Source organism: Antricoccus suffuscus (assembly GCF_003003235.1).
GTDB lineage: Bacteria > Actinomycetota > Actinomycetes > Mycobacteriales > Antricoccaceae > Antricoccus > Antricoccus suffuscus.
The window spans coordinates 1-115343 of the sequence record NZ_PVUE01000015.1; the positions used below are offsets into that span (position 1 = coordinate 1).

Annotated in this window: 111 protein-coding genes, 5 tRNA genes and 1 riboswitch (1 of these 117 running past the window's edge); of the genes, 102 read left to right on the forward strand and 14 right to left on the reverse strand. The window is 65.7% G+C overall.

Translation table 11 applies throughout. The features are described from left to right. Positions 1-890 (forward strand): HNH endonuclease signature motif containing protein (locus tag CLV47_RS15640; RefSeq protein WP_106350007.1); only part of this gene is annotated, 890 nt, incomplete at its 5' end. A 143-nt stretch (positions 891-1033) separates the two neighbouring features. Here the strand turns inward: CLV47_RS15640 and CLV47_RS15645 are convergent. After that, positions 1034-1109, reverse strand: a tRNA-Leu gene (locus CLV47_RS15645). 119 nt (positions 1110-1228) lie between these two features. Between CLV47_RS15645 and CLV47_RS15650 the strand changes: the two genes are divergently transcribed. The 7 genes from CLV47_RS15650 to CLV47_RS15680 all read left to right on the forward strand — a co-directional run bounded on the left by CLV47_RS15650 (position 1229) and on the right by CLV47_RS15680 (position 7919). Beyond that, positions 1229-1897, forward strand: coding sequence for an ANTAR domain-containing response regulator (locus tag CLV47_RS15650; RefSeq protein ID WP_238145461.1), 669 nt, complete (start codon positions 1229-1231; stop codon positions 1895-1897). 210 nt (positions 1898-2107) lie between these two features. Then, positions 2108-3319 (forward strand): branched-chain amino acid ABC transporter substrate-binding protein, encoded by a 1212-nt coding sequence (locus CLV47_RS15655; RefSeq protein WP_202862628.1) that lies wholly within the window; start codon positions 2108-2110, stop codon positions 3317-3319. Between the two features lie 109 nt (positions 3320-3428). Next, positions 3429-4436 carry a branched-chain amino acid ABC transporter permease gene (locus tag CLV47_RS15660; RefSeq protein ID WP_106350008.1) on the forward strand — a complete coding sequence of 336 codons (1008 nt, stop codon included), beginning with the start codon at positions 3429-3431 and terminating at the stop codon, positions 4434-4436. Beyond that, the gene (locus CLV47_RS15665) at positions 4433-5623 is read left to right on the forward strand and encodes a branched-chain amino acid ABC transporter permease (protein ID WP_106350009.1); all 1191 of its coding nucleotides are present in this window, start codon (positions 4433-4435) and stop codon (positions 5621-5623) included. The genes CLV47_RS15660 and CLV47_RS15665 overlap by 4 nt, the downstream gene beginning before the upstream one ends. Next, the gene (locus tag CLV47_RS15670; protein ID WP_106350010.1) at positions 5620-6531 is read left to right on the forward strand and encodes an ABC transporter ATP-binding protein; all 912 of its coding nucleotides are present in this window, start codon (positions 5620-5622) and stop codon (positions 6529-6531) included. The genes CLV47_RS15665 and CLV47_RS15670 overlap by 4 nt, the downstream gene beginning before the upstream one ends. Beyond that, positions 6518-7237, forward strand: a complete 720-nt coding sequence (locus tag CLV47_RS15675) for an ABC transporter ATP-binding protein (RefSeq protein ID WP_106350011.1) — start codon at positions 6518-6520, stop codon at positions 7235-7237. Before CLV47_RS15670 ends, CLV47_RS15675 begins: the two co-directional genes overlap by 14 nt. Before the next feature lie 79 nt (positions 7238-7316). Continuing rightward, positions 7317-7919, forward strand: coding sequence for a GNAT family N-acetyltransferase (locus tag CLV47_RS15680; protein WP_106350012.1), 603 nt, complete (start codon positions 7317-7319; stop codon positions 7917-7919). Between the two features lie 37 nt (positions 7920-7956). Here the strand turns inward: CLV47_RS15680 and CLV47_RS15685 are convergent, their stop codons facing one another. After that, entirely contained in the window at positions 7957-8415 is a 459-nt protein-coding gene (locus CLV47_RS15685; RefSeq protein WP_106350013.1) for a hotdog fold thioesterase, read from the reverse strand. Positions 8416-8438: 23 nt separating this feature from the next. Between CLV47_RS15685 and polA the strand changes: the two genes are divergently transcribed. Continuing rightward, on the forward strand, positions 8439-11132 hold the full coding sequence (polA, locus tag CLV47_RS15690) for a DNA polymerase I (RefSeq protein ID WP_238145462.1): 2694 nt from the start codon (positions 8439-8441) through the stop codon (positions 11130-11132). On the opposite strand, the gene CLV47_RS15695 is transcribed toward polA, so the two are convergent. Beyond that, a complete protein-coding gene (locus CLV47_RS15695) occupies positions 11129-11992 on the reverse strand; it encodes a class I SAM-dependent methyltransferase (protein ID WP_106350105.1) in 864 nt (287 codons plus the stop codon). The two genes, polA and CLV47_RS15695, sit on opposite strands and share 4 nt — an antisense overlap. A 295-nt stretch (positions 11993-12287) precedes the next feature. On the opposite strand from CLV47_RS15695, the gene rpsA reads away from it, so the two are divergent. Then, positions 12288-13775: a 30S ribosomal protein S1 gene (gene rpsA / locus CLV47_RS15700; RefSeq protein WP_106350015.1), complete on the forward strand. Its 1488-nt coding sequence runs from the start codon at positions 12288-12290 to the stop codon at positions 13773-13775. A 78-nt stretch (positions 13776-13853) separates the two neighbouring features. On the opposite strand, the gene CLV47_RS15705 is transcribed toward rpsA, so the two are convergent. Beyond that, a complete protein-coding gene (locus tag CLV47_RS15705; RefSeq protein WP_106350016.1) occupies positions 13854-14084 on the reverse strand; it encodes a hypothetical protein in 231 nt (76 codons plus the stop codon). Positions 14085-14313: 229 nt separating this feature from the next. Here CLV47_RS15705 and coaE point away from each other — a divergent pair, with 229 nt between their 5' ends. Together coaE and CLV47_RS15715 are read left to right on the forward strand one after the other, a co-directional pair. Then, a complete protein-coding gene (coaE, locus tag CLV47_RS15710) occupies positions 14314-15216 on the forward strand; it encodes a dephospho-CoA kinase (protein ID WP_170111108.1) in 903 nt (300 codons plus the stop codon). Between the two features lie 70 nt (positions 15217-15286). Further along, positions 15287-15982 (forward strand): hypothetical protein, encoded by a 696-nt coding sequence (locus tag CLV47_RS15715; protein WP_106350018.1) that lies wholly within the window; start codon positions 15287-15289, stop codon positions 15980-15982. Positions 15983-16052: 70 nt separating this feature from the next. On the opposite strand, the gene CLV47_RS15720 is transcribed toward CLV47_RS15715, so the two are convergent. Next, a tRNA-Val gene (locus CLV47_RS15720) sits at positions 16053-16124 on the reverse strand. Positions 16125-16186: 62 nt separating this feature from the next. After that, complete coding sequence (locus tag CLV47_RS15725; RefSeq protein WP_170111109.1) at positions 16187-16651, reverse strand: TIGR02611 family protein; 465 nt, start codon at positions 16649-16651, stop codon at positions 16187-16189. Between the two features lie 188 nt (positions 16652-16839). On the opposite strand from CLV47_RS15725, the gene CLV47_RS15730 reads away from it, so the two are divergent. From CLV47_RS15730 to CLV47_RS15835, 22 genes are all read left to right on the forward strand, one after another. Then, positions 16840-16912: transfer RNA gene (locus tag CLV47_RS15730), tRNA-Gly, on the forward strand. A 53-nt stretch (positions 16913-16965) separates the two neighbouring features. Beyond that, positions 16966-17036, forward strand: a tRNA-Cys gene (locus CLV47_RS15735). Positions 17037-17087: 51 nt separating this feature from the next. Next, a tRNA-Val gene (locus CLV47_RS15740) sits at positions 17088-17162 on the forward strand. Positions 17163-17321: 159 nt separating this feature from the next. After that, positions 17322-17732 carry a hotdog fold thioesterase gene (locus CLV47_RS15745; RefSeq protein ID WP_202862629.1) on the forward strand — a complete coding sequence of 137 codons (411 nt, stop codon included), beginning with the start codon at positions 17322-17324 and terminating at the stop codon, positions 17730-17732. 162 nt (positions 17733-17894) lie between these two features. Then, the gene (gene thrS / locus CLV47_RS15750) at positions 17895-19961 is read left to right on the forward strand and encodes a threonine--tRNA ligase (protein ID WP_238145463.1); all 2067 of its coding nucleotides are present in this window, start codon (positions 17895-17897) and stop codon (positions 19959-19961) included. Positions 19962-19971: 10 nt separating this feature from the next. Continuing rightward, positions 19972-20517: an HIT family protein gene (locus tag CLV47_RS15755; protein ID WP_238145464.1), complete on the forward strand. Its 546-nt coding sequence runs from the start codon at positions 19972-19974 to the stop codon at positions 20515-20517. A gap of 68 nt (positions 20518-20585) precedes the next feature. After that, the gene (gene pgsA, locus CLV47_RS15760) at positions 20586-21218 is read left to right on the forward strand and encodes a phosphatidylinositol phosphate synthase (RefSeq protein ID WP_106350022.1); all 633 of its coding nucleotides are present in this window, start codon (positions 20586-20588) and stop codon (positions 21216-21218) included. Next, entirely contained in the window at positions 21215-22138 is a 924-nt protein-coding gene (locus tag CLV47_RS15765; protein ID WP_170111110.1) for a phosphatidylinositol mannoside acyltransferase, read from the forward strand. Before pgsA ends, CLV47_RS15765 begins: the two co-directional genes overlap by 4 nt. Further along, positions 22138-23265 (forward strand): glycosyltransferase family 4 protein, encoded by a 1128-nt coding sequence (locus CLV47_RS15770; protein ID WP_238145465.1) that lies wholly within the window; start codon positions 22138-22140, stop codon positions 23263-23265. Before CLV47_RS15765 ends, CLV47_RS15770 begins: the two co-directional genes overlap by 1 nt. Before the next feature lie 68 nt (positions 23266-23333). After that, entirely contained in the window at positions 23334-23822 is a 489-nt protein-coding gene (locus CLV47_RS15775; protein ID WP_146135405.1) for a LemA family protein, read from the forward strand. Between the two features lie 100 nt (positions 23823-23922). Further along, the gene (gene pdxS / locus CLV47_RS15780; protein ID WP_170111111.1) at positions 23923-24840 is read left to right on the forward strand and encodes a pyridoxal 5'-phosphate synthase lyase subunit PdxS; all 918 of its coding nucleotides are present in this window, start codon (positions 23923-23925) and stop codon (positions 24838-24840) included. 40 nt (positions 24841-24880) lie between these two features. Further along, positions 24881-26794 carry a DUF2207 domain-containing protein gene (locus CLV47_RS22240; protein ID WP_177557557.1) on the forward strand — a complete coding sequence of 638 codons (1914 nt, stop codon included), beginning with the start codon at positions 24881-24883 and terminating at the stop codon, positions 26792-26794. A gap of 248 nt (positions 26795-27042) precedes the next feature. After that, the gene (gene pdxT / locus CLV47_RS15790) at positions 27043-27672 is read left to right on the forward strand and encodes a pyridoxal 5'-phosphate synthase glutaminase subunit PdxT (RefSeq protein ID WP_106350026.1); all 630 of its coding nucleotides are present in this window, start codon (positions 27043-27045) and stop codon (positions 27670-27672) included. Next, entirely contained in the window at positions 27669-28424 is a 756-nt protein-coding gene (locus tag CLV47_RS15795; protein WP_106350027.1) for a YebC/PmpR family DNA-binding transcriptional regulator, read from the forward strand. Before pdxT ends, CLV47_RS15795 begins: the two co-directional genes overlap by 4 nt. Positions 28425-28553: 129 nt before the next feature. Continuing rightward, positions 28554-29081, forward strand: coding sequence for a crossover junction endodeoxyribonuclease RuvC (ruvC, locus tag CLV47_RS15800; RefSeq protein WP_106350028.1), 528 nt, complete (start codon positions 28554-28556; stop codon positions 29079-29081). After that, positions 29078-29695 carry a Holliday junction branch migration protein RuvA gene (ruvA, locus tag CLV47_RS15805; RefSeq protein WP_106350029.1) on the forward strand — a complete coding sequence of 206 codons (618 nt, stop codon included), beginning with the start codon at positions 29078-29080 and terminating at the stop codon, positions 29693-29695. Before ruvC ends, ruvA begins: the two co-directional genes overlap by 4 nt. Further along, positions 29692-30717, forward strand: coding sequence for a Holliday junction branch migration DNA helicase RuvB (gene ruvB / locus CLV47_RS15810; protein WP_106350030.1), 1026 nt, complete (start codon positions 29692-29694; stop codon positions 30715-30717). The genes ruvA and ruvB overlap by 4 nt, the downstream gene beginning before the upstream one ends. Positions 30718-30886: 169 nt before the next feature. Next, positions 30887-31285 (forward strand): preprotein translocase subunit YajC, encoded by a 399-nt coding sequence (gene yajC / locus CLV47_RS15815; RefSeq protein ID WP_146135406.1) that lies wholly within the window; start codon positions 30887-30889, stop codon positions 31283-31285. A gap of 74 nt (positions 31286-31359) precedes the next feature. Continuing rightward, positions 31360-33054 carry a protein translocase subunit SecD gene (gene secD, locus CLV47_RS15820; RefSeq protein ID WP_238145466.1) on the forward strand — a complete coding sequence of 565 codons (1695 nt, stop codon included), beginning with the start codon at positions 31360-31362 and terminating at the stop codon, positions 33052-33054. Positions 33055-33057: 3 nt separating this feature from the next. Further along, on the forward strand, positions 33058-34779 hold the full coding sequence (gene secF / locus CLV47_RS15825; protein ID WP_106350033.1) for a protein translocase subunit SecF: 1722 nt from the start codon (positions 33058-33060) through the stop codon (positions 34777-34779). After that, on the forward strand, positions 34776-35330 hold the full coding sequence (locus CLV47_RS15830; RefSeq protein ID WP_106350034.1) for an adenine phosphoribosyltransferase: 555 nt from the start codon (positions 34776-34778) through the stop codon (positions 35328-35330). The genes secF and CLV47_RS15830 overlap by 4 nt, the downstream gene beginning before the upstream one ends. Positions 35331-35430: 100 nt before the next feature. After that, positions 35431-37848, forward strand: coding sequence for a RelA/SpoT family protein (locus CLV47_RS15835; protein ID WP_106350035.1), 2418 nt, complete (start codon positions 35431-35433; stop codon positions 37846-37848). Between the two features lie 38 nt (positions 37849-37886). Here the strand turns inward: CLV47_RS15835 and CLV47_RS22530 are convergent, their stop codons facing one another. Then, positions 37887-38648, reverse strand: coding sequence for a peptidylprolyl isomerase (locus tag CLV47_RS22530; RefSeq protein WP_106350036.1), 762 nt, complete (start codon positions 38646-38648; stop codon positions 37887-37889). A gap of 139 nt (positions 38649-38787) precedes the next feature. Between CLV47_RS22530 and CLV47_RS15845 the strand changes: the two genes are divergently transcribed. From CLV47_RS15845 to aspS, 3 genes are read left to right on the forward strand one after another with little or no spacing between them, the layout of a single operon-like run. Beyond that, the gene (locus CLV47_RS15845; protein ID WP_106350037.1) at positions 38788-39459 is read left to right on the forward strand and encodes an MBL fold metallo-hydrolase; all 672 of its coding nucleotides are present in this window, start codon (positions 38788-38790) and stop codon (positions 39457-39459) included. A 27-nt stretch (positions 39460-39486) separates the two neighbouring features. After that, positions 39487-40815, forward strand: coding sequence for a histidine--tRNA ligase (gene hisS, locus CLV47_RS15850; protein ID WP_106350038.1), 1329 nt, complete (start codon positions 39487-39489; stop codon positions 40813-40815). Then, on the forward strand, positions 40812-42593 hold the full coding sequence (aspS, locus tag CLV47_RS15855; protein ID WP_106350039.1) for an aspartate--tRNA ligase: 1782 nt from the start codon (positions 40812-40814) through the stop codon (positions 42591-42593). The genes hisS and aspS overlap by 4 nt, the downstream gene beginning before the upstream one ends. Before the next feature lie 268 nt (positions 42594-42861). Here the strand turns inward: aspS and CLV47_RS15860 are convergent, their stop codons facing one another. From CLV47_RS15860 to CLV47_RS15870, 3 genes are read right to left on the reverse strand one after another with little or no spacing between them, the layout of a single operon-like run. Next, positions 42862-44094 carry an O-succinylhomoserine sulfhydrylase gene (locus tag CLV47_RS15860; RefSeq protein ID WP_238145467.1) on the reverse strand — a complete coding sequence of 411 codons (1233 nt, stop codon included), beginning with the start codon at positions 44092-44094 and terminating at the stop codon, positions 42862-42864. Beyond that, positions 44091-44456, reverse strand: coding sequence for a rhodanese-like domain-containing protein (locus tag CLV47_RS15865; protein WP_106350041.1), 366 nt, complete (start codon positions 44454-44456; stop codon positions 44091-44093). Before CLV47_RS15865 ends, CLV47_RS15860 begins: the two co-directional genes overlap by 4 nt. Further along, positions 44453-44665 carry a DUF1737 domain-containing protein gene (locus tag CLV47_RS15870; protein WP_106350109.1) on the reverse strand — a complete coding sequence of 71 codons (213 nt, stop codon included), beginning with the start codon at positions 44663-44665 and terminating at the stop codon, positions 44453-44455. Before CLV47_RS15870 ends, CLV47_RS15865 begins: the two co-directional genes overlap by 4 nt. Positions 44666-44676: 11 nt before the next feature. Beyond that, a riboswitch (SAM riboswitch) is annotated at positions 44677-44781 on the reverse strand. 171 nt (positions 44782-44952) lie between these two features. Between CLV47_RS15870 and CLV47_RS15875 the strand changes: the two genes are divergently transcribed. The 6 genes from CLV47_RS15875 (at position 44953) to CLV47_RS15900 (ending at position 50959) form a co-directional block, all read left to right on the forward strand. Beyond that, complete coding sequence (locus CLV47_RS15875; protein WP_170111113.1) at positions 44953-46122, forward strand: LLM class flavin-dependent oxidoreductase; 1170 nt, start codon at positions 44953-44955, stop codon at positions 46120-46122. Positions 46123-46294: 172 nt separating this feature from the next. After that, positions 46295-46642, forward strand: a complete 348-nt coding sequence (locus CLV47_RS15880) for a PadR family transcriptional regulator (protein WP_106350110.1) — start codon at positions 46295-46297, stop codon at positions 46640-46642. Positions 46643-46644: 2 nt separating this feature from the next. Beyond that, the gene (locus CLV47_RS15885) at positions 46645-47982 is read left to right on the forward strand and encodes a permease prefix domain 1-containing protein (protein ID WP_106350043.1); all 1338 of its coding nucleotides are present in this window, start codon (positions 46645-46647) and stop codon (positions 47980-47982) included. Positions 47983-48033: 51 nt separating this feature from the next. Further along, positions 48034-48831 (forward strand): thioesterase family protein, encoded by a 798-nt coding sequence (locus CLV47_RS15890; protein WP_106350044.1) that lies wholly within the window; start codon positions 48034-48036, stop codon positions 48829-48831. A 32-nt stretch (positions 48832-48863) separates the two neighbouring features. Then, positions 48864-49973 carry a pyridoxal-phosphate-dependent aminotransferase family protein gene (locus CLV47_RS15895; RefSeq protein ID WP_106350045.1) on the forward strand — a complete coding sequence of 370 codons (1110 nt, stop codon included), beginning with the start codon at positions 48864-48866 and terminating at the stop codon, positions 49971-49973. Between the two features lie 41 nt (positions 49974-50014). Further along, positions 50015-50959, forward strand: coding sequence for an NADP-dependent oxidoreductase (locus CLV47_RS15900; RefSeq protein ID WP_106350046.1), 945 nt, complete (start codon positions 50015-50017; stop codon positions 50957-50959). A gap of 27 nt (positions 50960-50986) precedes the next feature. Here the strand turns inward: CLV47_RS15900 and CLV47_RS15905 are convergent, their stop codons facing one another. Beyond that, positions 50987-51211, reverse strand: coding sequence for a DUF5302 domain-containing protein (locus tag CLV47_RS15905; RefSeq protein ID WP_106350047.1), 225 nt, complete (start codon positions 51209-51211; stop codon positions 50987-50989). 92 nt (positions 51212-51303) lie between these two features. On the opposite strand from CLV47_RS15905, the gene CLV47_RS15910 reads away from it, so the two are divergent. The 15 genes from CLV47_RS15910 (at position 51304) to nusB (ending at position 65149) form a co-directional block, all read left to right on the forward strand. Then, positions 51304-52647 carry a replication-associated recombination protein A gene (locus CLV47_RS15910; RefSeq protein WP_106350048.1) on the forward strand — a complete coding sequence of 448 codons (1344 nt, stop codon included), beginning with the start codon at positions 51304-51306 and terminating at the stop codon, positions 52645-52647. A gap of 79 nt (positions 52648-52726) precedes the next feature. Continuing rightward, the gene (locus tag CLV47_RS15915; RefSeq protein ID WP_106350111.1) at positions 52727-53086 is read left to right on the forward strand and encodes a DUF948 domain-containing protein; all 360 of its coding nucleotides are present in this window, start codon (positions 52727-52729) and stop codon (positions 53084-53086) included. 9 nt (positions 53087-53095) lie between these two features. Continuing rightward, a complete protein-coding gene (locus CLV47_RS15920; RefSeq protein ID WP_106350049.1) occupies positions 53096-53353 on the forward strand; it encodes a DUF6167 family protein in 258 nt (85 codons plus the stop codon). After that, positions 53353-56040, forward strand: coding sequence for an alanine--tRNA ligase (gene alaS / locus CLV47_RS15925; protein ID WP_106350050.1), 2688 nt, complete (start codon positions 53353-53355; stop codon positions 56038-56040). The genes CLV47_RS15920 and alaS overlap by 1 nt, the downstream gene beginning before the upstream one ends. Then, on the forward strand, positions 56037-56504 hold the full coding sequence (gene ruvX, locus CLV47_RS15930; RefSeq protein WP_106350051.1) for a Holliday junction resolvase RuvX: 468 nt from the start codon (positions 56037-56039) through the stop codon (positions 56502-56504). Before alaS ends, ruvX begins: the two co-directional genes overlap by 4 nt. 119 nt (positions 56505-56623) lie before the next feature. After that, entirely contained in the window at positions 56624-57793 is a 1170-nt protein-coding gene (mltG, locus tag CLV47_RS15935; RefSeq protein WP_170111114.1) for an endolytic transglycosylase MltG, read from the forward strand. Positions 57794-57814: 21 nt separating this feature from the next. After that, positions 57815-58681 carry a shikimate dehydrogenase gene (locus CLV47_RS15940; RefSeq protein WP_202862632.1) on the forward strand — a complete coding sequence of 289 codons (867 nt, stop codon included), beginning with the start codon at positions 57815-57817 and terminating at the stop codon, positions 58679-58681. 135 nt (positions 58682-58816) lie between these two features. Next, positions 58817-59524: a prepilin peptidase gene (locus tag CLV47_RS15945; protein ID WP_106350054.1), complete on the forward strand. Its 708-nt coding sequence runs from the start codon at positions 58817-58819 to the stop codon at positions 59522-59524. A gap of 213 nt (positions 59525-59737) precedes the next feature. Continuing rightward, positions 59738-60940: a chorismate synthase gene (gene aroC, locus CLV47_RS15950; RefSeq protein ID WP_272946802.1), complete on the forward strand. Its 1203-nt coding sequence runs from the start codon at positions 59738-59740 to the stop codon at positions 60938-60940. Beyond that, complete coding sequence (locus CLV47_RS15955; RefSeq protein WP_106350056.1) at positions 60937-61452, forward strand: shikimate kinase; 516 nt, start codon at positions 60937-60939, stop codon at positions 61450-61452. The genes aroC and CLV47_RS15955 overlap by 4 nt, the downstream gene beginning before the upstream one ends. Beyond that, complete coding sequence (aroB, locus tag CLV47_RS15960; RefSeq protein ID WP_106350057.1) at positions 61449-62525, forward strand: 3-dehydroquinate synthase; 1077 nt, start codon at positions 61449-61451, stop codon at positions 62523-62525. Before CLV47_RS15955 ends, aroB begins: the two co-directional genes overlap by 4 nt. Beyond that, positions 62522-62965 (forward strand): type II 3-dehydroquinate dehydratase, encoded by a 444-nt coding sequence (gene aroQ, locus CLV47_RS15965; protein WP_106350058.1) that lies wholly within the window; start codon positions 62522-62524, stop codon positions 62963-62965. Before aroB ends, aroQ begins: the two co-directional genes overlap by 4 nt. A 79-nt stretch (positions 62966-63044) precedes the next feature. Next, on the forward strand, positions 63045-64151 hold the full coding sequence (locus CLV47_RS15970) for a M24 family metallopeptidase (RefSeq protein WP_106350059.1): 1107 nt from the start codon (positions 63045-63047) through the stop codon (positions 64149-64151). Between the two features lie 26 nt (positions 64152-64177). After that, positions 64178-64738: an elongation factor P gene (gene efp / locus CLV47_RS15975; protein WP_106350060.1), complete on the forward strand. Its 561-nt coding sequence runs from the start codon at positions 64178-64180 to the stop codon at positions 64736-64738. Continuing rightward, on the forward strand, positions 64739-65149 hold the full coding sequence (nusB, locus tag CLV47_RS15980) for a transcription antitermination factor NusB (protein ID WP_106350061.1): 411 nt from the start codon (positions 64739-64741) through the stop codon (positions 65147-65149). A gap of 17 nt (positions 65150-65166) precedes the next feature. On the opposite strand, the gene CLV47_RS15985 is transcribed toward nusB, so the two are convergent. Both CLV47_RS15985 and CLV47_RS15990 read right to left on the reverse strand, forming a co-directional pair. Further along, the gene (locus tag CLV47_RS15985; protein WP_106350062.1) at positions 65167-66387 is read right to left on the reverse strand and encodes an RNA polymerase sigma factor; all 1221 of its coding nucleotides are present in this window, start codon (positions 66385-66387) and stop codon (positions 65167-65169) included. A gap of 11 nt (positions 66388-66398) precedes the next feature. Further along, a complete protein-coding gene (locus tag CLV47_RS15990; protein ID WP_106350063.1) occupies positions 66399-66758 on the reverse strand; it encodes a YciI family protein in 360 nt (119 codons plus the stop codon). Between the two features lie 239 nt (positions 66759-66997). Between CLV47_RS15990 and pyrR the strand changes: the two genes are divergently transcribed. From pyrR to murA, 24 genes are all read left to right on the forward strand, one after another. Then, positions 66998-67666 (forward strand): bifunctional pyr operon transcriptional regulator/uracil phosphoribosyltransferase PyrR, encoded by a 669-nt coding sequence (gene pyrR, locus CLV47_RS15995; RefSeq protein WP_106350064.1) that lies wholly within the window; start codon positions 66998-67000, stop codon positions 67664-67666. Further along, complete coding sequence (locus CLV47_RS16000; protein WP_106350065.1) at positions 67663-68595, forward strand: aspartate carbamoyltransferase catalytic subunit; 933 nt, start codon at positions 67663-67665, stop codon at positions 68593-68595. The genes pyrR and CLV47_RS16000 overlap by 4 nt, the downstream gene beginning before the upstream one ends. After that, complete coding sequence (locus CLV47_RS16005) at positions 68592-69896, forward strand: dihydroorotase (protein ID WP_106350066.1); 1305 nt, start codon at positions 68592-68594, stop codon at positions 69894-69896. Before CLV47_RS16000 ends, CLV47_RS16005 begins: the two co-directional genes overlap by 4 nt. Then, entirely contained in the window at positions 69893-71038 is a 1146-nt protein-coding gene (gene carA / locus CLV47_RS16010) for a glutamine-hydrolyzing carbamoyl-phosphate synthase small subunit (protein ID WP_106350067.1), read from the forward strand. The genes CLV47_RS16005 and carA overlap by 4 nt, the downstream gene beginning before the upstream one ends. Before the next feature lie 2 nt (positions 71039-71040). Continuing rightward, positions 71041-74340, forward strand: coding sequence for a carbamoyl-phosphate synthase large subunit (gene carB, locus CLV47_RS16015; protein ID WP_106350068.1), 3300 nt, complete (start codon positions 71041-71043; stop codon positions 74338-74340). After that, the gene (locus CLV47_RS16020; protein WP_202862633.1) at positions 74337-75422 is read left to right on the forward strand and encodes a quinone-dependent dihydroorotate dehydrogenase; all 1086 of its coding nucleotides are present in this window, start codon (positions 74337-74339) and stop codon (positions 75420-75422) included. The genes carB and CLV47_RS16020 overlap by 4 nt, the downstream gene beginning before the upstream one ends. A gap of 38 nt (positions 75423-75460) precedes the next feature. Continuing rightward, complete coding sequence (gene pyrF, locus CLV47_RS16025) at positions 75461-76312, forward strand: orotidine-5'-phosphate decarboxylase (RefSeq protein WP_106350069.1); 852 nt, start codon at positions 75461-75463, stop codon at positions 76310-76312. Between the two features lie 234 nt (positions 76313-76546). After that, positions 76547-76870, forward strand: a complete 324-nt coding sequence (gene mihF, locus CLV47_RS16030; RefSeq protein ID WP_106350070.1) for an integration host factor, actinobacterial type — start codon at positions 76547-76549, stop codon at positions 76868-76870. Further along, complete coding sequence (gene gmk, locus CLV47_RS16035; RefSeq protein WP_106350071.1) at positions 76871-77485, forward strand: guanylate kinase; 615 nt, start codon at positions 76871-76873, stop codon at positions 77483-77485. A gap of 70 nt (positions 77486-77555) precedes the next feature. Next, the gene (gene rpoZ / locus CLV47_RS16040) at positions 77556-77822 is read left to right on the forward strand and encodes a DNA-directed RNA polymerase subunit omega (RefSeq protein WP_106350072.1); all 267 of its coding nucleotides are present in this window, start codon (positions 77556-77558) and stop codon (positions 77820-77822) included. Positions 77823-77839: 17 nt separating this feature from the next. Continuing rightward, on the forward strand, positions 77840-79117 hold the full coding sequence (gene coaBC / locus CLV47_RS16045; protein WP_106350073.1) for a bifunctional phosphopantothenoylcysteine decarboxylase/phosphopantothenate--cysteine ligase CoaBC: 1278 nt from the start codon (positions 77840-77842) through the stop codon (positions 79115-79117). 89 nt (positions 79118-79206) lie between these two features. After that, complete coding sequence (metK, locus tag CLV47_RS16050; protein WP_106350074.1) at positions 79207-80400, forward strand: methionine adenosyltransferase; 1194 nt, start codon at positions 79207-79209, stop codon at positions 80398-80400. A gap of 33 nt (positions 80401-80433) precedes the next feature. Beyond that, a complete protein-coding gene (locus CLV47_RS16055) occupies positions 80434-82383 on the forward strand; it encodes a primosomal protein N' (RefSeq protein WP_238145469.1) in 1950 nt (649 codons plus the stop codon). A gap of 100 nt (positions 82384-82483) precedes the next feature. After that, a complete protein-coding gene (gene def / locus CLV47_RS16060) occupies positions 82484-83026 on the forward strand; it encodes a peptide deformylase (RefSeq protein ID WP_106350075.1) in 543 nt (180 codons plus the stop codon). Further along, a complete protein-coding gene (gene fmt / locus CLV47_RS16065; RefSeq protein ID WP_106350076.1) occupies positions 83027-83992 on the forward strand; it encodes a methionyl-tRNA formyltransferase in 966 nt (321 codons plus the stop codon). Continuing rightward, positions 83989-85473: an RsmB/NOP family class I SAM-dependent RNA methyltransferase gene (locus CLV47_RS16070; protein ID WP_106350077.1), complete on the forward strand. Its 1485-nt coding sequence runs from the start codon at positions 83989-83991 to the stop codon at positions 85471-85473. Before fmt ends, CLV47_RS16070 begins: the two co-directional genes overlap by 4 nt. Positions 85474-85476: 3 nt before the next feature. Then, positions 85477-86181 (forward strand): ribulose-phosphate 3-epimerase, encoded by a 705-nt coding sequence (rpe, locus tag CLV47_RS16075; RefSeq protein WP_238145470.1) that lies wholly within the window; start codon positions 85477-85479, stop codon positions 86179-86181. Further along, positions 86178-87287 (forward strand): bifunctional diaminohydroxyphosphoribosylaminopyrimidine deaminase/5-amino-6-(5-phosphoribosylamino)uracil reductase RibD, encoded by a 1110-nt coding sequence (gene ribD / locus CLV47_RS16080; RefSeq protein WP_106350078.1) that lies wholly within the window; start codon positions 86178-86180, stop codon positions 87285-87287. The genes rpe and ribD overlap by 4 nt, the downstream gene beginning before the upstream one ends. Positions 87288-87311: 24 nt before the next feature. Next, the gene (locus tag CLV47_RS16085; RefSeq protein ID WP_238145471.1) at positions 87312-87980 is read left to right on the forward strand and encodes a riboflavin synthase; all 669 of its coding nucleotides are present in this window, start codon (positions 87312-87314) and stop codon (positions 87978-87980) included. A 1-nt stretch (position 87981) separates the two neighbouring features. After that, positions 87982-89217 (forward strand): bifunctional 3,4-dihydroxy-2-butanone-4-phosphate synthase/GTP cyclohydrolase II, encoded by a 1236-nt coding sequence (locus CLV47_RS16090; protein WP_474863602.1) that lies wholly within the window; start codon positions 87982-87984, stop codon positions 89215-89217. Further along, positions 89214-89702, forward strand: coding sequence for a 6,7-dimethyl-8-ribityllumazine synthase (ribH, locus tag CLV47_RS16095; protein ID WP_106350080.1), 489 nt, complete (start codon positions 89214-89216; stop codon positions 89700-89702). Before CLV47_RS16090 ends, ribH begins: the two co-directional genes overlap by 4 nt. Continuing rightward, positions 89703-89966, forward strand: coding sequence for a phosphoribosyl-ATP diphosphatase (locus CLV47_RS16100; RefSeq protein WP_106350081.1), 264 nt, complete (start codon positions 89703-89705; stop codon positions 89964-89966). Between the two features lie 83 nt (positions 89967-90049). Further along, positions 90050-90895: an ATP phosphoribosyltransferase gene (hisG, locus tag CLV47_RS16105; RefSeq protein WP_106350082.1), complete on the forward strand. Its 846-nt coding sequence runs from the start codon at positions 90050-90052 to the stop codon at positions 90893-90895. Positions 90896-90997: 102 nt separating this feature from the next. Next, positions 90998-92335, forward strand: a complete 1338-nt coding sequence (gene murA / locus CLV47_RS16110; protein ID WP_106350083.1) for a UDP-N-acetylglucosamine 1-carboxyvinyltransferase — start codon at positions 90998-91000, stop codon at positions 92333-92335. A gap of 49 nt (positions 92336-92384) precedes the next feature. Here murA and CLV47_RS16115 read toward each other — a convergent pair whose 3' ends face one another. After that, on the reverse strand, positions 92385-92984 hold the full coding sequence (locus CLV47_RS16115; protein WP_170111115.1) for a nucleoside/nucleotide kinase family protein: 600 nt from the start codon (positions 92982-92984) through the stop codon (positions 92385-92387). Positions 92985-93189: 205 nt separating this feature from the next. Here CLV47_RS16115 and CLV47_RS22090 point away from each other — a divergent pair, with 205 nt between their 5' ends. From CLV47_RS22090 to argH, 20 genes are all read left to right on the forward strand, one after another. Further along, positions 93190-93684: a PH domain-containing protein gene (locus CLV47_RS22090; RefSeq protein ID WP_170111116.1), complete on the forward strand. Its 495-nt coding sequence runs from the start codon at positions 93190-93192 to the stop codon at positions 93682-93684. Positions 93685-93693: 9 nt separating this feature from the next. Continuing rightward, complete coding sequence (locus CLV47_RS16125) at positions 93694-94176, forward strand: SseB family protein (RefSeq protein WP_106350086.1); 483 nt, start codon at positions 93694-93696, stop codon at positions 94174-94176. A gap of 39 nt (positions 94177-94215) precedes the next feature. Continuing rightward, positions 94216-94479, forward strand: a complete 264-nt coding sequence (locus tag CLV47_RS16130) for a hypothetical protein (RefSeq protein ID WP_106350087.1) — start codon at positions 94216-94218, stop codon at positions 94477-94479. Continuing rightward, a complete protein-coding gene (locus CLV47_RS16135; protein ID WP_106350088.1) occupies positions 94476-95873 on the forward strand; it encodes an amidase in 1398 nt (465 codons plus the stop codon). Before CLV47_RS16130 ends, CLV47_RS16135 begins: the two co-directional genes overlap by 4 nt. Before the next feature lie 402 nt (positions 95874-96275). Further along, entirely contained in the window at positions 96276-96821 is a 546-nt protein-coding gene (gene infC, locus CLV47_RS16140; protein ID WP_272946805.1) for a translation initiation factor IF-3, read from the forward strand. A 120-nt stretch (positions 96822-96941) separates the two neighbouring features. Continuing rightward, on the forward strand, positions 96942-97136 hold the full coding sequence (rpmI, locus tag CLV47_RS16145) for a 50S ribosomal protein L35 (RefSeq protein WP_106350089.1): 195 nt from the start codon (positions 96942-96944) through the stop codon (positions 97134-97136). 43 nt (positions 97137-97179) lie between these two features. Beyond that, a complete protein-coding gene (gene rplT / locus CLV47_RS16150; RefSeq protein ID WP_106350090.1) occupies positions 97180-97554 on the forward strand; it encodes a 50S ribosomal protein L20 in 375 nt (124 codons plus the stop codon). Positions 97555-97605: 51 nt separating this feature from the next. Beyond that, complete coding sequence (locus tag CLV47_RS16155) at positions 97606-98457, forward strand: TrmH family RNA methyltransferase (protein ID WP_106350091.1); 852 nt, start codon at positions 97606-97608, stop codon at positions 98455-98457. Positions 98458-98640: 183 nt separating this feature from the next. Continuing rightward, positions 98641-100053, forward strand: coding sequence for an amidase (locus CLV47_RS16160; RefSeq protein ID WP_106350092.1), 1413 nt, complete (start codon positions 98641-98643; stop codon positions 100051-100053). A gap of 88 nt (positions 100054-100141) precedes the next feature. Continuing rightward, positions 100142-103228, forward strand: coding sequence for a DEAD/DEAH box helicase (locus tag CLV47_RS16165; RefSeq protein WP_106350093.1), 3087 nt, complete (start codon positions 100142-100144; stop codon positions 103226-103228). A 167-nt stretch (positions 103229-103395) separates the two neighbouring features. After that, the gene (pheS, locus tag CLV47_RS16170; protein WP_106350094.1) at positions 103396-104463 is read left to right on the forward strand and encodes a phenylalanine--tRNA ligase subunit alpha; all 1068 of its coding nucleotides are present in this window, start codon (positions 103396-103398) and stop codon (positions 104461-104463) included. Then, positions 104463-106958: a phenylalanine--tRNA ligase subunit beta gene (pheT, locus tag CLV47_RS16175; RefSeq protein ID WP_106350095.1), complete on the forward strand. Its 2496-nt coding sequence runs from the start codon at positions 104463-104465 to the stop codon at positions 106956-106958. The genes pheS and pheT overlap by 1 nt, the downstream gene beginning before the upstream one ends. A gap of 93 nt (positions 106959-107051) precedes the next feature. Then, positions 107052-108080 (forward strand): N-acetyl-gamma-glutamyl-phosphate reductase, encoded by a 1029-nt coding sequence (gene argC, locus CLV47_RS16180; RefSeq protein ID WP_106350096.1) that lies wholly within the window; start codon positions 107052-107054, stop codon positions 108078-108080. Then, the gene (gene argJ / locus CLV47_RS16185) at positions 108077-109228 is read left to right on the forward strand and encodes a bifunctional glutamate N-acetyltransferase/amino-acid acetyltransferase ArgJ (protein ID WP_106350097.1); all 1152 of its coding nucleotides are present in this window, start codon (positions 108077-108079) and stop codon (positions 109226-109228) included. Before argC ends, argJ begins: the two co-directional genes overlap by 4 nt. Further along, positions 109225-110154, forward strand: coding sequence for an acetylglutamate kinase (gene argB, locus CLV47_RS16190; protein ID WP_106350098.1), 930 nt, complete (start codon positions 109225-109227; stop codon positions 110152-110154). The genes argJ and argB overlap by 4 nt, the downstream gene beginning before the upstream one ends. Beyond that, on the forward strand, positions 110151-111317 hold the full coding sequence (locus CLV47_RS16195; RefSeq protein WP_106350099.1) for an acetylornithine transaminase: 1167 nt from the start codon (positions 110151-110153) through the stop codon (positions 111315-111317). The genes argB and CLV47_RS16195 overlap by 4 nt, the downstream gene beginning before the upstream one ends. Continuing rightward, positions 111317-112240, forward strand: a complete 924-nt coding sequence (gene argF / locus CLV47_RS16200) for an ornithine carbamoyltransferase (RefSeq protein ID WP_106350100.1) — start codon at positions 111317-111319, stop codon at positions 112238-112240. Before CLV47_RS16195 ends, argF begins: the two co-directional genes overlap by 1 nt. After that, on the forward strand, positions 112219-112728 hold the full coding sequence (locus tag CLV47_RS16205; RefSeq protein ID WP_238145473.1) for an arginine repressor: 510 nt from the start codon (positions 112219-112221) through the stop codon (positions 112726-112728). The genes argF and CLV47_RS16205 overlap by 22 nt, the downstream gene beginning before the upstream one ends. Positions 112729-112814: 86 nt before the next feature. Next, entirely contained in the window at positions 112815-114020 is a 1206-nt protein-coding gene (locus tag CLV47_RS16210) for an argininosuccinate synthase (protein WP_106350117.1), read from the forward strand. Positions 114021-114022: 2 nt separating this feature from the next. Next, a protein-coding gene (gene argH / locus CLV47_RS16215; RefSeq protein ID WP_272946803.1) for an argininosuccinate lyase crosses the window boundary here: on the forward strand, positions 114023-115343 show its 5' portion. 116 nt of this gene lie beyond the right edge of the window; only the first 1321 of its 1437 coding nucleotides appear in the window; it begins with the start codon at positions 114023-114025; the stop codon falls past the right edge of the window.

The following is a 115343-nucleotide window of genomic DNA, read 5'->3' on the forward strand; positions in this document are numbered from 1 at the left end:
CGATGATCCGCCCCGCCGGGCACCCCGCCTACGGCGGGGCGATACCCGGCGCGGCGGCGTGGGACGCCGACGGGCAGTACCTGATCACCGACCCGAGCGAGTCCACCGAAGCCGCCGCAGTGTTCGAGACGATCCGGGGACTCGCCGCGACGATCAACTTCACCGTCCCGCGCATCCCCGAGGTCACGATCAAGGTCACGATCCCCGCGCACGCGTTAGCCGGGTCCGACCTCGCCGGCACCGAAACCGGCACGCGCGGCGCCGGAGACGTGAATGGTGCCGACGCCTCGGACGATGCGGGCGGTACCGGCCAAACGCAGGGTCGACCCGGTGGCAACACCAACAGCGGCAACACCGACAGTGCCAACCCGAACGATGCGGGTACGAACGATTCTGAAGCCACCGACACGCTCAGTGCTGAAACGCGCCCGGAGGACCCGCACCGGCGGGCGGTCGCCGCGATCGAGGGGCTCGGGCCCATCGATGCCGACCTGGCCCGTTACCTCGCACAGGACGCCCGCTGGCAACGGGTCATCACCGATCCCTACACCGGCGCGGTCCTCGATGTCGGCACCAAAACGTATCGCCCACCGGCACAGATGCGCCGCCGCGTCATCCAACGCGACCAGACCTGCCGCTTTCCTGGCTGCACCCGCCCCGCCGAACGTTGCGACGTCGACCACATCGACCCGCACCGCCCCGACGGGACCGGCGGCACCACCGGCGACTGCAACCTGATCGCTCTGTGCAGACGCCACCATCGGCTGAAACACCAAACCAACTGGCGAGTGACACTGCACGACGACGCGTCGTGTGAATGGACCAGCCCCGCCGGGCGCAGATACCTCACCTATCCCGCCGACACCGACCCACCACCACAACGCGACTAGGGACGGGCGGGCATAAGTTTCGGCGTTCTGCTCCAACACGCTTGAAGCGCGGCTTTGGCCGCTTCCACCTGATTGAGTGGACGACTTAAACGACAACACCCTCCTACTGTCGCTCGTAAGCGACGGCAAGAGGGCGTCTCGCGTGGTAGCCCCGGTGGGATTCGAACCCACACTGGCGGTGGTTTGAGCACCGTGCCTCTGCCGTTGGGCTACAGGGCCTCGCCGATTCACGGTAGGTAGGTCACCAGCCGATGTTGGCAAGGTATATAGGGTAACCAGGTCGATTTCTCGTTCGCTAGTCGGGCGGTACGACGAGGCGACCGTATTGGAGCGACCACGTGACAGATCATGACCACCCCGAGTCCGCAGCCACCGATCTCCCGACCGGGATCGCGTCCGATCAGGTCGAGATCGACCCGGCCGCAGCCGCACGGCCCGCGCCCCGGGTGATCATCGCCGAAGACGAAGCGTTGATCCGGCTCGACCTCAAGGAGATGCTCATCGAGGAAGGGTACGACGTCTGCGCCGAGGCCTCAGACGGGCAAGAGGCCATCGACTTCGCGGTCGAGCTACGACCGGACCTGGTCATCCTCGATGTGAAGATGCCAGGGGTCGACGGGTTGGCCGCGGCCGAGCGCATCTGCGCCGACAAGATCGCTCCCGTCGTCATCCTCACCGCCTTCAGCCAACGCGAACTCGTCGTGCGTGCCCGCGATGCGGGAGTCATGGGTTATCTGGTCAAACCATTTCAGAAGTCCGATCTAGTGCCGGCGATAGAGATGGCGGTGGCCCGCTTTGCGCAGATGCGCGCGCTCGATGAGGAAGTGGCCGAGCTCGGCGACCGCCTGGAGACTCGCAAGCTGGTCGACCGCGCGAAGGCGGCGTTGATGGTCGAGCACAAGCTGTCCGAGGCGGCGGCATTCCGTTGGATTCAACAGAGCGCCATGGAACGCCGTACGACGATGAAAGCGGTCGCGGCTGTGGTGCTCGAGAGCATTAAACGCTAGCCTGACCAGGTCAACTGACCCGAAGGGTAGTACCTGGTCACCAATTTTCACGCGATTCCGCGAACACCGAATATTGCTGTTCGGTCACGAAGGCGAGTTCGGTCACAAATATGAAACATTCGGGCGGTACATTTTTTCGCCTGTAGACGACAAGGATCTGGCCGGAACTATCCGGCACTTGCGTCGAAGAATGAACTATCGGAGGTTAGCGTGGTCCGTCGACCGTTGTACGGCGCTGTCGCAGCGTGTGCGATTCTCGCCGTCGTCGCAACAGGCTGTGGCGAAAAGAAAACGAACAGCAGCAGCAGCAGTGGGTCGTCCGGCACGCCGACGATCCAGCCGCTCGAACAGATCACGAAGGAAGGCAAGAAGGTTCCTGAGGCCGCAGCGAGCACGCCGGCCGATCCGGCGGGTGACGGCAAGGCCAAGTGCTCGGGCGTGAAGCTCGGATTCGCCGGGGCCCAAACCGGTGATAACGCCGCGCTCGGCATCAACATCCTCAACGGCATGAAGACCGCCGTCGACAAACACAACAAGGCCAACCCGGACTGCCAGGTCGAGATCGCGCCGTTCGACACCGAAGGTACGCCGGAGAAGGCGACCCAGGTCGCGCCGTCCATCGTGCAGGACAACTCGGTCATCGGTCTGCTTGGCCCGGCGTTCTCCGGCGAGAGCAAGGCCGTCGACGACCAGTTCAACCAGGCTGGTCTCGTGTCCGTCACCGCATCGGCAACTAACCCGGACCTCGCCAAACAGGGCTGGAAGACGTTCTTCCGCGGCCTCGCCAACGACGCGGTCCAGGGACCGGCCGTCGCGGCGTACATCAAGGACAGCTTGAAGGCTAAGAAGGTCTGTGTCGTCAAGGACGACTCGGACTACGGCATCGGCTTGGCTAAGGAAATCAGCGATACGCTTGGCAGCCTCGTCACCTGCAACGAAGACGTGAAGACCAAGCAGAAGGAATTCTCCGCGGTCGTCAACGCGATCAAGAGCGCCAACGTCGATGTCGTGTTCTACTCCGGTTACTACGCCGAGGCGTCTCCGTTCGTGCAGCAGCTGCGCCAGGGTGGCGTAAAGGCGAAGTTCATGTCGGCAGACGGCGTGAAGGATCCGGAGTTCGTCAAGGGCGCCGGTTCGGCCGCCAAGGGCGCGATTCTGTCCTGCCCGTGCGGTCCTGCTGACGACACATTCGCCAAGTCGTACGGCGAGGCAACCGGTGGCAAGGTGCCCGGCACCTACTCGGTCGAAGGTTATGACCTTGCGACGATCATGCTCAAGGGAATCGACTCCGGTGCAGTCACCCGGCCGGCTTTGCTCGACTACGTGAAGAGCTACGACGGTGACGGCATCGCCCGCCACTACAAGTGGGACAACACCGGCGAGCTCGCTGAGACCAACATCTGGATCTACGAGGTCAAGTAGTACGGACACATCACATCGGTGACGGTTTCACCGCCGCCAACACGCATGCGGCCGGGCCCTTCCGGTCCGGCCGCACGCATGTCCAATGCCTTATCGATAAGGATTCTGGATGCACATAACATTGGCAGCGACCACGCTCGCCGATACTTGGATTTCGTTCGATACCAGTAGCCTGATCAGGGATTTCTGGTCGCTGACGACGGACGGTCTCACGTACGGCGCGATCTACGCGCTCATCGCCATCGGCTACACACTTGTCTACGGCGTGCTTCGACTTATCAACTTCGCGCATTCCGAGGTATTCCTCGTCGGCATGTTTGCGCAGTACTTCATCTTGCAAGCGCTCGGGTTCACACCCGCGGCGGACGCCTATAACGAGGGCGTCGCGCTCACGGTCGTCTACCTGATTGTGGCGATGCTGATCGCGATGATCGCCTCCGGGGCGACGGCCGTGATTATTGAGCGGGTCGCTTACCGGCCACTGCGCAAACGCGGTGCGCCGCCACTGGTCTTCCTCATCACTGCAATCGGCGCCTCGCTGGCTATCCAGCAGGCGTTCTTTGTGTGGCGGGGGCAGAACCCAGAGCCGCAGATCCGGTTGATGACACCGGTCCACGTTTTCAACATCTTTTCCGCGCAGATCGACAACGTCCAGATCATGATTGTCGTTTCGGCCGTTATCTTGATGATCCTGGCCGACTCGTTCGTCAACCGGACGAAGTTCGGTCGCGGCATCCGGGCCGTCGCGCAGGACCCCACGACCGCCCGGCTGATGGGGGTCAACCCGGAGAAAGTCATCATGACGACCTTCCTCGTCGGGGGAATCCTCGCCGGCGCCGCCGCACTGCTGTACACCATCAAAATCCCGCAGGGCATTGTCTTCTCCGGCGGCTTCCTGCTCGGTATCAAAGCGTTCGCCGCCGCCGTCCTCGGTGGCATCGGCAACCTGCGCGGCGCGCTCCTCGGAGGCCTCCTCCTCGGAGTCTCCGAGAACTGGGGCCAGGCACTGTTCGGTGGTGCCTGGCGTGACGTCGTGGCATTCGTGCTGCTGATCGCCGTACTGATGTTCCGGCCATCGGGGATTCTCGGTGAGTCTCTAGGGAGGGCTCGAGCATGACTGTTTCGCAGACGTCGCCGCAGAAGCCCGACAAAGGGCTGCTGGACAAGTTGCCCAGTGTGGGCAATCCCGTACGCCGTTGGTGGGAAGGGCTGGGCAAACCGGTCAAGCTCACCATCACGATTGCGTTCCTGATCTTCTTGGTCATCCTGCCGCTGCTCAACCCGCCCGGCATCAGCACCGACAGCGCCGGCCTCCAGTTCAGCAACGTGCTCGCGGAATGCGCGCGCACCGGGCTGATTGCCCTCGGGCTCAACGTCGTCGTCGGCCTGGCCGGGCTGCTGGACCTCGGGTACGTCGGGTTCTTCGCGGTCGGCGCGTACGTCGTCGCGTTGCTCTCCAGCCCCGACAGCGAGCTGGCGCTGCGCTGGTCGTGGCTGGCCTGTGTGCCGATCGCGATGGTCGTCACCGCGCTATCGGGACTGCTGCTGGGATTACCCACGCTGCGACTACGCGGTGACTATCTGGCGATCGTGACACTCGGTTTCGGTGAGATCGTCCGGCTACTCGCTGACAATATCGGTCCGCTGAAAGGGCAGACCGGGTTCGCCCGGGTCGCGTTCCCTGTCGTCGGGACGAGCGACTCGCGACCATTCGGGTTCTTCTCCAACGCCAACAACGCCAAACCGTTCACCTCGGGCCTTGCTTGGTACTGGCTGATCATCGTGTTGATCCTGCTCATGCTCTGGGCGGTCAGCAACCTGGAGCACTCACGCGTCGGACGCGCCTGGATTGCCCTGCGTGAGGATGAGGACGCCGCGGAGATCATGGGCGTGAGCACGTTTAAGTACAAACTGTGGGCCTTCGCGATAGGCGCCGCGATCGGAGGGCTCTCTGGGGCGCTGATGGCTGGCCAAGTCCAGTTCGTCAACAACCAGAAGTTCGACGTCGTCACGTCGATGCTCTTCCTGTCCGCCGTCGTGCTCGGCGGACAGGGCAACAAGCTCGGCGTTCTGCTCGGCGCGTTCTTGATCGTTTACATCCCGTCGCGGTTCACCGTCATCGCCGAGTGGAAGTTCCTGATCTTCGGCGTCGCGCTGATCGTGCTCATGCTCTTCCGGCCGCAGGGGTTGATCCCCGCGCGACATCGATTACTCGGGGCCGACCTACCGAAGGACGCGACGATCGACTACGAGCCTGACGAAGAGGTGGACGGCGTACCGCCGACGAACAGGGAGGCGCTATGACCGCCGAGATACCGGCAGATACCAATATCGAGGCGCACTCGGCGTTGGCAGACCTTCCTGAGGAACGCGCCGCCGAGGTTGCCGAGACGATCGAGGGACGCGACGCCGGCAAGGCCGGCGAGACCCTCGTGCACATCGACCACGTCACGATGAAGTTCGGCGGCCTGGTCGCGCTCGACGATGTCGACTTCACGATCCGGCGGGGCGAGATACTCGGCCTGATCGGTCCCAACGGGGCCGGTAAGACCACTTGCTTCAATGCGATGACCGGCGTCTATCGCCCGACCAGCGGGACGGTCATTTTCGACGGTAAACCGCTGACCAAGGTCAAGCGAAACAAGATCACCCGACTGGGCATCGCGCGGACCTTCCAGAACATCCGGCTGTTCCCGACGATGACGGCCCTGGAAAACGTGGTCGTCGGTGCAGATGCGCGACACCACACCTCGGTCCCGGGAGCGTTGTTTCGGTCTGCGCGCCACCGCCGCGAGGAACGTGAGGCGATCGACCGCGCCGTGGCGCTGCTCGAGTTCGTCGGTATCGGCGACCGGGCGGGGGACCAGGCGCGTAACCTTCCCTACGGCTATCAGCGTCGGCTCGAGATCGCTCGCGCGATGGCAACCGAGCCGAAACTGCTGTGCCTGGACGAGCCGGCCGCCGGGTTCAACCCGGCCGAAAAAGTCGAGCTGATGGGGCTGATCAAACAGATCCGCGACCAGGGCTACACGGTGCTGTTGATCGAACACGACATGCGGCTGGTGATGGGCGCGACCGATCGCATCGTCGTACTGGAATTTGGACGGAAGATAGCCGAAGGTACGCCGGAGCAGATCCGCGACAACCCCGCCGTCATTGCGGCGTACCTCGGCGTACCCGACGAGGAGGTGGATCTCGATGGCGATGCTTGAGCTGCACGACGTGGTGGTTAACTACGGCGCGATCGAGGCCCTCCATGGGTTGTCGTTACAGGTCGAGGAGGGTCAGGTCGTCAGCCTGATCGGCGCGAACGGCGCCGGCAAGACGACGACGATGCGGGCGATCTCGGGGGTGCGCCCTCTGACGTCCGGCAAGATCATCTTCGAGGGCGCGGACATTACCCGGATGCCTGCACACAATCGGGTCGCCGAGGGCATTTGCCAGTCGCCGGAAGGCCGCGGCGTATTTCCCGGAATGACGGTGCTGGAGAACCTCGACATGGGGACCTTCGCGCGAAAGTTCCCGTCCAAGGCGCAATACAACGAGATGGTCGAGCACATCTTCGGTCTCTTCCCGCGGCTCGAGGAACGCAAGGGCCAGAAGGGCGGCCTGCTTTCCGGTGGCGAGCAGCAGATGCTGGCGATTGGACGGGCGCTCATGGCACGCCCGAAGCTGCTGCTACTCGACGAGCCGTCGCTTGGCTTGGCGCCCAAGATCATCCAGCAGATCCTGCAGATCATCACCGGCATCAACAAAGACGGCACCACGGTCCTTCTCGTTGAACAAAATGCGCAGGGCGCCTTGTCACGATCGCACTTTGCATACATTCTTGAGACTGGCGCTGTGACGAAGTCCGGACCGGGCAAGCAGCTATTGACCGATCCAGCGGTGAAAGAGGCTTACCTCGGCGTCGCCTGAGGCGGGCCTGAGTCCCGTTACTTCGGGCGCTCGGGCACGGCGTACGGTAGACCACTGTGCGCACTGGAGGTGTAGTTGAATGACTCGCGCAGCGCTACCTGTCCGCGATGCGCAGCCTGATGACATCGTCGCGATCATGCACCTGACGGCGACTGTCTTGGATGAATCCGAGGGGCACTCCCACGCGGGCGTCCGCCGACTCCTCGAGGGCCCGGACATGCGCAACCGTCAGACCCAGTTTGAGAAACTGCTCACCGATGCCGACGTTCGCACCATCGTGGCCACTGACCCGCTCGATGACACGGTGGTCACCGGCGTCGCGGTCCTGTCCAGGGACACGATCAGCGCGGTCTTCGAGTCGCCGGCCATTTTCGTCAACTACCTATTGGTGCCGGACAACTTCCGCAACCGCGGCATTGGCAAGGCCCTGCTGTGCGAGGCGACCCGGTACGCCGACCGCTGCGGCGCCAAGCACCTCATCGTGGGCGTCAGCTCCACTGCCCGCGAGACCAACCGCTACTACGCGCGGCTCGGTTTCGCGCCCCTGGTCGTACGCCGGATCGCATCCGTAGCACATTTGCGCAAGTCGTTGGGAATGGCTTCGACGTACGCCGAACGACTGCGGATTCCGTTGAATTTCGGTCGTCGAGCGCAGAGAGCGCAGAGAGCGCAGCGAACCTAGCCGAGACGTAGTGCGTGACAGGTGTCCGTAACCGCGGCTATTTGGGGCCGGGTTTGCCCGGTAGCGTCATCGCGGTCAACTGTGCGGTGCAGCAGCGATTGCCCGCGTCGTCGGTGATCACGATCTGAAACGTCTTCAACGTGCGGCCCAGGTGAATCGGAGTGGCCACGCCGGTCACGGTCCCGCTGGTCGCCGACCGGTGGTGCGTCGCCTGGAGTTGGATGCCGACGCTATAGGTCCCGGCGGGGGAGTTCACCGCTGCGCCCATCGAGCCGAGCGACTCGGCCATGGCCGCGCTTGCCCCGCCGTGCAACAGACCCATGGGCTGGATGTTGCCCGCGACCGGCATCGTGGCGACGAGCCGCTGCGGATTCCAGTCACGCATGACCAGGCCTAGCTTGTCGTCCATTTGCCCATCCGGGCGGAATCGCTTCATCAGATGGGCCGGCGGCCCCGAGACCGGCTCGGTGGTCTCGACTGGTTCGGAAGATGTCATGGCGCAACCCTAGACTCGAGGGCGTGACTACCCCGAATCGGCTCCTGCTCCTCGACGGGCACTCGCTCGCCTACCGTGCGTTCTTTGCGCTACCCGTCGAAAACTTCTCCACCACCGATGGTCAGCCCACCAATGCGGTCTACGGATTCACCTCCATGCTGATCAATGTGCTGCGCGACGAGCAGCCCACCCACCTGGCGGTCGCGTTCGACCTGTCGCGCAAGTCGTTTCGCACCGAGCAGTACGACGGTTACAAGGCCAAGCGAGCAGCCTCACCGAGCGAGTTCAACGGCCAGGTGAGCCTGATTCAGGAAGTGCTCGACGCGCTGAAGATCCGCTGGGTTACCGCGCAGGGTTTCGAGGCCGACGACATCCTCGCGACGCTGACGGCGCAAGCGCGCGCCGCGGACCTCGACGTACTCGTGTGTTCTGGTGATCGCGATGCCTTCCAGTTGGTCGACGACCACGTCACTGTCCTCTATCCCAAGCGGGGAGTGTCCGACCTCTCGCGGATGACCCCGGCGGCCGTCACCGAGCGGTACGGCGTCGGCCCGGACCGCTACCGGCACCTGGCGGCGCTGGTCGGTGAGGACAGCGACAACCTGTCCGGCGTACCGGGGGTGGGCCCCAAGACGGCGGCCAAGTGGATCAATAAGTACGGCTCGCTTGATGAGATCATCGAAAACGTCGGTGAGATCAAGGGCAAGGTCGGCGATGCGGTCCGCGAATATCTTCCCGACGTGTTGCGCAACTTCGAGCTCAACCGGCTGCTGCCGGATCTTGACCTCGGCGTCGAGGTCGACGAGCTGCAGATGCAGGGCTGGGACCGCGACGAGGTGCATAAGGTCTTCGACTCGCTTCAGTTCCGGGTGCTGCGCGACCGCCTTTACGAGACGCTGACCTCGGCCGAGCCTGAGGCGACCGACGGCTTCGAGTTCGAGGCCACGACCCTCCAGCCGGGGGCGCTCGCCGACTGGCTCGCCGCCAACGCGACCGGGGCGGCGCCGGTGGGACTGTCGCTGCGCGGCACCTGGGGACGGGGGACCGGGGAGCTGACCGGCATCGCGCTCGCGGTCCAGGACGGCGCCTCGGCGTACGTCGACTTGCGACCGGAGCAGCTGACGGCCGCCGACGACGCGGCGCTCGCCGGCTGGCTCGCCGATGCAAAAGTTCCTAAAGTCATCCACGATTGCAAGGGGCCACTCCTGGCGATCGCCGCACGCGGCTGGTCGCTGGCCGGGCTGCGCAGCGACACCGCGCTGGCGGCGTACCTCGTCGCGCCGGGACAGCGTTCGTTCGACCTGGCCGACCTCGTGCTGCGGCACCTGCAACGCGAGCTGGCCTCGCCCAGTGACGCCTCCGCCAAGCAGCTGACCCTTGACGGCGGCGAGGACGAGGCCGACGAGCAGATCGCCGCAGAGCACATCGCGCGGGCAATCGGCACCGTTCAACTGGCCGTCGTACTGGACACGGAGCTCGCCGATCGTGGCGCGACGTCGCTGCTGCAGGACATGGAGCTTCCGCTGGCTACTTTGCTTGCAGAGATGGAAATTCGCGGCATCGCAGTCGATTCGGACTACCTCGAGTCGTTGTCCGACCAGTTTGGCAACGAGGTGCGCGCGGCCGCCGACGACGCCTACTCGGTGATCGGTCACGAGATCAACCTCGGCTCGCCGAAGCAGCTGCAGGTCGTGCTGTTCGAGGAGCTCGGCCTGCCGAAGACCAAGAAGATCAAGAGCGGCTACACCACCGACGCCGACGCGTTACGCGGGCTGCTCGAACAGACGCAGCACCCGTTCCTCGAATACCTCATGCGCCACCGCGATGTCACCCGGCTCAAGTCGGTCGTGGACGGCTTGCTGCCGCTGGTCGATGACGTCGGCCGGATCCACACGACGTTCCAGCAGACCATCGCCGCGACCGGGCGGCTGTCCTCGACGGACCCCAACGTGCAAAACATTCCGGTGCGTACCGCGGAGGGTCGGCAGATCAGGCACGCGTTCGTCGTAGGGCCCGGCTACGAGTCGCTGATGACTGCCGACTACAGCCAGATCGAGATGCGGATCATGGCGCACCTGTCCGGCGACGAAGGACTGATCGAGGCGTTCACGACCGGCGAGGACCTGCACACGTTCGTTGCGTCGCGGGCGTTCGGCGTAGACGCGTCCGCGGTCGACGCGGAGATGCGGCGGCGTACCAAGGCCATGTCGTACGGCCTGGCCTACGGGTTGTCGGCGTACGGGCTGTCGCAGCAGCTGCGCATCACCCCGGCGCTCGCGCGCGAGCAGATGGACGCCTACTTCGAGCGGTTTGGCGGCGTCCGTGACTACTTGCACGATGTCGTCGAACAAGCTCGGATGACCGGCTACACCGAGACCATCATGGGTCGCCGGCGTTATCTGCCGGACCTCACCAGCGATAACCGGATGCGCCGCGAGATGGCGGAGCGGATGGCTCTCAACGCGCCCATCCAAGGGTCGGCCGCGGACATCATCAAGGTCGCGATGCTCAATGTCGAAAAGGCGTTGGCCGCGGCGAAGACCAAGTCCCGGCTACTGCTGCAGGTCCACGACGAGCTCATTCTCGAAGTCGCCAAGGGGGAGCGCGCTCAGGTCGAGAAGATCGTCACCGAGTCGATGGCCGGCGCGTGCGCGCTCGACGTACCGCTGGATGTGTCGGTCGGGTACGGCGCGACCTGGGACGCCGCGGTCCACTAGCGTGCGGGTTTGTGGGCGGCGTAGATCGCGGTCCCGGGTATCCATTTCGCGCGGTCCGAGCTCCACTGCCCCCACACGACCTGCCGGCCGGGCACCCATTCGGGTTCGATGATGTCGTCGAGCACGAGCCCGGCAGCGACGATGTCGCGGACCCGCTGGCCGATCGTGCGGTGGGTCTCGATGTACGTCGGTCGGTCGTTGTCATCGACCTCGAGGTAGGCGCGAGGGTCAAAGTACGACGTATGCACCTGCAAGTCGCGGGCCGACGGGCTGTCCGGGAAGATCCAGCGGATCGGATGGTTCGTGGAGAAGACGAACCTGCCGCCCGGTCGCAGCACCCGCGCGGCTTCGGCCATGACTTCCTCCGGACGCGCGACGAACGCGATGGCGCCGAAGGCCGAGACGACGAAATCAAAGCTGGCGTCGGCGAATGGGAACCGGCAGGCGTCGGCCTGCACGAGGGGTACGTCGATCCCGGTGCCCGCATTGAGCCGCAACGCGTGTCGCAGCATCCCACCGGACAGGTCGAATCCCACTGCGTTGGCGCCGACCGACTGAAGCCAGCGGGAGACCGGCGCCGTGCCGCAGCCCACCTCAAGGATCGTCGTGCCGACCAGATCTGGCGTCGGACCCAGCAGCTGTACGTCGGACTCGCGCAGGCCCTCCGGGCACCACAACAGGTCGACGTCGCCGAGGTCAGCGGCGTGTTCGGCCACATAGTTGTCCGCATCGAGATCCCACCAGTGGCGCGATGCGCGCCGCGACTCGTCGGGCTCGACGCGGCGGTGCTGCACCGCGGCGGTTGTGCCGAGCTCTCCGCCGGCGGTGGGTGTGTGCTGCTCGCGAGGCCGTTCGGTCATGGCGTCCAATTCTGCTGTGAGCAGGGCAACCCGCTCTTCAATGGAGGTGGGGGTAGTCTCTGCGGCTTCCTGTGCGTACGATAAACGGTGCGCTACGGGTCTGCGCGTTCCCAGAATGGAGTGGACCGCGCTCGAAATGTTGTTTGTTGCTCGGTTTCGGCCAGTCGTAAGACGTTGGCTGGGTGTCGATCAGTTCTGATCATATTGCCCACCTCAGGTCGCGGGTGCACGCGGCGGTTCGAAAAGGGCCCTGGCAGCACACCGATCAATTGTCCGCACCGGAGCAACCCTCTACATGACCGCAACCACCCAAAGCACCACCAACGCACCAACCGCCTCTGGCACCCCGCAGGTCGCCATCAACGACATTGGCTCGGCTGAAGATTTCCTCGCCGCCGTCGACGCGACCATCAAATACTTCAACGACGGAGACATCGTCTCCGGCACCATCGTCAAAGTTGACCGCGACGAGGTTCTCCTCGATATCGGCTACAAGACCGAAGGTGTCATCCCGTCGCGCGAGTTGTCGATCAAGCACGACGTCGACCCCAATGAGGTCGTGACCGTCGGTGACGAAGTCGAAGCCCTCGTCCTCCAGAAGGAAGACAAAGAAGGCCGCCTGATCCTGTCCAAGAAGCGTGCGCAGTACGAACGCGCGTGGGGCAAGATCGAAGAGCTCAAGGAAGCCGACGAGCCAGTCAAGGGCACGGTCATCGAGGTCGTCAAGGGTGGACTCATCCTGGACATCGGCCTGCGTGGCTTCCTCCCGGCGTCGTTGGTCGAGATGCGCCGCGTGCGCGATCTGCTGCCGTACGTCGGCCGCGAGATCGAAGCGAAGATCATCGAGTTGGACAAGAACCGCAACAACGTCGTGCTGTCACGTCGTGCGTTCCTGGAGCAGACCCAGTCCGAGGTCCGCAGCGAGTTCCTCAACCAGCTGCAGAAGGGGCAGGTCCGCAAGGGCGTTGTCTCCTCGATCGTCAACTTCGGCGCGTTCGTCGATCTTGGCGGCGTCGACGGTCTGGTCCACGTCTCGGAGCTGTCCTGGAAGCACATCGATCACCCGTCCGAGGTTGTCGAAGTCGGCCAGGAAGTCACCGTCGAGGTCCTCGAGGTCGACCTGGAGCGCGAGCGTGTGTCGCTGTCGCTCAAGGCGACTCAGGAAGACCCGTGGCGTCAGTTCGCGCGTACCCACCAGATCGGTCACGTCGTGCCCGGCAAGGTCACCAAGCTCGTTCCGTTCGGCGCGTTCGTGCGGGTCGAGGACGGCATCGAGGGTCTGGTCCACATCTCCGAGCTGGCCGAGCGTCACGTGGAGATCCCAGAGCAGGTTGCTCAGGTCGGCGACGAGCTCATGGTCAAGGTCATCGACATCGACCTCGAGCGTCGCCGCATCAGCCTGTCGCTGAAGCAGGCCAACGAGGGCGAGGGTGGCGAGAAGCCGGAGTTCCACCCCGAGGCCTACGGCATGGCCGCGTCGTACGACGAGCAGGGCAACTACATCTACCCCGAGGGCTTCGACGCGGAGACCCAGGAGTGGCTGGAAGGCTACGACAAGCAGCGTGAGGAGTGGGAGCGTCAGTACGCCGAGGCGCAGGCTCGCTACGAGACTCACATGAAGCAGATCGACTCGGCTAAGGAAGCCGACGCCGAAGCTAATGCCGAGCAGGGTGGCGGTGGCGGCGGTTCCTACGCTTCTACCTCCGATGACAGCTCCGGCACGCTTGCTTCCGATGAGGCGCTCGCCGCGTTGCGCGAGAAGCTCGCCGGTGGCGGAGAGTAACTAGCCGCACCAACAACGAAACCCCCGAGCCGATTGGCTCGGGGGTTTCGTCGTTGTTCGAGGAACTATTTCCGGCGTCTACAGAGACATGATGAGCGCGAACGCCGGCTTCGCGCGCTCGCCGGTGGCGGCGAACCAGGCGAACGAGTGGCGGGCGCGCCGCGTGGAGAACAGCCGGAACCAGCGTCGGGGCTTGCTGTGCATCGTGTAAAACTCGCGGACCGCGGGCAGGTCACGGCAGTAGACGCGGTCCGCTCGTCCGAAGCGATGCCTGCCGGCGCGTCCGTGAGGCAGCGTATGGCGTGCCATTGCGAAAATCGCCTCCAATCAAAATGCGTCGGATCTGCGTGACCCGAGGTCGGATTCGGTGTGTAGTTTGCAGTGGTGAAGCAGCAGTTTTAGTTGTGTGACTTCTGTGGCAGAAGTGACTGATGGTAGTACCGCTCATAGACTATGAGCCGCCTTGCGCGAACAGCCGTAGGCACGCCGTGGCCGCGACGCGGGCGAGATCACGTTTTCATCAACGAAGGAGGCGCGGGTGCTGGATATTGGGCTGACCGGCGGGATCGGATCGGGTAAGAGCGCCGCGAGTACGGCGTTTCGGGAGCTGGGCGCGGTCATCATCGACGCCGATCAGATCGCTCGGGAGGTCGTCGAGCCGGGCAGCGATGGTCTCGAGCAGATCGTGAGAACGTTTGGTGCAGACCTGCTCGATCCGCAAGGCGCGTTGGACCGACCGGCGCTCGCGGAGATCGTCTTCGGCGACGACGAGGCCCGCGCGAAACTCAATGCGATCGTGCATCCGCTGGTTCGGCAGCGCAGTAGCGCACTGAAACAGCAGGCCGCGCCGGACGCCATCGTCATCAACGACATCCCGCTGCTCGCCGAAGGCTCGATGGCCGCGGCTTTTCACCTGGTTGTGGTCGTGCACACGCCTCGTGACGTACGCCTGAAGCGGCTCATCGAGTCGCGCGGAATGGTCGAGTCCGATGTGCGCGGCCGGATGGCTTCGCAAGCCTCCGACGCGGACCGGTCGCGGATCGCCGATGCACTTCTCGACAACTCCGGCACTCCACAGGACCTTGTCGCCGCCGCCACGGCGTTGTGGCGGGACCGGCTCAAGCCCTACGCCGACAACCTCGCGGCGGCGCGTCCGGCCGCGCACGCTTCGGAAACTGTGTTGGATGAATCGGCCAGGCAACGGGCGCTCGCGCGAGTGACCTTCGCCGCAGCGGCCGTCGACGATGCGGCAACAACGACGTATCTCGACGAAACCACAATCGGGGTTCGCCCGTCAGACCCTGGTAACAAAACCTCATTGGTACGCCGTTTCGGTGAAGCGGGCTGGTTTACCGGCGATCCGGATTCGACCGCTCCGCTGCGCAGTTCCGATCCGCGCGTACCACTGGACCTACACATCGGCGACCCGAGCGCCAGGTAGTCTATCGAGTGAGTTCGCGCTGGTAGGCGGGCGCTCGCATGGTGATGAAACACGACGAGAGGCATGACACGTGGCACCCAACAAGACGATGAACCGCGCCGTGGCGATATCGGCGGCAATGGGTGCCGCGCTTTTCGGGATTGCCGCCTGTACGTCGACCGTGACGGGCACCGCGTCTCATGCGCCCGGCGCGTCAACCAGTGGCGGCAGCAGCACGTCGTCCGGCGGTTCGGGCAGCAGCTCCGGCGGCTCTAGCAGCAGCAGCAGCGACAACAGCAGCTCGCCCGACTCGTCGTCCAGCAGCAGCTCCGCTGGCGGCGGTGGCGGCGGCCCGCAGAGCCCACAGGACGCGGCCAAAGCGCCCGGCGAGCCGTTTAAGTACAAGAACGGCGTCGAGGTCAAGCTCGGGACGCCAGTTCCCAAGGACTACCCCAACGCCGGCGACGTGCTCAGCGACGAGGAGGGTCGTGCCTTCCCGATCACCGTCACCAACCCGAGCGACAAGACGATCGACATGTCGTCGTACCGGAGCAAGACGAAGGTCTACTGCGGCGACAATTTCTCCAACAGCGAATGGGTTATCGACGATGCCCCCGAGGTCGGTACGCCGACGATCGCACCTGGGGCCACGTCGAACTACGAGCTAGCCGTCGCGGTCAAGAAGACGGACTTTGGCAGCCAGTGCGTCGTTAGCATCATCTTCGCCGTTGAGGGTGTGGACGCCACCAGCATCGATCCCGCGAAGTTCGTGATCGCGGTCAGCTGACCTGCAAGACCTGACCCGGACACCAAAAGAGCCGCACCGACGTGTTGTCGGTGCGGCTCTTTTAGCTCGGTGGGCGATACTGGGTTCGAACCAGTGACCCCTTCGGTGTGAACGAAGTGCGCTACCACTGCGCCAATCGCCCGAGTTGGGTGCGCCGTAGGACGCGATCGCAAATACTACCGCAGCCGCTGAGCCGCTGTGCGATCAGTGCCAGAGCGGGATCCAGCTCGGCGTCCAGCCAGGTACGCCGGTCAGATGCAGCACGACCACGACCACGCCGTACACGAACAACGCGGTCAGCAGGCCAATGAGGACCCGAACCCACATTCGCTGCCGCATCACCCAGCGAGTCCACGCCATGACTTTGCCCTTGGTGAAGTCGAGGAGCCGTTCGGCCCACGCGAACTCGGTGGCCAGGATCGCTAGGCCGGCGATCACGACGAGCCAGCCGGGGCCCGGAAACGGGATCATGATGATCCCGGCGACGAGGACGAGGAAGCCGACGATTCCGACGCCGACTCGGTAGGCGTGTTTGAGTGCCGGATTGCGTTCGATCCGGTCGCGGAATTTCAGCTTGTCCGCCACGTCGTCGAGCAGGCCAGGCTCATCGGCGTACTCGGTGCGACGACGGGGCGGCGCGTCGTGGTCGGGCGCGTCATGACTGGACAAGAGGGGACCGGGAGCCTTTCGATGGAGGTGGGCAGCGTCTATCGTGTCAGACGGAACTAGTCCCGAGATGGTTCTGCTTCCGTTGTACGACAATAGTCTCGCAGACAATCTGGACCCCCGGATGCGGCGGCGCTGGCGTATCGGGTAGAGTTCCATCTCGCTGTTTGAAACGAAATATAAACGGCAATGCGGACGTGGCTCAGTTGGTAGAGCATCACCTTGCCAAGGTGAGGGTCGCGGGTTCGAATCCCGTCGTCCGCTCTGGGAAGTCCCCAGGATCTCTGTTTCGGCAGAATCCCGAGGCGCTTTCTCACGGTGGCGTGGCCGAGAGGCGAGGCAACGGCCTGCAAAGCCGTGTACACGGGTTCAAATCCCGTCGCCACCTCAAGACGCGAGACACGTAGCACGAGGCGGTTGAACAACTGAATTATCACCTGGGCGATTGGCGCAGCGGTAGCGCACTTCGTTGACATCGAAGGGGTCACTGGTTCGAACCCAGTATCGCCCACCAGCAACAGACCCCCGATCCGTCATGGAGTGGGGGTTTTGTCGTAAAACCACTGCACATGGGCACATTTGTACCGATCGGCAGCGTCGGCCGCAGGATCTTGCTGCGCATCGGCACATTTGCATCGGAATGTCGCGGCGGGCGGACCGTACGATGATCGGCGTGACGTACGACGACTCCCACCTCGCGGCGATGATCGCTGCCGACCGTACCGCGCGCGGCCTCGGCGTCCGTCTCGACAGTGCCGCAGGTGGCCGAGCCGTCGTCTCGATGACCGTCCGCGCAGACATGCTCAACGGTCACGGCACGTGCCATGGCGGCTTCATCTTCACCCTGGGCGACATCGCGCTGTCGTACGCGAGTAACACCCGTGGTGCTCTCAACGTCGCCGCCGCGGCCGATATCCAGTACGTCGCACCGGCGGCCGAGGGCGTCGTACTGCGTGCCACTGCGGCCGAACGTCTGCGTTATGGCAAGGCCGGTCGCAACGGCCTCTACGACGTCACCATCGTCGATACCGCGAACGACACGCTGGTCGCGATCTTCACCGGCCGGGTCGTCGAGGTCGGCTAGCGCTGCGCATTGCGGCAGGTTGCCAAGCCGGGCCAGCAATTAGTGCGGAATTGTGATCGCGCGACGCACTCGCGCGGCCTGCGGGGTAATTCGATGTCGGCGCTCGAGGGGGCGCGGCTAGGATTGACCGGGTTATCTGTTCTGTTCAAGGAGAAAATTTCTGTGTCTGCGGTGTCGGTAAACAAGGCGAGCGCCCCACGCATCAAGATTGCGGGCGGTACGTCGGCGCAGACCGCCGTCAACGACGCAGGATTGCCGGCCAAGGGCGAGGACGCGGTCGTCGTCGTACGCGATGACACCGGCGCTCTGCGCGACCTGGCCTGGGTGCCGGAGAGTGACACCGAGGTGGAGGCTGTCGCGGCCAATACCGCCGACGGTCGCAGCGTCATCCGGCACTCGACCGCGCACCTGCTCGCGCAGGCTGTCCAAGAGGTCTTTCCGGACGCCAAGCTCGGCATCGGCCCACCGGTCACCGACGGCTTCTACTACGACTTCGCCGTCGATACGCCGTTCACGCCCGAAGACCTGCAGACCCTCGAAAAGAAGATGAAGCAGATCATCAAGTCCGGGCAGCGGTTCTCCCGGCGTACCTTCGACTCGCTGGATGCGGCAAAGGCCGAGCTGGCCAGCGAACCGTTCAAGCTCGAGCTCGTCGACGTCAAGGGCGCCGGCACCAGCGCCGACGTCGACACCTCCGAGATCATGGAGGTCGGCGAGGGCGACCTGACGATCTACGACAACCTCGCGATGCGCGGCGGTGACCGGGTGTGGGGGGACCTGTGCCGCGGCCCGCACGTGCCGAGCACCCGCTACATCCCGGCGTACAAGCTCACCCGGGTCGCGGCGGCGTACTGGCGCGGCAAAGAGGGAAACCCGCAGCTGCAGCGCATCTACGGCACGGCGTGGGAGAGCAAGGAGGCGATGGATGCCTACCTCGAACGACTCTCGGAAGCCGAACGCCGCGACCACCGCAAGCTCGGCGCGGAGCTCGACCTCTTCTCCTTCCCGGACGAGATCGGTTCCGGACTGCCGGTCTTCCACCCCAAGGGCGGCCTGATCCGGCGAGTCCTCGAGGACTACTCGCGGGTACGCCACGAAGAGGCCGGCTACGAGTTCGTCAACACCCCGCACATCACCAAGGGCACCTTGTTCGAGACGTCGGGGCACCTTGACTGGTACGCCGACGGCATGTTCCCGCCGATGCACATCGACGAAGAGCTCGATGACGACGGCAACGTGCGCAAAGCCGGCCAGGACTACTACCTCAAGCCGATGAACTGCCCGTTCCACTGCCTGATCTTCCGCAGCCGCGGGCGTTCCTACCGCGAGTTGCCGATGCGGCTGTTCGAGTTCGGCAGCGTCTACCGCTACGAGAAGTCCGGCGTCGTGCACGGCCTGACCCGGGTGCGCGGCATGACGCAGGACGACGCGCACATCTACGTCACGCCTGACCAAGTCGAGTCCGAGCTGACCAAGCTGCTGACCTTCGTGTTGCAGCTACTACGCGACTACGGTCTCGACGACTTCTACCTCGAGCTGTCCACCCGCAACGACGAGAAGTACGTCGGGTCGGACGAGATCTGGGCGGAGTCGACCGAGACGCTACGCCGGGTAGCGACCGAGTCCGGTCTCGAGCTGGTGCCCGATCCGGGAGGCGCGGCGTTTTACGGTCCGAAGATCTCGGTGCAGGCGCGGGACGCGATCGGCCGCACCTGGCAGATGTCGACGATTCAGCTCGACTTCAACACGCCCAACCGGTTCGAGCTGGAATACCAGGCCGCGGACGGCACCCGTCAGCAGCCGGTCATGATCCACCGTGCGCTGTTCGGCTCGATCGAGCGGTTCTTCGGCGTACTCACCGAGCATTACGCCGGCGCGTTCCCAGCGTGGCTGGCCCCCGTTCAGGTCGTCGGCATCCCGATCAGCGCTGAGCAGGACGACTACATCGACGCCGTGGCGGCGAAGTTGCGTGAGCACCGGATCCGGGTCGATGTCGACCACTCCGACGACCGGATGCAAAAGAAGGTCCGCAACGCGACGCTGCAGAAGGTCCCGTTCGTGCTGCTGGCCGGCGCCAAGGACGTCGAGGCCGACGCGGTGTCGTTCCGGTTCCGCGATGGCACCCAGCACAACGGGGTCGGCATCGACGCGGCCGTCGCGACCATCGTGGCGTGGGTCGAGGCTCGTCGCAACGAGGCGCCGACCGCGGACATCGTCGAGATCGGTTAAGGGGTACGTCGTGAGCGAACATCATGGGACGGAGTTCGAGCGGCTCTGGACGCCGTACCGGATGGCCTACATCTTGGGCGAGAACAAGCCGACCGGCAACCCCGACGACCCGCAGGAGTGCCCGTTCTGCACCATCCCGAAGCTCAGCGACGAGGACGGGCTGATCATTGCGCGCGGCGAGCAGGTGTACGCCGTACTCAACCTGTATCCCTACAACGCCGGTCATCTGATGCTGGTGCCGTATCGCCACGTGCCGGAATACACCGACATCAAGGGCGCCGAGGTCAGCGAGTTCTCCGACTTCACCCAGCGTGCGATGCGCACGATCCGCGCGGTCAGCGGCGCCCATGGGTTCAACATCGGCATGAACCAGGGTGCGGTCGGCGGCGCCGGGATCGCCGCGCACCTGCATCAGCACGTCGTGCCCCGGTGGGGTGGGGACACCAACTTCATGCCGGTGATCGGGATGACCCGGGTGCTGCCGCAGCTGCTCGCCGACACGCGCGCCCTGCTCGCCGAAGAGTGGATCAACCAGGAAGCCTCAGGCGGCTTGTAGGCGAGATCGCAGCGGCGCGTAGCGAGGCTGCGACCGAGTCCGGCACCGCGGGCATTACTGTTAGCGCAATGCTCAACGACTCCCCGGCGCGCGACTTCTTCTCCCGCATCTTCCGCCCAATAGGCGAGGTGCTGGGAAAGGCCGGCGTGCACCCCAACGTCGTGACGATTGTCGGGACCCTGGGGTCGATCCTGGGTGCGCTGCTCCTCGTAGCGACCGGCTACTTCTTCGCCGGGTGCATGGTCATCACGTTTTTCGTCTTCCTCGACCTGCTCGACGGCGCGCTGGCGCGGTCGACCGGCAAGACGTCGAAGTTCGGCGCCGTACTCGACTCCACCGGTGACCGGCTCGCCGATGCGGCAATCTTCGGCGCGCTCGCTTTTTGGTTCGGTGCGACTACGCCGGACCGCCCGATGCTGATCGCGAGCCTGCTGTGTTTGGTCTTCGGCCAGGCCACGTCGTACGTCAAGGCCCGTGCTGAGGGCCTTGGGATTCCGTGCAACGTGGGAATCGCCGAGCGCGCCGAGCGGTTGATCATCGTGCTGGTCGGGATAGGGCTCGACGGACTGGGCGTGCCGTTCGTGCTCGCCGTTGCGCTATGGGTGTTGACCGCGATCTCGGCGTACACCGTGATGCAACGACTCCGAGAGGTTTACCGCCAGTCGGCCCTGCAGCTACGACAAGAGGAACAGCATTCGTGAGTTTTCTTGATATATCGGGGAAAATCAGCGATCTGAAGCCACGGCTCACCGATATGGGGTTTGCCGCGGCGTGGTACGCCGTACCGAAGGTGCCGGTCAAGTTTGCCGACCGCGTCACCAACGCGGTGTCCGCTCGGATCGCGTCACGGCCCGGGTCTTTGCAGCAGCTGCGGCTCAACCTCAGACAGGTCGTCGGGCCGGACATGCCTGAAACCGAGCTGGACGAGCTGGTACGACGCGGCATGCAGTCCTATGCGCGTTACTGGCGGGAAGTGTTTTCGGTGTTGTCCTGGGACTTCGATGACGTCATAGCGCGGACCGAAGTGACGGGCCTGGAAATCATGCGTGGCGAACTAGCCAAAGGCAAGGGCGTCGTGATCGCGCTGACCCACTCGGGCAACTGGGATACCGCGGCGATCCAGGTCGTGCGCGGGCTGCCGACCCAGATGAGCACCGTGGCCGAGCGGCTCAAGCCGGAGAGCCTGTTCACACGATTCAAGAAGTTCCGCGAAGCGCTCGGCATGGAGGTCGCGCCGCTGACCGGTGGGGAGATCCCGTCGACCGCCGTACTGCAACGGGCCCTTCGCGCCGGCCACACGATCACCCTGCTCGGGGACCGCGACATCGGCGGCAAGGGGATCGCGGTCGAGCTGTGCGGGCGGGCGACCACGATGCCGTCCGGCCCGGCGCTGATGGCGATCCAGACCGGCGCCGCGCTGGTGCCTCTCGAGCTGGGGTTTCGCCCGGACGGGTGGGCGATGACCTATCACGAGCCGATCGACATCCCGTCCGACGGGCGGCTCCGTGCCCGGGTGACCGCGGCGACGACGCAGCTCGCGGACGTGTTCACCGGGATAGTGCAGCGCAACCCGCAGGACTGGCACATGCTGCAGCCGATCTGGCCAGACCTGGTCGCCTGATGAACGCCGCGGTGCCCGGGCGCAAGCTGCGGATCGGGATGGTCTCGCCGTACTCATGGGATGTCCCCGGCGGCGTGCAGTACCACATCCGGGACCTCGCCGAGACGCTCATCGCACAAGGTCACCACGTCTCGGTGCTGACTCCGGTGCAGTACGACGGGCCGCTGCCGGCGTACGTCGTGGATGCCGGCCGGGCGCTGCCGATCAAGTACAACGGCTCGGTCGCACGGCTGCAGTTCGGACTGGTCTCTGCATCGCGGGTGCGCAGCTGGCTCAGCGACGGCGACTTCGACGTCGTCCACGTCCATGAACCGCAGGCGCCCAGTCTGTCGCTGCTGACTTGCATGGTCGCCACGGTGCCGATCGTGGCCACTGTGCACGCGGCGACCGAACGGTCCAAATGGCTCGCCGCTACGCAAGCGCTTCTGCAGCCGTTCCTGGAACGCATCACCGGCCGGATCGCGGTATCAGAGTTCGCGCGGCGACTCCAGGTCGAGCACCTCGGGGGCGACGCGATCGAGATCCCGAACGGCGTGTTCGTGCAGCATTTCGCCGACGCGAGCCCCCTGCCTGGATTCCCACGGGGCGGGCAGACGATCGGCTTCCTTGGCCGGTACGACGAACCGCGCAAGGGAATGGCGGTCACCCTCGCAGCGATGTCGCAGCTAGCGCGTGATCGTCCCGACTTGCGACTGGTCGTCGCGGGCCGAGGAGACGCCGAGGAGTTCCGCGCCGACCTGCCGGTCGACCTGATCGACCGGGTCGAGCTGCTCGGGCCGCTCAGTGAACCGGACAAGGCGCGGCTGTTCAAGTCGCTCGACGTGTACTGCGCGCCCAACCTCGGCGGGGAAAGCTTCGGCATCATCCTCATCGAGGCGATGGCAGCCGGTGCGCCGATCGTGGCCAGCAACCTCGACGCCTTCAACCGAGTGCTCGACGGTGGCCGCGGCGGCGTACTCACCGAAGTCGGCAACTCCCGCTCGCTCGCGGCCGGCCTGGCCACGGCGCTCGACGATAGAGAAGCGACGGCGCGCCGGGTCGCCGAGGCCAACCTGCTGGTGCAGCAGTACGACTGGTCGGTGGTCGCCAAACGCGTCCTCGGCGTCTACGAGACAGTCATCGGCTGATACGCCGCGTAATCGGTGACGGATGGCCGGACCCCAGTGACGGACGGGTGGGCCGTTAGGGTCTAGCGGTGACGTGGTTGTTTATAGGGCTCGCCGTGCTCGTGCTCATCGCGGTCTGGATTACCTGGACAGCAGGCCGAATAGACCGGCTCAATGCCCGCTGTGATGCAGCGTGGGCCCGTCTCGATGCGCAACTGGTACGCCGTTCCTCCGCCTTGCGCGCGCTCGCCGAGCAGACACCGGCACATCTGGGCGAGGACATTGCCGGCGGCGTACGCGAGGTCGTGCACGTGTCGATGACGGCCGAACGGGAAAGCCGCGCGGCGAGCGAAAACACGATTTCGGCGTACATCGCCGACCTGCCGACCGCGCAACGCGATCCCGAGCTCACGAGCGAGTTGTCTGACTCGTGTGAACGCGTGCGAATCGCCCGGACCTTCTACAACGACGCTGTTCGGGCCACCGCGGCGCTGCGTGGACAGTGGTTGGCGCGGACCTTGCGGCTCGGCCGACGTACGCCGGTGCCGCCGTACTTCGACATCAACGACGTGACGTAAGTCGCGAACAACTTCAGCGTAGAATCCTGGTATCTGATCACTGTGAATGCTCGCCGCGCCCCTGGTCGCGGCTCCTACAACCCCAAGCGAAGGTACGTCCGTGTCGAGCAACGAAACCAATAACGAACAAGCCACGCCCGAGGTCGGCACCGGCCGCGTCAAGCGCGGCATGGCCCAAATGCTGAAGGGCGGCGTCATCATGGACGTCGTTACCGCTGAGCAGGCCAAGATCGCCGAGGATGCCGGCGCGGTGGCAGTTATGGCGCTTGAGCGGGTTCCGGCCGACATTCGTGCGCAGGGCGGGGTATCGCGCGCCAGCGACCCGGACATGATTGACCGCATCATCGAGACCGTGTCGATCCCGGTGATGGCCAAGGCGCGCATCGGCCACTTCGTGGAGGCTCAGGTCCTCCAGTCGCTAGGTGTCGACTACATCGACGAGTCCGAGGTTCTTACCCCGGCCGACTACACCAACCACATCGATAAATGGGCCTTCACGGTGCCTTTCGTGTGCGGCGCGACCAACCTGGGCGAGGCGCTACGACGGATCACCGAAGGCGCCGCGATGATCCGCTCCAAGGGCGAGGCCGGCACGGGTGATGTGTCCAACGCGACCACTCATATGCGCAAGATCAACGGCGAGCTTCGTCGCCTTTCGAGCATGCGCGAGGACGAGCTGTACGTCGCTGCCAAGGAGCTGCAGGCGCCGTACGAGCTGGTCGCCGAGGTCGCCAAGGCCGGCAAGCTGCCCGTCGTACTGTTCACCGCCGGCGGCATCGCGACACCCGCGGACGCCGCGATGATGATGCAGCTGGGCGCCGATGGTGTGTTCGTCGGCTCGGGCATCTTCAAGTCCGGCAACCCCGAACAGCGTGCCGAGGCGATCGTCAAGGCCACCACCTTCTACGACGACCCGGACGTCATCGCCAAGGTCTCCCGTGGACTGGGCGAGGCCATGGTCGGCATCAACGTCGAAGAGATCCCGCAGCCGCACCGGCTCGCCGAGCGCGGCTGGTAGCGGACCACAGGCAACCGGACAGACCATCAGAGGAGTCGCCGTGATCAGCACGCGCCTGACCGGGCGCCGTGCGATCACGGCGGCTTTTTTACTAGTCCTGTTTGCTGCCTTGGCGTTGGCCGGATTCACCCAGCCCGCGCACGCCGACAGTGGCGACAAGATCTCCAAGTACGACATCAGCTACGTCGTCGAGCCCGACGGCACAGTGCAGGTCAAGGAGACGATCGACTACGAGTTCTCCGGCGGCAGCCGCCATGGGATCTACCGCAACCTAGCGATACGCGGCCCGTATCCCGGTAACGACAACAAGGACCGCGAGTACCAGATCGACAACTTCGCAGTGTCGAGCCCAACGGGAGCATCGACGGCGTTCAAGAAGACGGTCACGCAGTCCGATGGCGGGCGGTCAGCGACAGCGCAATATCAGATCGGCAGCGCCAATCAGTATGTCGACAGCGCCGAGACCTATGTGTTGACCTACGACATCAAGGGCGCGCTCAACCCGCAGAAAAACGCTGATACGGAGTTCTTCTGGAACGCCACCGGCAACGGATGGGACGCGCAGATCAACAACGTGTCGATCGACGTCACCGTGCCGGGCGGCCCTCAGAAGATCAAGTGCGTGCAGGGTCCGCAAGGATCCACCCAAGCGTGCGAGACGGCGGAGGTGCAAGGCGACAAGGCCGTGTTCTTCGCCGCCGGAGGCGACTCGTCTGCGTCGTACGGCGTGACCTTTGACGTGGCGATCAACCCGAGCAAGGTCGACGCGACGCCGATCCTCGTCGACCGTGCCACATGGTTGAACCAACACGGCTTCACGCTGACCAACGGCATCATCGGCGCGATCGGGGTCATCCTGGTCGGTGTGTTCGGCGCGCGGACCTCCCGGCGGATGCGCGATCAGCGTTTCACCGGCGTACCGCCTGGCGTCGTACCGTCCAAACGTGAGCTCGCAGCCGGAGGTGGCATCGGCGTCATCACCGACAAGGGCGACATTCACCCGCCGGTCGCGTTCTCGCCGCCCAAGGGGATGTCGCCGGCCGAGGCCGCGGAGCTGATGGGTGGCAACACGGCCTCGGAGGCGCTGCCCGCCACGGTTCTGGACCTCGCATATCGCGGCGTGATCCGCATTCACGAAGATCCGACCAACGGCAGTGAGCCGGGCTATATCGAGCTGGTCGATGCCTCGAAGGCGACCGCCGCACACGAGAGACTGCTTGTCGACGGGATGTTTCCCTACGGCAACCCGGGCGAGGTCTGTCAGCTCAGCGCGCCGACAGCGGGTGAGCCCAATAAGTTCTACGACGGCTATGTGGCGATGAACGGTGCGGTCCGGACGACCGTTCTCGACCAGAAGCTCTACCGCCCGAATGACCGCTACACCCGCAAGAGCATCCGCGGGCTCGGCGTATTCCTTCTTGCGGCCGGGATCATCGGCAGTATCTGGGCGAGCAGTGCGCACCCCACTCTCGTGCTCTGGCTCGTCGCGGCCGCGGTCGCGGGCGTCGTACTGCTGGCCATTGCCACGAAGGCCAAGGGGTCGGGGCTCACGGCGACCGGACGGGCGAGGCTCGACCAGATTGAAGGGTTCCGGACCTACCTGGGCACGGCGGAGGCAGACCAGCTGCGGTTCGAGGAAGGCGAGGACATCTTCTCGCGCTACTTGCCATGGGCGGTCATCTTCGACATGACCGAACGCTGGTCGAAGATCTGCGCGACCCTCATCGAGCAAGGCCGTATCCCGGCCCAGCCAGACTGGTACATCGGCAACTACAGCGGCTTCATGGCTATTGCGATGATCTCGTCGCTGAACTCGTCGATCAGCCAGGCGGCCGCGCCACCTCCAAGCGTCAATTCCGGCGGCGGTGGCGGCGGATTCGGTGGCGGCAGCGGTTTCGGCGGCGGCGGCTTCTCCGGTGGGGGCGGCGGTGGCGGTGGCGGCGGCTCCTGGTAGTCGACTCCATCCACGATCCGCGATTTCGTCCCGCCGACCTGGCAACTGCATACACATGTGCCGTTGTGCATCGCCGATGACGAGTTCGTGCTGTCAAATAGTACAAATGTGCGGCTCACCGGTGACGGATGGCGGGCTTTTCGTGACGGATGGCGGGACATTCGTGACGGATGGCGATAGCGGGTCGTGGGGTGCCGGACCGAAATGAGAAACTTAGGAGTTCCCATCCACCGCATCGGGCTGGAGTTATGAGCGAGCCAACTATCGGCGTACTCGCCCTACAAGGCGACATACGCGAACACGTCGCGATCCTCACTGCGCTAGGCGCGCACCCTCGCCCGGTACGCCGTCCCGAGGAGCTTGACGGCCTCGACGGAATCCTGCTGCCGGGCGGGGAGTCCACCACGATCGACCGGTTGGCCCGCATCTTCGGTTTGATGGATCCGTTGCGAATGGCGATCAAGAGCGGCCTGCCGGCGTACGGTTCGTGCGCCGGGATGATCTTGTTGGCCGATCGGATCGAGGACGGCATGGCCGACCAGCAGACCATCGGCGGGATCGACATGGTCGTACGCCGCAACGCCTTTGGCCGTCAGGTGGACTCGTTCGAGGCGCAAGTCCGCATCGCGCAGATCGGCGAACCGGACTTCCATGCGGTGTTCATCCGGGCGCCTTGGGTAGAGTCGGTGTCCGACGACGTCGAGGTACTCGGAAAAGTCGAGACCGGCGAGGCTGCCGGTAGAATCGTCGCGGTCCGGCACGGCAACCTCATTGCCACGTCGTTCCATCCCGAGTTGACCGACGATCACCGTGTGCACGGTTATTTCGTCGACCTGGCGCGTGAGTACGCACTTGACCGTAAGGAGCATTCGCAATGAGCGGCCACAGTAAATGGGCTACCACCAAGCACAAGAAGGCCGTCATCGACGCGAAGCGCGGCAAGCTATTTGCCAAGCTCGTCAAGAACATTGAGGTAGCCGCGCGCGTCGGCGGCGGCGACCCGGACGGCAACCCGACGCTGTTCGATGCCATTCAGAAGGCGAAGAAAACCTCGGTCCCCAACGACAACATTGAGCGAGCGCGCAAGCGCGGCGCGGGTGAGGAAGCCGGCGGCTCAGACTGGCAGAACATCACCTACGAGGGTTACGGCCCGGCCGGAGTGGCGATGCTGATCGAGTGCCTCACCGACAACAAGAACCGCGCGGCCACCGAGGTGCGCACCTCGATGACGCGCAATGGCGGCCAGATGGCCGATCCTGGGTCGGTGGCCTACATGTTCACCCGCAAGGGCGTTGTCATCGTGCCGAAGGGTGACCTGTCCGAAGATGACCTGCTCGAGGTCGTGCTGGAGGCCGGCGCCGAGGAGATCAACGACCTCGGGGAGTCCTTCGAGATCGTCAGTGACGCACCGGACCTCGTAGCGGTGCGTACCGCGCTGCAGAAGTCGGACATCGACTACGACTCCGCGGACTCGTCGTTCCTCCCCAGCGTCAGCGTCCCGCTCGACGAGCAGAGCGCGCCGAAGGTCTTCAAGCTCATCGACGCGCTCGAGGACAGTGACGACGTACAAAACGTCTACGCCAACTTCGACGTCTCGGACGAGGTCATGGCGGCGATCTCCGAAGAGTAGGCCGACCGCCCGGCGTGTTGCGCGCGCCTTGTCGGGGTGAGCAGATACGGTGAATCTCGAACACGTGTTCGCGGAGCGCGGCAACCGCGGTCCGCACTCAACCAGTCTCGAGAATCGGAGTTGCGGCGCATGCGGGTGCTCGGTATCGATCCCGGTCTGACCCGGTGCGGTGTCGGAATCGTCGAGGGCAGTCCCGGCAAGCCGCTGACTCCGGTCTTCCACGGTGTGATCCGTACCGCCGCGAGCGCCCACATCGGCGAGCGGCTCGACGAAATCGCGCAGCTGCTGGCCGACTATATTCGTGCCTACCGCCCGGACGCGATCGCCGTTGAACGAGTCTTCAGCCAGGTCAACGTGTCGACCGTCATGGGTACGGCGCAGGCGTCGGGAGTCGCGATTCTCGTTGGGGCACAAGCGAAGTTGCCGCTCTCGACATACACCCCGAGCGAGGTCAAGGCGGCGGTGAGTGGCTCGGGACGGGCAGACAAGAAGCAGGTGCAGACAATGGTGGCGCGGATTCTGCGAATGTCGGAGCTACCTAAACCGGCGGATGCCGCCGACGCGCTTGCCATCGCGTGCTGTCATATTTGGCGCGGTGGCGCCAAAGCAAAGTTTGACGCCGCCGTCATCGCGGCGAAAGCAGGGATACGCCAATGATCGCGTCATTGACCGGCAAGGTCCGTTCGCTCGGCCCCCAATCTGTCGTCCTCGAGGTCGGTGGCGTCGGCATGTTGGTGCAATGCGCCCCGGGGACTCTCGCGCGCCTTCGGATAGGGGAGACCGGTGCCTTGGCGACCAGCCTCGTCGTACGCGAGGACTCGCTGACGCTCTACGGGTTCGGTGACGACGACGAGCGGGTGCTGTTCGAGCTGCTGCTGTCGGCGAACGGTGTCGGGCCGAAGGTCGCCCAGGCAATCCTCGCCACGCACCCGGCCCGAGAGGTACGCCGAGCGATCGCGACGGCCGACCACGCCGTACTGACCCAGGTGCCGGGCATCGGCAAGAAGGGCGCCGAACGAATCGTGATCGAGCTGCGCGACAAGGTCGGGTCACTTGCCGATGACGGCTCGCCGCAGCTTCAGATTGCCCCCGCCGCGCCGTGGCGTGACCAACTGCACAGTGCCCTTGTCGGGCTGGGCTGGTCGGGCAAAGAGGCAGACGAGGCGCTGTTGCTCGTCGAGCCGGAGGCCGCTGTCGCTATCGAGACCGACGGCCGGGTCGAGGTTGCGGTGCTGTTGCGCTCGGCGCTGCGGATGCTCGGCCGCCCATGACGTACGACGAGCACGAGTCCGACGAGGAGGTCGTCTCGCCGTACCAGGTTGGCGAAGACCGCGACGTCGAGACCTCGTTGCGACCGAAGTCGCTGACCGAGTTCGTCGGCCAGGTGCGGGTGCGCGACCAGCTCGGCGTCGTACTCGAGAGTGCGAAGCGCCGCGACCAGGCGCCTGATCACATATTGCTCTCCGGGCCGCCGGGGTTAGGCAAGACCAGCCTCGCATTCATCATCGCGCTGGAGCTCGGCGCGTCGATCAGGGTCACCAGCGGTCCGGCCATCGAGCGAGCCGGAGATTTGGCGGCGATGCTGTCCAACCTCGCCGAGGGCGACGTGCTGTTCATCGACGAGATTCACCGGATCGCGCGTCCCGCCGAGGAGATGCTCTACGTCGCGATGGAGGACTTCCGGGTCGACGTCGTCGTCGGTAAAGGTCCCGGTGCTACGGCGATCCCGCTCGACGTCGCCCCGTTCACGCTGGTCGGCGCGACGACCCGCTCGGGTCTGCTTACCGGTCCGCTGCGCGACCGTTTCGGGTTTACCGCGCATATGGACTTTTACAGTAAAGACGAGCTTGTGCGGGTGCTTCACCGAAGCGCGCGGCTACTCGAGATCGATCTCACAGACGAGGGCGCCGACGAAATTGGCCGGCGCTCCCGGGGTACGCCGCGGATCGCCAACCGGCTGCTGCGTCGGGCACGCGACTTCGCCCAGGTGCGGGCCAACGGCGTACTGACCCGCGAGGTGTGCCGGGCCGCGCTGGCCGTCTATGACATCGACGAGATCGGGCTGGACCGGCTCGACAAGCTGGTGCTCGAGGCGCTGGTCAATGGCTTCGCCGGGGGACCGGTCGGCGTGTCGACACTCGCTATTGCGGTGGGCGAGGAGTCGCAGACGATCGAAGAGGTGGTCGAGCCGTTTTTGGTGCGGGCCGGCTTGCTCGCGCGCACCCAACGCGGCCGGATCGCGACCGAAAGCGCGTGGCAACATCTCGGCTTAACGCCACCCACTGGAAGATAGTCGGGTGATTTGCTTGGTTCTGGCGTAATCTAGACTGTGCTGTCGCCTCGCCCTAGTCAGCTCTGCAAGATTCAGCACCACAACCTGGCGCGTTAGCGCGCCGTGGCGAGGCCCAAGACTGGCTCGCCATGCGCAGCCCGCCACATACTCAGCTTTAAGGATTTCACTCGTGCCCGTTCTCGCCGCTCAACAAAGTTCCGGCTTCGGTTCCGTACCGATGCTGATCATCATTGCCGTGCTGTTCGGCGGACTCATCTACATGCAGGTTCGCGCTCGCAAGAGGATGGCCGCCAAGCAGGCCGCGATGGTCTCCGATCTCGCGATCGGTAGCAAGGTCGTGATGATCAGCGGCCTCAAGGGCACCGTCGCAGGAGTGAGCAAGGACGAGGTCGAGGTCGAAATCGCGCCGGGCGTTATATCCACCTTCGTCACGAAGGCGATCGGTAGCATCGAAAACCCTAGCAACGCGGCCGACGATATCGCCGTCGACCGCACGAACCAGACCCCTGGCGACGACATCATCGGATCCGGCAAGTCCGATCCAGAATCGCCGATCACTGAGAACTGAGCCTGAATTGGCCGCGTCAAACAAAGACTGAGTCGATCACGCTTTAGTCGTCACCCCTTGGAGAACGATCTGTAGTGGCACGCCCATCTGGATACATGCCGGTTGCCAGGTATTTCATATCGTTCGCCTTGTTGCTTGCGGTCATTTACGCTGCGTTCCTGTTCGGCGGCAAAGGGCTCACCCCGAAGTTAGGTCTTGACCTGCAAGGCGGCACTACCGTCACGTTGCGGGCGCTGACGAGCAAGGGAAACGCGCCCAGCGCCCAAGACCTCAACGTGGCCCGACAGATCATCCAAAACCGAGTCAACGGGCTCGGCGTGACCTCGGCCGAAGTGACCACCGAGGGCGATCGCAATATCGTGATCTCGATTCCAGGCGCCGGCAGCGAAGAGGCCAAGCAACTCGGCCAGACCGCCCTGCTCGAGCTGCGTCCTGTCGTACAGGCCGTCGGCAAGAGCGCACCAGGACAAAGCGCGGCCAACCCTAAGGGCACGACGGCAACCGACAAAGTCGTGACGGTCAACCAGGGCGCGGCGACCCCCGAGGAAGCCGCAACCATAGCGACCACCCTCGACTGCTCGGCGACCAACCTCGCCCCGCCGCCGCCTGCCAAGCAGTACATGGCGGCGTGCGGCGCCGACGGTACGACGTACGTCCTCGGCCCGGTCATCATCAAGGGCACGAGCATTAAGGACGCGTCCTCCAGCTTCGATACCCAGGGCGGTCAGGGCTGGCAGGTCAGCCTCGACTTCAACAACGCCGGCTCGGCGATCTGGTCGAAGTACACCGCGGAAAACATCGGCAAGAACGTCGCCTTCGTACTCGACCAGAAGATCCTGTCGGCGCCGACGATCAACTCGGCCATCCCGGGTACCACGAGCATCACGGGCAGTTTTACCAAAAAGAGCGCAGGCGACCTGGCCAACTCGCTGAAGTTTGGTGCCCTGCCGCTGAACTTCACCCAGTCCGAAGCGCAGACGATCTCCGCGACACTCGGCCTCGCCTCCCTTGAGGCCGGTCTGATCGCCGGTGCCATCGGCTTGGCGCTCGTCATCCTCTACTGCCTGCTGTACTACCGGCTGCTGGGAATCGTCACGATTCTCAGCTTGGCGCTGTCCGCGGCGGTCATCTACCCGATTCTGGTACTGCTCGGCCGCGGGATCGGGTTGACCTTGTCGCTGTCCGGAATTGCCGGCTTTATCGTCGCCATCGGTATTACCGCGGACTCGTTTGTCGTCTACTTCGAAAGAATCAAAGACGAGGTCATGGATGGGCGGTCGACCAAGTCCGCCGTGCCTCGAGCGTGGGTCCGCGCGCGTCGTACCATTCTGTCCGCCGACGCCGTCAGCTTCCTCGCCGCGGCGATTCTCTACTTCCTCACCGTGGGAGAGGTCAAGGGGTTCGCCTTCACGCTGGGCCTCTCAACCGTTCTCGACCTCATCGTCGTGTTCCTGTTCACTCACCCGCTGGTGTCGTGGCTGTCTCGGTTCCGGTGGTTCGCCTCGCCGACGTTCTCCGGTCTCGGCCGCAATGTGCGGCACAGCAGGACCCATGAGGCCGAGTCGCGGGCCAAAAAGGCCGCTAAGGCGAAGCGCGCGGCCAGCAAGAATGCGGTCGGCAAGAATGACGTGGAACCGCCGGACGAGGACCCCGACGACGACTCGGTCACCCCGACCTTGAGCGACGGCAAATCCGATACAACCGTTGGCGCCAGCGCCAAGGAACGCGCCGCCGCCCGCCGCGCGGCGCTTTCGGCGAAGGAGTCCTAGACCGTGGCCGACGAAACCGCACCCGACGAAACCGTCCCCGAGGAAGTCGATTTCCCCGACAACGCGAAACCCGAAGAGACGACGCCAGAAGAACCGGAATCGGAACAGACCGTAGCCGCGGCAGCGGTTGCGAGTCAGAAGCAGGCCAAGAAGCGGAACGGCTTTGGGCACCGCCTGTATACCGGTGAGGCCGGCTTCCACTTCGTCGAGAATCGCAAGCGCTTCTACTATGTGTCGATCGCGCTGGTCTTGGCCAGCCTCGCGCTGTTCGTGTTCAAGGGACTCAACTTCGGGATCGACTTCGCCGGCGGTAACACCTTCCAGGTACCCGGCAAGGCATCGGAGGTCTCGGCCGCGAAGAGCGTCGTACAAAAGGGCCTTGACGCGGCGACGAAACAGGCCAAGGCAGACGCCAAGGACCCTGGTTCGGTCGCGCCTGCCGAGCTTGCGACGGCGCAGGTTGTCGGCACCGGCAACAACACCTCCATCCTGATTAAGACCACGTCCGTCTCGCCACCGGCGGCGACCGCGATCTCCAACTCGCTTGCCGCCGCATTCGAATCTGACATCAAGGCGCGCCTGGCGGCCGCCGGTACGCCGGTCACCACCCAGTCGATTCAGGCGCAGGTCAGCAACAACGCGATCGACGCCACGTGGGGTAGCGACGTCTCACGCAAGGCGGTGATCGCGCTGCTGGTGTTCCTCGTCGCGGTGTCCATATTCTTGCGGATCCGTTACCGGATGGGGCTGGTCGTCGGTGCCCTTGTCGCGCTCCTGCACGACCTTGTCGTGACGGCCGGCATCTATGCCCTCGTTGGCTTCGAGGTCACTCCGGCGACCGTGATCGGATTGCTCACCATCCTCGGGTTCTCGCTCTATGACACGGTCGTGGTGTTCGACAAGGTCGACGAAAACACCCGCGGACTGTCCGGCGGCTCCCGGATGACGTTCTCGGAAGGCACGAACCTCGCGATCAACCAGACGCTCATGCGCTCGATCAACACGACGGTCATCTCGCTGCTGCCGGTGGCGGCACTGCTATTCGTCGGTGCCGGGCTGCTCGGCGCGGGCACCCTCAAGGACCTCGCGCTGGTGCTCTTGATCGGTATGGCCGCGGGCGCGTACTCCTCGATCTTTCTTGCCGCCCCGATCGCGTGCGACATCACCGAACGGCGACCGGAATATCGCGAACTGGCCAAGCGGGTGAAGAACCGCGAAAACAAGGACGCCAAGAAGGCCGAGAAGGTCGCGTCCAGCGGGGACTCGGTAAACGACGCGGAAGTGATGCGGGTGCGACAAGTCGTGACCGCCGGTGTTGGCGCCAAGCCAAAGCCCGGCGCGAAGCCACTCGTCGGGAAGCCATCGGCGCGGCCGGTGGCAGCGGCGAAGGCCGCGACTCCTGCCAAGGCTGCTAGCCCGGCCAAGAAGGCCGCGGCGCCCGCCAAGAAGGCCGCGGCGCCCGCTAAGAAGGCTGCGACTCCTGCCAAGGCTGCTAGCCCGGCCAAGAAGTCCGCGGCGCCCGCCAAAAGCGACGAGGCGCCCGCACCGGCCGCAGGCGAACCCACCAGAGCGGCGCGAACGCCGCGGCGTACCTCGGTAATCTCGCAACGGAAACCAGCACGAGAGTCGGATCCATCGGATTCTTCGGCTACGACAAGTGGCAACGATTCCGGCACCGAGCCCGCGCCAGGCGACAAACCACAGCGAAAGTCAGGACGCAAATGACGGGATTGACCGACCAGAACGAGATCACCTCAGTCGTCAGCACGCACGTGCTGGAGACACCGGACTTTCCGAGTGAGGGTGTGCTGTTCCGGGACTTCACCCCGTTATTTTGCGACGGCAGTGCCTTCGCTCGAGTCGTCGATCTGATCGCCGAGCAGGTAACGGCCAAGGGCGGCGTCGACCTGGTCGCCGGCATCGAGGCCCGCGGCTTTCTGCTGTGCGCGGCCATCGGCTACAAACTCGGCGCAGGCGTCGTACCGATCCGGAAGGCCGGCAAGCTGCCGGCACCGACGGTGACGGAGAGCTATGCACTGGAGTACGCCGAGGCAACGATTGAGATCGGTCCGCACGCGGTCAACAAGGGTGATCGCGTGCTGCTCGTCGATGATGTCCTGGCGACCGGCGGCACCATGGTCGCGGCCGCGACGCTGATGCGCAAACTCGGCGCGGAGGTCGTCGATTCTTGGGTGCTGCTTGAGATCGAGGCACTTGGCGGCGCGAAGGCCATGCAGGCGGCCGATCTGACGTTCAACACGGCGATGACAGTCTAGGCATCGCCCTAGCGCGCCACCCGCGCCGTACTCCCGCTGCGGGAGTACAGCGAGCAGTCATAAGATTGATCCCCGCGGCAATGTCGAAAGGGGGTGGACGATGAGTCCCGAAGAGAAGGCCAAGACCGACGCCGACGCCGTACCGGCCGGCGTAGAGAAGACGGCCCCGGCAATCCCTAAGCCCGGCCCGCCCGGCGTACCGGCGACGGTAATGGCCGCCGCCTCGAGCACCGGCACGTCCACTCAGGCACCCGGCCATAGCCGCCGACGTCGGGTACGTCAGCGCATCGTGCGCGCGTTTGCGCCGGGTCCGCGTGGGTCCGGCGTGTCCTCGGTCCTCGAACCGCTCGTCACCTCGCACCGGGCGCATCATCCCGATGCGGACCTGGCACTGCTGCAGCGCGCGTACGACACTGCCGACCACTACCACGAAGGACAGATGCGGCGGTCCGGCGACCGCTACATCACCCACCCGCTCGCCGTTGCAGTTATTCTCGCTGACCTCGGCATGGACACGACCACGATCGTTGCGGGGCTGCTGCACGACACCGTCGAGGACACCGGATACACCCTCGAGTCGTTGCGTGGTGACTTCGGTGACGAGGTGGCGCATCTGGTCGACGGCGTCACCAAACTCGACAAGGTCACCTACGGCCAGGCCGCGCAGGCCGAGACCATCCGCAAGATGCTCATCGCCATGGCCAAGGACCCTCGAGTGCTGGTCATCAAACTATGCGACCGCTTGCACAACATGCGCACGCTGCGCCACCTGCCGCCGGCCAAACAGGAGAAGAAGGCGCGCGAGACTCTCGAGGTGCTCGCGCCGTTGGCTCATCGGCTGGGCATGAACACCGTGAAGTGGGAACTCGAGGACCTCGCGTTCGCGACGCTGCATCCCAAGCGGTACGACGAGATCGCCCGAATGGTCGCCGAACGCACGCCGTCGCGTGACAGCTTTCTGGGCGCGTTCATGGACGAGGTGCGCACCAAGCTCAAAGAAGCCGGTATCCAGGCCGAGGTCACCGGGCGCCCGAAGCACTACTACTCGATCTACCAGAAAATGGTGGTGCGTGGACGCGAGTTCACGGATATCTACGACCTGGTCGGGATTCGTGTCATGGTCGACAGCGTCAACGACTGCTACGCCGCGCTGGGCTTGATCCATGCGACGTGGACGCCGATGCCGGGCCGGTTCAAGGACTACATCGCGACGCCGAAGTACAACATGTACTCCTCCCTGCACACGACGATGATCGGTCCCAACGGCAAACCAGTCGAGTTGCAGATCCGTACCCATGAGATGCACCGCATCGCCGAGTATGGGATCGCGGCGCACTGGCGCTATAAGAGCAACGGCAAGTCCTCCGGCCACCAGCCGCCGAAGTCCGCCGCCAATGGCGCCGATGACATGCAGTGGGTGCGGCACCTACTGGAGTGGCAGGGCGAGACCAAAGAGTCCGGCGAATTCCTCGAGACACTGCGCCACGACCTCAGTGCCGGCGAGGTGTTTGCCTTCACCCCCAACGGGTCGGTGATCCATCTGCCCGGAGGCGCGACGCCGGTCGACTTCGCATACGCGGTCCACACCGAGGTCGGTCACCACTGTGTCGGCTCGCGGGTCAACGGCGCACTCGTACCGCTCGACAGCACGCTGTCCAACGGCGATGTCGTGGAGATCTTGACCTCGAAGTCCGAAACGGCCGGACCGTCTCGGGACTGGTTGCAGTTCGTCGCGGCGCCACGTTCACGCACGAAGATTCGGCACTGGTTCGCCCGCGAACGACGTGAAGATGCCATTGAGCATGGCAAGGAGGCGCTGACTCGCGCGATGCGCAAGGCCGGCCTGCCGCTGCAGAAGATCCTGTCTGGCCGGCAGATCGAGGATCTCGCGACCGAACTCGACTACGCCGACGTCAACGCGATGTTCGCGGCGATCGGTGAAAACCACGTCAGCTCGACCAATATCGTGGCGAAACTCGTGGGCTTGATGTCTGCCGATACGGCGCCGGCCGAGGCGCCCGAGGAGATCGAGATCAAGCCGCGCCGGTCTACCGCGCGACGTGACTCCACCGGCGTGGGCGTCACGGTCAAGGGTCACAAGGACATCTGGGTCAAACTGGCGCGATGTTGTACGCCGGTGCCCGGTGACAAGATTCTCGGCTTCATCACGCGCGGTGGCACGGTCAGCGTGCACCGCGAGGACTGCACCAACAGCAAGGCGCTGAAAAACGAGCCAGAACGGCTGATCGACGTCGAGTGGGACGCCGGCAGTACGGCGATATTCCTCGTCGCGATCCAGGTCGAGGCGCTTGACCGGCAGGGGCTGCTCTCGGACATGACCCGCGTCATCTCTGACGAGAAGGTCAATATTCTGTCCGCCAATATCCATCTCGGGCGGGACCGGATCGCGATCAGCCGGTTCACTTTCGAGCTCGCCGAGGCCAAGCACCTGGTCAACGTGCTTCACCGGGTGCGCACCGTCGACGGGGTTTACGACGCGTACCGCGTCACCGACTGACCGTCCGCAAGCTCGTATTCCTCGCTCTGCGCAGAGGCCTACTCTTTCGCGATTGAGGTGATCGTTATCGGCAGTTTGGGCTTGCCATCTCCGTCGCCATTGCTGTTGTCCGAACCCGCATCCGCGACTTTTTGTACGACGTCCAGACCCGAAGTCACTTCACCGACCAGGCTGTAGTCGGTGCCGAGCGCCCCGCTGCAGGACTCGTAACAGATGAAGAACTGGCTGCCGGTCGTGCCTTTAGACCCGCTGTTGGCCATCGCGATCGACCCCTTCGGGTACGGGTCGCTCTTGGTCGGGGGTTCCTCGTCGTACGAGTAGCCGGGGCCGCCGGTGCCGGTGCCGGTCGGATCGCCGCACTGCAAGACCTTCAGTTGCGAGGTCGTCAGTCGGTGGCACGGAGAGTTGTCGTAGAAGTTGGTGGTAACCAGGTGATCCCAGCTGTTGACAGCGCAGGGTGCGAGGGCGCGGTCGAGGGTGAACTGCATGTCACCCTGGCTGGTGGTGACCTTGAGCTTGATCTTGCCCGACGTCGCCGGGGTGGTGTCCTTCGGCGCGCCCGGTCCCCCTTGGCTCGTCGCACTGGCGACATAATGACACTTGCCCGCCGCCGCAGCGTTGCTGTCGTCCTTGGTATTGGCGACCACGATCCATACGCCGAGCGCAACGACGACAACGGCACCGATGACCGACATGAGGATGGTCTGTTTCCGGCGTTGTGCGGCAAGTTCCTCGCGACGTTGCAGCTGGCGTTCGAGTTTGCGATGAGCGGCGTCGCGGCGTTGCTTGCTGGTGGACACAGTTCTCCTCTTCGGGGCCCTCCTAGGGCGCGGTCGCACGACAGTCTACCGACCGCTGTCTGCGCACCTCGGGAGGTCATCGGGGAGTGAACCGAGGTTCGGACGTAAATCACTACAGGCGGGTCGGTAGCCTTGACGAGTGTTACTTACCGGATTTCCTGCTGGCGCCTTCCAGACCAACTGTTACGTACTCGCTTCCGAAGCGGGCGCGGAGTGCATCGTCGTCGATCCAGGCATGGACGCGATGCCCGGGCTGACCGAGCTGCTCAAAGAGCACAGGCTCAAACCTGTCGCGATCGCTCTTACGCACGCGCACCTCGACCACACCTGGTCGGTCACGCCCCTCGTCGACGGATACGACATGGTCCCTTACCTCCACGGCGACGATGCCGAGATGGCCGCCGACCCGCTTGCTTGGCATGGTCAGGGCATCGCGCAGATGCTTGGCGGCAAGGAACCACCCACGTTCGACACCTTCGAAGAGCTCAAGGATGGTACGACGATCGATATTGTCGGCGTACAGCTGACCGCGCGGCACACACCCGGCCACACCCAAGGCTCGGTGGTGTTCCAGTTCGAGCATCCCGACGCGCAGGTCGTGCTCTCCGGCGACACGCTGTTCCAAGGCTCGGTCGGCCGCAGCGACGGCCCGGGTGGATCGCACGAGACGCTGATGGACTCCATCGAGCGGGTCTGCCTGCCGATGGACGACGCGACCGTCGTACTGCCCGGCCATGGACCGCAGACGACGATCGGCGCCGAACGCCGTACCAACCCGTTCGTGCTCGAAAGGCTCGCGGGGCGCGGCTAACACCCTCAATAATTCCGAAAGGTCTACATGTCCCGCATTACCCGGCTGACGGGTTTTCCCGAATGGCTGCCGCGCGAACGAGTCGTCGAGCAACACGTGCTCGACACGCTGCGGCAGACGTTCGAACTGCACGGATTCAGCGGCATCGAGACACGAGCCGTCGAGCACGTGGACTTCTTGCTGCGCAAGGGCGAGATCGACAAAGAGGTCTACGCCGTACGTCGGGTGCACGCCGACGAGCGAGATCACGATCAGCTGGCGCTGCATTTCGACCTGACCGTGCCGTTTGCGCGTTACGTCCTGGAGAATGCCGGCAAGCTCGAGTTTCCGTTCAAGCGTTACCAGATCCAGAAGGTCTGGCGCGGAGAACGCCCACAGAACGGCAGGTTCCGCGAATTTATCCAGGCCGATATCGATGTCGTTGATCGGGACACACTGTCGTCGACCTTCGAAGTCGAACTACCGCTGGTGATCGCGGACGCGTTTGCCGCCCTCGACCTCGGTCAGGCGCGGATGCACGTCAACAACCGCAAGCTGGCCGAAGGGTTCTATCGCGGCATCGACATCGACGACGCCGCCGCAGTGTTCCGCCATATAGACAAGCTCGACAAGATCGGCCCCGACAAGGTCGCTGACCTCCTCGCGGCGGACGGATTGACTGCGGAGCAAGCGAAGCAGTGTCTCGCGTTAGCCTCCATCAGCGCGACCGACGAGTCGTTCGTCGATCAAGTGCGCGCCCTCGGCGTACAGGGTGACCTGCTCGATGAGGGTCTCGAGGAACTTGCTCGAGTAGTCACCGCGGCGGCCGAGGACGCGCCGGGATTCCTCGTGGCCGACCTCAAGATCGCCCGCGGACTCGACTACTACACCGGTACCGTCTACGAGACGGTGCTGGCGGGGCACGAGGCGCTTGGCTCGATCTGCTCCGGCGGTCGCTACGACAAGCTCGCATCCGACGGCAAGACGACGTACCCAGGCGTTGGGCTCTCAATCGGGGTCAGCCGGCTGGTGAGCCGGCTGATCGGCGAGCAGATGGTGACCGCCACCCGCGGCGTACCAACCGCCGTACTGGTCGCCGTGACCGATGAGGAACGTCGTCGAGACAGCGACCGAGTCGCGAAGTCGTTACGCAGCAGGCAGATACCGACCGAAGTCTCGCCAAGCGCTGCGAAGTTCGGCAAGCAGATCAAGTACGCCGATCGGCGCGGCATCCCTTTCGTGTGGTTCGTCGGAGACGACGGCGCGCACGAGATCAAAGACATTCGCAGCGGCGAACAGATCGCCGCTGACCCCGAGACCTGGACGCCATCCGAGGCCGATCGTCTCGTCGCCGTTATTCAAAAGGAGCAATCGTGATTCGCACGCACCTCGCTGGCAGCCTCAACGCACAGACCAGCGGCCAGACCGTCGCGCTCGCCGGATGGGTGTCGCGGCGGCGTGATCACGGCGGCGTCATCTTCATCGACCTGCGTGACTCAAGCGGCGTCGCGCAAATCGTCTTCCGCGAGGGTGATATGGCCGCGCAAGCGCACAAGCTGCGCTCCGAATTCTGCATCGCGGTCACCGGCGTCGTAGAAAAGCGCCCAGAGGGCAACGAAAACCCTGAGCTTCCGACGGGGGAGATCGAGGTGTACGTCGACCAGCTGACGGTGCTCAACGAGTCCGCGGCGCTCCCGTTCCAGGTCGATGGACAGGGTTCGGGCGAGGTCGGCGAAGAGACCCGACTGAAGTATCGCTACCTTGACCTGCGTCGGGAGCGTCCCGCGGCCGCACTTCGCTTACGCAGCAAGGTAAACAAGGCTGCCCGCGACCTGCTCGCCGATCGGGACTTCGTCGAGATCGAGACGCCCACGCTGACTCGCTCGACTCCTGAAGGCGCGCGCGACTTCCTTGTGCCGGCCAGGTTGTCGCCAGGATCGTGGTACGCGTTGCCGCAGAGCCCGCAGCTGTTCAAGCAGCTGCTGATGGTCTCTGGCATGGAGCGTTACTTCCAGATTGCCCGCTGCTACCGCGACGAGGACTTCCGCGCCGACCGCCAGCCGGAGTTCACGCAGCTCGATATCGAGATGAGCTTCGTCGACCAAGAAGACGTGATCGAGCTCGGCGAGGCAGTAGTCAAGGCGCTGTGGAGCCTGATCGGGCACGAGTTGCCGACGCCGTTGCCGCGGATCACGTACGACGATGCGATGCGCCGCTATGGATCGGACAAACCCGATCTACGTTGCGATCTAGAGCTGACCGAGTGCACCGACTACTTCAAGGACACGCCGTTCCGGGTCTTCCAGGCGCCGTACGTCGGGGCCGTGGTGATGCCGGGCGGCGCCTCGCAGGCACGGCGGGCGCTCGACGCGTGGCAGGACTGGGCCAAACAGCGTGGTGCTAAAGGCCTTGCCTACGTTCTTGTCGCCGAGGACGGCGAGCTGACCGGTCCCGTCGCAAAGAACTTGTCAGACGCTGAACGCGCCGGACTGGCCGCGCACGTTGGAGCGAAGCGCGGCGACTGCGTCTTCTTCGGTGCCGGAGCGGTGAAGTCGACCCGTGAGCTGCTGGGCGCCGCGCGGCTGGAGATCGCTCGCCGCTGTGGCCTCATCGACGAGTCGGCGTGGTCGTTCCTCTGGGTCGTCGACGCGCCGATGTTCGAGCTTGCCTCCGAGACCGACGATGTGGCGGTCGGCTCCGGCAAATGGACCGCCGTACATCACGCCTTCACCTCGCCCAAGCCGGAGTTTCTCGATACATTTGACACCGACCCGGGCAGCGCGCTGGCGTACGCATACGACATCGTCTGCAATGGCAACGAGATCGGCGGTGGTTCGATTCGTATCCACCGCCGCGACGTACAAGAGCGCGTCTTCGAGATCATGGGTCTCACCGAGGCGGAGGCGCAAGAGAAGTTCGGCTTCCTGCTCGACGCGTTCGCGTACGGCGCCCCGCCGCATGGCGGCATCGCCTTCGGCTGGGATCGCATTGTCTCGCTGCTGCACGGATCGGACTCGATCCGCGACGTGATCGCGTTTCCGAAGTCCGGGGGCGGATACGACGCGCTCACGCAGGCGCCGGCGCCGATCACCGCGCAGCAGCGCAAGGAAGCCGGCGTGGACGCCAAGCCCGAGGCCGCCCAGCCCAAGTCCTAGCGACGATCCGCGGGAGGTTGCGCGATGATCCGCGTGAAGTTGCCAAACGATCCTCGGGAAGTTGCCTAACGATCCGGGGAAGTTGCCTGACGATCCGTCATGAACGCGCCGAACGTCCGATCATCCATCGTACATTTGTGCCAATCTGCAGCAAAGTCTTACGGGACCTGTTGCGAAACGGTACATATGTGACCTTTTGGCGACGAGAAACGCCCGCACGACGGTACGTACTCATGAGTCGTGCGCTAGGAGCTCGCGGACGGTCGGTTTAGGGACGCGCAGAGATGGCGGCGTCGAGGTCCTTGATCAGGTCGTCGGTGCTTTCGAGCCCGACCGACAGCCGGACGAGGCCGTCGCTCAGTCCGATCGCCGCTCGGCCCTCCGGACCCATCGCCCGGTGCGTGGTCGTCGCCGGATGAGTGATCAGGGACTTCGCATCGCCGAGGTTGTTGGAGATGTCGATCGTGCGCAGGCCGTTGAGGAGCGCGAAGGCCGCGTCCTTACCCGTGCCCGCGCCGGCGTCGAGCTCGAAGGTGATCACCGTGCCGCCGCCGCTCATTTGCTGCGTCGCCAGTTCGTGCTGCGGATGTGACTCCAAGTAGGGATAGAGCACCCGGCGTACGGCGGGCTGACTTTCCAGCCAGCCGGCGATCGTCAGCGCCGACCGCACCGAGTAGTCCACGCGCAGTGACATCGTCTCCAGGCCCTTGAGCAGCGTCCACGCGTTGAACGGGCTGAGCGCCGGGCCTGTATGGCGCATCAGGTGCTTGACCGGACCGTTGACGAAGTCGTCGGTCCCGAGGATCGCGCCGCCGAGGACCCGCCCTTGACCGTCCATGTGCTTAGTGCCGGAATAGACGACCACATCTGCGCCAAGCTCGAGGTTGCTCTGCAGCAGCGGGGTAGCAAAGACGTTGTCGACGACCACCTGGGCGCCAGCCGCGTGCGCGAGCTCGCTGACGGTACGCACGTCCACCAGCTCCTGCAGTGGGTTGGACGGTGACTCGAAGAAGACGGCGGTGGCCGGGGTCGAGAGGGCTGCCTCCCACTGCGCGAGGTCGCTGCCGTCGACGAAGTCGGTCTGGACGCCCCACCGCGGCAGGAGCTCATTGAGTACGACGAAGCAGGACCCGAAGAGACTGCGCGAGGCGACTACGCGATCGCCGGCGGCCAGCAGGGCTGCAAGGGCATTGAATACGGCAGACATCCCGCTTGCTGTTGCGAAGCAGGCTTCGGCGCCTTCGAGGAGCCGCAGCCGTTCCTGAAAAGCCGCGACGGTTGGGTTTCCGTAGCGCGAGTAGACGAAGCGTTCGACCTCGCCGGCGAACGACGCCTCCGCGGCTTCGGCCGACTCGAAGACGTAACCCGATGTCAGAAAGAGCGCCTCGGAGGTTTCATCAAACGGGGTCCGGTCCAGTCCGCCGCGCACCGCTCGTGTCTGCGGGCTCCAGCCGGCAACGAGGTCGCGCTCTGCGTTGGGGTCCAGTCGCGGCATCGTCATTTCTTCTTCCATGGCTGGTCGCTCTGTTGCCATCCACCGTCGGCCTCGAAGCCGCCGAGGATGTTGTACGCCGTATGGCCCGCCTCGGTAGCGACGACGGCCGAGTCGATCGAACGACGACCGGAGCGGCACAGGAAGAGGATCTCTTTTCCTTTGAGGTCGGCGATCTCGTCCAAGAAGTCGGGATTGCGAGAGCCGTCGCCACGGTTCCACTCGACGAAAACGGCCGGCGTACCCACGTCATCGGTGACCGGTACGCCGACCTGCTCCCACTCGTCGACGGTGCGTACGTCGACGAGTACGGCACCCTCGCGCAGTTTGTCGACGGCTTGGCTGACGGTCAGGTCTCCGGCGTACGTCATGAGGTCTCCTGGGTATGCGTAAGGATGTGGGGTTGAACAACGGCCTGAGCGGCGACGACCTGGCCGGCATTGACGGTCACCGAAGGGCTGCCGTAGAGGACGTAGCCGTCGTCCAGGGCTGCGGAGATCTTCTCGCAGAACGAGCGGTCGTCGGTGCCGGTGAGGAGGCGGTAGGACAGGGGAGCGTCAGGCGACGCGGGGTCAGACACGGGTGTTCTCCTTTTCGCGCTTGCAATGATCTTGCCGAGTAATCACCTGAGGCACCCCGCCGCAAAAAGAGGGTTGCCGGCCAGCAAGTCAGGGCTTAGCGCTGGTCCTCATTACTCTGTACCGCTTAGTATACTCACGGCTTCCGAGCTCCGTCGACCAGGTTGTGGTACGGCGCTCAATGCATTCCTTGGTCCGCACTTGGAAGTGTGCTAGGACTGGTGCAAGGCGGCTCCGTGATATCGGTCACGGCTCGGCGAACCGCCTCCGCGAAGCAAGGGAGCACACTGTGAGCGACAGACTTGGCTTTGGCATTTTCATGGCCCCGTTTCACCCGGCCGGGGAGAACCCGACGCTGGCCATCCAGCGAGACCTGGAACTGGTGGAGCATTTGGACCGGCTCGGGTACGACGAGGCATGGATCGGTGAGCATCACTCCGCCGGCAGTGAGATCATCGCGTCGCCGGAGATCTTCATCGCGGCGGCCGCCGAACGGACCAAGAACATCCGACTCGGCACCGGCGTCACCTCGCTGAGCTACCACAATCCGCTGTGGGTCGCCGAACGCATGGTGCTGCTCGATCACATGACCCGTGGGCGGGTCATGCTCGGCGTCGGACCCGGGTCCCTACCCACGGACTCGGCCATGATCGGGCTGGACCCGACCGACACCCGCGAGTTGCTGCCGGAGGCCCTCGACATCGTCGTACGTCTGCTCAAGGGCGAAACGGTCACCCAGCAGACCAGGACGCACAACCTCATCAACGCTCATCTGCATCTGGCGCCGTACTCCAAGGAGCTCGAGATCGCGGTCGCGGCCGTCGCCTCACCCAGCGGACCGCGCCTCGCCGGCCGTTACGGGCTCGGCTTGCTATCAATTGGCGCCACCCTGACCGCCGACGGTTTCGACGCGCTCGCGCTGCACTGGGACGTCATGGAAGAGCGTGCCGAGACCTACGGCGTCACCGTCGACCGCGACGCGTGGCGGCTGGTCGGAATCATGCACATCGCCGAGACCCGTGAGCAGGCCTACAAGGACGTCGAGTTCGGCATCGAGCAGTGGTTCAACTACTTCCAGAAGATTGCCGCGTTCCCGCAGATGGGCGTCGAGGGCCACAACCTCAAAGAGATGATCGACTTCGTCAACGAGGCCGGCGTAGGCGTGATCGGCACGGTGGAGGACGCCAAAGCCCAGGTGGAGAAGCTCAAGAATCAGTCCAAGGGGTTCGGCACGATGCTGTTGATGGCGCACGAGTGGGCCAACCCCGAGGCCACCCGACGGTCTTACGAGCTCATCGCGCAGCACGTGATGCCGCAGTTCCAGGGCCAGTCCGCCGCCACGATCGAGGCGCGCGATATCGCCAGCGGTAAGCAGAAGGAGTACTCCGATCAGCAGCTCGCCGCGGTCGCGCACATGACCGAGAAGTACCAGGCGGAGGTCGCCGCAAAAGATAAGTAGCACCGATAACCAAAGAAGTGCCGGGGTACGGCGAGCGCGCGGCTCGTCGTACCCCGTTGTCTGCCCGATAGCAGCTGCGGTCGGGACGCCGCGATCGGCTCACCTCGACCGTCAATGCCTATAACTACAATGCCTAGCGCTACAAGGTATGCTGGCATACCTGGGAGGCGCCATGAATATCGACAAGGATCTGGTCGCCGCTATGGCGACCCCACTGGTGCTCGCGATCCTCGCGAAGGAGCGGAGCTACGGGTACGCCATTCTCAAGCGGGTGCGCGAGCTCTCCGGCGGGGATCTCGAGTGGACCGACGGCATGCTTTACCCGCTGCTTCACCGCCTGGAGCGGCTGGAGTACATCAGCGCCGAATGGGGGAAGTCGTCCGAGGGCAGGCGGCGTCGCTACTACGACATCACGGACTCCGGCCTCGCCCAGCTGGCCGAACAGCGGAACCAGTGGGTCGCCGCGACACGGACGCTTGGAAGTATCTGGGGTCCGGCGTTTCCGGCCGCGGGAACATGAGCATGGATACGGTCGAAAGCCTGATCGGTGAGTGGCGGCAGGCCATCCTGTGTGGGCGCGCCGTTGATGCAGCTGACGCTGAGGAGCTCGAGAGTCACCTGCGCGAACAGGTCGACGAGCTGAGGTCGGCAGGGCTCTCTCGCGAGGAGGCGTTCCTGATCGCGGTCAGGAGACTCGGCGCGGTGGACGCCATTACCGCCGAATACGCCCGCGAACACGGCGACCGGCTCTGGAAGCAGCTCGCGATGCCGCGCCCCGGCCGAAGTGGCCGCGGACCGCTGGTGATGATGCTCGGGTTCGCGGTTCTGACGGCCGTGCTGCTCCAAGTTGGTCGGCTCTTCTCGGGGGCGCCCGATGCGACCAGCATGTGGTTCGTGCGGGACGTCGGCTTTTTCGTGCTGCCGGTGCTCGCCGGATACCTTGCGGTGGTACGCCGGATGCCACGCAATCGGATGTTCGCGCTCGCCGCACCGGTAGTCGTGCTCGCGGTCGCGATAAACGTCTTCCCGTTCGCTCACAATGCGACCACCGACGTGCTGGTGGCGATCCACCTGCCGATTGTGTTGTGGTTCGTCGTCGGTGTGGCGTACGTCGGCGGCGACGTACGTTCGCCGGGACGGCGCATGGACTTCATCCGGTTCACCGGAGAGTGGGGGATCTACTACGCGCTCATCGCCCTCGGCGGCGGCGTACTGCTTGGCCTGTCGGCGCTCGTGCTGACGCCTATCGCGCCGCATGCCATCGAGGGCGTCATGCTCTGGGTTGCCCCCTCGGGTGCAGCGGGTGCCACCGTCGTTGCGGCGTGGCTCGTCGAGGAGAAAAAGAGTGTCATCGAAAACCTCGCGCCCGTGCTGACGGCGATATTCACGCCGCTGTTTGCCGTGATGCTGGTGGTGTCCGCGGTTGGCTACCTGGTGGCCGGTGTTGGGCACGAGTTCGACCGCAATTTGCTAATCGTGTTCGATGTCCTGCTGTTGGTCGTCTTGGGGCTTGTGGTCTACGGGATCTCCGCCCGGGAGTCCGGACGATCAGCGGGGTTGATGGATGCGCTCCGCCTTGCCGCGGTGGGCGCGGCGATCGTGCTCGATGTCCTGGTGCTGGGATCGATGGTGGCACGGGTCGGGGAGTTCGGGTTCACGCCTAATCGGATCGCGGCACTCGGGTTGAATCTGGTGCTGCTAGCGAATCTTGCGGTGACGGCCTGGCTCATCGGCCGATTGCTTGGCGGGAAGGCTCCGGCGGTGCGTCTGGAGCGGTGGCAGACGGGGTATTTGCCGGTATTCGCGGGGTGGGCGACCATCGTGGTGCTGGTTGTGCCGGGCATATTTGGGTTTAGGTGAGGGCTGGGCGTCATTGCTGAGCTCACCAACCGGTCGACTAACGTACGGCGCATGACCGAGTCTGTGGATCTGCCCGAGGCGTTTTATCTTCCGAAGGGCGACGGGCGGTTCGAACCGACGTTCGCGACGATGAGTCCATGGAACGCCGATAGCCAGCATGGCGGTCCACCTTCGGCGTTGCTGGCGACCTGCATGGACGATCTCGCCGGCGGTCCGGGCCTGCGACTGGCACGCGTCACCGTCGACTTCCTGCGGCCGATCCCGCGTGCGGAATGCACCGTCGAGGTCGCCGTTACGCGGCCGGGCAGCCGGGTCCGTAAGAGTGAAGCGTCGATGTCGGTCGGCGGGGAGGTCGTCGTACACGCCAGCGCCTGGCATATCGCAACCGGTGCCCAGCCGCCCGACCTCGGCGTACACGACCAGGCGGTCGAACCACTCCCGGATGAGCAACCGCAGACCTACTTCCCAGGTATCGGACGGTGGGGGTACGGCGAGGCCATCGAATGGCGGTTTGCACTCGGCAGCTACGGCCAACAGGGCCCGTCGAAGGTCTGGACCCGGATGCGCATCCCGCTGATCGCCGGACGCGAACTGACCGGGCTTCAGCACGCACTCACGGTCGCCGACTCGGCCAACGGCTTGTCCAACGCGCTCCCGTTCGGCGAGTGGCTATTCATCCCGCCGACTATGACCCTGACGCTGCTTCGCCATCCGGTAGGCGAATGGGTCTATATGGATGCCCAGACGACCTTGGCGAACGACGGGGTGGGGATCGCGCGGGCCGACCTCGCCGACAACGACGGCGCCATCGGCACCGCGATGCAACCCCTTCTGGTTGCACCTCTCTGAACCGCGATTTGGCGGATCAGTAAGTTGAAGGCATGGCTGATCAGAACTCGCACCCCATCCTCGAACGTCATCTTTTCGGTCCCGGGCCGACAAACGCCTATCCGGAAGCGACTGCCGCGCTCGGCCTGCCGTTGCTCGGACACCTCGATCCGGAGTTCCTGCGGATCCTCGACGACACGTGCGCGGATCTGCGTACGGCGTGGGGGACGACCAACAAGCGCACCCTGCCGCTGTCGGCGACCGGCTCGGCCGGCATGGAGGCCGCGTTCGTCAATACGGTCGGACCCGGTGACGTCGCGGTCATCGCCGTCAACGGCTTGTTCGGTGAGAGGATGTGCGACGTCGCCGCCCGCGCCGGTGCGGAGGTCGTACGAGTCGACCATGAGTGGGGTACGCCGGTAGACGCGCAGAAGGTCGCGGATGCGCACCCAAACCCGAAGGTGATTGCCGCCGTACACGCCGAGACCTCGACCGGCGTGCGATCGGACATGGCAGCGCTCGGCGCGCTCAAGGGCGACGCGCTGTTGATCGCCGATGCCGTCACCTCGATCGGCGGGATTGAGCTGTGCGCCGACGAGTGGGGCATCGACGTCGGCTACGCCGGCACCCAGAAGTGCCTGGGCGTCGCGCCCGGGCTAGCGCCGTTCACCATCTCCGATCGCGGATTCGAGCGCCGCATCGAGAAGCCGCAGTCCTGGTACCTCGACCTCGGCATGCTCGGCGGGTACGTCGGTGAGGCCACCGGCGGCCGCACCTACCACCACACCGCGCCGGTTGCGATGGTTCGCAGCCTGCACGCCGGACTCAAGCGGGTACTCGCCGAGGGTCTGGAAAACGTCGCCGCGCGACACTACGCCGCCGGGCAAGCGCTGCAGGACGGCCTGCAGGAGATGGGCCTCGAGCTGTTCGCGCAGGACGGTTTCCGGCTGCCCGAGCTGACCACCGTCAAGGTGCCCGAGGGCGCCGACTCGGCGAAGGTCCGCGGCTACCTGCTCAGCGAATACAACATCGAGATCGGCGCGGGAGCGGGCAAGTTCGCCTCGACCGTATGGCGGATCGGCCTGATGGGCCCCAACGCGCGGCCGGATTCGGTAGCGCTGCTGCTGGCCGCTATCAAGGACGCGCTCGCCGCCACCAAGTAACCCGATTCCAAACAGCACCTCCCACGAAAGGTCGATTAAAAATGCGTGTCGTAGGCGTCATGGAGTTCAACGGGCCGCAGGCTCTTCAGGTGTACGACGTACCCGAGCAACACGCGGGTCCGGGTGAGGTGCGGCTCAAGGTCTCCGCAGCGGCCGTCAACCCGACCGACACCTACATCCCGACCGGTCAACAGCGCCGGCCGAACGACACGCAGACAATCGAGCCGCCGTACGTTCCAGGTATGGACGCGGCCGGTGTCATCGACGAGATCGGCCCCGACACGCAGACCGACCTGAAGGTGGGCGACCGAGCCATGGGGATCGTCATCCCGAAGGGTGCGCACGGCGGCTACAGCGAGAGTCTCGTACTCCCGGTCGGTTCAGTGGCGAAGGCCCCCGCCGGCACGAGCCACGTCGAGGCTGCGACCCTGCCAATGAACGGGCTCACCGCGCGGCTCGCGCTCGACCTGTTGAAGCTGCGCCCTGGGCAGACTCTGCTCGTCACCGGCGCGGCCGGCGCGTTCGGCGGCTACACGGTGCAATTGGCCAAGGCCGATGGACTGCGGGTCATCGCCGATGCGGCCGAAAAGGACACCGAGCTAGTTAAGGCACTCGGGGCCGACGTAATCCTGCCGCGCGGCGACGACCTAGCGGCGCGGGTTCGCGAAATCGAGCCGGACGGCGTAGATGCTGTTGCGGACGGCGCACTGCTCAACGAACTGGTGATTCCGGCCATCCGCGACGGAGGAGCGCTCGCGGCGGTACGCGGTTTCAAGGTCGCCGAAGAGCGTGGGATCGTGAGCCACCCGGTGTGGGTGCGCGCCTATGCCGAGGAGCAAGGAGCGCTCGACACGCTGCGTCAGCAGACCGAAGACGGCGTAGTGACGTTGCGGGTCGCGCGCACGTTTCCGGCCGCAGAGGCCGGGGCGGCACAGCAGATGCTCGCCGCCGGCGGCGTACGCGGCCGCCTCGTCATCGAGTTCTAAGGTCTGCCGGAGTTATCGAGTTCTAGGTCAGCCGGACTTGCGGCGGAAGGTGCGACCGCCGCCCGCCTTGCGGTGCTCCCCGTGGATCTTCGAGTCGCCGTGCGCCTCTGCGGCGGCACTGTCATCGCTGTGTTTCTTGTTCTTGCGGTTAAGCGCGTCGAGGAACTTCGCCTTGACGTCGTCTACGGTGCCCTCCTGAGCCGCCGACTGATCCGGATCGGGCGCGCTGGTGTCGGGCGTTGATTCACTCATGCGGACTATTTAACGCTACGACGCAAGCGAATTCGCCGGGCCGCACCGACAGGCATGTGAGTACGTCGGTGTAGGCGCCTAGCATCGTGGACATGGCTTCGCTGTTTGAGATCACTTCACCGGACGAGCCGCAGCAGCGAGCGGACTCCGACGACCCGAATGCGCCGCTTGCGGTGCGGATGCGCCCACACGGGCTCGATGAGGTGGTCGGGCAGCAGCATCTGGTCGGTCCGGGTACGCCGCTGCGCCGGATCGTCGAGGGTGACACCGCGATGTCGGTGATCCTCTACGGCCCACCGGGCACCGGCAAGACCACCCTTGCGCACGTGATCGGGCATGCCACGGATCGGCGCTTTGTGCAGTTGTCCGCGCTCAACGCCGGCGTCAAAGACGTGCGCGCGGTCATCGAGGAGGCCAACAAGCGCAAGCTGCGCGGCGGCGAGCAGACGATCCTGTTCATCGATGAGGTGCACCGCTTCTCCAAGACCCAGCAGGACTCGCTGCTGTCGGCGGTAGAGCAACGCACCGTGGCGCTGATCGCGGCGACCACCGAAAATCCATTCTTCGCGCTCGTCTCGCCGCTATTGTCGCGCTCGCTGCTGCTGACCCTCCAGCCACTCACGGACGAGGACGTGCAGGCGGTCATTTCCCGTGCGCTGGTCGACGAGCGGGGGCTCGGCGATCACTACAAGCTGACCCCCGACGCGCTCGATCACATCGTTCGTACGGCGGCCGGCGACGCACGGCGTGCACTGACGTCGCTCGAGGCCGCCGCCGACATCGCCCACGGCGACGGGCTTACGCAGATCGACTCGGACCTGGTCGCGAAGGCCGTCGACATCGCGGCCGTCCGCTATGACCGCGACGGCGACCAGCACTACGACGTGGCGAGTGCCCTGATCAAGTCGATCCGCGGGTCCGACGTCGATGCCTCGCTGCATTACCTCGCGCGGATGATCACCGCCGGTGAAGACCCGCGTTTCATCGCCCGCCGTCTGGTCATCTCGGCCAGTGAGGACATCGGGATGGCCGATCCGAGCGCGTTGCAGACTGCGGTCGCGGCGATGCAGGCCGTGCAGTTCATCGGCATGCCCGAGGGCCGGATCCCGCTGGCGCAGGCGGTCGTACACCTCGCGACGTCACCGAAGTCCAACGCGGCGTACGCCGCCATCAACGAGGCCATCGAGGACGTACGCCGCGGTGCGCTTGGCGCGGTGCCGCCGCACCTGCGCGACGGTCACTACGCCGGCGCCAAAAAGCTCGGCCACGCTACCGACTACGTCTATCCGCACGCGCTCGACGAAGGCGTCGCGGCGCAGCAGTACGCGCCGGACGAGATCGACCGGCACGACTACTATCGGCCTACCGCGCGCGGCGCGGAACGCGCGATCGGTGAGCGTCTGGGCAAGATTCGCCGGATACTGCGGGGCCGGTGAGGTCACGGGCGTTCGCGCCGGCGGACCTAAACGGTAGTCTCATGCGCGACCCCGTTCGTCAACGATGAAGGAGCACCCCGTGTCCGGTGGACAGATCGCCGCGTTAATTGCAGCTGGCGCATTTCTGTTGCTTGTCCTCCTGCTTGCCGTCCCGATCCTCAAGCTCGGCCGCACCCTGGACGAGGCGACGCTTGCCATTCGTACGACGCATGAGGGTGCGACCCCGCTGCTCAGCAACGCGGTCGACACGGTCAAGCACGTCAACACCAATCTGGAGAAGGTTGACGGCATCACCGCGAGCGCGGCAAGTATCGGCAGCAATGCCGCGGCCCTGACGTCGGTCGTGGCGAGCACGATCGGGGGCCCGCTGGTCAAGGTCGCGTCGTTCACGTACGGCGTGCGCAAGGCCGCGACCAACCGCTCCAAGGCCAAGAAGTAGGAGGCTGACATGCGCCGAATCTTCTGGCTCGCCATGGGCATCACCATCGGGGTACTCGTGGTGCGCAAGGCCTCGAAGGCCGCCGAACAGCTCACTCCCAATCATCTTGCTAACCGCACCGGCAACGTCATCGCCGACTTCGGTACGTCGATGAAGAAGTTCGCCGACGACGTACGTGTATCCATGAAGCAGCGCGAGGTCGAAATCCGTGAAGGCGTCGGATTCGACGGCACGCTCGGTGCTAAGGCCGAGGACAATAAGGACTAATGAAAACTTCCGATATCCGGGCGCGGTTCCTTGGCTTTTTCGAGGAAAACGGCCATACCGTCGTACCCAGTGCAAGTCTCATCTCCAATGATCCGACGTTGCTGCTGGTCAACGCCGGCATGGTGCCGTTCAAGCCATATTTCACCGGCGAGCTCGCGCCGAAATGGGACCGCGCCACCAGCGTGCAGAAGTGCGTGCGCACCGTCGACATCGAAGAGGTCGGTCAGACTAGCCGACATGGCTCGTTTTTCCAGATGTGCGGCAACTTCTCCTTCGGTGACTACTTCAAGAAGAAGGCCGCTCGATACGCCTGGGAGCTGATGACCAAGTCGCAGTCCGACAGCGGATTTGGCTTCGACGAGTCGCTGCTGTGGGTCACGGTGCACACCGACGACGACGAGGCCCACGACATTTGGGCCAACAAGATCGGCATCGACTCCTCCCGCATTCAGCGGCTCGGCAAGGACAACTTCTGGGACATGGGCGTGCCGGGACCATGTGGCCCCAGCTCGGAGATCTTCGTCGACCGCGGCGCCGAGTTCGGCCCGGACGGCGGCCCCGAGACCGGCGGGGACCGCTTCGTCGAGCTGTGGAATCTCGTGTTTATGCAGTTTGAGCGCGGCGCGTCCGAGGCGGGCGCGGGCAAGGGCTACGACTTCCCGATTCTCGGCGACCTGCCGGCCAAGAACATCGACACCGGCCTCGGCCTCGAGCGGGTGGCGACCCAGCTGCAGGGCGTCGACAACCTTTTCGAGATCGACGAGGTCTACCCCGTGCTCGACCGGGCGGCCGCGCTGTCCGGCAAGAAGTACGGCGCCGACCACGAGGACGACGTACGCCTGCGGGTGGTCGCCGATCATGTGCGCACCGGCCTGATGTTGATGGCCGACGGCGTGACCCCGGCCAACGACGGGCGCGGCTACGTGCTGCGTCGGATGTTGCGTCGCGCGGTCCGTTCGATGCGCCTGCTCGGCTACGACGACCCGGCCTTCCCGGAGCTGTTTTCGATCGCCCGTGACTCGATGAAGTCGTCGTACGCCGAGGTCGACACCGACTATGAGCGGATCAGCGACTACGCATACGCCGAGGAAGAGCAGTTCGCGAGCACGCTGCGCGCCGGCACGACGATCTTCGACACCGCGGTCGCCGACACCAAGCGCGCCGGTGGCTCTCAGGTCTCGGGTGACAAGGCATTCCAGCTGCACGACACGTATGGCTTCCCGATCGACCTGACCCTCGAAATGGCTGCCGAGCAAGGCATCTCGGTCGATGAGGACGGCTTCCGCCGGCTCATGGGCGAGCAGCGGGACCGCGCGAAGGCCGACGCCGCAGGGCGCAAGCTCGGCGGCGCGGACTCGTCGGCGTACCGCAAGATCCTCGACACGTCCGGTACGACGACCTTCACCGGGTACGCCGAGATCGAACGCGAGTCACGAGTGGCCGGCCTCATCCGCGCCGGCCAGGGGATTCGCGGCGCCGGCGAGGGCGAGGAAATCGAGATTGTCCTCGACTCCACGCCGTTCTATGCCGAAGGCGGCGGTCAGCAGCCCGACAACGGCATCATCACCATCGGCGACGGTCAGGTCGAGATCTTCGACGTACAAAGTCCGCTGCCGGGTCTGATTGTGCACCGCGGCCGCGTGTTGTCCGGCGAGGTGACTGACGGGTCGAGTGTGCTGGCGTCGGTCGACATCAACCGCAGGCGCGCGATCTCGCGGGCCCACACCGCGACACATCTGATCCACCAGTCGGTCCGCGCCCATTTGGGCGAGTCGGCGACTCAGGCGGGTTCACTCAACGCACCCGGGCGGTTGCGATTCGACTTCCTGACTCCTGGCGCCGTACCGGCCAGCGTGCTTGCCGATGTCGAAGAGGAAGTCAACGCCATCCTCATGGACGACCTCGAGGTACGCGCGTTTCTCACCACCCAGCAGCACGCCCGCGAGATCGGTGCGATGGCCCTGTTTGGCGAGAAGTACGGCGACACTGTGCGCGTCGTTGAGGTCGGTGACTACGCGCGTGAATTGTGCGGAGGCACGCACGCTGCGCGGTCCGGTCAGCTCGGCATGGTCAAGCTGCTGTCCGAGGCGTCGATCGGATCCGGCGTACGACGGGTCGAGGCGCTGGTCGGACTCGACGCGTTTCAGTTCCTGGCCCGGGAGCACGTGCTCGTCGCGCAGCTCGCGGAGAGTTTCAAGGTCCCCGCCGACGAGGTCCCGGACCGCGTGGCGTCGGTGGTGGAAAAGCTCAAGGCCGCCGAGAAGGAGATCGCCAAGCTCAAGTCCGGCGCGATCCTGGACAAGGCCGCGGACTATGCGGCCGGCGCGACCGACGTCTTCGGTGTGTCGTTTGTCGGCGTCGAAGGCCCGCCCGGGCTGGCCGGCAACGACCTGCGTTCGCTTGCACTTGACATCCGCGGCCGGATCCCCGCCGATCGTCCAGCGGTGGTGGCGGCGACCACGACCAGCGACAAGGGTGCCTCGTTCATCGTCGCGACCAACGACAAGGCACGTGAATGGCGGCTCGGGGCCGGCGAGATCATCAAGGTCCTCGCCGAGCCGATGGGCGGACGTGGCGGCGGCAAGGACGACATCGCGCAGGGCGGCGGCACCAATGCTGCCGGCGCGGCGGAGGGGCTTCGGCGTACCGAGCACTGGGTCGGACAGCGGGTCACCGGGTCGCTATGAGCGCACCGGGTTGGACCCGTGGGCGGCGTCTGGCAGTTGACCCTGGCTCGGTTCGTGTGGGGATCGCGGTGAGTGATCCTGACGGCATTTTGGCGACCCCGCTGCAGACGCTGAAGCGTGACAGGCACGGCCGCACCGACATCGCCGCGATCACTGCGATCGTCACAGAATACGAGGTCGTCGGCGTAATCGTCGGTCGCCCGACGGGGCTGTCCGGTCGCGCCGGGGCCGCGGTTGCTGCGGCGGATGAGTACGCCGACCTTCTCGCCACCGCGCTCGCGCCCATTCCAATACTGCGGCAAGATGAACGACTCACTACGGTGAGTGCGACCCGTGCCCTTCACCAGGCCGGGATGAACAGCAAGAAGCAACGCGCGGTCGTCGACCAGGCGGCCGCGGTCGTGATCTTGCAACAGTGGCTGGACGCCGCGCATGCGGCGGATCGGCGAAGTTCTGGGATCTGACCGCAATCAGGCCGTAAGATTCGGATGTTCTGGGGAGGGGGTCCCCGCAACACCGATGGCTTCAACCGCACCACCTCGTCGCCGAGTCGGTGTCGAGACGACCGGGAGTAGGGCAACAAGTGGCTAGACGTGCTGAGGAGCTTGATGAGGTGTACGACGATCAGCACGAGTCTGGAGTGCACGAGCTGGGTGGGCTGATTGCCGACGACCTACGCAGACAGAGCCGTCGTGGCGGCAACCGCCGGCGTAACCCGATAATCGTCGCGCTTCTCGTGGTCATCGTGGTTGGCATCGCCGCGACCGCGGTCTACTTCGGTAAGCAGTTCATCAGTGGTTTTGGCTCCGTGCCGGACTATGCCGGCAATGGCGACAAGACCGTCAACGTCCGAGTCAACTCCGGCGACTCACTCAGCACCATCGCCACCACCCTAGAGAAGTCTGACGTCGTCAAGTCGGCGAAGTCCTTCACCGAGGCGGCCAAGAAAAACAGCAAGGCCAACTCCATCCAGCCGGGCCTCTACGCCCTGAAGACCAAGATGAGCGGCAAGAATGCGCTCAACCTCCTGCTCACTCCTTCGGCGCGGCTCACCCGCAAGGTGACGATCCCCGAGGGTTATAGCGTCGCGCAGACCCTCGCCGCTATCTCCGAGAAGGGCGACGTGCCGCTAGCCGAGCTGCAGAATGCGCTCAAGGACGTCCAAAATCTGGGCCTGCCGAAGTGGGTACCCAACGTCAACGTCGTACTCGAGGGTTTCCTCGCGCCCGGCACGTACGAACTCGACCCGGGTGATACGCCGCTGGAGATCCTCCAGAACATGGTCGCCAACTTCCAGCAGCAGGCCGGGCAGGTTGGCTTCGAGGCCGGCGCCAAGGCAGTCGCGCAGACGCCGTACGGCGCTCTGATCATCGCCTCGCTCATCGAGCGAGAGGCGAAGTGGGATGACGAACGCGGCAAGATCGCGCGGGTTATCTACAACCGCCTCGCCGTTCCCATGCCGCTGCAGATCGACGCGTCGACGGCGTACGGCGCCGGCAAATCGGGCAAGGATCTGACCACCGCGGACCTGCAGAACGCCGCTAACCCGTACAACCTTCGGGTGTTGCCCGGGCTGCCGCCGACACCGATCTCCAATGTCAGCGAAGCGTCCATGAAGGCGGCTATCAACCCCGAACCCGGCCCGTGGCTCTACTACGTCGTCAACTCCGCGGACGGCCATCACTTCTTCACCAACGACCCGGCTGCGTTCAACGCCGCCGTCACGCAGTGCAAGGCCAACGGCTGGTGCTGACCGATTCATGCGCGCCGGGTCGTGCCTGACCGCCCGGTGACCACGGCGCGCGCCTGCGCCGTGGTCGGTTCTCCGATCGCGCATTCTCTTTCGCCGGTGCTGCACCGCGCGGCGTACGCCGACCTCGGCCTCGACGGGTGGACCTACGGGCGGATCGACGTACCGGCCGGAGACCTCGCCTCGGTGGCCGCCACGCTCGCCGCCGACGGACTCGGCGGGCTGCCATGCGGCGGACTCTCGGTCACCATGCCCGGCAAGAAAGAGGCGCTGGCGCTGGCGGTCCGGCGTACCGATGCCGCCGTAGCGATCGGCGCGGCCAACACGCTCGTGCCGATCTTCTCGGGTGACTCGGTCGCGGGCTGGACGGCGTACAACACCGACGTCGACGGCGTGCTTGGCGCGCTCGGCGAGGTCGCACTCGGGCGGGTCGACGATCTGCGGGTACTAATCGTGGGAGCGGGCGGCACCGCCGCGGCCGCCGTCGCGGCAACGGCCAGGCTGGGGGCGCACCAGGCCGAGGTCGTCGCGCGCAGCGCAGAACGTGCCCAGCCGGTCGTCGCGGCCGGCGCCGGACTGGATATCGCCGTCACGGTCCGCGACTGGACCGACGCGGCGTCGCTGATCGGCGAGGCTGACGTCGTGATCTCCACGGTCCCGCAGGGCGCCGCGGACCATCTCGCGCACGCTCCCTGGCGCAGGGGAGCGGTGTTGCTCGACGCCGTGTATGCCGGAGGGGACACCGCGCTGATGAGTGCGGCGGCGGCCGCGGGAGTGCGAGTCGCCGGCGGACGCCTGATGTTGCTGCATCAGGCCGTGGAACAGGTCCGGCTGATGACCGGACGCGATCCGGACCTCGACGTCATGCGAGCGGCGCTCCTTTCTGCCTAGTTCGGCGTCGTTGAGATCGTGGCGTGCGCGTCTAGTCCTGGGTAGCTGTGCAGGGAGACCCGCGGGCAGATGTGTATAAGTACGCAAAACCCGCGTCGGCATGTGAGGCTGGTCGTCGACCTATGAGGAGGCGATGTGGCGACTGGCGTCATCGTGTGTGCCCTCCTGGACTGTGCCGTCCTGGTGTGTGCCGGCATAGGCCTCCTGGCCGGGCCGTTGCTCGCCGCGCTCATCGTTTGCGCGCCGAAGGGCCGGGCCGCCGTCCACTGGTCGGTGGTTTACGGCGCCGGAGCCTCGGTTCGTAGTCGGGTCGTCGCGAGCGTGGCCGCCTGCCTCGCGCTAACCCCGTTAGGACTGCTGCCAACCGTCGTGGTTCCCGTGGCCGTCGTCGTCGTACTTGCCGGCGTCGTACTGGCCGCGATCGACATCCGACTGCACCGGCTGCCCGACCTCGTCGTACTCCCTGCAGTGGCGCTCACCGTCGTCGTGGGCGTGGCGAGCGCCATCGGGTACGACGCCATCGACCGGCTGCTTCCGATGCTGTTGACGGGCGCCGGACTGTTCGGTGGCTGCTACCTGATCGCGCTTGCGGCGCCGTCGGCGTTTGGCTTCGGCGACGTGAAGTTGGCCGCCCTCATCGGGCTCGCCATCGGACAGATCGCGCCGAGCCTGCTACTTGTGTGGGGTGTGCTGCTGGCGCCCGCGGCCGTCGTATCGATCATCGCCGAGCGGCTCGTCGTACGGGATCGGCCGGCTCGTGGGCTGAAGACACAGGTCGCCTTCGGTCCGGTGATGCTCGGCGCGGTGTGGCTGCTCTACCTGCTGGTCGCGTTGCGCGCCTAACGGTTGCGCACGTAACGCTCGGTTCGCGGCCTCGCAACCGCACAAATGTATCGTTCGGCAGCGTCCACGGCGAAGTCTTGCTGCCGAACGGCACAAATGTTCGATCGAGCTGGCTTCGAACGGACGGATCAGCGGACTTTCGCGACGGATCAGCGGACTTTCGCGACGGATCAGCGGACTTTCGCGACGGATGGGCGGTGCGGGAGTGGCTGAATGCGAGGTGAGAGAATCGTCGGCATGCTGCGTTGGCTCACCGCCGGTGAATCTCATGGACCGATACTCACCGCTATTTTGGAAGGTCTGCCTGCGGGCGTACCTATCACCACCGAGGTGATCCAAGGCGAACTCGCGCGCCGGAGGCTCGGTTACGGCCGCGGCGCGCGGATGAAGTTCGAGCAGGACGCCGTAACCGTGGCCGGCGGCGTACGCCATGGCCGCACGCTCGGCTCACCGATTGCGATCCACGTCGGCAATACCGAGTGGCCTAAGTGGGAGACCGTGATGTCGGCGGACCCGGTCGCTCAGGAGGTGCTCGACGAGCAGGCCCGCAACGCGCCGCTGACCAGGCCGCGACCTGGCCACGCGGACCTCGCCGGGATCCAGAAGTACGGGTTCGACGACGCGCGGCCCGTCCTCGAACGCGCCAGCGCCCGGGAGACCGCCGCCCGGGTAGCGCTCGGCGCCGTCGCCAAGAGCTTCATCCGCCTCACGACCGGGGCCGAGGTCATCAGCCACGTCATCGAGCTCGGCTCGGTTGTCGCCCCCGACGGTGTGGTGCCCGCGCCGGGTGACTTGCAACGAGTCGACGATGACCCGATGCGTTGCGCTGATCCGGAAACCTCGACGGCCATGGTCGCCGAGGTCGACGCCGCGCGCAAAGCCGGAGACACCCTCGGCGGAGTCGTCGAGGTCGTGGTCGAGGGCCTGCCGATCGGGCTGGGCAGCTACACGCACTGGGACCGCCGCCTCGATTCGCGGCTGGCCGCTGCGCTGATGGGCATCCAGGCGATCAAAGGAGTCGAGATCGGCGACGGTTTCGCGACGGCACGGCGCCGCGGCTCGGCCGCACACGACGAGATCGACGGCGGCGACGCTGGTATTTCGCGCCGCAGCAACCGGGCCGGAGGCATCGAAGGCGGCATGACCAACGGCGAACAGCTTCGAGTACGCGCCGCGATGAAGCCGATTTCTACCGTGCCGCGGGCGCTTGCCACGATAGACATCTCCACCGGCGACGAAGCGGTCGCGATCAACCAACGCAGCGACGTGTGCGCCGTGCCGGCGGCCGGTGTGGTCGCCGAGGCGATGGTCGCGTTGGTCGTCGCGGACGCCATCATCGAGAAGTTCGGCGGCGACAACATCACCGAGACCACCCGCAACATCGTCGCCTACAACGACAACCTGGGTGTGAAGTGACCCGGCCCGCCGTCGTCCTGGTCGGTGCGCCCGGTTCGGGCAAGTCGACCGTCGGACCGCTGCTGGCCGAAGCGCTTGGCCTGCCGTTTCGCGACGTCGACCACGACATCGAGCAGCGCACGGGCAAGGCGATCAGCGACATCTTCCTCGACGATGGTGAGGAACGCTTCCGGGAGCTCGAGCATGCCGCCGTGCTCGACGCGCTGACCGAGCACGCCGGCGTGCTGTCACTCGGCGGCGGCGCCGTACTCGACGCAAAGACTCGTGCCGCGCTGGCCGACCACCGGGTCGTGTGGCTGACGGTCTCGCTCGCCAATGCGACCAAGCGGGTCGGTCTGGGTACGACGCGGCCGGTGCTTAACTTCAACCCACGCGCCACCCTCGGTTTCCTGATGGAACAACGTGCGCCGCTGTACGCCGAGGTGGCCACGATTGAGTTCGACACGTCCGATCGCGATCCGCAGGACATTGCCGCAGAGCTGGCCCGGCTACTGCAGGAGTCGCCGGCATGAGCGTCGTCGTCACGGTCAACGGCGCCGCGCCGTACGACGTGGTCATCGGTCGTGACCTGACCGGTCGGCTTGCCGAGATGGTCGCCGGAGCGGCACGGGTGGCGATCATCCACTCCGCCCCGCTGACCGCGCGGGCCGAGACGATCCGCGGTGCGCTCGGTGACGGTGCGCACCTGATCGAGGTACCGGACGCCGAAGCGGGCAAGACCCTCGCGGTCGCCGGCGCGTGCTGGGATCGGCTCGGTGAGCTCGGGTTCACCCGCACCGACGCGATTATCGCGCTCGGCGGCGGGGCGGTCACCGACCTCGGCGGATGGGTCGCGGCCGCCTGGTTGCGCGGCGTACGCGTCGTACAGGTTCCCACGACACTGCTTGGCATGGTCGACGCCGCGATCGGCGGCAAGACCGCGATCAACACCGCCGCCGGCAAAAACCTCGTGGGCGCGTTCTATCCGCCGGCCGGGGTGCTCTGCGACCTCGACGCGCTCGTCACGCTGCCCAAGGACGATTACGTCGCGGGACTGGGCGAGATCATCAAGGCCGGGTTCATCGCGGACCCGCGCATCCTCGAACTGATCGAGGCCGACCCGCAGGCCGCGACCGACCCCAGCGCCGAGGTCAGCGCGGAGCTCATCCATCGCGCGATCGCCGTCAAGGCGCGCGTGGTCGGGGAGGACCTCACCGAACAAGGCCTGCGCGAGATCCTCAACTACGGGCACACGCTCGGGCACGCGATCGAGAAGGCCGAGAACTACCGCTGGCGACACGGCGCGGCCGTCAGCGTCGGGATGATCTTCGCCGCGGCGCTCGGCCGGCTCAGCGGACGCCTGGACGAGGGGACCGCGGGTCGCCACCGTGCGATCCTGACCTCCGTCGGACTGCCCACGTCGTACGCCGGCGCGCCCTGGTCGCAACTGCACGACGCGATGCGGGTGGACAAGAAGGCGCGCGCCAACCGGCTACGCTTCGTCGTACTCGATGGTCTGGCCTCGCCGGCCATCTTCGACGACCCGGACGACGCGCTGCTTGAAGCGGCGTACGCCGAGGTCACGCAGGAGGGAGTCAGGTCGTGAGTGCTACTCCACGCGAGGTACTGATCCTCAACGGGCCCAACCTGGGCCGGCTCGGCACCCGGGAACCAGAGATCTACGGCGCCACGACGTACGCCGACCTGGTTGCGCTGTGCGAGAAGGTCGCGACCGAGTGCGGTTTGACCGCCGACGTACGCCAGACCGACGACGAAGCGCAGATGCTGGGCTGGCTGCACGAGGCTGCCGACAGCGAGAGCCCCGTGGTACTTAACCCGGCTGCCTGGAGCCACTACTCGATTGCGCTGCACGACGCGTGCGCGATGCTGACTGCGCCGCTGGTCGAGGTGCACATCTCCAACATCCACACCCGCGAACGGTTCCGGCACCATTCGGTCGTCTCGGCGACCGCGGCCGGCGTCATCGCGGGGCTGGGCGTCGATGGGTACGCCGCGGCGATCCGCTGGCTGGCAGAGCACGCCTGACTCCGCGTGGCCCACGCCCTCGCGGCGTACGACGAACGCCCCCGCGGCGTACGACGGGCGCGGGCCTAGAATTGCCGCCATGCCTGAATCTCACGCGCGCCGCCGCGAAGCCCTCCGTTCCGTGCTGCGTGAGCGCGCGGTCGATGCTGCACTGGTCACCAACCTGATCAATGTGCGTTATCTGACCGGGTTCACCGGCTCTAATGCGGCGCTGCTGATCGGCACCGAGCCGTCGATGGACGTCTTCAGCACTGACGGGCGCTATGTCACCCAGTCCGAGGCCGAGGTGCCTGACCTGCCGCTGCACGTCGGCCGCGCGTCGGCGACGGCATTGCTTGAACGAGCCGAGGCTACGGCGCACAAGATTGCCTACGAGACCCATGTGGTCAGCGTCGACGACGCGCGACGGCTGCAGGACTCGGCGCCGAAACTCGAGTTCGTCAGTATCGACAGCGCGGTCGAGGACCTGCGCGCGATCAAAGACGACCAGGAGATCGAGTTGCTTCGCCAGGCCGCGGCGATCGCCGATCAAGCGCTGGCTCAGATGATCGAGGCCGGCGGGATCATCGCCGGTCGCACCGAGCGCGAGATCGCCCTGGAGCTGGACTTCCGGATGTTGCGCCTGGGCGCCGAAGAGGTGTCTTTCGAGTCGATCGTGGCGACCGGGCCCAACTCGGCTATCCCGCACCACAGCCCGACGGACCGCCTCCTCGCGTCCGGCGACCTGATCAAGCTCGACTTCGGTGCGACGTACCTCGGCTACCACTCAGACATGACCCGCACGTACGCCGTGGGCCGGATCGCCGACTGGCAGCGCGAGATTTACGAGCTCGTCGCACAGTCGCAGGCGGCCGGTTCGGAGGCCCTCGAGATCGGCAAGACAGGCAAGGACATCGACACCGTGTCGCGCGAGATCATCACGGCGGCCGGGTACGGCGACACGTTCGCGCACAGCCTCGGGCACGGCGTTGGACTCGAAGTGCACGAGGCGCCCAACCTCTCCCAGTTGGCGGAGACTAAACTGGCGGATCGGGTTTGTGTCACCGTTGAACCCGGTGTCTATCTGCCGGGCCGCGGCGGCGTACGCATCGAAGACACGCTGGTACTGCATCACGACGCTGCGGCACCACGCGCGACCCGCACCGACCTGTTGACGACGACATCCAAAGAGCTCGTCGTTTTGTAGCGACATCCCCGAGAGGACCGCCCCACGTGGCAACCACGAACGATCTGAAGAACGGCACCGTACTCAACCTTGACGGCAACCTGTGGACGGTTGTTGAGTTTCAACACGTCAAGCCGGGCAAGGGTGGCGCGTTCGTGCGCACCAAACTCAAGAACGTCACATCGGGCAAGGTCGTCGACCGGACCTTCAACGCGGGCACGAAGGTCGAGACCGCCAACGTCGACAAGCGTTCGATGCAGTACCTCTACAACGATGGCCAGGACTTCATCTTCATGGACGGCGACACCTACGACCAGATTCCGGTGAGCGCCGAGATCGTCGGGGACGCGGCCAACTTCATGCTCGAAAACACCAGCGCGACGGTCGCGACCCACGACGGCGTACCGCTGTTCGTTGAGCTGCCGACCAGCGTCGAGCTGCTCATCAAGCACACCGACCCGGGCCTGCAGGGCGACCGTTCGACCGGTGGCACGAAGCCTGCCGAGCTCGAGACCGGCGCGACCATCCAGGTGCCGCTGTTCATCAGCACCGGTGAGAAGGTCAAGGTCGACACTCGCGACGGCGGCTACCTAGGACGCATCAACTAAGTGTCTGCTCGTACTAAAACCCGAAAGCGCGCGGTCGACATCCTCTTCGAGTCCGACCTTCGCGGTTCGGATCCGGCAGGTACGGCGGCCGAACGCGGCGCCGATGGTGACCGTCCGGTGCAGCCCTACACCTTCACGTTGGTCGAGGGCGTCGTACAGCACCGCGATCGCATCGACGAGCTGATCGAGAGCTACACCGAGGGCTGGGCCCTTGACCGGATGCCCGGGGTGGATCGCGCGATCGTCCGGATCGCTGTCTTCGAGCTGATGTGGTGCGACGACGTACCTGATGCGGTCGCGATCGACGAGGCTGTCGAGCTGGCCAAGTCGTTGTCGACCGACGACTCGCCCAACTTCATCAACGGCCTACTGCGCAGGCTCGCGCGGATCAAACCCGACCTCGCCGTCTGAGCGGGTCTACAACCTGGTCAGGGTACGACGTTGAGCTTCGATGCCTTGATCGACAGGTAGCGCTGCTCGGCGACGCTCGTCGTACGTCGTACCGCGCGAAGGTAGCTTTCGCGCGCCTGCTCACGATCGCCGGCCATCTCGAGGAGATAGCCGCGCACGACGTCCAGCCGATGTGACTGTGCCAGCTGGGCATTGCCGCTGAGTCGTTCGACAATCCGCAGACCCTCGCGCGGCCCGCTGACCATTGCCACGGCCACCGCCCGGTTCAAGCTCACGACCGGATTCGGGCTGACCCGCTCCAGGACCGAGTAGAGGGCCAGGATCTGTGGCCAGTCGGTCTGAGCCGCGGTCGGCGCCTCGTCGTGCAGCGCCGCGATCGCCGCCTGAAGCTGATATGGGCCCGGCGGGGCTGACCCCAGGGCGGAGCTCAACAGTTTTGTGCCTTCGTCGATATAGTCGCGGTCCCACTTCGAGCGATCCTGTTCATCGAGGGGGACAAGCATCCCGTTCGGCTGTTGGCGTGCCTCGCGTCGCGCGTCCGTCAGCAACATGAGCGCGAGCAATCCGGCGGCTTCGGCATTTCCCGGGACGAGATCATGCAGGAGCCGGGCTAGCCGTATCGCCTCTCGCGTGAGGTCGAGACTCGTCACCGCGCGTTCGGTCCCGGGCGTGTACCCCTCGTTGAAAATGAGGTAGAGCACCTGCATGACGACGCCCAGCCGGCGGCGCTGCTCGGCCTCGTCGGGCAGGTCGAACGTCGCCCCGGCGTCTCGGATCTGCCGTTTGGCGCGGCTGATCCGTTGGGCCATCGTCGATTCCGGCACCAAAAACGCCGCCGCGATCTGCCGCGTCGTGAGCCCGCCGACCGCGCGCAGCGTCAGCGCGAGCTGGGACGGTCTGCCAAGTGCCGGATGGCAGCACAGAAACAGCAAGGTCAGTGAGTCATCGTCGTCCGGTACGTCGAGCATCTGTTCGTTCTGTGCGCTGGCTGCCTCACGCTCGCGGCGGGCGAGCTCGCTGCGTAACGCGTCGATGAATCGTCTCGTGGCAACGGTGATCAGCCACCCGCGTGGGTGGTCCGGGACGCCGCCCTCCTGCCACTGCTTTACTGCCACGATCAGTGACTCTTGTACGGCGTCCTCGGCCGCCTCCCAGTGGCCATAACGGCGGGCCAGTATGCCGGTGACCTGCGGCGCGAGCGTGCGCAGCAGGTCACCGACGTGGCGCGGATCGGTCACGGCGTACCGACTCAGACCGCGGGCGGCCCGGCGGCAACCGGACGAAGCTCGACGACGCCGGAGTACTTCGCGATCTGGCCGCAGATCTCGATGGCGCGAGCCTCGCTGGCGACGTCGACGATCCAGAATCCGATAATCGACTCCTTTGCCTCGGCGAATGGGCCGTCGGTTGCCACCGGCTGGCCGTCCTCGAGCCGAACCGTCTTGCCCAGGACACCATCTGTGAGACCTTCGTTGAATACCATTTCGCCGGACTCGCGAAGTGACTTGTCGAGGCCGATCATGAAGTCGATCATTTCCCGGATCCACTCCGGGGACTGAGTCTCGCCCATCTCGCTGGCACTGCCGAACATTGCGATCATGTATTTCATCGTTGCGTCCTTCTGTGGGAGCGTCCTTTTTGGGCGCTTTCACTGTGTAGTCGTAGCCGGGCTCAACTTCTCGACATCACGCTAGCGTGAAAGTTCCTCGGATTTGTGTCCGGCGATTGATGCTGAGGTACAAAGTCGCGGGCGGTGGGGTCGTCGAGCACGTGACGGCGCGCACGCATTATTCTTGGAAGCACATCATCCTTTAATTGGCCGTCCCGTGAGGCGGAGAAGGAGCCGACATGGCTACGAGCCCAAAGCCGTCCGGATCAGGTCCATCGCAACCAGGTTCATCGCAATCAGGGTCGCCGCGTTCAGCGGCACCAGGCGGCGTGCGCCTCATCGCCGCGGGCGATGAAATCTCGCGCATCATCGATCGCATCGCGCACCAGATCCTGGAAAAGACCGACGGCGCCAAAGACACTGTCCTGGTCGGAATCCCGACCCGCGGCGAACACCTCGCGCAGCGGGTCGCCGCCCGAATAGGGACCTTTGCCGGCATCGCGCCACCGCTGGGCATTCTCGACATCACCCTCTACCGCGATGATCTGCGCACCCGCGGGGTACGGCCGTTGGAAAACACCGAGGAGCCGGACGGTGGGATCGACGGCAAAATCGTCGTACTCATCGACGATGTGCTGTTTTCCGGCCGCACGATTCGGGCCGCATTCGATGCGCTTCGCGACTGGGGCCGCCCCAAGGCGATTCAGCTCGCCGTTCTGGTCGACCGCGGGCACCGTGAGCTGCCGATCCGCGCCGACTATGTCGGCAAAAACATCCCGACCGCGCGCGAAGAGCAGGTGTTCGTCGCGATCGCCGAGTTCGACGGCGCCGACGGGATCGTGATCTCACCGAGTACGCCGGACCGCGCGGCCGCGATGGAACTGATCAAAGCGCAGGGAGAGTCGTGATCACGCATTTGCTGTCTGCCGCGGACCTCAGCCCCGAACAAGCCGTCGAAGTCCTCGACACGGCCGAACAGATCGAAAACTCGCTCGCCGGTCGTGAGATCAAGAAGCTGCCCACGCTGCGCGGGCGCACGGTCGTCAACCTCTTCTACGAAGACTCCACCCGCACCCGGATCTCCTTTGAGCTGGCCGCGAAGCGACTCTCGGCAGACGTCATCAACTTCTCCGCCAAGGGCTCGAGCGTCACTAAGGGAGAGAGCCTCAAGGACACCGCGCTCACGCTGCAGGCCATGGGGGCGGATGCCGTCGTGATCCGGCACAGCGCCTCAGGCTCGCCGCACCGCCTCGCTCAGTGGGTCGAGGGGAGCGTCGTCAACGCCGGCGACGGCACGCACGAACATCCCACACAGGCCCTGCTCGATGCCTTCACGATGCGCAAGCGCACCGGCCGTGGGCCCGGCGACGATCTCGCCGGTCTTAACGTCACGATCGTCGGGGATGTCTTACACAGCAGGGTTGCACGCTCAAACGTGCTGCTGCTGGACACACTCGGCGCGAATGTCACGCTCGTAGCGCCACCGACCCTGCTGCCGGTCGGCACCGAGTCGTGGCCGGTGAAGGTTTCCTACGACCTCGATGCGGCGCTGCCGAAGAGCGACGTGGTGATGATGCTGCGGGTGCAGCGCGAGCGAATGAACGCGTCGTTCTTTCCCACCGAGCGCGAGTATTCGCGGCGATACGGCCTGGACATGGCGCGCGTCGGCGCACTCGGCCCGGACGCGATCGTGATGCACCCCGGCCCAATGAACCGCGGCATGGAAATCGCGTCCGACGTCGCGGACTCCGCCCGCTCGACCATCGTCGAACAAGTCGCCAACGGCGTATCGGTCCGAATGGCTGTTCTCTATCTACTTCTTGGAGGCAAGGCGTGACCGCTCAGACCGAATGGCTCATCAAGGGCCTGCGCCCGCTCGGCAACGACCCGGTCGACCTGCACGTCAAGGACGGCGTAATCGCTGCCATCGGCCAGGATCTCGTGCTCGATAACGATATCCAGACCCTTGACGCGACGGGACTGGTCGGGCTGCCCGGCCTCGTCGACCTGCACACCCACCTGCGCGAACCCGGCCGCGAAGACGCCGAGACGATCGAGACCGGTTCACGGGCCGCCGCGCTCGGCGGCTACACGGCCGTGCACGCGATGGCCAACACCGATCCGGTCGCCGACACGGCGGGCGTCGTAGAGCAGGTATGGAACATCGGCCGGCACGTCGGCCTGGTCGACGTGATCCCGGTAGGCGCCGTCACTACCGGCCTCAAGGGCGAGCGGCTCGCCGAGCTGGGCGCGATGGCCGACTCGGCCGCGCGGGTGCGGGTCTTCTCCGACGATGGCATCTGTGTGGGCGATCCCGGTCTCATGCGCCGCGCCCTGGAGTATGTGAAGGCCTTCGACGGCGTCATCGCCCAGCACGCCGAAGACGCGCGGCTGACCGGGGGCGCGCAGATGAATGAGGGCGTATTGTCCGGCAAGCTCGGACTGGCCGGCTGGCCGTCCGTCGCCGAAGAGTCGATTATCGCGCGCGACTGCCTGCTCGCTCAGCACGTCGGATCCCGGCTGCACGTGTGCCACGTGTCGACCGCCGGTTCGGTGGAACTGATCCGCTGGGCGAAGTCAAAAGGCATCAACGTCACGGCCGAGGTCACACCGCATCACCTGCTGCTCACCGAGGACCTCGCCGAGTCCTACGACCCGGTCTACAAGGTCAACCCGCCACTGCGCCGCGGTGAAGACGTCGACGCGCTGCGCGAGGCGCTCCGCGACGGCACGATCGACATCATCGCCACTGACCACGCGCCGCACGCGGTCGAAGATAAAGAGTGCGAGTGGGCCTATGCGCGCCCCGGCATGGTCGGGCTCGAACAAGCCCTGTCCATCGCGATCATGACCCTGTCCGACGGCAACGGTGCCGTCGACTGGGAGTCGATCGCCCGCGTCACGTCCATCGATCCGGCCCGGATCGGGCAGCTGACCGAGCACGGCCAAGGCCTGATGACCGGGGCGCCGGCATCCTTCGTCCTGGTCGACCCGGCACAGTCCCAGACGGTCGACCCGGCGCGACTGGCCAGCAAGGGCCGCAACACCCCGTACGCCGGACTCGAACTTCCGGGCAAGGTCGTAGCGACGTTCCTTCGGGGTACGCCGACCGTGCTCGACGGAAAGGTAACCAAATGAGCACATCCAACGACACCGCCGCCATCGTCGTACTCGAGGATGGCCGGGCGTTTCGCGGCCGGTCCTTCGGCGCACCCGGTGCGGCGTACGGCGAGGCAGTCTTCAGCACCGGCATGACCGGCTACCAGGAGACACTGACCGACCCGTCCTACCACCGGCAGGTCGTCGTACTGACCGCGCCGCACATCGGTAACACCGGCTGGAACGACGAGGACGACGAGTCCACGCGGATCTGGGTCAGTGGGCTGATCGTGCGAGACATCGCCACCCGGCCGTCAAACTGGCGTTCGGCGCGGCCGCTTGACGACGAGCTGCGGGCCCAGCAGGTCGTCGCCGTCACCGACGTCGACACCCGCGCCATGACCCGCCACATCCGTGAACGCGGCGCCATGCGCGTCGGCCTGTTCACCGGCCCCGACGCACACGAATCGATCGAGTCCCTCGTCGAGCGGGTCACCGCGCAGCCGGCGATGGCCGGTAGCGAGCTCGCCTCGCAGGTGAGCACGGACAGCGCGTACGTCGTACCGGCCGACGGCGAGAAGAAGTACGTCGTGGCCGCCATCGACCTGGGCATCAAGGCCATGACACCCAAGCAGCTCGCCAAGCGCGGCATCGAGGTGCACGTCCTGCCCGCTGGAGCGACGTACGACGACGTCCAGGCGATCGGCGCCGACGGCTTGTTCTTCAGTAACGGGCCGGGTGACCCGGCGACCGCGGACTCGCAGGTTTCGCTGATACAGCAGGCACTGTCCGACCGACTGCCGACATTCGGCATCTGCTTTGGCAACCAGATCCTCGGCCGCGCGCTGGGTTTTGGCACCTACAAGCTGCAGTACGGCCACCGCGGCATCAACCAGCCGGTCATCGACCGGGTCACCGGCAAGGTGGAGATCACCGCCCAAAACCACGGGTTCGCCGTGGACGCGCCGATCGGCGAAGTCGTTGACACGCCATACGGGCGCGCAGAAGTAAGCCATGTCGGCCTTAACGACAACGTCGTCGAGGGCCTGCGCTGCCTCGACGCGCCGGCGTTCAGCGTGCAGTACCACCCGGAAGCGGCCGCCGGACCGCACGACGCCGCCTATCTCTTCGACCGTTTCGTCGACCTCCTGGGCGACTCCGCGACAGCAAAGGTGAAATAAGCATGCCCAAACGTGAAGACCTGTCGCACATCCTGGTGATCGGGTCGGGCCCGATCGTCATCGGCCAGGCCTGCGAATTCGACTACTCCGGCACGCAGGCCTGCCGGGTGTTGCGCTCCGAGGGCATCCGAGTCAGCCTGATTAACTCCAATCCGGCCACGATCATGACCGACCCCGAGTTTGCTGATGCGACCTACATCGAGCCGCTGACGCCGGAGTTCGTGGAGAAGGTCATCGCCGCCGAACGCCCCGACGCGATCCTCGCGACCCTGGGCGGGCAGACCGCTCTCAACCTGGCGGTGTCCCTGCATGAGAACGGGACGCTCGAAAAATACGGCGTGGAGCTGATCGGTGCCGACATCGACGCCATCCAGCGCGGCGAGGACCGGCAGAAGTTCAAGGACATCGTGCGCGCGGTCGGCGGCGACGCGCCCCGTAGCGCGGTGTGTCATTCGATGGACGAGGTCTGGGCAACGGTCGAAGACCTCGGTTACCCGGTCGTTGTCCGCCCGTCGTTCACTATGGGCGGCTCCGGCTCCGGGATGGCGTACGACAAGCATGATCTTGAGCGGATCGCGGCCGCCGGCCTGCACGCCAGCCCGACCACCGAGGTGCTCATCGAAGAGAGCGTCATCGGCTGGAAGGAATACGAGCTCGAGCTCATGCGCGACCGCAAGGACAACGTCGTGGTCGTCTGCTCGATCGAAAACCTCGACGCCATGGGTGTGCACACCGGCGACTCGGTGACCGTTGCGCCGGCCATGACGCTGACCGACCGCGAATACCAACAGATGCGCGATCTCGGCATCGACATCCTGCGTGCGGTCGGCGTCGAGACCGGCGGCTGCAACATCCAGTTCGCGATCAACCCGGCAAACGGCCGGATGATCGTGATCGAGATGAACCCGCGGGTGTCCCGGTCGTCGGCACTGGCCAGCAAGGCGACCGGGTTCCCGATCGCCAAGATCGCTGCTCGGTTGGCGATCGGCTACACCCTCGACGAGATCCCTAACGACGTCACAGAGAAGACGCCGGCATCGTTCGAACCCGCACTGGACTACGTCGTGGTCAAGGTGCCGCGGTTCGCGTTCGAGAAGTTCCCTGGCGCCGACGAGACCCTGACGACCACGATGAAAAGTGTCGGCGAGGCAATGTCGCTGGGCCGCAACTTCCAGGAGGCGCTGCAAAAGGCGCTGCGCTCCATGGAAACCAAGGCGGTCGGCTTCTGGACCGCGCCGGACCCGGAGGGCAGCACGGCGGCCAGCTCGGTCGAGGCACTCAAGACCGCGCACGACGGTCGGCTGTACGACGCCGAGCGCGCGCTGCGGCTCGGCGCCAGCGTCGAAGAGGTGAGCGCTGCCAGCGGCTTCGACCCGTGGTTCGTTGACCAGATCGCGCAGCTCGTCTTGACTCGCAACGAGGTCGCCGCGGCACCATCGCTCGAAGAAAGCCTGCTGCGTAAGGCAAAGCGCGCCGGATTCTCCGATCAGCAGGTGGCCGCGCTGCGGCCGGAGCTGGCTGGTGAGGATGGCGTACGGTCGCTGCGGTGGCGGATGGGCATCCGGCCGGTCTACAAGACCGTCGACACCTGCGCGGCCGAATTCGCGGCGGTCACGCCGTACCACTACTCGTCGTACGACGAGGAGACCGAGGTCGAGCCGCGGGACAAGCCGGCGGTGATCATCCTCGGTAGCGGACCCAACCGCATCGGGCAGGGCATCGAGTTTGACTACTCCTGCGTGCATGCGGCGATGACGCTGCGTGAGGCCGGCTACGAGACCATCATGGTCAACTGCAACCCCGAGACCGTCTCGACCGACTACGACACGTCAGATCGACTCTACTTCGAGCCGCTGACGTTCGAGGACGTCATGGAAGTCATCGAGGCCGAGCGGGCCGTCGGACCGGTCGAAGGCGTGCTGTGCCAGCTCGGCGGCCAGACACCGCTCAAGCTCGCGCAACGGCTCAAGGACGCGGGGGTGCCGGTGCTCGGCACCCAGCCCGAGGCGATCGACCTGGCCGAGGAGCGTGGTGCTTTCGGTCGGGTGCTGCATGCGGCCGGACTGCCGGCGCCCAAGCATGGCACGGCGTTCTCTTACTCAGAGGCGAAGGAGATCGCCGACGAGATCGGCTATCCGGTCCTGGTGCGCCCGTCGTACGTCCTGGGTGGACGCGGCATGGAGATCGTCTACGACGACGACACTCTCGAGGGCTACATCCTGCGCGCCACTCAGGTCAGCCCCGAGCATCCCGTGCTGGTCGACCGGTTCCTGGAAGACGCGGTCGAGCTCGACGTCGATGCGTTGTACGACGGAGAAGAGCTCTATCTCGGCGGCGTGATGGAACACATCGAGGAGGCCGGCGTGCACAGCGGCGACTCGTCCTGTGCGCTGCCGCCGATCACGCTGGGAGTCTCGGAGATCGATCGGATCCGGGAGTCCACACGTAAGATCGCCGAGGGCGTAGGAGTTCGCGGCCTGCTCAACGTGCAGTACGCGCTGAAGGACGACATCATCTACGTCCTGGAGGCCAACCCGCGTGCGTCGCGGACCGTGCCGTTCGTGTCGAAGGCGACGGCCGTGTCGATGGCCAAGGCCGCCTCGCGCATTGCGGTGGGGCAGAGCATCAAGCAGTTGCGCGCCGATGGTTTTCTGCCTGCCCGCGGCGACGGGGGAGACCTGCCGCTCGATTCGGCGATCGCGGTCAAGGAAGCGGTGATGCAGTTCCACCGGTTCCAGACCAAGGACGGCGATCCGATCGACAACGTGCTCGGCCCGGAGATGAAGTCCACCGGCGAGGTGATGGGCATCGACGCCGCGTTTGGCACCGCGTTCGCGAAGTCGCAGACGGCGGCGTACGGATCGTTGCCGATGTCCGGCACGGTGTTCGTCAGCCTGGCCAATCGGGACAAGCGCTCGGCGATCTTCCCGGTCAAGCGGCTGTCCGATCTCGGCTTCGAAGTCGTCGCCACGAAGGGGACCGCGCAGGTATTGCGGCGCAATGGCGTGGCCGCGAAGGTCGTCCGCAAATACAGTGACGGGCCGGACAACTGCGTGGAGATGATTGAGGACGGCCGAATCGACATGGTCATCAACACGCCGGGCGGCGGCGCCGGCAACGGCTCGGCTCGGCGCGACGGTTACGAGATCCGCACGGCGGCCATCCACGCGCGGATTGCCTGCATCACTACGGTTCCCGGAGCCGCGGCCGCGGTGCAGGGCATCGAGTCGCTGCGTGCCGGTGACGTCGGTGTCCGATCACTTCAGGACCTGCAGGCGGCGCTGCGCCGTACCACCGCGTGAGCGACGACGGCCCGGCGAAGCGTCGACGCCCGGTTGGCGCGGTCCTGGCCAGCGGTGGCTACCGGCTGGCCAAGCCGGTGCTGTTCCGGCTCGGTGGCGGCGATGCCGAGACGGCGCATGAGTGGACGATGAAGCGGCTCACCCGGGTCTCCAAGACGGCGCCGGTACGTCGCACGGTGACCCGCATGCTCGCCACCGAACCGTCACCGATCCGCGTCTTCGGTGTCGACTTCCCCAACCGGGTCGGCCTCGCCGCCGGGATGGACAAGGACGGCCGCGCGCTCAAGGCCTGGCCGGCACTCGGGCTCGGTTTCGTCGAGGTGGGCACCGTGACCTGGCATCCGCAGCCAGGCAACCCGCGTCCACGGCTGTTTCGGCTGACCAATAGCAACGCGCTGATCAACCGGATGGGTTTCAACAACGCGGGCGCGCGCGCCTTGGCGACGACTCTGGCGAAGGTCGGGCCGATCGGCGTACCTCTCGGAATCAGCCTCGGGAAGTCCAAGATCACCCCGATCGACGAGGCCATCGACGACTACGTTGCCTCGCTCCACGAGCTGCGTCAGTACGCCGACTACATCGCGATCAATGTCAGCAGCCCCAACACCCCCGGCCTGCGCTCGCTGCAGGACCGCGGCTACCTCTCCGAGCTGCTCGCCGCCTTAGTCGCCGAGGCCGGCGATGTACCGGTATTGGTCAAGGTCGCCCCGGACCTCACCGAAGATGCCGTGGGTGAGCTGCTTGGCGTACTCGACGAGCACCGCGCGGCCGGAATCATCGCGACTAACACGACTCTCGAACGGCACCCGCTCGATCCGGCCGACGCCGACCAGGCGGCGCAAACCGGCGGCCTGAGCGGTGCACCGCTCACCGAGCGATCCCGCGAGATGGTGCGCTTCATCCACCGCGAGTCTGGCGGCACGCTGCCGATCATCGGCGTTGGAGGGATTGGCAGCGGCGAGGACGCGAAGGCGATGATCGACGCGGGCGCCGCCCTCGTACAGATTTACTCGGGACTGATCTACCGCGGCCCCCGGCTGATCGGTGAGGCTACTCGAGCGACGGCACGGTCTGTGCGTTAATAGATGGCGCGCAGGCTTCAACGAAAGGACCACGAGCGATGATGCCCGAACCCTTCGGCGACCGGCTGCTCGCCGCGTTCGAGGCCCGGGTGCCGATGTGCGTCGGCATCGACCCGCACAAACAGCTACTCGAGGCGTGGGGACTGCGCGACGACGTCGCTGGTCTGGAGTCGTTCGCGCGCACCTGCATCGACGCCTTCGCCGACCAGGTTGCGGTCCTCAAACCACAGTCGGCGTTCTTCGAACGGCATGGGGCAGCGGGCGTCGCTGTCCTGGAGCGCACGATAGCCGCGGCCCGGGCCGCTGGCGCCTTGGTCATCCTCGACGCGAAACGCGGCGATATCGGGTCGACCGCGGCGGCGTACGCCGAGGCCTATCTCGAGCGACACAGCGCGATGTTCTGCGACGCGTTGACCGTCTCGCCGTACCTCGGGTTCGGGTCGGTGCGGCCGTTCATCGACGCCGCGCAACGCAACGGCGCCGGAGTGTTCGTGCTTGCCGAGACTTCCAATCCCGAAGGCCCGCAGGTGCAACGCGCCGCCGTCGCGGCCGGCATGACGGTCGCTCAACACATCGTCAACGAAGCGGCCGAGGTCAACACCCAGTTTCTCGACGAGCGAAATTCGACGTTGGGTAGCGTCGGAGTGGTCATTGGTGGGACTATTGCACCGGGGGGCGTCGACGTACGGCGCTTGAGGGGACCGATACTCGTGCCTGGTTTTGGAGCGCAAGGCGCGACTGTCGCCGATTTGGCGAGATTGTTCCCGAAAGAGTGCACCGTGATCGCATCGACGTCACGGGACATTCTCTCTGCCGGTCCAGAGAGGGGCGAGTTGACACAGAAGGCTAAAACTGTCGGGTCCCGACTTGCAGAACAGCGGGGAGACTAGCCGTCAGCGCCACGGGTGCAAGGCACTAAAACGGGCGGTCCTGCTGTGTTTTACCAGTCTCAAATTTTCAATTTGTTGCGGGATAAGCGCATATCGAGACACATAATTCGCGGTACATTAGAACGACCTGATGACGTGGTTGATCGGCGCGGGGGCGCTGAGCCGTCGGCCACCTGTCGGGTCAATCCAGCGATATGGCGATCAGCGCCATATACATAGAGAGGTGACATTTCTGTGGCTCTCCCGAATCTCACTCCGGAACAGCGCGCAGCTGCGCTCGACAAAGCAGCGGTCGCACGCCGTCGGAGGGCGGAATTCAAGGATCGGCTCAAACGGGGCGGTATTTCATTGACGGAGGTACTAGACCTGGGCACGTCTGACGAAGTGGTCGGACGCACCAGGGTGCTCGACGTCATCGAGTCGCTCCCCGGGATCGGCGCGGTCAAGGCCGCGCGGATTATGGAAAAGCTGGAGATCTCGCCCAGCCGGCGAGTCCGTGGACTCGGCGTCAAACAACGCGTCGCGTTAGAGGGCGAAATCAACTCCCGCGGCCAGTAGGTGCACACCTCCGGCAGGCTCGTCGTACTCACTGGCCCGTCCGGGGTCGGCAAGGGGTCGGTAATGGCGAAGATGCGCACCTTGCTCTCGTCAGCTACCGGCCCCGCGCCGCACGACCACGCATCGGTGGGGACGATCGGCGACATGCCGGTCTGGCTTTCGGTCTCGGCCACGACTCGCAGACCGCGGCCGGGCGAGGTGCATGGGCGGCACTACTACTTCCTGAGCGACGCCGAGTTCGACGCACTGGTGGAACGGGGGGAGTTGCTCGAGTGGGCGGCGTTTGCCGGTAATCGGTATGGAACCCCGCGTGCGCCGGTGGAATCGCGGCTCGCGGAGGGCGGCTCGGTGCTGTTGGAGATTGAGCTCGCCGGCGCGCGCCAGGTCAAGGCGGCGATGCCCGAGGCGCTGATGGTCTTCCTGGCGCCTCCTTCGCGCGACGAACTACGTCGGCGGCTGATCGGGCGCGGGACCGAGGATGACGACGCGGTGCAGGCCAGGTTGGCGCAGGCGGATGTCGAAATCAGTGCGGCGGACGAGTTTGACGTCACCATTGTGAACGACGACGTAACGCAGGCCGCGCTTAGGTTGGTAGACTTGATTGCTGGCCATTAGTTGGCCGCCACTCTGTGTCTTTACACCGCACGTTTTCTACACCGCACAGTCTACGAATGGATCACCCACCGTGTCCGGAGTTTCACCCGCGCCAGAAGGCATCACCAACCCGCCGATCGACGAGTTGCTGACGCATACGACGTCCAAGTACGCGCTGGTCATCTACGCCGCCAAACGCGCGCGCCAGATCAACGCCTACTACGGCCAGCTGTCTGAAGGGTTGCTGGAGCATGTCGGGCCCCTCGTTGAGGTTGCCCCACAGGAGAAGCCGCTGTCGATCGCGCTACGCGAGATCAACGATGGCCTTCTGACGTCCGAACCGTTCGAAGCTTCGTAGTACGACGGGGCGCCCAGATGAGTGTCGCTGAGATGAACGCTATGCCGGCCGGATCTGCGGCCCCACGCGTTGTGCTCGGCGTTGCCGGCGGCATTGCGGCGTACAAGTCGTGCGAGGTGCTGCGCGCGCTGACCGAGTCTGCTCATCATGTGGACGTCATCCCCACCGACGCGGCCCTCAATTTCGTCGGCGCCGCCACCTTTGAGGCGCTCAGCGGTCACCCCGTCACAACCGGGGTCTTCAGCGACATTCCCGCCGTACGGCATGTCAGCCTCGGCCAGCGAGCCGATCTGATTGTCGTCGTACCGGCCACCGCCGACCTGATCTCACGAATGGCGCAGGGCCGTGCCGACGACCTGCTCACCGCGTCCCTGTTGGTGGCGCGATGTCCGGTGCTCATCGCGCCGGCCATGCACACCGAGATGTGGGAGCACCCGGCCACCCGCGCCAATATCGCTACGCTGCGCGAGCGGGGCGTAGCGGTCGTGGGCCCTGCGATCGGGCGGCTCACCGGCGCCGACACCGGTGCCGGCCGGCTCGCCGAGCCAGCCGAGATCGCGGAACTTGCCAAACTTCTGATCCAGCGCCCCGAGGCCCTGCCCGCCGACCTGACCGGGCGCCGCGTCCTGGTGACGGCCGGCGGCACCCGTGAGGCTCTCGACCCGGTGCGATTTCTCACTAACCGTTCATCAGGCAAGCAGGGGGTCGCGATCGCACGCGTCGCCGCCGCGCGCGGTGCGGAGGTCACGTTCGTCGCCGCCAACATCCACGCACCGGACCCCGCCGGGTCGCGGGTGATCCGCGTCGAGTCGGCCCGCCAGATGCAAGAAGTCGTCACCGCGGAGGCGAAGGAAGCCGACGTCGTGGTGATGGCCGCGGCCGTGTCGGACTTCCGCCCGAGCAACTATTCGGGCGCGAAGATTAAGAAGACCGATGCTGATCCGGACATCGTCGCACTGACCAAGAACCCCGATATTCTCGCTGGTCTCGTCCGCGATCGGACCGCCGGGGCGCTGCGCGCATCGACGCTCATCACCGGTTTTGCCGCGGAGACCGGCGACGACAAGCACACCGTGATCGACTACGCCCGCGCCAAGCTCGAGCGCAAGGGTTGCGACCTGCTGCTGGTCAACTCGGTCGCCGCCGGCGGCGCCTTCGAGGGAGACACCAACGCCGGGGTCGTACTCGGCTCTGACGGCACCGAGGTGACCATCGCGGACGGCTCGAAGACGGCCCTCGCCGCCCGCCTGCTCGACGTGATTGCCGGCAAGCTTCGCGACCGCGCGCCTGCGTAGGTCGCGATCGCCGCGGCCAGCAACGGTAGGGTGGGACCCGCTTGACTGAAAGTGTCCACGAAAATCGTCTACCAATAAGCAGGAGTTCGATGTCTCGACGTCTATTCACTTCGGAGTCGGTGACGGAAGGTCACCCAGACAAAATTGCTGACTCGATCAGCGACGCGATCCTTGACGCGCTATTGACCGACGACCCGCATGCCCGGGTAGCGGTCGAAACTCTCATCATGACCGGACAGGTGCATGTCGCCGGCGAGGTATCGACCTCGGCATACGCGGACATCCCGGCGATCGTCCGCAATCGCATCCTCGACATTGGCTACGACTCGTCGGACAAGGGCTTCGACGGCGGCTCTTGTGGAGTCAGCGTGTCGATCGGCGCGCAGTCACCCGAGATCGCGCAGGGTGTCGACAAGGCGTACGAGAGTCGGGTCGAAGGCACCGAGGACCAGATCGCCACACAGGGCGCCGGCGACCAGGGCCTGATGTTTGGCTACGCGTGCAACGAGACGCCCGAACTCATGCCGCTGCCGATCGCACTGGCGCATCGCCTCTCACGGCGCCTGACCGAGGTCCGCAAGGACGGCACGATGCCGTACCTGCGTCCCGACGGCAAGACCCAGGTGACCATCGAGTACGTCGACGGTAAGCCGACCCGCGTCGACACCGTCGTACTGTCCACCCAACATGCCGAGGACATCTCCCTCGACACCATGCTCACTCCGGACGTCAAGAAATACATCGTCGATCACGTGCTCGGCGAACTCGATATCGACTCGACCGACTACCGCCTGCTGGTCAACCCGACCGGCAAGTTCGTCATCGGTGGCCCGATGGGCGACGCCGGCCTGACCGGCCGCAAGATCATCGTCGACACGTACGGCGGCTACGCCCGGCATGGCGGCGGCGCGTTCTCCGGCAAGGACCCGTCCAAGGTCGACCGGTCCGCGGCGTACGCGATGCGCTGGGTCGCCAAGAACGTCGTGGCAGCCGGGCTCGCCGACCAGTGCGAGGTGCAGGTTGCCTACGCGATCGGCAAGGCCGAGCCGGTGGGTCACTTCGTCGAGTGCTTCGGCACCGAGAAGTACGACGTGATCGCCATCGAAGACGCCATCGCCAGTGTGTTCGACCTGCGTCCGTTCGCGATCATCCGCGACCTGGACCTGCTGCGCCCGATCTACTCGGCGACCTCGGCGTACGGCCACTTCGGCCGGGTAGATGTCGACTTCCCATGGGAGCGCACCGACCGCGTCGATGAGCTCAAGAAGGCCGTCGCGTCATAACCAGTGTCTGACAGAACACGCTCGACTACACCGATGCCACCGGCCGCCACACTGCCGGTGGCATCGGTGTATGTGGACAACGGTCTGCCGCACCTCGACCGCACCTTCGACTACCTCATCAGCGAGGGTGATTCCGAAGACGCGCAGGTCGGCACGAAGGTGCGGGTCCGGTTCTCCGGCAAGCTCACCGACGCGTACGTCGTCGCGCGGCGGGCCAGGTCTGACCATGAGGGCAAGCTCGCGTTCATCGAGCGGGTCGTGTCGGCCGAGGTTGTGCTGCGCGATGACGTCGCGGCACTGGCGCGTGCCGTCGCAGACCGTGCGGCCGGCACGTTCAACGACGTCGTACGGCTCGCCGTACCGCCGCGTCACGCCGCCACCGAGAAGACCGCCGTCTCCGAGGCGCCGTCGTACGTCGCACCAGACCCGGCGGTGTGGGGCGGCTACGAGCTGGGCCCGGGCTACCTCAACGCTGTCGCGCAGGGCAAGTCGCCGCGCGCGGTCTGGAACGCCGTGGCCGGCGAGGACTGGTGCGGCTTCTACGCGCAGGCGGCCGCCACCGCGGCGGCCAATGGTCGCGGCGCGATCATCGTCGTACCGGACGAACGTGACCTGACCCGACTGGCCGCCGCCATGCGCGCGCAGGTCGGCAAGGACGGCTTCGCCACCCTCAGCTCCGCCGCCGGGCCGTCGGCCCGTTACCGGCAGTTCCTGCGCTGCAGCAGGGGAACGGTGCGGATCGCGATCGGCACCCGCTCGGCGATCTTCGCGCCGGTGCACGACCTCGGACTCATCGCCATGTGGGACGACGGCGACGATCTTTACCAAGAGCCGCGAGCGCCGTACTTCCACGTCCGCGACGTGGCGTTGCTGCGCGCGCACCTAGGCGGCACGGCGCTGCTGCTCGGCGGCTACGGCCAGTCGGTGGCGGCGGCCGCGCTGCTGGAACAGTCCTGGGCCAGCCCGCTGCGCGCGTCCCGGGCTCGGCTGCGGGAGGCGACGCCGCGGATCATGGCCGCCGGCGACGACCTCTACCTTGACCGGGACGCGGCGACGCACTCCGCGCGGCTGCCCTCGATCGCGATCCAGACCGCCCGCACCGCGATCGAGAACGACCAGCCGGTGCTGATTCAGGTGCCGAGGCGTGGTTATGTGCCTGCGCTTGCCTGCGAACGCTGCCGGACTCCGGCGCGCTGCAACACCTGCGCCGGACCGCTTGGGCAACCGCATTCCGGAGCGTCGTACGCCGCGTGCCGGTGGTGTGGCCGGGCGGCGACACAATGGTCGTGCCCCGTGTGCCGGAGTGGAACGTTCCGCGCGCTGATCTTCGGCTCGGGGCGCACCGCCGAGGAGTTCGGCCGGATCGTGCCCGGCACCCGCGTCGTACAGTCCGCCGGCGACCACATCGTCGACCAGATCGACCCCGGCCCGGCGCTGGTCATCGCGACACCCGGCGCCGAACCGCACGCGCCGGGCGGGTACGCCGCCGCGCTGCTGCTCGATGGCTGGGCGTTTCTGTCGAGGCCGGACCTCACCGCGACCGAAGAGGCGATGCGGCGATGGATCAACGCGGCCGCGCTGGTGAAGCCGGCCGCCGAGGGCGGCCGGGTCGTGGTCATGGCCGCCGCAGCGGTCCCCGTCGTCCAGGCGCTCGTGCGGTGGAGCCCGGGGTGGCTGGCCGACCGTGAACTTGCCGAACGACGCGAGCTGGGGTTCCCGCCCGCGGTCCGGATGGCCGCCGTCACCGGTACGCCGTCCGCTGTCGGCGCCGTGACCGGTAGTGACGAGCTGCCGCCCGAGGCCGAGACGCTGGGCCCGGTCGAGGTGCCGGGCCGGCCGGAACTGGAGCGGGCACTGCTGCGGGTGCCGCTGCGGCAGGGCGGCGCGCTGGCGTCGGCGTTGGCACACGCCCGGTCCGCGCGCAGCGCCCGCAAGGCCAGCGACAAACTCCAGATCCAGATGGACCCGCCGGACCTTCTGTAACCACTCTCGACCTCGCCGGAGGCCATACGATCGGGTCGTCCCGGCGACCCGAACGCATGACCTTGCGCAGGCAAACTTTGCTCGCCGCTAAACTGTCCGGGTGTCTGTGACTCCGATTCGCCTTTTCGGCGACCCCATCTTGCGTACCAAAGCCGAACTAGTCGTCGACTTCGACAACGAGCTGCGCAAGCTGGTATCCGACCTCACCGACACGATGCTCGCCGCGCCCGGCGCGGGCCTGGCCGCACCCCAGATCGGCGTGAGCGCGCGGGTGTTCACCTACAACATCGACGGCGAGATCGGGCACATGGTCAACCCGGTCATCGAGCAGGTGTCCGACGAGACGCAGGACGGCAACGAAGGCTGCCTGTCGATCCCGGGGATCAGCGTGCCGTGCATTCGCCCCATGCGCACCCGGGCGGTCGGGTTCAACCAGTACGGCGAGCCGATCGTCGTCGACGCCGAGCAGACGTTGGCGCGCGCCGTACTCCACGAGGTGGACCACCTCGATGGCGTGCTGTTCGTAGACCGACTCGACGGCCCGACTCGCAAGGCCGCGATGAAGGCCATCCGCGAGTCCGAGTGGGCAAATCAGCCGATCCCGCGAGTCAAGGTCAGCCCGCACGGGCCTTTTGGAGCCTGAGTGCGCATTCTTTTCGCCGGTACGCCGGACGTCGCGATCCCGTCGCTCGATGCTCTTGTGGCCAGCGATCACGAGGTGGTCGCGGTGCTGACCCGTCCCGACGCGCGGTCTGGACGCGGTCGTACGACGCACCGCTCGGAGCTCGGCGCGCGCGCCGACGCTCTCGGTATTCCAGTGCTCACGCCCCGTGGCCTGCGTGACGACGCGGTGCTCGACGAGTTGCGTGCGCTCGACCTGGATGCGTGTGCGGTCGTGGCGTACGGCGGCCTCATCCCCCCGGCGGCGCTGGCAATCCCGCGGCATGGCTGGATAAACCTGCACTTTTCGTTGCTGCCGCGATGGCGTGGCGCCGCGCCGGTGCAGCACGCGATCGCGGCCGGCGACCCGGTGACCGGCGTGACGACGTTTCTTATTGAGGAAGGACTCGACACCGGGCCGACGTACCGGCTGGTCGAGTCCCCGTTGGGTGCGACCGAAACCAGTGGCGACGTGCTGACGCGGCTCGCGGTCAGCGGCGCGCCGGTACTGCGCGAGACGATGGACGACCTCGCCGCGGGACGGGCGATCGCCACGCCGCAGCGGGGCGAGGGCGTGACCAAGGCGCCGCGTATCTCGGTCGGCGATGCGCAGGTCGACTTCTCCAGGGCCGCGGCTGAGGTGGACCGGCTGATCCGGTCGGTCACCCCGGATCCGGGTGCGTGGTGTGTGGTCGACGGTGGACGGGTCAAGGTCGGTCCGGTGACCGTCGCGGCCGATCAGGTCGACTCGGATGCGCCGTTGCTGGCGGCCGGCGAGCTGCGCGTGACCAAGCGTGCGGTGTATGTCGGCACGGCCGATCACCCGGTGCTGCTGGACAATTTGCAGCCGCAAGGTAAGAAGATGATGGCCGCCGCCGACTACGCGCGCGGTGCACGACTGGCTTCGGGCACCCTCGTACGCCGTACCGACGATGAGGACCGCTCATGACCCGCGATGGCGCACACAAGGGACCCGGCCGACGAGCGGACGGCCGCGGGCAGGACGATCGTCGACAGAACGACCGGCGACCGGACGATCGGCGGCAGGACGGCCCGCGACGGGCCGGACCCAAGGGCCGCCGCAACGCGATCGGGGCCGATCCCAGGCGCGTTGCGTACGACGTACTGCGCGCGGTCAGCCAGGACGACGCGTACGCCAACCTCGTGCTGCCCACGATGCTGCGTGAGGCGGGCCTGCCCACTCGGGACGCGGCGCTCGCGACCGAGCTGGCCTACGGCACGCTGCGCGCGACCGGCACCCTTGATGCCGTGATCGACGTCGTGTCCAGCCGCCCTCTGGATACCCTCGACCCAGATGTGCTCGACGCGGTTCGGCTGGGCGTCTACCAGCTGCTGCGCACCCGGGTGGCAACCCACGCGGCAGTGTCGGCGACCGTCGGCGCGACGTACGGCATCCTGTCGCAGGGGCAGGCCGGGTTCGTCAACGCATTGCTGCGCAAGGTGTCGCACCGCGGTCCGGAGGAGTGGATCGACCGTGTCGCACCGGACCCCGCGCAGGACCGGCTCGGCTACCTTGCGGTCGCCAAGGCGCACCCGCCATGGATTGCTCGCGCGTTTCTGGACGCGCTCGGCGGCGACCTGGACGAGACCGAACGCGCGCTCGACGCCGACGACGCGCGACCCGGTGTGCACCTGGTCGCGCGCCCCGGCCGGATCGAGCGCGATGATCTGGCCCAACGCATCGACGCCACGCCGGGCAGATTTTCGCCATACGCCGTCTATCTCGAGTCCGGCGACCCGGGCTCGTTAGTGCAGGTACGTTCGGGCTCGGCCGCCGTGCAGGACGAAGGCAGCCAGCTGGCCGCGCTGGCCCTGGCGAACGCGCCGCTAGACGGCCCCGACCGGCTATGGGTCGACCTGTGTGCCGGTCCGGGCGGCAAGGCTGCGCTGCTTGCCTCGATCGCGGCCGGTCGCGACGCGCGGTTGGTCGCGATCGAACCCGCACCGCACCGCGCCCGACTCGTGCAGCGCGCCCTCGCTGGTCTGCCCGCGACCACCCTCATCGCCGACGGCCGCACCCCGCCGCTCGCGGACGGTTCGGCCGACCGGGTGCTCGTCGACGCGCCCTGTAGCGGTCTCGGCGCGCTGCGTCGCCGGCCCGAGGCGCGGTGGCGGCGTACGCCGGGAGACCTGCCACCGCTGACCGCGCTACAACGCCAGCTGCTCGGCAGCGCACTGAGCGTCGTACGCCCCGGCGGTGTCGTCGCGTATGTCACCTGCAGCCCGCACCTGGCCGAGACCCGTCAGGTTGTCCGCTCGATGATCGAGGACCGTGGCGAGCTGCTCGACGTACGACAAGTGCTGCCGTCGATGCCCGACCTCGGTGACGGACCCTGGGTGCAGCTGTGGCCGCATCTGCACGGCACCGATGCCATGTTCATCTCGCTGATTCGTCGTACCGGGAGCTAGTACATGACCACGCAGTACGCCAAGGCACTGACCGGCACCGGCGCGCCGATGATCGCGCCGAGCATCCTGTCCGCGGATTTCGCGCGGCTGGCCGACGAAGCCGCGGCGGTCGCCGGCAGCGACTGGCTGCACGTCGACGTGATGGACAACCACTTCGTGCCCAACCTGACCCTCGGCGTACCGGTGGTGCAAAGCCTGATCAAGGCCACCGACATCCCGTTGGACTGCCACCTGATGATCGACGACCCGGATCGGTGGGCGCCGCCGTACGCCGAGCTCGGTGCGCGCAACGTGACCTTCCACGTCGAGGCGGCGGCCGATCCGCGGCAGACCGCCCGGGCGATCAAGTCCGCCGGCGCGCTGGCCGGGCTCGCGCTCAAACCCGATACGTCGCTTGCCGACCACCTCGACCTGCTCACCGAGTTCGACACGCTTCTGGTGATGACGGTCGAGCCAGGGTTTGGTGGTCAGGCGTTCATCGACGCGATGGTAGACAAGATTGCCGCGGCACGTCGCGCCGTCGACTCCGGGCATCTGCGGCTGCTGGTCGAGGTCGACGGGGGAGTCAACGCCGAGACCATCGAACGCGCCGCCGCCGCCGGCGCGGACTGCTTCGTGGCCGGCTCCGCGGTATACGGCGCGGATGATCCCGCGGACGCGGTGCGCCGACTCCGGGAGTCCGCGCGCCGTGCGGCGGTGACGGTATGAGCGTCGATCTGGAAGGCGCCATGCAGATCGCGCTGGAGGAAGCCAACCTCGCGCGCGGCACCTCCAGTCCTAATCCGCCGGTCGGTGCCGTGGTGATCGATCTGGACGGCGAGGTCGTGGGTCGTGGCCACACCCAGGCGCCCGGCGGTGCACACGCCGAGGTCATGGCGTTGGCCGAGGCGGGCGCCGCGGCTCGGCACTCGACGGTGGTGTGCACGCTCGAACCCTGCGCGCACACCGGACGCACGGGACCATGCACTGAAGCGATCATCAAGGCCGAGGTGGCGCGGGTCGTGTACGCCGTCACCGACCCGGACCCGGAGGCAGCCGGCGGCGCGGCGGTGCTGCGCGAGGCCGGCGTCGAGGTTATCGACGGACTGCTGCAGACCGAGGCCCGGCAAGGCGCCCTGAAGCCGTGGCTGTTTGCCCAGGACAACGAGCGTCCCTTCGTGACGTGGAAGATCGGTCAGTCTCTCGACGGTCAGATCGCCGCAGAGGACGGGTCCAGCCAGTGGGTGACCTCGCCGGACGCGCGCGCCGAGGTGCACGAGATGCGCGCCCATATCGACGCGATCATCGTCGGGGCGGGAACGGTCCGCAATGACAACCCACGGCTGACCGCCCGCGATTCGGACGGTAAGGACCTGCCCCGTCAGCCGCTGCGGGTTGTGGTCAGCAACTCCGGACGGCTGATGCCGGACGCGGCGATTTTCGATCGTACCGCGCCGACCCTCCTGGGCGTCGGGCCCGCTACCTCCCACCAGCACGTGGACGGGCTTCGCGCCGATGGCATAGACACCGTGGTGAGCGGTACGTCGGTCAGCGAGGGCATCGACCTGCACGCACTCCTGCAGACGTTGTTCGAGCGCGGCGTCGTACACGCCGTTGTCGAGGGCGGTCCAACCCTCGCCGGCACCTTCGTATCCAGCGGACTGGTCGACGAGATCATCACCTACATCGCGCCCAAACTGCTCCTCAGTGGAATGTGGCCCGCATTACGGGGCTACGGTGTATCGAGTATCGATGACGCCGTCGAGCTCGACGTTCGCGACGTACGCCGGGTCGGCAACGACATCCGGATCACGGCCAATCCGATATGGACCTAGCGGTAACCCCCAACGTTGGATGTAGTGCTGGGAGGCACCTTGTTTACCGGAATCGTCGAGGAAGTGGGCACCGTCGCGGCCATCAGCCGAGACGGTGATGCGGCGCTGCTGAAGATCGTCGGGACCGTCGTGTCGTCGGACGCTCAGCACGGCGCATCGATCGCGGTCAACGGTGTCTGCCTGACCGTCGTGGACTACGGGTTCGACTTCTTCACCGCCGACGTAATGGGCGAAACACTGCAACGCTCCTCGCTTGGCGCCCTCACCGAGGGCAGCGCGGTCAATCTCGAGCGTGCGGTCACCGCTGCCACCCGGCTGTCCGGGCACATCGTGCAGGGACACGTCGATGGCGTGGGCCAGATCCTGAGCCGCACCCCGCACAATGTCTGGGAGGTCGTGCGGGTCAGCCTGCCGCCCGAGCTTTCGGCGTACGTCGTGGAGAAGGGGTCCATCACCATCGATGGAATATCACTGACTGTCAGCGGCGTTAGCGAGATAGCGGCACCAGAGCAATGGCTCGAGGTCAGCCTCATCCCGACGACAATGAAACTGACCACGCTCGGCGCCGCCGAAGTGGGCGCTCCGGTCAACCTGGAGGTCGACGTACTCGCCAAGTACGTCGAGCGACAGATCGCGGGCATCCAGTCGCGCACCGTGTCGCTGGATGCGGTTACAGAGCAGGAGAATATCTAGCGTGAGCGTTCACATGGGGACCATCGAGCAAGCTCTCGCTGACCTAGTAGCCGGCAAGGCCATCGTCGTAGTCGACGACGAGGACCGCGAAAATGAGGGCGACCTGATCTTCGCGGCCGAGAAGGCCACCCCCGAGCTGGTCGGATTCATGGTGCGCTACACCTCGGGCTACATCTGTGTGCCGATGAGCGAGGACTCATGCACCCGGCTCGACCTGCCGCCGATGTTCCACACCAACCAGGACAAGCACTCCACGGCGTATACCGTCAGCGTCGATGCGCGCACCGACGTCACGACCGGGATCAGCGCCACCGATCGGGCCACCACGATCCGCAAGCTCGCCGACCCCGACTCCGTCGCCGGTGACTTCACCCGGCCCGGCCACGTCGTACCGCTGCGCGCTCGTGAAGGCGGCGTGCTCCGTCGCGCCGGGCACACCGAGGCCGCCGTCGACCTGACCCGCCTCGCGGGTCTGCAGCCGGTCGGCGCGATCTGCGAGATCGTCTCCCAGAAGGACGTCGGCGACATGGCGCGCGTCGACGAGCTCGAAGTATTCGCCGCCGAACACGATCTGACCATGATCTCGATCGCCGACCTGATCGCCTTCCGGCGCCGGTCCGAAAAGCACGTGAGCCGGATCGCGGCGGCCCGGATCCCCACCAAGTACGGCGACTTCTCGGCGGTCGGCTACGACACCGAGTTCGACGACGTCGAGCACGTTGCGCTGGTGCGCGGCGACATCGGCAACGGCGAAGACGTCCTGGTGCGAGTGCACTCGGAGTGCCTGACCGGCGACGTGTTCGGCTCGCTGCGCTGTGACTGCGGGCCGCAGCTTGACGCCTCTCTTGCCGCCGTCGCGACCGAGGGCCGCGGCGTCGTGCTCTACGTCCGCGGGCATGAGGGCCGTGGCATTGGGTTGCTGCACAAGCTGCAGGCCTACCAACTGCAGGACCAAGGCTCGGACACCGTCGATGCCAATCTCGAGCTCGGGCTGCCCGCCGACGCCCGCGACTACGGCACCGGCGCGCAGATCCTCGTCGACCTCGGCGTGAAGTCGATGCGGCTGCTGACAAACAACCCCGACAAGCGGGCCGGGCTCGAAGGCTATGGCCTCACGATCACCGGCCGGGTGCCGCTGCCGCTGAGCGTCAACGCGGAAAACTTCCGCTACCTTGCGACCAAGCGCGATCGGATGGGTCACGTGCTCGACGGGCTGCCGTCGGAGTTCAAGGCATGAGCGGAGCGGGCCGCCCCGACGCGGCGGCGCTCGACGCGTCCGGCGTCTCACTCGGTATCGTCGCGACCCGATGGAACGCCGACATCGTCGACACACTGGTGCAGCGCGCTCGCGACTGTGCTCGGGACTGCGGCGCTGCGCAGCCGACCGTCGTGCACGTGGCCGGCGCGATCGAGCTTCCGGTGGTCGCGCAGCAACTGGCGCGCACCCACGACGCCGTCGTTGCGCTGGGCACCGTCATCCGCGGCGGCACGCCGCATTTCGAATACGTCTGTGACTCGGTGACCGCGGGTCTGACCCGGATTTCGCTGGATGAGGCGACGCCGGTGGGCAACGGCGTACTTACCTGCGACACCAAGGAACAAGCGATCGAACGCAGCGGTACGCCGGGCGCGATCGAAGACAAAGGCTATGAGGCGGCCCTCGCGGCCCTCGACGTGGCCGTCACCCTGCGCGCGTTGCGCGCAGAACGAAACGGAAGCTAATTGAAAACGTTCGATACGCTCTTTGCCGAGCTCGGCGCCAAAGTCGAGGCCAATGCCGAAGGGTCCGCGACCGTCATCGCGGTCGCGGACGGCGTACATGCCGCCGGCAAGAAGGTCGTCGAGGAGGCGGCCGAGTCGTGGATGGCCGCAGAGCATGAGGGCGCCGACCGCACCGCCGAGGAGATCTCGCAGCTGCTCTACCGGGTGCAGGTCCTGATGCTTGCCCGCGGTCTGAGCCTCGACGACGTCTACAAATACCTCTAGATCGAAATACCTCTAGATCGACGCGGGTCTCAAGCTGCGTCGAGTAATTACATAACCGCCCTCGAGCTGGGAGGAATCCGCCGATGCTGCGCATCGCCGTACCCAACAAAGGATCACTGGCCGAAGCTGCCGCCACGATCTTCCGTGAAGCCGGATACCGGCAACGCACCGACAGCAAAGAACTGGCCATCCTCGACCCGGAGAACGGTGTCGAGTTCTTCTACCTCAGGCCCCGCGACATCGCGATCTACGTGGGGGAGGGCACCCTCGACCTAGGCGTCACCGGCAAGGACCTGCTGATCGACTCGGGCACCGCCGCGACCGAGGTGTTGCCGCTCGGATTCGGTGCCTCGACATTCCGGCTCGCAGCGATGCCCGGCACCGTGCAGTCCCTCGAAGACTTGGCCGGTAAACGCATCGCGACGGCGTACCCCGGCGTGATGGCCGGCATCCTTGAACGGTCCGGCGTCGACGCGACCGTCGTCGGGCTCGATGGCGCGGTCGAGACCGCGATCCGGCTGGGCGTCGCAGATGCGGTCGCGGACGTCGTACAAACCGGTACGACGTTGCGCACCGCGGGCCTTGAGATCGTCGGCGAGCCGCTGTTGGAGAGTGAGGCTCTTCTCATTGGACACGCCGACCGAGCCGAGAAACCGCAGGTCGTGCAGCTGACGCGGCGACTGCAAAACGTCTTGGTCGCACGCCGATACGTAATGCTCGACTATGATGTCAAAGCCGATGTACTCGAAGCCGCGTGTGCATTGACCCCCGGTCTACAGTCGCCGACTGTGTCTCCGTTGCATCGAGACGAGTGGTACGCCGTCCGTTCGATGGTGCCTAGCGCCGAGACCAACGCGATCATGGACAAGCTCTGGGACCTGGGTGCTCGGGCCATCTTGGTCACCGACATCGTCGCCTGCCGTATCTAACGCTCCGCGACCCGAGGACGCCACAAAAGACTTCAGCGTGACCCCCCCCGTACGATCCGCCCCCCACCGCATCCCTGGATACGGCTGAAGGAGAGTGAACCCGTGACAACGTCGTCGTCCTCGCTGCACATCACGGGAGGCACACCCTTGCAGGGTCATGTCACCGTGCGTGGTGCCAAGAACCTCGTCCCCAAGGCAATGGTGGCCGCGATACTCGGCAGCTCTCCGAGCGTGCTGCGCAATGTGCCCAACGTCGCCGACGTTGATATCGTCACCGATCTGCTTGACCTGCACGGCGTCCGCGTCAAACGCGAACCGGGCATCCTTACCCTCGACCCGTCCGAGGTCGACCGCGCCGAAGCCGACCAGATCAACGTGCACGCGGGATCGAGCCGGATCCCGATCCTGATGTGCGGGCCCCTGCTGCACCGGCTCGGCCACGCGTTCATCCCGGATCTGGGCGGCTGCAAGATCGGGGACCGGCCTATCGACTTCCACCTCGATGCCCTGCGCGAGATGGGCGCCGAGGTCGTCAAGAAGCCCGAGGGGCTCTACTTGTCGGCGCCGCAACGACTGCACGGCACGAAGATCGAGCTGCCGTTTCCGAGTGTCGGCGCGACTGAGCAGGTGCTGCTGGCCGCCGTACTCGCCGAGGGCAAGACCGAACTTCGAAATGCCGCGACGGAGCCGGAGATTTCCGATCTGATCGCCGTACTGCAGAAGATGGGCGCGCTCATCACTGTGCAAAGCAACCGCACGATCCGGATCGAAGGCGTCGACGAGCTGCAAGGCTACGACCACTGGGCGCTGACCGACCGGCTTGAGGCCGCCTCTTGGGCGTGCGCCGCGCTGGCCACGAAGGGCGACATCACCGTCCTTGGCGCCGAACAAGGCCCGCTATTGACCTTCCTCGATGTTTTCCGTCGCGTCGGCGGCAAATTCAATATCAACGATGGGGGAGACGGCTCACCGAAGTCGATCCGATTCTGGCACCCGGGCGGCGATCTGACCGCGATGGCGCTGGAAACCGACGTGGCGCCGGGTTTCCAGACCGATTGGCAGCAACCACTCGTGGTCGCGCTCACCCAGGCCACCGGACTGTCGATCGTGCACGAGCGGGTCTATGAAAACCGGCTCGGCTTCACCCACGCGCTCAACAAGATGGGCGCGCAGATCCAGCTCTACCGCGAATGCCTCGGCGGCTCGACCTGCCGTTTCGGTCAGCGCAACTTCCTGCACTCGGCGGCGATCGCCGGGCCGACTAAACTCAATGCCGCCGAGTTGGAGGTGCCTGACTTGCGGGGCGGATTCTCCTACCTGATTGCGGCGCTCGCGGCCGAAGGCACCTCGACCGTGCACGGACTCGACCTGATCTATCGCGGCTATGAGGACTTCCTTCCTAAGCTGGAGCGCCTCGGCGCCTCGTTCCAGCCCGCCTAGCCGCCGGTCCGAGCGTTTGGTACCCCAACGGGACATGGCGCGCGGATCGTTACTGGGCCACCGACCACCCGTCGGCCGTAGCCTCCAGTCGTACGTCGGCGCGACCGGCCGTGCCTTCTTGGGCGTAGAGCGCACGCTCCTGGCGTGACCAGATGTCCCACCAGGGCGCATACCCGGCGCCGTCGCGGCTCATCGCCCGCTCGTAACGCACCGCTTCGGGGGCGTCCACCCACAGCAGCAGGTCGGTGTACGGCGCGAGTGGCCGGGATCCGCTCGCGCAGCCCTCGACGAGCAGTACGTCGCAGCGCGGCGCCCGCGCCCAGTCGAATGGCGCCCAGTCGCCTGGCTGATCGGCGTCCCAGTCCCATAGCCGGGCCCGGGGAGGGTCGCCGCGTTTCAGCGGCCCGAGGATGTCATCGCGCAACACCGGTACGACGTCCGCGAGCCGCTCCCAGCCGGGCACGAACTCGTCCACGTGCACCACGCCGACCGTGCGGGCCGGCTCGATCTGCGCGCGTAGCGCCTCCGCGAAGGACGTCTTGCCCGACCCCGACGGTCCGTCGATGCTCACGACGTACGTCGTACCCGGCGCCGCCGAGTCGATGATCCGCCGCGCGAGATCGGTCAGCGTGTGGTCCGGGGGAGACATCCGCTCAACCTACCGCCCGCGATCCGTCACGTATGTCCCGCGATCCGTCACGAAAGTCCGGCGATCCGTCACGAAAGTCCGGCGATCCGTCACGAAAGTCCGGCGATCCGTCACGAAAGTCCCTGACGGGAGGAGCTCGGCGTACCCGTGTGCTGCGCGTGTGCCCCTTATGCAGCACACTGGAGGTGTGAAGAAGAATGTGGATATGACCGATCTCGACCCGACCTTCAGCGACGAGCAGATGGAACTGATCGCCCGGCCACGTCAACTGACGCGGATCGCAATTATCGTTGCGACGATCTGCATTGTCGCGTTCGTCGCCGTGGGCATCTTCCTCAAGCGTTCCGAGCTCGGTACGACGTTCACGACCTCTGACCAGGTCGGTATTGCTGGGATCGGGCTCGTCCTGGCCGCCGGTGCGTTGTTGTTCACCCGCCCCAGGGTTTGGGCCAACTCCGAACGAATCCGAGTGCGCAACGTCTTCACGACCAGCACGCTGCCGTGGGGAGTCATTCGCGATGTCGGCGTTTCCGATGGATCGGCGTGGGGGCTGCTCGATCTTCAGGATGACGATCAGATTTCGATGCTCGGCCTGCAGGTCGCCGATGGACAGCGATCGGTCGAGGCGATCAAGAAGCTACGCCGGCTGCACGCGGCCGCGGTCGGACCCGCGCAGGGCGAAACCGGGCAGGATCGGTAGCCTCGTTCGGTGACTGAACCATCATTGCCGCCGCAGCAGCCGTTATCCCCAGATCCAGCGCCCCCGGCTCCGCTACCGCAGAGTCTTGGTCAGCAAGCCGACGATGGGCTGCCCGACCCGCAGCTCGAGGCGGCGCTGCTCGCCTGGGCGCACGCCGCGAACGACGAGGCCACCGACTCGGCGTCCCAGCAGGACTGCCGCCGCAAGGTCGTTGAGACCTTCCGTCAGGCGCGCGTCTACGTGCCGGCAGTGTCTCCCGAAGGCGACCAGGTTGGCATGATCGCGTTACGCCGTGAAGACGGCCTCACCGCGATTCCGATCTTCACCTGTATCGAGCGACTCGTCGCCTGGAAATCCGATGCGCGCCCCCTGCCGCATATCGGCTCGGTGCTCACCGCGATGGCGAACGACGACGGGTACGCCGTAGCGATCATCGACATCGACGGTCCGGTGACCGCGACCTTGCCGATCGACGTACTGCTCGCGGACTGATCTGCGCGAGTCGATAATGCCGGCGTCTATGGTCGGGTCATGGCCAACGCACCTGATTCCGACCGTCCGCCGGCGACCCAGTTTCCAGGATTCCAACCCGGTACGACGACCGACAAACCGCTTGGCGCCGCCGACGCTCGCGCCCGGGCGCGCGACCTTGGACTTGAGAAACTTGCAAACACGCGCCTCGATGAGGTGATCGCGGCGTACTCGGTCGCGCGCGCCCTGTCGGCGCGGCTGCCTCGAGTCGAGGGGTACGACGCCGAGCCAGCCCACGCGTTCGGGTTCGGAGCAGGGCAATGACTGACCTCGCCTACCTGTCCGTCGCCGACGCCGGTCCGATGCTCAAGGGCGGCACGTTGTCTCCGGTGCAGTACACCGAAGCGCTGCTCGCCCGGATCGAGTCGCTCGACCCGCAACTCAACTCCTTCATCCGGCTGATGCGCGAGGATGCCATGGCGCAGGCTCGTGCGATGGAAGCCGAACTTCGCGCCGGACGATGGCGCGGGCCGCTACACGGCGTTCCGTACGCGCTCAAGGACATCGTCGACTACGCCGGAGTGCCTACGACGGCGCATTCGAAAATCCTCGCAGGCAACGTCGCCACCCGCGATGCGACCGTGACCGCGCGGCTGCGCGAAGCCGGCGCGATCTGTCTCGGGAAGCTGGCGACCTGGGAGTTCGCGTTGGGCGGACCGTCGTTCGACCTGCCGTGGCCGCCGGCGCGCAACCCGTGGAACCGCGACCATCACCCGGGCGGATCCTCCACTGGCGCCGGGGCGGCGGTCGCCGCCGGCTTCGTGCCGTTCGCAATCGGCACCGACACCGGAGGTTCGATCCGCAACCCGTCGACACTGTGCGGCGTCGTCGGGCTGAAACCGACGTACGGGCTGGTCAGCCGCGCCGGCGTCGTACCGCTGGCCTACAGCCTCGACCACGTCGGTCCGTTGGCTCGCTCGCCGCGCGACGCTGCGCTGGTGATGACCGCGATCGCCGGGTACGACGCGGCCGACCCGGCCAGCGCCGACGTACCACCCCGCGACTTCACCACCGGCCTTGACGCAGGCGTCAGTGGACTGCGGATCGGGTATGTGCGGCAGTTTCACGAGGTCGACATCCCCGACACCGATCCGGACGTCGTCGCCGGTCTCGACGCGGCGGTCGAGACGCTGCGCGCCCAAGGCGCCGACGTGCAAGACGTATCGATGCGGTCATTGTCCGACTACGGCGCGGTCGTCAACATCGTGCTGCTTACCGAGGCGTACGCCGTTCACGAACGCTGGATGGCCGAGCGGCCGGACGACTACGCAGACTTGACCCGGCAGCGAATCCTGCCGGGCGCGTTCGTCAGCGGAGCCGATTACGTCGGTGCGCTGCGCACCCGCGCGGTCATGGTGCGAGAGTTCGCCGAGACGATGCGCGGGTACGACGCGCTGATCTGCGCATCGAGCATGGATCCTGCCGCGCCGATCGACGACCCCGGCGAGATCAACCGGACCTTCTCCCGGCAGGCACGCGTGGTGTTCAATGCCCTCGGCAATCCCGCGTTGGCCGTGCCGACCGGATTTTCGCGGACTGGACTGCCGGTCGGAATGCAGGTCGTCGGCCGGCCGTTCGAGGACGCGACGGTGTTGCGCATTGGACAGGCCTACCAGGACGCGACGACCTGGCACGAGTACCGTCCGCCGCTCGGCTGACTCGGTAGCGGGCGGCCTGGTAAGAAGGTGCCGGGAGACCGGGTCGTGTGATCGGGTCCTCAGCTGGGCCCGAATAACTGATCTGGTCGGCCAACCGGTGCACCTGGTACTATTAGGTACTGCGACCGCAAGGTGTGCCTCTCCCGTTGTGTCTAACTGGTAGCACCCCCTGCAGCAAGTGGAGTTCACTCCCACCCGATCGTTCGTCGAGTTTTCGTCACGCATCGGGTCCCGAGGTCGGTGCGTCTGCTTCGGCAGATGGCATCGGTGTCTACCAAGACGCCGCCTGCGCCACGATTGGCGACAGGCATTTCGGCTGGTGAATTCTACGGACAAGTTCATCCGTACTTCGCTTTATTCATTACCAGCTATCAAGGAGGCGCCATCAGCGTCGAACCGCGCATCAATGACCGGATCCGTGTGCCCGAAGTTCGCTTAGTCGGACCTGAGGGGGAACAGGTCGGCATCGTCAAGATTGAAGATGCACTACGACTCGCGCAAGAAGCCGATCTCGATCTGGTCGAGGTCGCACCTGACTCGCGTCCGCCGGTGTGCAAGTTGATGGACTTCGGCAAGTTCAAGTACGAGGCTGCGCAGAAGGCTCGTGAGGCCCGTCGCAATCAGACACTCACGGTCATCAAGGAAATGAAGCTTCGGCCGAAGATCGATCCGCACGACTACGAAACTAAAAAAGGCCACGTTGTCCGCTTCTTGAAGGCAGGCGACAAGGTGAAGGTGACCATCATGTTCCGCGGCCGCGAACAGTCCCGCCCCGAACTCGGGTTCCGGTTACTGCAGCGTCTCGCCGGCGACATCGAAGAGCTCGGGTTCGTCGAGTCCGCGCCCAAGCAGGATGGCCGCAACATGGTGATGGTGGTTGCGCCGCATCGGTCTAACGCCACCAGACCCAACAAGCAGACCGCTGGCACGCAGGCCGACGCCGAGTAGCGAAACCAGCGACAACTACATACCAACGCTCCACGAACGTCGTGGCGGCGTACGCCGATCAGTGCAACCTCTGGTCGGTACATGCGGGACTCCCGCGTTGACATAAGGAATCTGATCAAGATGCCAAAGCAGAAGACCCACAAGGGCACCGCGAAGCGCGTGCGCGTCACCGGTTCGGGCAAGCTCGTGCGCGAGCGCGCCAACCGGCAGCACAAGTTTGAATACAAGTCGTCCACTCGCACCCGTCGTCTTGACGGTATCGAGGTACTCAGCCCCGCCGACACCAAGCGGATGAAAAAGCTGCTCGGCCGCTAGCTCTCCCTCGAAATCTCAGACTCAGTAAAGAAAAGGTGCACTCATGGCACGTGTAAAGAGAGCCGTCAACGCTCACAAGAAGCGCCGCTCCGTCCTTGAGGACGCAAGTGGCTACCGCGGACAGCGTTCACGCCTGTACCGCAAGGCTAAGGAGCAGCTGCTCCATTCCGCGACGTACTCCTACCGCGACCGCAAGGCGCGCAAGGGTGACTTCCGTCAGCTGTGGATCCAGCGGATCAACGCCGGCGCCCGCGCCAACGGCATGACCTACAACCGCTTCATCCAGGGCCTCAAGGCCGCTGGTGTCGAGGTCGACCGCAAGATCCTCGCCGATCTGGCTGCCACCGACGAGGTCGCCTTCGCCGCGCTCGTCGCGGTTTCGAAGGAAGCCATCGCGTCGATCAACGAGGCCGCGTAGCGCGCTTCGGGTCCGTCTGGCTGATTCACGCCGATGGCCTAATCTGAACCGATGACACAACCCGGGCACACTCTCGCCACCGAGCGAAGTGCCCGGGTTGTCGCATCTCGCAAGCTATTACGCCGGGCACGCCGTACCGAGGCGGGAGAGTTCCTCGCAGACGGCCCGCAGGCCGTGCGCGAGGCGGTCCGATGGCACCGCACTAAGCACCCGCGCGAAATCCGGGTCGTCGTGCGCCAGATCTTCGCAGCGCCGCACGCATTCGAGGCGTACGCCGACCTCGTCAACGACGCCACCGACCGCGATATTCGCGTCGTAGCGGTCACCGACAAGGCCCTCGCCGGCCTGTCTGAGGCGGTGACGCCGCAGGGGATTGTCGCGCAGTGCGCCATCCTGGACAAACCCGTCGACGACGTACTCGATGCGTTGCCGAAGGTCCCGCTGGTAGCGGTCCCGGTCGATGTACGCGATCCTGGCAACGCCGGCACCATCATCCGGTGCGCCGACGCGGCCGGCGCCGACGCGGTGTTTGTCGCGGGCGAGTCGGTCGATGTTTACAACAGCAAGACCGTCCGGGCCAGTGTGGGCAGCATCTTCCACGTCCCGATCGCGCGCGCCGACGACCCGGCCGATCTGGTACGCCGACTTCAGGAGGCCGGGCTGGTGGTGATCGCCACCGAAGGCGAGGCAGCGGCGGACCTCGATGAGATCATCGATACCGGCATACTGGCTAAGCCGACGGCGTGGCTGTTCGGCAACGAGGCGCACGGACTGCCTGACGAGCTTGCCGCGCTCGCCGACGTACGGGTGCGGATCCCGATCCGCGGTCTGGCCGAGAGCCTCAACCTTTCGACTGCGGCCGCGATCTGCCTGTTCGCCTCGGCCCGTGCCCACCGTCCCTAACCGCCATCCGTCACAAAGTTCCCGCCCGTCCGTCACAAAGTTCGCGCCCGTCCGTCACAAAGTTCGCGCCCGTCCGTCACAAAATCCGGCACCATCCGACGCCGGCCAGTCACAAACTCCAGGCTGTGCGTCATGCTGAGACGAGCGTACGGTCCGTACCCGAGCCGAAGGATGAGAAACGCCATGACCGATATCTGCTTCCTGCCCGCCACCGAACTCGCCGCCGCGATGAGCACCGGCGAGCTCAGCTCGCGCGAGGTGACGCAGGCCTTTCTCGACCAGATCGACCGGGTTAATCCACAGATCAACGCCGTTGTCACGCTCGCCGCCGACTCGGCGCTGGCCGCTGCAGACGCCGCCGACGTACGCCGTACGCAAGGCGATTCGTTGCCGGTCCTGCATGGCATGCCGATGCTGCACAAGGACACCCACGCCACGGCAGGCATCCGTACGACGAGCGGTTCGCCGCTGCTGGCCGACAACGTGCCCGACACCGACGAGCTGCTGATCGAACGGCTGCACACCGCCGGCGCGATCTCGATGGGCAAGACCAACGTGCCGGAGTTCGCGGCAGGTTCGCACACGTTCAACCCGGTCTTCGGTACGACGTACAACCCGTACGGGCTGACCAAGACGGTCGGCGGCAGCAGCGGTGGCGCGGCCGCGTCCCTCGCGACTGGGATGACCGCACTGGCCGACGGCAGCGACATGGGCGGCTCGTTGCGCAACCCCGCCGCGTTTTGCAATGTCGTGGGGCTCCGCCCGACGACCGGCCGGGTTCCGAGCGAACCGGGCGCTTTCGGCCACTTCTCGCTGTCCGTCCAAGGCCCGATGGCCCGCAGCGTCGAGGACGTTGCGCTGCTGTTGTCCGCGATGGCCGGGCCCGACCTGCGCGCTCCCGCCACCCTCGACGAGCCGGGCGCGAGCTTTGCCCGGATCGAGCCGATGGAGCCGGGGACGTTGCGGATCGCGATCTCGGCGGACTTCGGCGGACTGACCCCCGTTGAAGCCCAGATCGCCGCCGCGATCAACAAGGCGGGTGAGACCTTCGCATCGCTCGGCGCCGACGTACACCCGGCCATGCTCGACTTGAGTGGCGCCAACGAGGCATTCCTGATCCGCCGCGGATGGCAGTTCGCCGCAAACTTCGGACCGCTCTTGGATGCGCACCCCGGCGGGCTCAAGGACTCGATCGTCTGGAACGTCGAACGCGGCCGGGAGCTCAGCGGCGCCGACCTGGCCCGCGCCATGGCGCTGACCGCGGAGCTCTACCAGCGGACCCGCGAATTCTTCACCGAGTACGACGCGCTGCTGCTGCCGACCACCCAAGTCTCGCCGTTCGACACCGCGATGGAGTACCCGACGCAGATCAACGGCCAGCCGCTGGCGACGTACCTCGAGTGGATGCGTTCCTGCAGTGACATCTCGGCGACCGGTGCACCGGCGATCAGCATGCCGGCCGGGTTTACCGACGACGGGCTGCCGATCGGCCTGCAGATAGTGACGCAATACCGCGCCGAGAAGAAGCTTTTGCAGATCGCCCGGCTCTTCGAAACGGCCACCCGGTACGCCGAGACCAGGCCACCCGTCTGCTGACGGTGCATCTGGGAACGAAATGGCCACGAGTGTGCTGTTCGAGCGCGTTAGGCGCGACTGTGTCGTAGGCAGCTGACATCCTGGGCACGTGCCAGACGAAATCGCGCCTGAGGGCTTCTACGACGCGCTTGTCACGCGCGCCCTGCTGCGGCGGGTCGAGCAGTCGGGACTTGTAGCGAGCGATTCCAAGATCGAGCCGCCGGAGCTTGCCGAACTGTTGTCTCAGCATATCCGCTCAGTGGCCCGGGAGGCATTCGACGCAGTTGGTGTGGAGCGGCGCGGGGAGCTGGCAAACGAGGTCATAGCGCTGCTTGGGTCGGAAGAAGATTTAGTCGACGGGGAGCCGCGCCGGCTTGAGTCGCTGTTGCGGCGGGTGACACCTGGACGCCCGGCCCTTTACCTCAACGCTCCGCAGACCCCGTTGTCTCAGTCGGCGTTGCTGACAAACGCGCAAGGTGAGCCGACGATGGGCAGCGAAATCTCTGCCGAGCTTGGTTCGGCTGACCGGGTGGAGCTACTTTGCGCCTTCATCAAGTGGTACGGCTTACGCACTCTTGAGAAGCCATTGCGAATCCTCCAGGAGCGCGGCGTCGAGTTCCGGGTTATCACCACTACGTATCTCGGGTCGACCGAACGTCTTGCGTTGGACCGCCTCATCGAGGAGTTCGGCGCCGAAGTACGAATCACCTACGAGACGCAGCGCACCCGTCTCCACGCGAAGGCCTGGCGCTTCGTACGCAACACCGGATTTGATACGGCGTACGTCGGATCATCCAACCTCTCACGTACGGCGCTCCTCGACGGGGTTGAGTGGAACGTGCGCTTGACGTCATCGGCCTCGCCCGAGCTGCTACGGAAGTTTGCGGCCACCTTTGACACCTATTGGAACGACCCCGCCTTCGAGCGCTACACCCCCGCCGATGGGGAGCGTCTTGACCAGGCACTCGATATCGCGGCTGGCCGAGGACGGCAGACCGGTGCGTTGGCCGTGTCCGGTCTCGAGGTGCACCCGTGGCCACACCAGGAGCGGATCCTCGAGTCCCTTGAGGTCGAGCGGCAGATATACGACCGGCACCGCAATCTCGTCGTGGCCGCTACAGGGACCGGTAAGACCGTCGTGGCAGCGCTCGACTACAAAAGGCTGGCCGTGCTCGCAGGGCGACGCCCCAGTCTGCTGTTCGTGGCGCACCGCAAAGAAATCCTTGACCAGGCGCTAAGAACCTACCGAGAAGTGCTTTCCGATGGCGGATTTGGTGAACTGTTTGTTGCGGGGTTTCGGCCAACGCGCTGGCAGCATGTCTTCGCATCGGTGCAATCCCTCGGCGCCGACACCCTCGCTGGAATCGATCCTCGAGGGTTCGATGTGATTGTCGTAGACGAGTTTCACCACGCCGAAGCATCGAGCTTTCAGCGCATTCTTGACCACTTTGAGCCCCGCGAGCTTCTCGGATTGACTGCCACCCCCGAACGGGGCGACGGAGTAGACGTCCGGACTTTTTTTGACAATCGGACCGCTTACGAGCTCCGACTCTGGGACGCGCTTAGCTCGGACTTGCTCAGTCCGTTCCACTATTTCGGGATCGCCGACGCGACCGACCTGACCGCAGTCGGATTTCGCCGTGGTGGTTACGACGTGGGGGAGATGTCCGGGGTCTACACCGGCAACGATGCACGTGTCAGGATCATTCTCAAAGAGTTGCGAAACAAGATAGCTCGTCCGGAGCGGATGCGGGCCCTCGGATTTTGTGTTGACGTCAAACACGCTAAATACATGGCTGACATTTTCAATCGGGCGGGCCTGCCTGCACTTGCCGTCCACGGAGACACTCCGATGGACCAGCGGCAGGCGGCGCGGTCTCGACTGGCCAAACGCGAGGTGGTGGTGCTGTTCACAGCGGACTTGTTTAATGAGGGTGTCGACCTCCCTGACGTCGACACGCTGTTGTTTCTTCGCCCCACCGAAAGCGTGACGATCTTTCTCCAGCAGCTCGGCCGCGGATTACGTCGTACCGCGGACAAGCCAGTTCTGACAGTCCTTGATTTCGTCGGCCACCACAACAAGGAGTTCAACCTGGCGCAGCGGTTCGGCGCCATCGTCGGAGGCTCTCGCAAGGCGCTCAAGAGTCAGGTCGAGCGAGGGTTCCCCTACCTGCCGTCGGGATGCCAGATCGTGTTGGACGACCTAACCCAGGTGCAAGTCCTGGAAAACATCAAGTCGCAGATCGCAACTCGCTGGCGACACTTCGTTGCCGAACTGCGGGCCATGGGAGATACCGACCTCCAAGGATTCTTGGCCGAATCCGAGGTGGAGCTGTCAGATCTCCTCGCCAAGGGCTCGTTCACCCAACTTCGGATAGAAGCGGGCCTCGACACTCTGCCGGGCGGCGAGTACCAAGATCACCTGCTCAAACGACTCAAAGCACTCGCGCATGTTGATGACGTTGATCGTCACCGGACCTACTCGCTGCTACTTGCCGACGATGCGGTCGGGTTCCGGCAACTCGATGGGTCGCAGCGACGGTGGGCGGCAATGCTGTTTTTCTCCCTCTGGCCAAACGGTGGCGGATTTGCCAGCGTTGCCGACGGACTGGCGGTGCTGACGGAGGAGCGCGCGTTCAGGGCCGAAGCCCGACAGGTCCTCGATTGGGCTCGTGATCGTGTCCAGCATCTTGCGAAGCCTTTGGGGGAGCAGTTGGCGGACACTCCACTGCGTTCACACGCGCGCTACACGCGTGAGGAGATCGCGGCCGCGCTGGACTACGCGACCATCAAGCGGGTGCCGTCAAATCTTCGCGAGGGCGTGTTCTATTCGCGGCCATTGGATACCGACGCCTTGCTGGTGACGCTGGTGAAGTCGCCAGACCACTTCTCATCGACGACGATGTATCGCGACTACGCCATCAACGCCTCGCTATTTCATTGGGAGTCGCAGTCGGGCACGTCGATCGCCTCGCCCACCGGTCAGCGTTACCTCACACAGCGCACCAACGGTACGAGGGTCGTGTTGTTGGTACGCCCACAAAAGCTGTGGGAGTTTGGCGCGAGCGCGCCGTACACGCTGCTTGGCGACGTCGATTTCGTTGAATCACGCGGCGAGCGACCGATCGCGATCACCTGGCAACTGCGTCGCCCAATGCCGCCTGGGATGCTGAACCAGGCTCGGGCCGTGAGCTGATCGGCCTGCCCAGCTGCTGATGTTGCGGGCCTCCGACCAGTCGCCGGAGTGCTGCGAAACCAGGCCACCCGTCGGGTGGCTGCGGGTCGGCAATAAACTTCAGAGGAATTCCGGGCACATCGCTTGACCGGACTGCACCTCGAAATCACTTTGTAGAAACGGACCCCATGTCGGCACCGAACGACCCCTACGATCCGAAGCAGGTGGCCGCGCTCTCGCCAGAGGCGCTGGGCCAAGCCGTCACCGAGGCGCTGGACGCTTTCAAGGGAGCGCGCACGCTCGACGAGCTGGCTGCCGCTAAACCTGTGCACTTGGGTGACCAGGCACCGATCGCGCTGGCCCGTCGAGAAATCGGCGCCCTCCCTCCGCAGGCCAAGTCCGACGCCGGCAAGCGCGTCAACCAGGCCCGGATGAGTGTCCAGCAAGCCTTTGACGAGCGGCGTACGACGCTGCACGCCGAACGCGACGCGCAGGTCTTGCGTGAGGAGACCGTCGACGTCACGCTGCCAGTCTCTGGCCGGCCGGTCGGCGCCCGGCACCCGATCACCACCACCGCCGAGCGGATCGCGGACGTCTTCGTGGCAATGGGATACGAGGTCGCGGACGGACCGGAAGCCGAACCGGAGTGGTACAACTTCGACGCGCTCAACATCCCGCGTGATCACCCCGCTCGCGGCCTGCATGACACGCTGTTCCTCAAGCCCGAGTCGGCCGGCGTCGTGCTACGCACTCACACCTCACCCACGCAAGTTCGCACGCTGCTCGAGCGCGAGCTGCCGGTGTACGTCGTCGTACCGGGCCGGGTTTACCGCGATGATCCGATGGATGCCACGCACTTGCCGGTCTTCTCGCAGGTCGAGGGTCTTGCCGTGGACAAAGGCATCAGTATGGCGCATCTGCGTGGCACGCTCGACCGGTTCGCGAAGGCGATGTTCGGTGACGAGGCCAAGACCCGGCTGCGTCCGCACTTCTTCCCGTTCACCGAGCCCAGCGCCGAGGTCGACCTGTGGTTCCCGCAGGCCAAGGGCGGTCCCAAGTGGATCGAGTGGGGCGGCTGCGGCATGGTCCACCCCAACGTGCTGCGCTCAGCCGGTATCGATCCCGATGTCTACTCGGGTTTCGCCTTCGGCATGGGCATCGACCGCACCATCATGTTCCGTAACGGCATCTCGGACCTTCGCGAGTTCGTCGAAGGCGACGTGCGGTTCACCCGCCACTTTGGAATGGAGTCCTGATGCGGGCGCAACTGTCCTGGCTCACCGAGCTCGTCCCGGCGCTGGCCGGCAAGTCCGGTGAGCAGGTCGCCGACCTGTTTGTCTCCGCCGGCATCGAGGTCGATCAGATCATCACCGCCGGCCCCGACGACGTCGATGGGCTGTCTGTCGGTGAGGTCGTCGACATTGAGGAACTCACGGAGTTCAAGAAGCCGATCCGTTTCTGTCATCTGCGGGTCCGCGCCGAGGGTACGGCGACCGCCGACGAGCCTGAGATCCGCGACATCGTCTGCGGCGCGCAAAACTTCTCCGTGGGCGACCGGGTCGTGGTCGCGCTTCCGGGCGCCGTACTGCCGGGTGACTTCCGGATCGCGGCGCGCAAGACCTACGGCAAGACCTCCGACGGGATGATCTGCTCCTCGCGCGAGCTCGGCATCGGCGACGACCACGACGGCATTCTCGTGCTCCCTGCGGACGCGCCGATCGGCGCCAACGCGGTCGATTACCTCGGGCTGCACGACGTCATTTTCGTCACCGAGCCGACCCCAGATCGCGGCTACCAGCTGTCGGTCCGTGGCCTCGCCCGCGAGTTGGCGGCGAAGCTCGACGCGCCGTTCACCGATCCGGCCGACGTACCGGCACCGCCTGCCGGGCAAGGGTTCCCCGTCACCATCGAGGACGACGCGTGCGGGTCGTTCGCCGCCCGCGTGCTGCGCGGGTTCGACCCGTCGGCGCCGTCGCCGATGTGGATGCGCACCCGGCTGCTGGCCAGCGGCATGCGGCCGATCTCGCTGGCCGTCGACGTCACCAACTACGTGATGCTGCTGATCGGTCAGCCAATGCACGCCTACGACCTGGATCGGCTCGCCGGGCAGATCGTCGTACGCCGGGCCGCCGAGGGCGAGTCGATCGTCACTATCGACGACGTGAAACGAGAGCTGCTCGCCGGCGAAGACCTGCTTATCACCGATGGCGAACATCTGCACGGCATCGCCGGGGTGATGGGCGCCGAGGCCGGCGAGATCAACGCCGGCACGACCGACATCCTGTTGGAGGCGGCATACTTCGACCCGGTCACCATCAGCCGGTCCGTACGCCGCCATCACTTGCTCAGCGAGGCCGGCCGCCGGTTCGAACGTGGCGTCGACCCGGTCACCGGTCCGGTCGCGATCGCGCTGGCCAGCGACCTGCTGAGCAAGTACGGCGGTGCGCAACCCGAGCAGCACATCACCCTCGCCGGTCAGCCGGGATTGCCTGCGCCGCAACAGATCGACCCCGCCCGGATCAACAAGCTCGTCGGCGTCGACTACGACCTGCAGACCGTGACCCGCACGCTCAGCTTGGTCGGCTGCACCGTCGAGCAAGCCGGGGAACTGCTGAGAGTCACGCCGCCGACCTGGCGACCGGATCTGCTCGAGATGCCCGACTTCGCCGAGGAAGTCGCGCGGATCGACGGCTACGACAACGTCCCGGTCATCTTGCCCGCGGCGAAACCGGGCACCGGTCTCACCGCCGAGCAGCGCGCCCGGCGGCAGGTGTCGCGGGCCGTCGCCTACAGCGGCTTCGTGGAGACACCGTCGATGAGCTTCCACGACGAGGCCGCGCTCGATGCGCTGCGCATCCCGGCAGACGACGTACGCCGCCGCCTGGTGCAGATGGCTAACCCGATCGCCGCCGACCAGACCGCCCTGCGGTCGACGCTGCTGCCGGGCCTGTTCGCGGCGCTCGTCCGCAACCATGGACGCGGATTCGAGGACGTCGCGCTCTACGAGACGGGGACCGTCTTCCGCGAACCGGACGGTGCGCCGCGCCCACCCGCGCCGCCGCTGGATGTGGCCGTCGTACCGACAGAGCAGCAGTTCGCCGATCTCGCGGCCTCTATGCCGATCGAACGCGCACACCTTGCCGTCGCAATCGCCGGCAAGTCCCAGCGCGCGACCTGGTCGCAGCCGTCGCGGGACGTGGGCTGGCAGGACGCGGTCGGCGCCGTACAAACCGCCGCCGACGCTCTCGGCGCACAGATCGTGCTCGCGCAGGCAGATGTCGCGCCCTGGCATCCGGGGCGCTGTGCGTCGGTGTCGCTGACCGACGGCACGCTCATCGGGTACGCCGGAGAGATCCACCCGGCCGTCTGCGAGGCGCTCGACCTGCCGCGTCGTACCTGCGCGGCCGAGATCGACCTGGGCGCGCTGATAGCTCGTCGGTTCGAAGGGCATACGGCGCCGCAGGTCTCGACGTTTCCGCCGGCCACCCAGGACATCGCGCTGGTCGTCGATGCCGCGCTGCCGGCCGCCGACGTGCAGGCCGTCATCGAGAATGCCGCCGGCCCGCTGCTCGAGTCGGTGCGGCTGTTCGACGTCTTCACCGGTGACCAGGTGGGAGAGGGCAAGAAGAGCCTCGCCTACGCGCTGACGTTTCGGGCCGTCGACCGCACCCTGGACAGCGAAGAGACGACCGACCTGCGTGCGGCTGTCATCACCGCGGCCACCGATCGGCTCGGCGCCGTACTCCGCTGACCTCAGAGTCTCGTTCGCCGAGCACATGTCTACAAGGAGTTGAAAGGCAGCCCGATTATGAATAAAGTTGCGTAGTAGTGCATAATCATTCATATGACTTACAAGGTTGCAGTAGCCGGTGCTAGCGGCTACGCCGGCGGCGAGCTGCTCCGGCTACTCCTGACGCATCCGGACGTGCAGATTGGCGCCCTGACGGCCGGCCAAAACGCCGGCTCCAAGCTCGGCGCACACCAGCCACACCTGTTCCCGCTTGCCGATCGCGAGCTGTTGGAGACGACCGCCGACAATCTTGCCGGTCACGACGTCGTCTTCCTCGCGCTGCCGCATGGCGCGTCCGGCGCGGTGGCGGCGCAGCTGCCCGACGACGTACTCGTCATCGACTGCGGCGCCGACTTCCGGCTCACCGACAGCGAGGCGTGGGATCGCTGGTACGGCGGCAATTACGCCGGTTCCTGGCCCTACGGCCTGCCCGAGCTCGGGGACAATCGCGCGACATTGCGTACGGCGAAGCGGATCGCGGTCCCCGGCTGCTATCCGACAATCTCCACGCTCACGCTCGCGCCGGCCGTCCAGGCCGGCATCGTCACACCGGACGTCGTCGTCGTCGCGGCCTCGGGTACGTCGGGCGCCGGCAAATCCCTCAAGGCCAATCTGCTCGGCAGCGAAGTCATGGGGTCGGTGTCGGCGTACGGCGTCGGCGGCACGCATCGACACACCCCGGAGATCATCCAAAACCTCGGCGCGCTCACCACGGACCCCGTGACGGTGTCGTTTACGCCGTTGCTCGTGCCGATGTCGCGGGGCATCCTCGCTACCTGCTCGGCGCCGCTGCATGACGGAGTGAGCGCGCAGGACGTGCGGGCCGTCTATGAAAAGGCTTATGCCGCAGAGGATTTCGTGCACGTACTGCCCGAGGGCCAGTGGCCGACCACGGCAAGCGTGCTCGGCTCCAACAACGTCGCCATCCAGGTGACCGCCGATGCCGACGCCGGCCGGCTGGTCGCAGTTGGAGCGGTCGACAACTTAACTAAAGGCACCGCAGGTGGCGCCATCCAGAGCATGAATCTCGCCCTCGGCCTCGACGAGCACATTGGCCTACCGACCGCAGGAGTTGCCCCGTGAGCGTCACCAAACCAAAGGGATTCCGGGCTTCCGGCGTCACCGCCGGCTTCAAGGACAGCGGCAAGTCCGACCTGGCGCTCGTCGTCAATGACGGTCCGAGCCACGCGGCGGCGTGCGTGTTCACCTCCAATCGGTGCAAGGCCAATCCGGTCCTGTGGAGCGAAGAGGTCATCAAAGACGGCGAAGTGGCCGCGATCATCCTTAATTCCGGCGGGGCGAACTGCTACACGGGCGCGCCAGGCTTTCAGCTCACGCACGCGACTGCCGAGGCGCTCGCGACCGAGCTGAGCATCTCGTCCGGCGACGTACTGGTCTGCTCGACCGGGCTCATCGGCCCGTTGTTCAGCGCCGACAAGATGCTTGCCGCCGTACCTAATGTCGTGGCCGCACTGAGCACCGACGGTGCTGACGCCGCCGCCACCGCGATCATGACCACCGACACGGTCAGCAAGCAGGCGACCTACGACGGCCCCGGCTGGTCGATCGGCGCGATGGCCAAGGGCGCGGGCATGCTCGCGCCGGCGCTCGCCACGATGCTCATCGTCATCACCACCGACGTCGACCTCGCGCCGGCGCAGCTCGACGAGGCGCTGCGGGTCGCCTGCGCGACCTCCTTCAACCGGCTCGACTCCGATGGCTGTCAGTCCACCAACGACACGGTCGCACTGCTGGCCAGCGGCGCCGCGCAGATCAGCCCAGATCTCGCAGAGTTCACCGATGCACTGAGCAGCGTGTGCGTCGACATCGCGCTGCAGTTGATGCAGGACGCGGAGGGCGCCTCGCACGATCTCTACATCACCACCACGCACGCGGCCAGCGAAGCCGATGCGCTGGAGGTTTCCCGGTCGGTCGCGCGCAGCAACCTGTTTAAGTGCGCTGTGTTCGGCAATGATCCCAACTGGGGCAGGGTTCTTGCGGCGGCCGGTACGACGACCGCGGCGTTCGAACCGCACCAGCTCGACGTCGCGATCAACGGCATCTGGGTGTGCAAGGACGGCCAGGGCGCCGCGGATCCCGAGTCCGTTGACATGACGCCGCGCAAGTGCGAGATCCTCATTGATCTCAAGGCTGGCGACGCGGAAGTCACCGTGTGGAGCAACGACCTCACGCACGACTACGTGCACGAAAACTCGGCGTACTCCACATGAGCTCGGAGATGCTCGACTCGATGCCGGTCGCCGACAAGGCCGCCGTACTCATCGAAGCCATGCCATGGCTGCGACGGTTTGCCGGCAAGATCATGGTCGTCAAGTACGGCGGCAACGCGATGACGAACGACGCGCTCAAGGCCGCCTTCGCCGAGGACATGGTGTTTTTGCGGACCGTCGGCATCAAGCCGGTCGTCGTACACGGCGGCGGCCCGCAGATCAGCGCCATGCTGGATCGGTTCGGAATCACGTCGGAGTTTCGCGGCGGCCTGCGGGTGACGACCGAGGAGTCGATGGACGTCGTACGCATGGTGCTGGTCGGGCAGGTCCAGCGCGGCCTGGTCAACCTGATCAACAGCCACGGCCCGGTCGCGGTCGGCATGTCCGGAGAGGACGCATCACTGTTTACCGCAGTACGCCGCGGCACCACGATCGACGGCGAGGAGGTCGACCTCGGGCTGGTGGGCGATGTCGAATCGGTCAACAGCGACGCGATCCTCGATGTCATCGGCGCCGGCCGGATCCCGGTCGTGTCGACCGTCGCTCCAGATGCCGACGGCGTGATCCATAACCTGAACGCCGACACCGCGGCCAGCGCGCTCGCCGTCGCATTGAAGGCCGAGAAGTTCGTCGTCCTGACCGACGTCGAAGGCGTCTACGCCAACTGGCCGGACAAGTCGTCGCTGCTGCGCGAGATCGCCAGTTCGCAGCTTGCGGCGATGCTGCCGAGCCTGCAGGCCGGGATGATCCCCAAGATGGAAGCCTGTCTGCGCGCGGTCGACGGCGGAGTTCCGACCGCGACCGTGATCGACGGGCGCAATCCGCACTCGGTCCTTCTCGAAGTGTTTACCAATGAAGGCAACGGCACGATGGTCGTGCCCGACCCACCCACTACCGCAGACCAACAACCAGAGGTGATCGCATGAGTACGTCGTACACCGAGCGCTGGAACCACAGCCTCATGAACAACTACGGCACACCGCCGATCACACTCGTGCGCGGCGAGGGGGCCTACGTCTTCGACGATGAGGGCAACAAGTATCTCGACCTGCTGGCCGGGATCGCGGTCAACATCCTCGGCCACGCCCATCCTCGGGTGGTGGAGGCGGTGTCATCGCAGATCAAGCTGCTTGGGCACACCAGCAACCTCTACGGCAACGACAAGACGATCGCGCTGGCCGAACGGCTGTTGGCGTTGACCGGGCGCGAAGGCAAGGTGTTCTTCTGCAACTCCGGTGCCGAGGCCAACGAGGCGGCCTTCAAGATCTCGCGGCTCACTGGGCGCACCAAGATCGTCGCGGCCGAGGGCGCATTCCACGGGCGCACGATGGGCTCGCTCGCGCTGACTGGTCAGCCGCCCAAACAAGCGCCGTTCATGCCGTTGCCCGGCGATGTTACGCACGTGCCGTACGGCGACACTGCCGCCGCAGTTGCCGCGATCGACGAGCAGACCGCGATGGTCATCCTTGAGCCGATCATGGGCGAAGGCGGAGTCCAGGTCCCTCCGGCGGGATACCTGCGCGCCGTACAGGACCGCGCGCACGCGGTCGGTGCGCTGTTCGTGCTCGATGAAGTGCAGACCGGCATTGCGCGCACCGGCAACTGGTTTGCCTACCAGAGCGACGATCTACAGCCCGATGTGATCACGTTGGCTAAGGGCCTCGGTGCCGGAATGCCGATCGGGGCGACGATCGCGTTCGGTGCGGCGGGCGATCTGTTTACTGCGGGCAGCCACGGTACGACGTTCGGCGGTAACCCGGTGTGCGCCGCCGCGGCACTGGCCGTGCTCGACGCCGTCGTCGATGAGGACCTGCTGTCGCGCACGAAGGACAACGGCGCACATCTGGTCGATGCGGTCACCGCACTTGGCCACCCCCTCGTCACTGAAGTGCGCGGTGAGGGCATGCTGCGCGCCATTGGGCTCAGCGCCGACGTTGCCGGTACGGCGCAAAACAATCTGCGTGACAAGGGATTCCTCGTCAACGCCGTCGCTCCGAACGCCATCCGGCTTGCGCCGCCGCTAATTGTGGACCGCGCCCAGCTGGACACGTTCGTGGCGGCGCTCCCGGACGCCTTGAAGGGGGAGTAGTGGCACGACACTTCCTGCGCGACGACGACCTCTCGCCCGCTGAGCAGGCGGAGGTTCTCGCCCTCGCTGCCGAGCTGAAGGCGGCGCCGTACTCCAAGCGGCCACTGGACGGGCCCGAGGCAGTCGCCGTCATCTTCGACAAGAGTTCGACGCGCACCCGCGTGTCGTTCTCGGTCGGTATCGCGGAGCTCGGCGGCTATCCGCTGGTCATCGATGCCGCGACTAGCCAGCTCGGCCGAGGCGAGCCGATCGCCGACACCGCAAGGGTTCTGGACCGCCAGTGCTCGGCGATCGTGTGGCGGACTTTCGGGCAGACACGTATCGAACAGATGGCACAAGCCAGCGCCGTGCCGGTCGTCAACGCGCTGACCGATGAATTCCACCCGTGCCAGATCCTCGCGGACCTGCAGACCGTCAACGAACGGTTCGGCAGTGCCGCCGGGCGCACCCTGGCGTATCTCGGCGACGCGTCCAACAACATGGCGCACTCCTACCTGCTTGGCGGCGCGACCGCTGGCATGCATGTCAGAGTCGCTGGGCCACAGGAGTTTCAGCCGGATGCGGCGGTGGTTGCCGATGCGCAGGCGATCGCCGAGACCACCGGCGGTTCCGTCATGGTCACCACCGATGCGGGAGCTGCAGCGACCGGCGCGGACGTGCTGGCCACCGATACGTGGGTGTCGATGGGCCAGGAGTCTGAAGCCGCGGACCGTGAGGCGCCGTTCGTGCCTTACCAGGTCAACGAGTCGCTGCTGTCCACTGCCTCCGCGGAGGCAATCGTGCTGCACTGCCTGCCGGCGTACCGCGGCAAGGAGATCAGTGAAGGCGTGCTGGACGGCCCGCAGTCGGCGATCTGGGACGAGGCCGAAAACCGTCGGCATGCCCAGAAAGCCTTGCTGGTATGGCTTCTGGAACGGCGATGACCGCACCGGATACCCGTATCGCACGGCACGCCAAGATCATCGAGCTGATCAAAAACGAGACGGTCACCTCGCAGACGACGCTGGCGAAGCTGCTGTCGGCCAACGGCCTGAAGGTCACGCAGGCGACGCTTTCTCGTGATCTTGAGGAAGTGGGTGCGACCAAGATCCGCAGCGCGGAAGGGCAGACCGCGCGTTACGTGATCAACGAGGACGGGATGCCGACGCCGTTCAAGGCCGAGAAGCCCGGCGCCCGGCTGACCCGGTTGTTGTCCGAGTTGCTCACCGACGCGGCGCACGCCCAGAATCTCGTGGTCTTGCGTACGCCGCCCGGCGCCGCCAACTTCCTGGCCTCGGCGCTCGATCGTGCCGGCCTACCGCAGGTCGTCGGTACGATCGCCGGGGATGACACGATCATGGTGATCACGCCGGATGCGACCAAGGCCAAGAACCTCGCCGCTCAGTTGCGCAACATCAGTGGAGCCGCCTGATCGCCCGAATCCGACCCACATCAACACGCACATGATTGACCGCCGTACCAGGCGAACTATTCAACAAGAAGCAGGAGAAACACACAATGGCTGACACCGTCGTACTGGCTTACTCCGGAGGTCTCGATACCTCCGTCGCCATCGGCTGGATCAAGGAGCAGACCGGCTCGGACGTCATCGCGGTCGCCGGTGACGTCGGCCAGGGCGGCGAGGACATGGAGGTCATTCGCCAGCGCGCGCTCGACTGCGGCGCCATCGAGGCCGTCGTCGCCGACATCAAAGACGAGTTTGCGGACGAGTACTGCCTCCCGGCGCTGCAAGCCGGGGCGCTCTACATGGACCGTTACCCACTCGTGTCGGCGATTTCCCGCAACGTCATCGTCAAGCACCTTGTCGACGCCGCGCATAAGTACGGCGCCAACGTCGTTGCCCACGGATGCACCGGCAAGGGCAACGACCAGGTCCGCTTCGAGGTCGGCATCCAGGCGCTCGGCCCGGAACTCAAGTGCATCGCGCCAGTGCGCGACCTCGCACTGACCCGTGACAAGGCGATCGAGTACGCCGAGAAGCACAGCCTGCCGATCGAGACGACGAAGAAGTCGCCGTACTCGATCGATCAGAATGTTTGGGGCCGGGCCGTGGAGACCGGGTTCCTCGAGGACATCTGGAACGCACCGATCGAGGACGTCTACGAATACACCCAGGACCCTTCCGTCCAGCGGGATGCGGACGAAGTCATCCTCACCTTTGACAAGGGTGCTCCGGTCGCGATCGATGGCAAAAAAGTCACGATGCTGCAGGCGATCGAACAGCTCAACGAGCGCGCCGGCGCGCAAGGCGTGGGACGTCTCGACATGGTTGAGGACCGTCTCGTCGGGATCAAGAGCCGCGAGATTTACGAAGCTCCCGGCGCGATCGCGTTACTCACCGCTCACGAGGAGCTCGAGACGGTCACCCTCGAGCGCGAACTGGCCCGCTACAAGCGCGGCGTCTCTCAGCGCTGGAGCGAGCTGGTGTACGACGGTCTCTGGTTCTCCCCGCTGAAGAAGGCCCTTGACGCGTTCATCACCGACACCCAGCAGCACGTGACCGGTGAGATCCGGATGGTGCTGCACGGCGGTCGCGCGGTCGTGACCGGTCGGCGTTCGGACCACTCGCTGTACGACTTCAACCTCGCGACGTACGACACCGGCGACACTTTCGACCAGTCCATGGCGAAGGGCTTCATCGAGCTGCACGGCTTGTCGACCAAGCTCGACTCCGCCCGCGAGCAGCGGCTCGGTGGCAAGTAGCCGTGGCTGACAACGCGACCCCACCAGGCGAGCCGGCAACGACCCGCCTGTGGGGCGGCCGGTTCTCGAGCGGCCCGTCGCCGCAGATGGTTGCATTGTCGCTGTCGGTGCACTTCGACATGCGGCTCGCGCCCTACGACATTGAGGGCTCGCGGGCACACGCGCGGGTGCTGCACTCGGCGAGGCTGCTCGACGACGATGAGCTCGCCAAGATGCTCGGTGCGTTGGACTCGCTGGAGAAGGACGTCGCCGACGGCACGTTCCAGGCCAAGGTCGAGGACGAGGACGTGCACACGGCGCTCGAGCGCGGCCTGATCGAGCGCCTCGGCACACTGGGCGGCAAGCTACGCGCCGGGCGCAGCCGCAACGATCAGGTAGCGACCGACTTGCGGCTCTATCTGCGTGACAACGTGCGCAAGATTGCCGCCGCGGTAGTCGACCTCGAAGAGGCACTGCTGGGCAAGGCCAACGAGTACGCCGACGTCGTGGCGCCAGGCATGACGCACCTGCAGCATGCGCAGCCCATCCTGTTCGCACACCAGCTGCTCGCGCACGTGCATGCCTTCGCCCGCGACGTGGATCGCCTGCGGGACTGGGACAAACGCGCCGCGGTGAGCCCGCTCGGTGCCGGGGCGCTGGCCGGCTCCTCGCTCAAACTCGATCCCGGCGCGGTAGCCAAGGACCTCGGGTTCGACCGGCCCGCCGACAACTCGATCGACGCGGTCTCCGACCGGGACTATGTCGCGGAGTTCCTGTTCGCGGCCGCCATGATCGGCGTACACCTGTCGCGGATCGGCGAGGAGGTCGTGCTGTGGACGACGACCGAGTTCGGCTGGGTCAGGCTGCATGACTCGTGGGCGACCGGCTCGTCGATCATGCCGCAGAAGAAGAACCCCGATATCGGCGAGCTCGCTCGTGGCAAGACCGGCCGGTTCGTGGGCAACCTGGTGTCGTTGCTGACGACGCTCAAGGCGTTGCCGCTGGCGTACGACCGGGACTTGCAGGAAGACAAGGAGTGCACGTTCGACAGTGTCGAACAGTTGCTCATGCTGTTGCCGGCGGTGAGCGGAATGATCGCCACGATGACCGTCGACGCTGCTCGTGTGTCCGCGGGTGCCGGCGCCGGACATGCGCTGGCAACCGACGTGGCCGAATGGCTTGTGCGCCAGGGTGTTCCGTTCCGCGAGGCGCACGAGGTGAGTGGTGCCGCCGTACAGTTCTGCGATGAGCGAGGCTGTGAGCTTTACGACCTCACCGCCGAGGATCTCGCATCGGTAGATGCTCGGCTGACCGCTGAGGTCATGGACGTGCTCACCGTCGAGG

Excerpts from the sequence above, each read along its gene's own strand:
- CLV47_RS15660 (WP_106350008.1), top strand. The coding sequence starts at position 3,429 with ATGCACATAACATTGGCAGCGACCACGCTCGCCGATACTTGGATTTCG.
- CLV47_RS15665 (WP_106350009.1), top strand. The coding sequence starts at position 4,433 with ATGACTGTTTCGCAGACGTCGCCGCAGAAGCCCGACAAAGGGCTGCTG.
- CLV47_RS15670 (WP_106350010.1), top strand. The coding sequence starts at position 5,620 with ATGACCGCCGAGATACCGGCAGATACCAATATCGAGGCGCACTCGGCG.
- CLV47_RS15675 (WP_106350011.1), top strand. The coding sequence starts at position 6,518 with ATGGCGATGCTTGAGCTGCACGACGTGGTGGTTAACTACGGCGCGATC.
- CLV47_RS15680 (WP_106350012.1), top strand. The coding sequence starts at position 7,317 with ATGACTCGCGCAGCGCTACCTGTCCGCGATGCGCAGCCTGATGACATC.
- CLV47_RS15685 (WP_106350013.1), bottom strand. The coding sequence starts at position 8,415 with ATGACATCTTCCGAACCAGTCGAGACCACCGAGCCGGTCTCGGGGCCG.
- CLV47_RS15695 (WP_106350105.1), bottom strand. The coding sequence starts at position 11,992 with ATGACCGAACGGCCTCGCGAGCAGCACACACCCACCGCCGGCGGAGAG.
- rpsA (WP_106350015.1), top strand. The coding sequence starts at position 12,288 with ATGACCGCAACCACCCAAAGCACCACCAACGCACCAACCGCCTCTGGC.
- CLV47_RS15705 (WP_106350016.1), bottom strand. The coding sequence starts at position 14,084 with ATGGCACGCCATACGCTGCCTCACGGACGCGCCGGCAGGCATCGCTTC.
- pgsA (WP_106350022.1), top strand. The coding sequence starts at position 20,586 with ATGCTCAACGACTCCCCGGCGCGCGACTTCTTCTCCCGCATCTTCCGC.
- CLV47_RS15770 (WP_238145465.1), top strand. The coding sequence starts at position 22,138 with ATGAACGCCGCGGTGCCCGGGCGCAAGCTGCGGATCGGGATGGTCTCG.
- pdxT (WP_106350026.1), top strand. The coding sequence starts at position 27,043 with ATGAGCGAGCCAACTATCGGCGTACTCGCCCTACAAGGCGACATACGC.
- CLV47_RS15795 (WP_106350027.1), top strand. The coding sequence starts at position 27,669 with ATGAGCGGCCACAGTAAATGGGCTACCACCAAGCACAAGAAGGCCGTC.
- ruvC (WP_106350028.1), top strand. The coding sequence starts at position 28,554 with ATGCGGGTGCTCGGTATCGATCCCGGTCTGACCCGGTGCGGTGTCGGA.
- ruvA (WP_106350029.1), top strand. The coding sequence starts at position 29,078 with ATGATCGCGTCATTGACCGGCAAGGTCCGTTCGCTCGGCCCCCAATCT.
- ruvB (WP_106350030.1), top strand. The coding sequence starts at position 29,692 with ATGACGTACGACGAGCACGAGTCCGACGAGGAGGTCGTCTCGCCGTAC.
- CLV47_RS15830 (WP_106350034.1), top strand. The coding sequence starts at position 34,776 with ATGACGGGATTGACCGACCAGAACGAGATCACCTCAGTCGTCAGCACG.
- CLV47_RS15835 (WP_106350035.1), top strand. The coding sequence starts at position 35,431 with ATGAGTCCCGAAGAGAAGGCCAAGACCGACGCCGACGCCGTACCGGCC.
- hisS (WP_106350038.1), top strand. The coding sequence starts at position 39,487 with ATGTCCCGCATTACCCGGCTGACGGGTTTTCCCGAATGGCTGCCGCGC.
- CLV47_RS15860 (WP_238145467.1), bottom strand. The coding sequence starts at position 44,094 with ATGACGATGCCGCGACTGGACCCCAACGCAGAGCGCGACCTCGTTGCC.
- CLV47_RS15865 (WP_106350041.1), bottom strand. The coding sequence starts at position 44,456 with ATGACGTACGCCGGAGACCTGACCGTCAGCCAAGCCGTCGACAAACTG.
- CLV47_RS15880 (WP_106350110.1), top strand. The coding sequence starts at position 46,295 with ATGAATATCGACAAGGATCTGGTCGCCGCTATGGCGACCCCACTGGTG.
- CLV47_RS15885 (WP_106350043.1), top strand. The coding sequence starts at position 46,645 with ATGGATACGGTCGAAAGCCTGATCGGTGAGTGGCGGCAGGCCATCCTG.
- CLV47_RS15890 (WP_106350044.1), top strand. The coding sequence starts at position 48,034 with ATGACCGAGTCTGTGGATCTGCCCGAGGCGTTTTATCTTCCGAAGGGC.
- CLV47_RS15895 (WP_106350045.1), top strand. The coding sequence starts at position 48,864 with ATGGCTGATCAGAACTCGCACCCCATCCTCGAACGTCATCTTTTCGGT.
- CLV47_RS15900 (WP_106350046.1), top strand. The coding sequence starts at position 50,015 with ATGCGTGTCGTAGGCGTCATGGAGTTCAACGGGCCGCAGGCTCTTCAG.
- CLV47_RS15905 (WP_106350047.1), bottom strand. The coding sequence starts at position 51,211 with ATGAGTGAATCAACGCCCGACACCAGCGCGCCCGATCCGGATCAGTCG.
- CLV47_RS15910 (WP_106350048.1), top strand. The coding sequence starts at position 51,304 with ATGGCTTCGCTGTTTGAGATCACTTCACCGGACGAGCCGCAGCAGCGA.
- CLV47_RS15920 (WP_106350049.1), top strand. The coding sequence starts at position 53,096 with ATGCGCCGAATCTTCTGGCTCGCCATGGGCATCACCATCGGGGTACTC.
- alaS (WP_106350050.1), top strand. The coding sequence starts at position 53,353 with ATGAAAACTTCCGATATCCGGGCGCGGTTCCTTGGCTTTTTCGAGGAA.
- ruvX (WP_106350051.1), top strand. The coding sequence starts at position 56,037 with ATGAGCGCACCGGGTTGGACCCGTGGGCGGCGTCTGGCAGTTGACCCT.
- aroC (WP_272946802.1), top strand. The coding sequence starts at position 59,738 with ATGCGAGGTGAGAGAATCGTCGGCATGCTGCGTTGGCTCACCGCCGGT.
- aroB (WP_106350057.1), top strand. The coding sequence starts at position 61,449 with ATGAGCGTCGTCGTCACGGTCAACGGCGCCGCGCCGTACGACGTGGTC.
- CLV47_RS15970 (WP_106350059.1), top strand. The coding sequence starts at position 63,045 with ATGCCTGAATCTCACGCGCGCCGCCGCGAAGCCCTCCGTTCCGTGCTG.
- CLV47_RS15990 (WP_106350063.1), bottom strand. The coding sequence starts at position 66,758 with ATGAAATACATGATCGCAATGTTCGGCAGTGCCAGCGAGATGGGCGAG.
- pyrR (WP_106350064.1), top strand. The coding sequence starts at position 66,998 with ATGGCTACGAGCCCAAAGCCGTCCGGATCAGGTCCATCGCAACCAGGT.
- carA (WP_106350067.1), top strand. The coding sequence starts at position 69,893 with ATGAGCACATCCAACGACACCGCCGCCATCGTCGTACTCGAGGATGGC.
- carB (WP_106350068.1), top strand. The coding sequence starts at position 71,041 with ATGCCCAAACGTGAAGACCTGTCGCACATCCTGGTGATCGGGTCGGGC.
- pyrF (WP_106350069.1), top strand. The coding sequence starts at position 75,461 with ATGATGCCCGAACCCTTCGGCGACCGGCTGCTCGCCGCGTTCGAGGCC.
- coaBC (WP_106350073.1), top strand. The coding sequence starts at position 77,840 with ATGAGTGTCGCTGAGATGAACGCTATGCCGGCCGGATCTGCGGCCCCA.
- metK (WP_106350074.1), top strand. The coding sequence starts at position 79,207 with ATGTCTCGACGTCTATTCACTTCGGAGTCGGTGACGGAAGGTCACCCA.
- CLV47_RS16055 (WP_238145469.1), top strand. The coding sequence starts at position 80,434 with ATGCCACCGGCCGCCACACTGCCGGTGGCATCGGTGTATGTGGACAAC.
- CLV47_RS16070 (WP_106350077.1), top strand. The coding sequence starts at position 83,989 with ATGACCCGCGATGGCGCACACAAGGGACCCGGCCGACGAGCGGACGGC.
- rpe (WP_238145470.1), top strand. The coding sequence starts at position 85,477 with ATGACCACGCAGTACGCCAAGGCACTGACCGGCACCGGCGCGCCGATG.
- ribD (WP_106350078.1), top strand. The coding sequence starts at position 86,178 with ATGAGCGTCGATCTGGAAGGCGCCATGCAGATCGCGCTGGAGGAAGCC.
- ribH (WP_106350080.1), top strand. The coding sequence starts at position 89,214 with ATGAGCGGAGCGGGCCGCCCCGACGCGGCGGCGCTCGACGCGTCCGGC.
- hisG (WP_106350082.1), top strand. The coding sequence starts at position 90,050 with ATGCTGCGCATCGCCGTACCCAACAAAGGATCACTGGCCGAAGCTGCC.
- CLV47_RS16115 (WP_170111115.1), bottom strand. The coding sequence starts at position 92,984 with ATGTCTCCCCCGGACCACACGCTGACCGATCTCGCGCGGCGGATCATC.
- CLV47_RS22090 (WP_170111116.1), top strand. The coding sequence starts at position 93,190 with ATGACCGATCTCGACCCGACCTTCAGCGACGAGCAGATGGAACTGATC.
- CLV47_RS16130 (WP_106350087.1), top strand. The coding sequence starts at position 94,216 with ATGGCCAACGCACCTGATTCCGACCGTCCGCCGGCGACCCAGTTTCCA.
- CLV47_RS16135 (WP_106350088.1), top strand. The coding sequence starts at position 94,476 with ATGACTGACCTCGCCTACCTGTCCGTCGCCGACGCCGGTCCGATGCTC.
- rpmI (WP_106350089.1), top strand. The coding sequence starts at position 96,942 with ATGCCAAAGCAGAAGACCCACAAGGGCACCGCGAAGCGCGTGCGCGTC.
- rplT (WP_106350090.1), top strand. The coding sequence starts at position 97,180 with ATGGCACGTGTAAAGAGAGCCGTCAACGCTCACAAGAAGCGCCGCTCC.
- CLV47_RS16155 (WP_106350091.1), top strand. The coding sequence starts at position 97,606 with ATGACACAACCCGGGCACACTCTCGCCACCGAGCGAAGTGCCCGGGTT.
- CLV47_RS16160 (WP_106350092.1), top strand. The coding sequence starts at position 98,641 with ATGACCGATATCTGCTTCCTGCCCGCCACCGAACTCGCCGCCGCGATG.
- pheS (WP_106350094.1), top strand. The coding sequence starts at position 103,396 with ATGTCGGCACCGAACGACCCCTACGATCCGAAGCAGGTGGCCGCGCTC.
- pheT (WP_106350095.1), top strand. The coding sequence starts at position 104,463 with ATGCGGGCGCAACTGTCCTGGCTCACCGAGCTCGTCCCGGCGCTGGCC.
- argC (WP_106350096.1), top strand. The coding sequence starts at position 107,052 with ATGACTTACAAGGTTGCAGTAGCCGGTGCTAGCGGCTACGCCGGCGGC.
- argB (WP_106350098.1), top strand. The coding sequence starts at position 109,225 with ATGAGCTCGGAGATGCTCGACTCGATGCCGGTCGCCGACAAGGCCGCC.
- CLV47_RS16195 (WP_106350099.1), top strand. The coding sequence starts at position 110,151 with ATGAGTACGTCGTACACCGAGCGCTGGAACCACAGCCTCATGAACAAC.
- CLV47_RS16205 (WP_238145473.1), top strand. The coding sequence starts at position 112,219 with ATGGCTTCTGGAACGGCGATGACCGCACCGGATACCCGTATCGCACGG.
- CLV47_RS16210 (WP_106350117.1), top strand. The coding sequence starts at position 112,815 with ATGGCTGACACCGTCGTACTGGCTTACTCCGGAGGTCTCGATACCTCC.